Raw genomic sequence first — 114,477 nt, 5'->3', positions numbered from 1 at the left:
GAAGTACTGGGCTGCGGCATGGTGCATCCGAATGTATTGCGCTCCGTGGGTATCGACCCCGAGCGTTACAGCGGCTTTGCCTTTGGCATGGGCGTTGAGCGTTTGACCATGCTCCGTTACGGCGTCAATGATCTGCGCGCCTTCTTCGAAAATGATCTGCGTTTTCTCAAGCAATTCCGGTAAGCGGCAGGAGCAATAATGAAGTTTTCAAAATCATGGCTGGATGAATGGGTCAACACCGGTCTGAACGATGAGGCCCTTGCCGAACAAATTACCATGGCCGGCCTGGAAGTAGACGGCATTGAGCCCGTCGCCGGTGATTTTTCCCAGGTCGTTGTGGGCGAAGTGATCGAATGCGGCCAGCACCCGGACGCCGACAAGCTGCGCGTGACCAAAATTAATGTGGGCAGCGACGAGCTGCTCGACATCGTCTGTGGTGCGCCCAACTGCCGTCAGGGCCTGAAAGTGGCGGTGGCCGTGGTGGGTGCCGTGCTGCCCGGCGATTTTAAAATCAAAAAAGCCAAGCTGCGTGGTCAGCCCTCTCACGGCATGCTCTGTTCCTACAGTGAGCTGGGCATTGATATCGAGTCCGACGGCATTATCGAGCTGCCGGCTGATGCCCCCGTCGGTACCGATGTGCGCGACTATCTGGCCCTGAATGATGTCACCATTGAAGTGGATCTGACCCCCAACCGCGCCGACTGCCTGAGCATGGCGGGCCTGGCCCGGGAAGTGGGTGTTCTCAATAATCAGGACGTTAACTGGCCTGAAATTGCTGCCGTGCCTGCCAGCATTGACGACCAGCTGGATATTCAGCTGCACGCGCCCGAGGCCTGCCCGCGCTATCTGGGCAGGGTAGTGAGAAACATTAACGTCAAGGCGGCAACGCCGTTATGGATGCAGGAAAAACTGCGTCGCAGCGGCATTCGCAGCATCGATCCCGTGGTGGACATCACCAACTTTGTGCTGCTGGAATGGGGTCAGCCCATGCATGCCTTTGATCTGAATACCCTGAACGGCGGTATTCAAGTGCGCATGGCAGAGCAGGGTGAAAAACTGACCCTGCTTGACGGTAACGAAGTGACTCTGAACGCCGATACTCTGGTCATTGCCGATAACGAGCGTCCCGTGGCCATGGCCGGCATCTTTGGCGGCGACGCCACCGGTGTGACCGAAAATACCAAAGACGTATTGCTGGAATGTGCCTTTTTCAGCCCGCTGGCCATTACCGGCCGTGCCCGCAACTATGGCCTGCACACTGACTCTTCCCACCGTTTTGAGCGCGGTGTTGACTATCAGCTGCAGCATAAGGTGATGGAGCGGGCCACGGCGCTGCTGCTTGACATTTGTGGTGGTGAAGCCGGTCCTGTGATTGAAGCCGTTGCTGAAGACAAGCTGCCTCAGGCCGCCACTGTCACTCTCCGTCATGACCGCCTGAACAGGCTTATCGGCATTGATATTGCTGCTGAGCAGGTCACTGAAATGCTGACTCGTTTGGGGCTGCAGGTGACAGCAACTGCCGATGGCTGGAGCGTAGTGGTGCCCAGCTATCGCTTTGATATTGCCATTGAAGAAGATCTGGTTGAAGAAGTCGCCCGTATTTACGGCTACAACAATATTCCCGATGTGGCCCCCAGAGCTGACCTGTCCATGTCTTCTCACCATGAAGCCCATCTGCCACTGAACCGGCTGAAGGATGCATTGGTGGACCTGGGTTATCAGGAAGCCATTACTTACAGCTTTGTGGATCCGGAACAGCAAAAACTGATGTTCCCGAATGCCGGGCATATGATTCTGCCCAACCCCATTGCTGCAGACATGTCTGCCATGCGGGTATCGCTGTGGCCGGGCCTGGTACAGGCTGCGGTTTACAACCAGAACCGTCAGCAGTCTCGCCTGCGCCTGTTTGAACAGGGCCTGACGTTTGTGCCTGATGACACCGCAGAAAACGGCGTACGTCAGACACCGGTACTGGCCGGTCTGGTGCTGGGCTCTGTGGTGGACGAGCACTGGAGCATGAGCAGCCAGGCTGCCGACTTCTTTGATCTCAAGGGTGATGTGGAAAGCCTGCTGGCCCTGTCTGCCGATGAACTGTCCTTCAGCGTAGCGCGGACCGACTTATCTGCCCTGCATCCGGGGCAGTCTGCGCAGTTGCTGCGCGGCGGCCAGCCGGTGGGTCACTTTGGTGCTCTGCACCCGAGCCTGCTGAAAAAACTGGGTCTCAAGTCACAGGTTTATCTGTTTGAAATTGAGCTGTCGGCGCTGACGGAACGCAAAGTGCCTGATGCCGTGGCTGTGTCCCGGTTCCCGGCCAACCGCCGCGACCTTGCGCTGGTTGTCGATCAGAGCCTGGCTGCTGCCGATATCCTTGATTTGGTTAGGAAAGTTGGCGGTAATCAGCTGGTTGGATTAAACTTGTTTGACGTATACCAAGGGCAGGGCATTGCAGAGGGCAAGAAAAGCCTGGCACTCAGTCTGGTATTGCAGGATACCCAACGGACGTTGGAAGAAAAGGAAATCGCCGACACCGTGGCCCGCATTGTTTCGGCGGTTTCCGACGAGTTTAATGCTTCCTTGAGGGATTGAGCTTATGGCGTTAACCAAGGCCGATATAGCAGAGCACCTGTTCACTGAACTTGGCATCAGTAAGCGCGATGCCAAAGACATGGTAGAGGCGTTTTTTGAAGAAATCCGCGTCTCTCTTGAACAGGGGGAACAGGTAAAAATTTCCGGTTTCGGTAATTTTGAACTGCGTAACAAGGGGGAGCGCCCCGGGCGTAACCCCAAAACCGGTGAAGACATTCCCATTTCGGCCCGACGGGTAGTGACCTTTCGGCCAGGGCAAAAACTGAAAGCCCGGGTAGAAAATGCCATGACGCCCGACCAGGAATAACGCTGAAAAGCCAGGCTCTGCCTGGCTTTTTGTTGTTCCTAGACTAAGGCATTATTGGCCTGCAGCGCGTGCGCCTGTTAGCCTATGGACAAGATGGATTTAGCAGAGGCATGCCCAGCGTGCAGAAAGGAAACATCGTAATACTTACTGGTGCCGGTATCTCGGCAGAATCAGGCATTCGTACCTTCAGGGCCGCAGATGGCCTCTGGGACGAGCACCATATTGAAGATGTGGCCACGCCGGAAGGCTACAAGCGCAACCCGGAGCTGGTGCAAACATTTTATAATGAGCGCCGGGCATTGCTCCAGACGGTGGAACCCAATGCTGCCCACCTTGCGCTGGCCAGACTGGAAGCCCAGTGGCCTGAACAGGTAACCATTGTTACCCAGAATATCGATGATCTGCATGAACGTGCAGGCAGTCAGAACGTATTGCACATGCACGGCGAACTACTCAAGGCCCGCTGTCCTCACAGCAATCAGACGCTGAACTGGCCCGGCCCGTTAACGACGTCTGATCTGTGTCACTGCTGTCAGTTCCCCGAGCCGCTGCGCCCGCATGTGGTCTGGTTTGGCGAAATGCCGCTGTTGCTCGACCGTATTTATCAGGCACTGAGTGAGGCCAGCATATTCGTGGCTATCGGCACCTCTGGCAATGTGTATCCTGCGGCCGGCTTTGTGCATGAGGCTGCCATGCACAATGCGCATACACTGGAAATTAACCTGGAGCCGAGTGAAGTTACAAACCACTTTAATGAGCACAGATATGGCCCGGCTACACAAATGGTAACCGGCTGGGTAGAAGAGCTGCTGCAGGGGCGGGTGCTTAAAACCGCCGGCCGCAGCCGCTGACAAGAAGGCCCGCAATGCGGGCCTTCATCATTATTACTGTGTGCGAAGTTTTACCCAGTATTGTTCATACTCCAACTGAGCGGCATCGCTCAAATCATGCTGAAAGTGCCCGTTTTCCACCACAGTTGCAGATGGAAACAAGACAGGATTTTCCGCTATCTCTGCAGGTAACAGCGTTTTTGCTTCCCGGTTGGGCACAGCCAGGCCCAGCTCGGTGATGATTTGTGCTGCCACTTCGGGCCGCATCAGATAATCAAGAAACTGATGGGCAGCGTCGGCCGCCCTGGCATTGGCCGGAATGGCGGCATTATCTACCCAGAAAATGGCTCCTTCCTCGGGATAGATATATTCCAGACTCAGGCCATCCTGTTGCGCTTTGTAGGCCTGGTCACTCCACAGCAGTCCGATATTAGCCTCACCAGTCATATAAGGCAGGCGGGGATTATCGGAGTTATAGAGCAACACATTGGGCTGCAGTGCCTGCAGTTTTTCATGGGCGGCAACAATGTCATCCTGCTGCTCACTGTTGGCATTCATGCCCAGCGCCAGCAACGCCATCTGAAAGTTTTCCCGAATATCATCGGTAAGCATCAGCTGGCCGGCAAAGTCGCTGCGCCACAAATCATTCCAGCTGGTTACTCCGGCGTCAGGCAGCTCATCACGGTTAATGGCGATGGCGGTACTGCCAAAGGCATAAGGCATACTGTAGGTGTTGTCCGGATCAAAATCCCGGTTCAGCAGCGCCGGCTCAAGGGCGGAAAAATGCGGCAATCTGGTCTTGTCGAGCGGCAGCAGCATACCTTCACGGGCCATTTTGCTGAGCATGTAGCTGGATGGAAAAATCACATCGTAGCTTTCTTTGGCACCGCTGCTTTGAAGCAGTTTCAGCTTGGCGTACAGCGCTTCATTGGAGTCAAAACTGGCATAATCCACGGTAATACCGGTTGCCTTGGTAAAGTCGTTCAGTACCGTTTCGGGTAAGTATTCTGCCCAGGCGTATACCGACAGGCGCGATTCGGCCTGAGCCAGCAGGGGCAGGGCGGCTGACAAGGCCAGAGCCAGAGAGCGAACGTGCAGTTTCATCATCCGTGTTTTTTCCTTAATAACCATTGAGACAGTACCACCAGCGTCAGGGAAACCATCAGCATCAGCGTGGCCAGGGCGTTAACTTCAGGCGACACACCCACCTTTACCATGGAGTAAATGCGCAGAGGCAGAACGTCAAAACCGGGGCCGGTCACGAAAGAGCTGACAATGACGTCATCCAGCGACAGGGTAAAACTCAGTAGCCAGCCGGCGGCAACGGCCGGAAAAGCCAGCGGCAGCAGAATACGCCGGAAAATAATTCCTTCACTGGCTCCCAGATCACGGGCAGCTTCCAGTATGCGCACATCAAACCCCTTTAATCTGGCATAAACGGTTATCACCACAAAAGGCAGACAAAAGGTGATGTGAGCAAACAGCAACGACCAGAATCCCAGTGATATGCCCAGCACCACAAATAACGCCAGCAGTGAGATAGCCATTACAATATCCGGCGACATCATCACCACAAACAGCATGCCGCCTACAAAACGTTTACCGTAAAAACGATAACGGTACAGCGCCACTGCAGCCAGCGTGCCGATAAGGGTAGCCATGCTGGCCGCAAGCAGGGCGATCAGCAAGGAATGCCGGGCCGCCTCCATCAAAGCGCCGTTTTGGGCCAACCGTTCATACCAGCCCAGACTGAAACCATCCCAGCGAATGCCGAAACGATTACTGTTGAAGGAATTAACCACCAGCACCACGATGGGCACATACAGCCAGACAAATACCAGCAGCAACCAGCTGCCCTTAAGCCATTTCATTTATGCTCTCCCGCCGGTTAAGCAACTTGCCGGTGTGGTAATACACCAGCAGCAGCAGGGCCATCATCAGGGTCAGTGCCACACTGGTGGCCGCGCCAAAAGGCCAGTCACGAATCGTCAGAAACTGGGATTTGATAATGTTGCCTATCAGCAGATTTTTGGCCCCACCCAGTAAATCGGAGATATAAAACATGCCCATGGCCGGCAGAAATACCAGCAGGCAGCCGGCAATAATGCCCGGCATGGTAAGCGGCAGCACGATGCGCACAAAGCGGGGCAGGGCACCTGCACCCAGATCCCGTGCGGCTTCCAGCAGGCGGCCGTCCAGCTTTTCGATGGCGGCATAGAGTGGCAGAATCATAAAGGGCAGCAGAATATAGACCAGGCCGATAATCACCGCCGCTTCGGTAAACACAATGCGCAGTGGCTGATCAATCAGCCCCAGTGCCAGCAGGCTCTGGTTGAGCAATCCTTTGGTACCCAGCACGGCCTTGAGGGCATAGGTGCGGATCAGAGAATTGGTCCAGAACGGTACTATGATCAGAAACAGAAGCACGGGCCGGACACGCGCCGGCAGCCCCGCCACTATCCAGGCAAAGGGGTAAGCGATCAGCAGACACAGCAAAGTAGCCGTGCCTGCCATTACCAAGGAATGCCATAATACGCTGAAATACATGGGGTCAAACAGCCGGCTGTAATTACCGGAGGTCAATACCAGGCTTATCAGGCTGCTGTGATCCCGGGTCAGAAAGCTGGTGCCGATGATCATCAGGTTGGGCAGAAACACAAACAACATCAGCCAGCTGACGATAAGGCCTACCGCCAGGTTGCGAAAGCGGTTAGTGCTGTTCATAAGGCAACACTACCTCCCAGCTGTCTACCCAGCCAATCTCTACCTGCTGATCAATGGCATAATCAAAGTCGGGATCGTCTTCATCAAAAAATGCCGATACCAGCAGCTCTCTGCCTGAGGCCAGTTTTACCCGGGACTCCAGGGTGGCACCTTTATACTGACGATCAAGAATGTGACCGGTTACGCCGTCAGTACCGGACTGAGTGCCGGCTTCTTTCATGCGTAAATCTTCCGGACGCAGCAGCACACACACCTTGTCACCGGCGCTGAACGCCTGTTGCGTATGCACCACACAGTGGCGGCCTTCCACCCGCGCATGCCAGCTGCCCGGTTGCCCGGCCGGTGCCAGGAGTTCGCCGTCGAGTATGTTGATTTCACCAATAAAGCGCGCCACAAACAGATTGGCAGGAGCTTCATAAATATCTCGCGGGCTGCCGTCCTGTACAATGCGGCCATGCTGCATGACCAGAATACGGTCAGACATGGACAGGGCTTCTTCCTGATCGTGAGTAACAAATACAAAGGTAATGCCCAGGCGGCGCTGCAGCGCTTTCAGCTCAACCTGCATCTGGCGGCGCAGTTTGTAATCCAGCGCACTTAATGACTCATCCAGCAGCAGCAGCCTGGGACGGTTAACCACAGCACGGGCAATGGCCACCCGCTGCTGCTGACCGCCGGAAAGTTGATGAGGAAAACGGCTGGCGTGCTGGTCAAGTTGTACCATCTGCAAGGCTTCCTGTACCCGTTGCCGAATCTCGGCAGCAGGCACTTTCTGCATACGCAGACCAAAGGCCACATTGTCAAACAGGGTCATATGGGGAAACAGGGCATAGCTTTGAAACACGGTATTCACATGACGTTGCTCGGCGGGCACCTGAGTAATATCTTCTCCGCCCAGACGAATGATACCGGCATCAGGATGTTCAAGCCCGGCCAGCATGCGCAGTACCGTGGTCTTGCCGCAGCCGGAGGGGCCCAGCAGGGTAAGAAATTCGCCGTCATAAATAGACAGATCAAGATGTTCGATAATGGCTTTGTCACCAAAGGATTTGCTGATCCCGGCAAGGGTAACAAGGGGAGATTTATGTTCGGCCATTTGCCTGACTGCACCTCGATAGGAACGCACGCGTTCAGTATGCTGAAAGAATCGCGCATTCTAGGTCTCGCCTCATTTGAAGCAAAGCAAATAAAAATTGCCGCAACAAACGGTTTTGTTGTTTGTTAACAATTGGTTTCAACCTGACATTTCAACACCTTGTCATGGGTTACGAGAGCTGGCCGATGCGGCTATAATGGCCCCATCCCCTGACACAGATACTAATTTCATGAATACACCTGATTTTTCGCGCCTGCAGCAATCCCTGGAGCAGGGTTATTCTCTTGAGCCCAGAACGATTCTGCAGGAAGCCTGGCAACGCATTTATGGTGCCAAACTCACCATGATTCTGGCTGCCATCGGGGTTGCCGGCAGCTGGCTGGTGCTGAATCAACTGCTGCTGACAGTGGCAGGCGGTGAAGACAATCAATGGAGCGCCAGCCTGCTGGGTCTGATTATCTCCATGGTAATGGCTCCCATGAGCGGCGGACTGGACATGATTGGCATCTACCGTGCGGCAGAAAAACCCATTCGTCCCAGCCAGATTTTTGATTACTTTCGCTTTATATTGCCACTGGCCGTGGCCAGTCTGCTGATGGGGTTTATCACCAGTCTGTTTTTACCTCTGGGAGCGGCTCTGGGGCTGCCGGTGGCGGTGTCTTTATTACCCACCCTGATCCTCAGCATGGCACTGATGTTTGTCTTTCCGTTGATCCTGGAAAAGCAACTCAGTCCGGTGCAGGCTATTGTGGTGTCGTTACGCTTGTTTGCCAGACAGTGGCTGGCCCTGGTGGTTATTCATCTGCTGCTGGTTGTGCTGTTTATGGCAGCCATTTTTAGCTTTGGGATCGGCCTTATCTGGGTTGCTCCGCTTTATATGACCGTAAAAGGTATTATCTACCGGCAAGTGTGCGGTGTGGGTGGCGATCAGCAGCCCGGCCCCACTCAAGACGATCATTCACCTTCAGCAAATCATTTTGAGGCCTGATGAAATACTCTCTGATTGCAGGGGCGCTGTCTCTGCTGGCGTTATCGGCTCAGGCCGATACCCTCACCCTGGGCTACAGTGGCTTTTACAAACACCTGGATACAGTAGCTGATGCCGGAACCGAACAAGCCACACTGGGGTTTTATCTCAGCCGCCATGATGGCAAGGGGCTGTGCACCATCAACTCGGGCATTGTTGAAATGGAAGGTCAGCAAAAAGCCGTGGTAGAAGTACTGCCTCACGGCGAATTTGTGTTGCCTTATGACAAGCAGCTCGATACCGATAAGGCCGTTGTCAAGCTGGATGTTACCAGCCCGGTACAATGCGATATATCCATTCAGATCCAGTCAGTGCTGCCGGCCGGCATGACTGACGCGGCTCAGCTTCGTTATGTTCGCGACGAAATGACAACCTTGCTGAAAGAGATGGCTGGCTGGCCCGGGCGTTATTTTGTGCCCGACGTCAAAGGCATTCAGCTGCAGCCACTGGTAAAAGAGCAAAGCATAGAAGGCTTGTCCAGACTCACCCTGGATAATGCGGCTCTGGCAGGCAGGGGCCAGTGGCAGTTGCCGAATACCCTGGTGACTCCCTGGTTGTAAAAAAAGGCGCGTGAGCGCCTTTTTTTATTTCAGTTCAATAACCTGTAGTCGTTCACCCAGCTCGGGACCGTCATCTTCCTGCTCAAAGCGGGTAGCAAAGTCAGGCTTATCAAAACCGATATCACCGCCATCTATCACACCTGAGTCCCGGTTGATGCTTTTAAAGTCGAACTGCTGATGGTCCATCAGATGTGAGGGCACCAGGTTCTGTACCGAGCGGAACATGCTTTCAATACGGCCCGGAAAACGCTTGTCCCAGTCCTGCAGCATGCTCTTGATGGCCTGACGTTGCAGGTTTTCCTGAGAGCCGCACAGATTGCAGGGAATAATGGGGAACTCACGGGCTTCGGCAAAACGGATCAAATCTTTTTCCTTGGCATAAGCCAGGGGCCGGATCACCACATGTTTGCCGTCATCACTCACCAGCTTGGGCGGCATTGATTTCATGGTACCGCCATAAAACATGTTCAGCAGCAGAGTTTCAAGAATGTCATCTCTGTGGTGACCAAGGGCGATTTTAGTGGCACCCAGCTCGGTAGCGGTGCGATACAAAATACCCCGGCGCAGCCGCGAGCACAGCGAGCAGGTGGTTTTGCCTTCCGGAATTTTGTCTTTAACAATGGAGTAAGTGTCTTCTTCAACGATTTTGTACTCCACCCCCAGACCATCAAGATAGGCAGGCAGCACATGCTCGGGAAAACCAGGCTGCTTCTGATCCAGGTTAACCGCCACAATTTCAAAGGAAATGGGCGCATGAGCCTGCAGATTACGCAGAATATCCAGCATGGCATAACTGTCTTTGCCGCCGGAAAGGCACACCATGACTCTGTCACCGTCTTCAATCATATTGAAATCGGCAATGGCTTCACCCACATTACGGCGCAGGCGCTTTTGCAGCTTGTTGAAGTTATAGACTTGTTTGGCGGTTTGAACAGACATAATGACCCCGGCGAAAAAACCAGGGGCCATTATAGTGACTGCGGCCTCAAGGGCAAGAAAGGAAACGGCTCAGTCGGTGTCGGGGCGCAGCACCAGTACATCACAGCTGAGCTTGTCGATCACATGCTCTGCAGTATTACCCAGCAGCGCTGCCGACAGGCCAGTGCGGCCCACCGAGCCCAGGATCACCAGACTGGCATCTATGCTGTCGGCACAGTCGGGGATCACTTCTTCCGCCAGCCCTTCCAGCAGATGCAGGCTGTCTGACTCCAGATTAAAACGCACCGCATATTCATAAAGGGCACGCTCATGGTGTTTCTTCACTGCGGCGTTATAAGCGTGAGGATCAAAGTCGGGCAGCTCCAGCGCCATATTGACCGGCGTAATGGGATAGGCGTTGACCAGATGTAACGTCGCAGACAGCAAGCGTGCCACTTCCGCACTTTCGGCAATGATTTTTTCGTTCAGGGCTTCCTGAGCCTGATCGTCACTGCAGCAGTTTACCGCTGCCAGCACGGTGCCGCCCATGGGCCAGTCCCGCTCTTTTACCAGCAGCACGGGGCAGGGGCACTTGCGCAACAGATGCCAGTCGGTAGGCGTAAAGATAAACGACTGGATCATGGCATGTTTGTGTGTGCTCTTTACGACCAAGTCATGCTGATGATCCAGCACCTGCTGATTAATGGCTTCAAAAGGACGGCTGTGCCAGACCACTTTCAGCTCAAACTTGATTTGGCTGTCGGCATAAGGCTCAAGAAAAGTTTTCAGCCACTCTTCACGACCCTGTAATACGCCTTCGCGCATTTCATCACGCTCTTCACTGGAGAGCATGGAGGTCATTTCATAAGAAAAATCATAAATGGCCAGAAACAGCGTAATAGTGGCACTTTCCTGTAAAGAAGCCACAGACACAGCACGATGCAGCGCCGGCTGAGCGTCGGCTACCGGATCGACAACCACCAGAATATGACGATATTTGATCATAACACCTCCTTGTGGTGTCTGTTATTCTGCTTCAGAAACACCGGCCAGACGTGCCAGCTCGGTTTGATCCAGAATGCGAATATATTTACCGTCTACGGCAATTAAATCATTTTTCTGAAAGCGGCCAAGCAGGCGGCTGACAGTTTCTACTGTCAGGCCGAGATAATTACCAATATCACCCCGGGTCATGCTTAAGCGGAATTCTTTGGCGGAAAATCCCCGCTGGGCAAAACGGCTGGACAGACCATGTAAAAAGGCAGCCAGACGCTCTTCTGCGGTTTTTTTGGAAAGCAGCAGGATCATTTGCTGATCGCCGTTGATTTCATTGCTCATCAGCCGCATGATTTGCTGACGCAGGCGGGGCATTTTACCAGACAGCTCATCCAGCACTTCATAGGGGATCTCACACACCATGGCCGTTTCCAGTGCTTGCGCAAAGGAGGGGTGAGCTCCATTGTGAATCGCATCAAAGCCCACCAGATCACCGGCTAGATGAAACGCCGTGATCTGCTCATCACCTTGCTCGGTAATGGTGTAAGACTTAACGGTACCGGCCCGAATGGCATAAAGCGCTTTCAGTGGCTCACCGGCCTTGAACAGCTCCTGGCCTTTTTGAATGGGCTTTTTGCGTTCAATGATATTATCCAGCTCGTCGAGCTCGTCGGAATTAAGACCCAGCGGAATACATAGCTGACTGATGCTGCAGTCCTGGCAATGAATGGCACGCCCCGAGGCTTGTTTACCGGCTTTAATAATATTTCCCATGTGCTTTATCGCCTGTTAGGTATTCTGGCTCAATCATAGCACCAATAAAAAACGCTTAATAGTTTAGCCAAGCAGCATTACCGCTTCATACAAACTGAAGATTCCATATAAAATCAACAGGATGCCTGAAAATTGCCGAAAGCGCGGATGATTCAGCCAATGTCGCAATGAGCCTGCCAGCCCGCCCAGCGCCAGCAAAGCAGGCAACGTGCCCAGACCAAACAACGCCATGACCAGCGCACCTTGAGCGGCACTGCCGGAGACGGCGCTCCAGGTGAGCGCTGAATACACCAGACCACAGGGCAACCAACCCCAGATCATGCCAAAGGGCAGGGCCGCCAGCGGGCTGCGAAAGGGCACAAAACGACTGGCCAACGGCTTGATATGCCGCCACAAACCGCCACCCAGTCGCTCCAGCAACAATAAACCGCTCCACCAGCGGGCCAGATATACGCCCAGTAAAATCATCATAATGCCGGCAAGCAGCCGCAGCCATAACAGTCCCTGCTTGCCCATGCTGATATCGGCCAGCCCCGCAAACACACCGCCCACCAGAGCACCGGCCACGGCATAACTGACAATACGTCCGGTGTTATAACTGAGCAGATACAGCCACTGCCAGCGACGCTGGGTTTGAGGAATCGCCATGGAAAACGCCGCAGCCACGCCGCCGCACATGGCAATACAATGGCCGGCACCCAGCAGACCAATCAGGATGGCAGCGTAAGCATCAAGCTGACCGGTCATCATCACGCTTGCCCTGAGCCCGGCGGTGGGCTTCGCTGTCATCATCAAACAAAATATTATTACCGTGGCGATCCAGATCCTCGAACTGATTGCTTCTTACTGACCAGAGAAAGACAGCAATCACCACCACCAGCAGGATCAGGGCGATGGGCAAAATCAAATACCAGATAGTGTCACCGTTCATAAGCGGGATAACCTCAGGGAGTTGGTCATAACAATGAGTGAGCTGGCTGACATGCCAATCATGGCAAACCAGGGCGAGACATGACCCATGGCAGCCAGCGGCAGCACCACCAGGTTATAGCCCAGTGCCCAGGAAAAGTTCTGTTTAATAATACGCCGGGCAGCAGCGGCAATGCGTCTTGCCATTATCAGCCGCTGCAGATTATCGCCGAGCAAAATAGCATCGGCGCTGTTTTTGGCGATATCAGTGCCACCGGCCATGGCAAAAGAGGCATGAGCGCCCGCCAGTACAGGCGCATCGTTAATACCGTCGCCCACCATCAGACAAATCTCGCCAGCGGCGGCACGCTCTTGCAGATAGCGTAACTTGTCATCGGGGCTGGCATTTTTACGCAGTTCACAGACACCCAGCTCGCTGGCAAGCTTGTCTGCCTGGCCGGAGCCGTCTCCGGTTAGAATGGTGGTTTTCAGACCCTGCTGATGACAGGCTTCAACCAGCGCAGCTGCGTCTTCACGCAGCGGATCGGCCAGCTCAAAACGGGCCTGCACGCCATCGGCATTGGCCAGATACACACACAGGCTGGCATCTTGTGCCTTGGGTTGCAGCCAGGCAGCGCTGCCCAGCCGCCATTCTTGACCATTGATAACGCCGCTTACGCCCTGACCCACATGGTTTTGCCGCCCGGCTACCCGAATGCCGGTATTGGCATGGGGTGCAAACGCTCTGGCAATAGGATGCTCAGAGCCGGCTTCCAGCGCCGCCGCCAGCGCCAGCGCCTGCTCTTTGGTCAGGTTTTCAGTATGGTTCACGCCCGCCAGGGCCACTTTACCCTGAGTCAGGGTGCCGGTTTTATCAAATACCATACGGTTTGCTTTGGGCAGGGTATCCAGTACATGAGCCCGGCGCACCAGCACTCCTCCCTGTGTGAGTCGTGACGTGGCCACGGTCAGTGCCGTGGGTGTAGCCAGAGAGAGAGCACAGGGGCAAGTGGCCACCAGCACCGACAGCATCACCCAGAAAGCACGGTCGGCATCCAGCTGCAACCACACCAGCCAGGTGCCCAGCGTGGCCAGCAGCAATGCGGCTACAAAATAGCGGGACAGCTGATCAGCCAGCACGGCGACCCGGGGTTTTTCCAGCAGGGCGTCATCCTGAGCGCGCAGAATTTCTGACACCCGCGCATCGGCCAGACTGCGGCTGACCCGAATGCGCAGCGGTGATTCCACATTGGTGGTGCCGGCAAATACCGGCTCACCCGGGCTGCGTGATACCGGCAGATGTTCGCCGGTGAGCATGGCTTCATCCACACTGGTACGGCCTTCAATAATGTCGCCGTCGGCAGGGATCACCGAGCCCGGCGATACCCGTACTATCTGCCCGGGTTGCAGGGTGCGTGCAGCCACTTCCTGCTCATCGGCACCCACTTCAACCCGGGCCAGCATGGGAATATGGTGAGTGAGGTTAGCCGTGGTTTCCGATGCCTTGCGTTTGGCCCGCATTTCCAGAAAGCGGCCGGTGAGCAGCAAAAACGCAAACATGGACACACACTCGTAATACACTTCACCGCTGGCAGTAACAGTGGCATACATGGAGGCAAAAAAAGCAAACAACATGGCCAGAGACACCGGCAAGTCCATGTTAAGCGCGCCATGTCTGAGACCGCGCCAGGCATTGCGATAGAAGGGCAGGGCAGAGTAACTCATCACCGGAATCGACAGCCACAGGCTGACCCAGCGAAACAGCTGTACCAGGCCGGGATCAATATCCGGGAACAGATCTTCATAGAGGGCAAAGCCCACCATCATCACCTGCATGCTGGCAATGCCGGCCACCCCCAGGCGCAGCAGATAAGATTTCACTTCACGGTTATAATCCTGCTCCTGCTGGTGAGGCAGAAAAGGGCGCGCCTGATAGCCAATTTGAGCAAAAGCGGCGAGCAGAGTACTGAGCCGGGTTTGACGGTCGTCCCAGCGCAGCCGGGCCCGCTCTGTGGTGGTATTCACCTGAATGAGAATAACACCGGGCACCTGCGCAAGATGGCGTTCAATCAACCAGGCGCAGGCGGCACAGGTCAGCCCGCCAATAGATAATTGCACTTCACGCACATGATCCCGCTCCAGCACAAAATCCTGCTGAATTTCATCCAGATCGTAATGCTGTAACCGGCGCAGCTCATCGGGCACGACGTCAGCTTTGGGGGCGGTGCTGGTTCTGTGCTGATAATAACTGCCCAGGCCACAGTCGATAATGGTTTCAGCTACGGCCTGGCAACCAGGACAACAAAAGTGGCGGGATTCCCCTTCCAGGGTGGCAGTAAACGCTACCCCGGCGGGCACGGGCTCACCGCAATGAAAACAGCCGCTCATGGCTCAGCTCCCGGCGCGGATCTGAAGCCAGTCCGATGAGGGCAGATAAACGGTATTCTGCAGCCGCCAGCGCTTGTCAAACGCTTCCAGCTGCAAGTGCCACTTGCCTTTGAGCAGCTCATGATCCGGACGCAGACGATAAATACCATTGGCATCACTGCTCAGCAGTGCCTGCACGTCCTGGGCTTCCAGGGTCGGGTGACTGAGGCGCAGATAAATCGCTTCACCTGCTTCATGCTCACCCTGCATTCGAATGGCGATTTCACCGTTTTCAAGTTTCAGTTCGGCAATCAGACCAAGACGCTCGGCTTCTTTCAGCTCGCTTAAGTCCTGATTGATGGCACGGCCTTTTTTGTAATAGTCATCCACCACCATGGAGTCGGCATGGGAGTTCGCCAGATAAAAGGTATAAAGGCTGGCCACCACCACACAAGCGGGCAGAACAATCAAAAACCAGGGCCAGAATTGCTGATACCAGGGACGTTGCATAATGGAGAATTCCTACTACAAAAAGGGTCGGTTGCCAATATAACAAAAAAGCCCCGCGAACGGGGCTTTCTGTGTTATGCCCTGAGCGTTACTGCTCGTTACTCAGGCTGTAAACATAAGAGGCCAGCAGGTGAACCTTGTCTTCGCCCAGAATGTCATTCCAGGCAGGCATGACACCGGCGCGACCGTTACGGATGGAGTCTTCCACCGCGGCGCGGGAGCCGCCATAGAGCCAGATGTTATCGGTCAGGTTAGGTGCACCCAGCGCCTGGTTACCTTTGCCGTCAACACCATGACAACCGGCACAGATACCAAAGCGGGCCTGGCCTTTCTGGGCTTCCACCGGATCAACCTTACGGCCCGACAGGCTCAGCACATAGCTGGCAACTTCCTGCACACCTTCTTCACCCAGCATGGGGCCCCAGGCTGCCATGCCGGCAGATTTGCGGCCTGCCACTATGGTGTGTTTGATGGCTTCAGGTGAACCACCCCACAGCCAGTCACCGTCGGTCAGGTTGGGAAAGCCGCGGGCACCACGGGCGTCGGAGCCATGACACTGGGCACAGTTCTGCAGATACAGACGCTGACCCACTTTGGTGGCTTCCTTGTCCTGGGCGATATCAGCAATGGCGCGGTAGGTCTCGCCGTCGGCCTCGTATACCAGCTCACGGAACTTGGCACCGAAGACTTCATCAGCTTTGACCATTTCACGCTCATACTGCACCAGACGGCCTTCTTCACGGGCAGCCGCAGACGCTGCACGGGATTCTTCCAGAGAACGTACGTCCTGGTTGGAACTTTCCCAGCCCAGAATGCCCTTGAAGTTGCCCAGACCGGGGTAGAGCACCAGATAAATCAGAGAAAAGACAATCATGAACACGAACATGTAGCTCCACCACTTGGGCAGCGGGTTGTTCAGCTCAGAAATGCCGTCAAAGGTGTGCCCGGTGGGCGCGCCTTCTTCCATTCCCATTTTGTCTTTGGTGCACCAGATTAGCAGCGTCAGGCAACCGAAGATGGTACCCAGGCTGATCACGGTTACAAAAATGCTTAAAAAAGTATTCATTCTTTATTAGCTCCTGCGCGATCCTTCTCAGCACCCTGGCGATGTTGTTGCTCTTCCTTCTCATCAAAGATGGAGTTGGCGGCATCATCAAATTTGCCCTTTCTGCGTTTGCCAAAGGCCCACCAGACAATGCCTGCAAACAACACCAACAGAGCCAGGGTCTGAAAGCTTATCAGGGTTGGCTTCAGGGCTTCCAAGGTACTGAAATCCATATCGACTCCGGTTATTTAAGGGCGTGACCCAAGGATTGCAGATAAGCGATAACGGCTTCCATTTCGGTTTTGCCTTTCACCGCTTGCTCAGCGCCTTCAATGTCGGCATCGGTGTAAGGAACACCAAAGCTGTCCCGGAACACGCGCAGTTTGTTGGCGGTATTCTTGCCATCCAGCTCGTTGGTTTCCAGCCAGGGGAAACCGGGCATGTTGGACTCGGGCACCACATCACGCGGGTTGATCAGGTGCACACGATGCCACTCGTCGGAGTAGCGGCCACCCACCCGGGCCAGATCCGGACCGGTACGCTTGGAACCCCACAGGAAAGGGTGCTCCCACACGCTTTCACCGGCGACGGAGTAGTGACCGTAACGCTCGGTTTCGGCACGGAACGGACGGATCATCTGGCTGTGACATACATGACAACCTTCACGGATGTAAATGTCACGGCCTTCCATTTCCAGCGCGGTGTAGGGGCGCAGGCCCTCTACCGGCTCATTGGTCTGCTGCTGGAAAAACAGCGGTACGATTTCTACCAGACCACCGAAGCTGATTGCAGTTACAGTGAGCACGATCAGCCAAAACGTGTTCTTTTCGACCAGTTCATGACGGTTTTTCATTCACAAGTCTCCTTAAATCAGGCCGGTTGGGGGATTGCTTGCAGGGAGCCTTTCGGCGCCTTGATGGTGCGATAGGTGTTATACGCCATCAGCAGCATACCGGTGACAAAGAGGACACCGCCCAGGAAACGTACGAAGTAGAAGGGGTAAGAAGCCTGCAGACTTTCAACAAAGCTGTAGGTCAGGGTGCCGTCTTCGTTAACCGCACGCCACATCAGACCCTGCATGACACCACTGATCCACATGGCTACGATGTACAGCACGGTGCCGATGGTTGCCAGCCAGAAGTGCGTGTTGATCAGGGCCACACTGAACATGCGCTGCTGACCGAACAGGTTGGGGATCAGATGATAAACAGAGCCGATAGAAACCATGGCAACCCAGCCCAGGGCACCGGAGTGAACGTGACCTACCGTCCAGTCGGTGTAGTGGGAAAGGGCGTTAACGGTTTTAATCGCCATCATGGGGCCTTCAAAGGTGGACATGCCGTAGAACGACAAGGACACGATAAGGAAGCGCAGAATGGGATCGTAGCGCAGTTTGTGCCAGGCACCGGACAGCGTCATGATGCCGTTGATCATGCCGCCCCAGGACGGAACAAACAGGATCAGAGACATCACCATACCCAGAGACTGAGCCCAGTCGGGCAGGGCAGTATAGTGCAGGTGGTGCGGACCGGCCCAGATATACAGGGTGATCAGTGCCCAGAAGTGCACAATGGACAGACGGTAGGAATACACCGGGCGGCCGGCCTGCTTGGGCACGAAGTAGTACATCATGCCGAGGAAACCGGCGGTCAGCAGGAAGCCCACGGCGTTGTGGCCGTACCACCACTGGACCATGGCGTCGGCGGCACCGGAGTACATGGAGTAGGACTTCAGACCGGACACCGGAATGGCCATGCTGTTGACAATGTGCAGCACGGCCACGGTCAGGATAAAGCCACCGTAGAACCAGTTGGCAACATAAATGTGCGAGGTGGTACGACGGGCAACGGTGCCGAAGAACACGTGTGCATACGTACTCCAGACTACCGCAATGGCGATATCGATAGGCCACTCCAGCTCGGCGTATTCCTTGCTGGTGGTGTAACCCAGCGGCAGGGTAATCACCGCCGAAACCAGGATAGCCTGCCAGCCCCAGAACACGAAGGAGGCCAGTTTATCGCTATACAGGCGGGTCTGACAGGTGCGTTGTACCACATAGAAGGAGGTGGCCATCAGGGCGTTAACGCCAAACGCAAAAATCACTGCGTTGGTGTGTAACGGGCGAAGCCGACTGTAGGTCAGCCAGGGTGTCTCAAAGTTAAGAGCAGGCCAGATCAGCTGTGCTGCAATCAGCACACCCAACGACATGCCTATGATACCCCAGAATACGGTGGCGACCGTAAACTGACGAACTACGGCGTAGTTGTAGTTTGGTTGATTATTAGTTTGACTCATCGTTATAGTTCCGCTTCCACTGCTGTTATTCAGATTTAGTGCTCACGCTAGGGTGCTCACATCGGAAGGATAAAGTTACCGGTTTCTACCTTAGGCTTCAGCATGCGCTCTGCTTTATTAACTCTTTGTTAACAAAGAAAAGCGACCCCCTAAAACCCGGCCATGATGATAATGGAGTGGGTGCCAAAATAACAGTATAAACAGTAATATGATTACCTCTTTAACCGCTCCATAAGGCATAACAAAGGGCGTTGATCGAGATCAAGCCGGGTCACGAATTCACCTTGCAACAAGGATAAAAATGGTATGAGAGAGCGTCTTACCGGCCCCAAGCTGGTGCAAATTCTGATAGTGCTGCTGGTTTTACTGGCTGCTTTCTTTCTGCGCACCTGCGGTACGAATGAAACAGCAGGGGAGTCAGTACAAAAAACATTTGATTATTGTGATATTGGTCACATGACTTGTGTGCAGGAACAGCAAGAACTGATAGCTACTGCACAACTTTCTGCAGACAAATTGCAGGCAGAAAGCCCGTTTTTACTTAATGTAGTGCTGTCTGATCCTGATGCCACCATTACCCGCAGCGTACTGGAAGGCGACAGCATGTACATGGGCACGCTGCCGGCACTGATTGAACAAACCGATGCCGGTGTCTGGCAGGGAAGTGCGCTGGTGGGCAGCTGTACCGAAGCCAGCATGATCTGGGCCTGGGTGCTGAATGTTGAACACGAGGGCAACACGCTGACATACCGGTTTTTATTTGAAGTGACGCGCTAAAGCAGAGCGCTTATTGCCGATAACGCAGTTTATCGGCATTATGCCGCACACCTGATGTTAACCCTGCCTGGCTGTTATGGACACTCCACCGGTTTTTCCCTTATTCGATGCTCCCCGCTTTCTGGAAGAGGGGAATGCCGAGGTTAACCAGCATATTGCCTGGCTGACCCTGAACCGGGTACCCGATGCCGCCTTTATCTATGAACACGCCATGGAATGGCTGCTGGAAAGTCGCCACAGCGAAAACAACTACAAAACCTACCGCAGCGAGCTGACTACCTTTTTGCACTGGTGCCTTGAAGTAGAGCAAATATCGCCGACAGAAGTGACCCGGCGCACCATGAACCGCTATGTGGATTATTGTCAGTCGCCGCCCGGGCACCTGATTGCTTACCGTAATGTGGCCCAGTTTGTTACCGATAAGGCCCTGAACGAGCGCCGTCCCAATCCGCTGTGGCGGCCATTCCTGGGCAAAAAAACCGATGGTGCCGAGCAGCCGTACCGGCTCAGCGACAAGGCGCTGAAGACCAAGATGGCGGTGCTGTCTTCTTTTTATGGTTATCTCATCAATGAAGAAATCACCGAGCGTAATCCGGCCACCATCTGGATGCGGCACAGCCGCTTTGGTGCGCCGGCGGCGGTACCTGCAGCTTTGTTTGAGGAAGATGAAGTACGGGTATTCAGTGATTTACAGTGGTCATATGTAATGAACACGGCTCACACACTGGCTGAAAGCAATCCGGAACGCCATGAACGCACGTTATTTTTAGTATCGCTGATGTATGGCTGTTACCTGCGCATCTCGGAAGTCGCGGCCCGGCCCGGGTTTTCGCCGGTCATGAGCCAGTTTCGCCGCGACAGCAAAACCGGTATCTGGAGCTTTTATATCCCTGTCAGCAAGGGCGGTAAAAAACGCACCGTGGCCGTCTCCCGCGAGTTGCTGGACGCCCTGAAGCGCTATCGTGAATATCTGGGATTACCGGCACTGCCGGCACCCAACGATACCACGCCGTTGTTTGTGCGCCACCGTGCCGCCGGGCGAGGCCGGGATCAGGGCCTGCTGAATGCCAACCTGGGCATTCGTCAGTTGCGCGAGCTGCTCAACGAACTGCTGGCTGCTGCCGCCGATGCGGCCATGACAGACGGATTTGATCAGGACGCGGCCGAGATGCGCACGCTCACGGTGCACGGTATTCGCCACACCGGCATTACTCACGACATCAACTACAACGGCCGGCCGTTATCTCATGTGCAGGCTGACGCCGGTCACGACAGCATCGACACCACATCGCAATATCTGCACACCAGCAAAACCGAGCGCCACGAAAGTGCCGCCAACAAACGCCTGGATCGGCTAAGAGACTAGGGCAGTTTGAGTGTCTGCTTCAGACGCGGTATGGCGTCATCGATATCATATTTAACATAATATACATTATGCGAAGTGATGTATTCGACGTAATCTGGCCATATTGATACCGGCATCTGGCCCTTGTGGCTGATGCTGCTTCAAGCTCGAATAAGGCGTCAGACATTTACTCAAGGAGCTGTTATGTACGTACTGATGGATATCATGGTGTCACCCGGCGGTGTTGGCTTGTCGGTGTCGCCTTATGTGGCCCGCTGCCAGCAGATTTTTGAAGACGCCGGCCTCACTTATACCATGCATGGATTCGGCACCAATGTTGAAGGTGAATGGCAGCATGTAATGGCCGCCGTTCAGCGCTGTCATGAAGAACTGCATGCAGCCGGTGCCGTGCGCATTACCAGCCATATGAAGTTAAGCACCCGCAACGACCGGGATCAGACCATGGCCGACAAGGTAACCAGCGTGCAACAAAAGCTGAGCTGACAACAGCAGCTTGTGCTGTGCAGTCTCGGAAATTACCGAGGCTGCATTTTGGCCTGTAGATTTTTATGCTGAAAAATCTCCATATTTACAGTGTTTGTAATGACATCCGGCCATTTCAATTATTTCGCATTCAGTCGTAAAACATCAGGATTATCAAGGCGCAGGCTGTAACAAAAGCACGGCTGCAGTATACTGGCAGCCATAAACCAATAGAACGAGTGAACCAGTGCAACCACTGAGCCCGGCCGAGCTGGCCCCTGCATTTTCGTTACCCGAACTGACCACCCTGAAAGACGCGGATCCCCTTCCCTTTAGCGCGCTGCAGCAAAGGGCCGACTCGGCGTTTGCCACCCTGTCGGGGCTGAATGCCGTTAATCCCATTTTGCTGATGAACGGCTTTTCCGGCCTGGATGTGGAAGAGCTGGTACAGGATCTGGTGAAACGTCATGCCAATCATGCCGACTTGTTTGATCTCTGCTATGCAGAAAACCTGCATCATCCACAAAAGCCCATCTGGCTGCGGCTGAAAGCCGGCACCGGCATTGAATTTTGCGAACTGGTTGGCCAGCTGCTGGAGCTCAGCTCCCGCCATCTGGAAGCTGAGCATATTGTTGAGCGCATTCTGAAAAAACAGGGACAGGACGAAAAAGTTGCCGACTATCTCTCAGCTCTGGCACAGCATGTGGCTGCCGGCGGTGGCTTCAGCCATCCGGTGCTGATTAACCTGATGGTGCATCGCCACGACGAACGCATTCCCATTGTGCATGCCCGTCAGTTTACTCCCGAGCAGTTGTTTGGGGCTGTTCATTTTCAGACCGAGCAAGGCTCGGTATTCAGCCATCATCATCTGCTTGAGCCGGGTCTTATACATCAGGCCAACGGCGGCTATCTCATCGTGCCCATTGAAGAGCTGCTGATGCAGCCTTACCTGTGGTTCCGGCTGAAAAATGCCCTGGCCACACGGCAAATAGAATGGAGCCGGCCTCAGGAAATGGCTGCTTTTTACTTTCAGCCCGAGCCACCACCGCTGGATGTGCATCTGGTGCTGGTGGGCGATCGCCTGGCGGTGGCCGAGCTGCATATGCTGGACAGAGAGCTGGATACCCTCGCCTTTTTGCGCGCCGATATTATTCCGGAATGGGATGCCGAAGCGGATTTGCCTTCTTATCTGGGTTATCTGGCGCATTTGCGGCAAAAGCATCAGTTGCGTGATATGGATGTGGCAGCGGTAACCCGGTTGTGCCGTTATGGCAGCCGCATTACCGAGCATCAGCAGCGGCTGTCGCTGGTGGAATCGCACCTGGTGGCCATGATGCAGCTGGCAGACGTGATTGCTGCCCGGGAAAACAGCGAACTTATCAACGAGCGTCATTTGATGCTGGCTCAGCAGGAGCAGGATCAGCGCCTTAACTTTCTGGTGGAGCAGTCTGATCTGGGCGTGCGTGATGGTCAGTTCCTGCTGCAGACTCATGGCCGTGAGATTGGCCAGATCAATGGCCTGTCGGTGATTCAGATTGCCGGTCATCCTTATGATTTTGGCGAGCCGGTACGGCTCACCGCCACTGTGCATCTGGGCGACGGTGATGTGGCCGACATTGAGCGCAAGGCCGATCTGGCCGGCCATATTCACGCCAAGGCCATGATGATTATTCATGGCTACCTGGCCAATCTGTTTGGTGCCGAGCACCCTTCGCCGCTGTCGGCCAATCTGGTATTTGAACAGTCTTATCATGAAATTGACGGCGACAGTGCCGCCCTCGCCGGCCTGTGCGCCCTGCTCTCTGCTTTGGCCCGAGAGCCCATTTATCAGCACTTTGCCATTACCGGTGCGGTGGATCAGTTTGGTAATGTGCTGCCCGTGGGCGGCGTAAACGAAAAAATTGAAGGCTTTTACCGGCTATGCCGGCTGCAGGGACTGACCGGCGAGCAGGGCGTGTTAATTCCTGCCAGTAACCGGCTGCAGCTGAATTTGTCTGATGACGTCACTCAGGCCGTGACCGAGGGGCGTTTTCATATTTATCCGGTGGCCCGGGTAGAGGACGCCATTGCCCTGCTGATGGGCTGCGAGGCTGGCAAAGTCGATGATCCGCACACCTTGTTCGGGCGTATTCGCGAACGTCTTGATGAGTTAAACGGTCATACGGTAGAAAGCAGTTTCTGGCAAAGATTACTGCGCCGATAACAAATCGGACTTGTCGGGCGCACAGCTGTTCGCTAAAGTGACGCCAATTTTACACCCGGGCCATGAGTGCCCGATGAAAAAACGGAAGAGTGAAATGCCTTCACAAAAAGAACTGGGTAAACACAGCTTTACCAGAGAAGAACTGCTGGCCTGCAGCCAGGGTGAATTGTTCGGCCCCGGCAACAGTCAGCTGCCCGCCCCCAACATGCTGATGATGGATCGTATTCTGCACATCAGCGATGAAGGCGGTGAGCATGGCAAGGGCGAAATTATCGCCGAGCTGGATATCACCCCGGATCTGTGGTTCTTTGACTGCCACTTTCCCGGCGACCCCGTTATGCCGGGCTGCCTGGGTCTGGATGCCATGTGGCAGCTGGTGGGTTTTTTCCTGGGCTGGAAAGGCGGCCCCGGCAAGGGTCGTGCACTGGGCGTGGGTGAAGTGAAATTTACCGGTCAAATTCTGCCTACCGCTAAAAAGGTAACCTACAAAATTACCCTGAAGCGGGTGATCTGGCGCAAGCTGATCATGGGCATTGCCGATGGCGTGGTAGAAGTGGATGGTCGCCCCATCTATGAAGCCAAAGATCTGAAAGTGGGTCTGTTTACCGACACCTCTGCTTTCTGATCAGCCTTTGCAAACGATAAGGCCCCGCAGTTGCGGGGCCTTTTTTGTTGATGAAGAAAATGTATGTTTACTTGATGAAGAGGCCGGAACCTTTGTCTTCCATGGCATCTCGCCATCCCCCCAGCCAATGGCCTTTGGCATCAAAATCATTGTAGGGGCACTGCTCTTTGGAACGTCCACTGACTCCAGCTTGGTAACCGCGGGTACGCGCTCTTTCCAAACGGTCACGTTTTTGTCTCTTCATAGGTATTACCCTCGTTTAATCAACAAAAAGTGCGCGGCGTAATCATCCTGCCGCACTTAAAGTGATAGTTGAGTTTGCGGCTCTGCACAAGGGTTAATTTTTGAGCTTAGCGCACATTTGCCGATTAGCGACTGATATTTATGACGTTTTTATGAAAAAGGAAAAACCCGAAATGTGATTTTGATCACGGGTGAAAAATGCCGGCTCCAGGGCCGGCATAAGATCGTAAAGGTGTCCGGGTTAACCTTCGGCCATCGCTTCCAGCTCTTCCCAGCGCATAAAGGCGGTTTCCAGCTCGTTTTCCACTGCCGCCAGCTGCTGCAGTTTTTCCTGGGTCACAGCTTCGGGCTGAGTAAAAAAGTCCGGACCGTTAATCTCTGCCTGCAGGGCTTCAATCTGCTGCTCCAGCTGTTCAAGTTTTGCCGGCAGACCGTTCAGCTCCTGTTGCTGTTTATAAGACAGCTTTTTGCCGGAAGACGGCTTGGGCTTCTGGGCCTTGACCAGTGCGGCTTTGTCTTCCTTTACCGGTGCCGGCGCAGGCTGACGCACCCGCTGGGCCTGCATGTCTTGATAGCCACCCACATATTCATCAATACGGCCATTGCCTTCAAAGGTCCAGCAATGAGTGGCGGTGTTATCAATAAAGTCCCGGTCGTGGCTTACCAGTAACAGGGTGCCCTGATAATCCGCCAGCAACTCTTCCAGCAACTCCAGGGTTTCCACATCCAGATCGTTGGTGGGCTCATCGAGCACCAGCAGGTTGCTGGGTTTAAGAAACAAACGGGCCAGCAGCAGGCGGTTCTTCTCGCCGCCCGACAGTGCCTTTACCGGCGTGCGGGCGCGTTTGGGCTCAAACAGAAAATCCTGCAGATAGCCCAGCACATGGCGGCTTCGGCCCCCGACTTCCACTTCCTGTTTGCCGTCGGCCAGATTGTCCATCACGGAGCGTTCGGGGTCGAGTTGCTCCCGATACTGATCAAAGTAGGCCACATCCAGCTTGGTGCCGCATTTGAGGGTGCCCTGCTGCGGCTCTATTTTGCCCAGCAGCAGCTTGATCAGGGTACTCTTGCCGCAGCCGTTAGGGCCCACCAGGGCAATTTTGTCGCCCCGCTGTACCATGGCAGAAAAGTTGCGAATAAGGGGCTTGCCTTCATATTCAAAGCCCAGGTTCTCGGCTTCAAACACAATTTTGCCCGAGCGGCGTACATCGTCCAGAGTGACCGACACCTTGCCCACACTTTCCCGGCGCTGGCTGCGCTCATTACGCAGGGCTTTCAGCGCCCTCACCCGGCCTTCATTACGGGTACGGCGGGCCTTGATGCCCTGACGGATCCAGGCTTCTTCCTGAGCCAGCCGCTTGTCGAACAGGGCGTTTTGCTCGGCTTCCACTCGCAGGGCTTCTTCTTTGTTAACCAGATAATCATCATAATTGCCTGGCCAGCTGGACAGCTTGCCCCGGTCAAGGTCGAGAATACGAGTGGCCATCTTGCGAATAAAGGCACGATCGTGGCTGATAAACACAATGGCACCCCGAAAGTCCATCAGGAAGGTTTCCAGCCAGGCAATGGCATCAATGTCCAGATGGTTGGTGGGCTCGTCCAGCAGCAGAATATCAGGGTCATTGGCCAGCGCCCGGGCCAGCGCCACCTTGCGCAGCCAGCCGCCGGACAGATCCTTCAGCCGGGTATCACCGTTCAGGCCCAGCAAGGTCAGGCTCTGGTTAATACGGGTATCAAACTGCCAGCCATTGGCATGCTCCACCTGCTCCTGCAGGCGCATCAGCTCATTCATGGCTTTTTCCGAGCTGTCGTGACTGACTTTTTCCAGCTGATGATGATAGCGGGCCAGCAGTTCGCCCAGCTCTGCCAGACCGGCAGACACATAATCAAATACGGTCTGATCGTCATCGGTCTTGGGCGGATCCTGCTCCAGCCGGGCAATCACTACGTCCTGCTGCACCTGACGGCGGCCGTCGTCCAGCTGAATATCACCGGCAATCACCTTCATCAGGGTGGATTTGCCGGCCCCGTTGCGGCCCACTATACAGAGCCGCTCACCGGCCTGAATATTCAGTTCAATGCCATCCAGCAAGGGCGCATCACCGTAGGCCAGCAGCGCATTTTGTAACGTTAACAGACTCATGAATGTTCCTGATTGAATGCAAGGAGTTCGTCGGCGGTAAAGGGCCAGTCCAGCTCGGCCCCATCGGTGCTGCGCACTACCGGAATGCGAATGCGATAGGCCTCAAGCCACTGCTCATTGTCGATGATGTCTTTTATCTCGGCGTGCTTTGCAAGCCCGGTCTGCTCCAGCAAGGCCCGGGCCTGTTCACACAAATGGCAGCCGTCGGTAGAAAACAGCGTCAGTGTCATTGGTCACTCCAGCGAATTTCCCAGCAGTTATGAATGTTGGGGTTGCGGGCAAAATCCTTGGGCAGAGTAGCGCGGGTAATATCTTTGGCGGTCAGGCCCATGGCAGCCAGACCATCAGTGTCCATTTTAAAATTGCGCTTGTTGTTGGAGAAAATCAGCAGGCCGCCCTTGCGCAGGTGTTTGCTCAGCAGGTGCAGCAGCTCCAGATGATCCCGCTGCACATCAAAGCTGTCTTCCATTCGCTTGGAGTTGGAAAAAGTGGGCGGATCGCAGAAGATCAGATCATAAACACCATCGGTATTGGCCAGCCAGCTCAGGCAGTCAGCCTGCACATATTGGTGCCGGCGGCCGTTCATGCCGTTCAGCTGCATATTGCGCTCGGCCCAGCCCAGATAGGTTCTGGACATATCCACCGTCGTGGTGGAACGGGCACCGCCCAGCGCCGCATGCACGGTGGCGGTACCGGTATAGGCAAACACGTTGAGCACATCTTTACCGTTGGCAAGCTCACCCAGACGCTGCCGAATGGGCCTGTGATCCAGAAACAGGCCGGTATCCAGATAATCATGCAGGTTTACCAGCAGCTGAGCATTATGCTCCTGTACCTGCATCCACTGGTCGCGCTTATCAAGCTTTTCATACTGCTCTTTGCCCTTCTGCCTGGCTCGTACCTTGAGCACCACCTTGCTGCCGGGCACACCGGTCACTGTCATGGTGGCCTGCACCAGATCAAAGAAACGGGCCTGAGCCTTATGCTCGGGCACACTCTTGGGGGCCGCATATTCCTGGATCACCAGATGGTCCTGATAACGGTCAATGGCGGCATTGTATTCCGGCAAATCCGCATCATAAAGGCGATAGCAGTCTATGCCCTCGCCTTTTGCCCACTTGTCCAGCGCCTTGATGTTCTTGGCCAGCCGGTTGGCAAAGTCTTCCGCCAGCGGCCGGGCCGGTCTGGCATCAATGGCCACGGCATAGTTGCGCAGTTCACAGGCCAGGGCACCGTTAAACAGCTTGTAGGTTTTTTCCGGACGCAGCCGCAGGCAGCTGAGCAGCTCCGGCGAGCTGGAAATCAGACTGACCTGCCAGCCCTTGAACTGATCCCGCAAAATATCGCCCAGGCGCTGATGCAGGCCCAGCAGTGACGGAAACTCGCTCAGGCGTTCACCATAAGGCGGGTTGGAAATCAGCCAGCCGGGCTGCTCACTCGGGTTCTTCAGTTCACTCACGGCTCCCTGAGTGAAGTGGATCAGCCGCTCCACCCCAGCCGCCTCTGCGTTTTCCCGGGCAAAACCCAGCACTCGCTGATCCTGATCAAAGCCGTAAATAACGGCGTCTGTCTTGTTCAGGCCACGAGTCGCCCGCACCGTAGCTTCAGCGTGCAGGCTTTGCCACAGCTCCCGGTCGTGTCCGGACCAGGCCATAAAGCCAAAACGCGGACGCAGCAGACCCGGAGCCTGATCAGCCGCCATCAGCGCGGCTTCAATCAACAGAGTGCCGGAGCCGCACATGGGGTCGACCAGCGGACTTTTGGCGTCCCAGCCGCTGCGCAGCAAAATGGCGGCGGCCAGGTTTTCCTTCAGCGGTGCTTCACCGGCCTGCTGACGGTAACCGCGCTGATGCAGCGCCGGACCGGACAGGTCCAGGGTAATACTGACCCGCTCGCGTTTTAAGTGAGCCAGAATACGAATATCGGGAAACCGCTTGTCCACGCTGGGACGTTCGCCCCGGCGCTTGCTCAGGCGGTCGACAATGGCATCTTTTATTTTCAGGGCACCATATTGAGTGTTGGTAATGGCCCGGTTGCTGCCGGAAAAATCTACCGCAAAGGTCTGGCCTTCCTTTATATGGGTTTCCCAGTCGATGTTGCTGGCACCTAAATAGAGGTCCATGTCATCACGCATGGGAAATTCCGCCAGCTGCAACATAATGCGTGACGCCAGTCGTGACCATAAGCAGGCCCGGTACGCCACGTCCAGTTCACCTTTAAAGGCCACCCCGGCCACAGTTTCCTGTACCTGGCTGGCGCCCAGGGCTTGAAGTTCGTCAGAGAGTAAAGATTCCAGGCCCTTGGGGCAGGTAGCAAAAAACGGCAGCATAATCACGCATGGTCAGAAATAGGAAGACCCGCATTATACATGAGTGAGACAGTGATATCTGCGGATTAATGGAGGCCGGCCGGCACGAAGCGAATGAAAAGCCACCAAAGCGGGTGGCGAATGAACAGGTCGCTGCTTTGTTGAGCGAACAAAATAAAGTTTTAAACAAGGGCTTGCCTTTGGTGAGCCGGATCACTACTATGCACAGCCTGAGGACGCGGGATGGAGCAGTCTGGTAGCTCGTCGGGCTCATAACCCGAAGGTCGTCGGTTCAAATCCGGCTCCCGCAACCAGTTCTCAGAGTGTAAGTTGAAGTGTTTACCGGCCGCGGGATGGAGCAGCCTGGTAGCTCGTCGGGCTCATAACCCGAAGGTCGTCGGTTCAAATCCGGCTCCCGCAACCAACCGGTGCGCATCAACAAACACAGCATATTCAGTTATCGGCGCGGGATGGAGCAGTCTGGTAGCTCGTCGGGCTCATAACCCGAAGGTCGTCGGTTCAAATCCGGCTCCCGCAACCAACTGAATAAGCAAAATGTATCACACCGGCCGCGGGATGGAGCAGTCTGGTAGCTCGTCGGGCTCATAACCCGAAGGTCGTCGGTTCAAATCCGGCTCCCGCAACCAATCCGGTGATACAACTCCCCTCTTGTTGAAAAATCCCCTTAGTAAGTAATAAATAGCAGGCCGGCTTCAGCCGACCCGACGCATTTCTGCCTTGTTTTCTTCCAGACTGAACAGCCTGTCATTCATTACCTTGATGGCACCAAACACCGGCAAGGTTTTGGTCTCGTTCAATGCAACATCTGCCGACAGCGAAATACACAAAGATGTTGATGGTGACGTCTCCACTACCATCATGGTCAGGTGTCGCTCACCGCAATCCAGACCGATTAACTCACCCAGCTGGGGCTGATGGTAATCGGCTTGTGGCTCAAAAAACCAGCTCTGGGGCATCAGTGGCTTGTAGAAGCGGGCTACCGCCACGCCGTTCAGCGCCGCCTGCATCCGCCGCGACGGCGTTGCCACACAGCTGAGTTTGTCGAGAAAGGTATAATAGAGCCCGGTCTCTTCCACCGAAAAGCTCTGGCGCAGATCGTCAGCGCAAATCAGTCGTTTCTGCTGATAGGGAGTGGCAAACAGCATCTCCTCTCCCAGATCCAGCATCAGGTGCCGGTCTGCGCCGACAAACCAGCACCAATTATCGTTTGGTTGTAGCAGCATTCACACACCTTGTGAAAAATTATAAGTTCCCCCGATACTGTTAATATATAAGAAAATTTGGGACCGGGGGCAAATAATTATTCAGTTTATCAGAGATAACGCGCCAGATTTTGAACCAGCGCAGGCCCTTGATAAATAAATCCGGAATAAACCTGCACCAGACTGGCACCGGCATTCATTTTTTCCCGGGCGGCGGTCAGTGAGTCTATGCCCCCTACCCCGATAATGGGCAGCTTGCCGTCAAGGCGGCGTGACAGCTCGGCAATCACCTGCGTGCTTTTGCTTTGCACCGGCCGGCCGCTTAAACCACCGGCTTCCTGAGCATGGGGAAGCTCAAACACCAGTTCTCTGTCAAGAGTCGTGTTGGTGGCAATCACGCCGTCAATATTAAAGCGCACCAGGCTGTCAGCAATCTGCTCAATTTCACCCTCATCGAGATCCGGTGCAATTTTTACCACCAGCGGTACCTGCTTGTGGTATTTCTCAGCCAGCTCGGCCTGCTTTTGTTTTAATGAGCCCAGCAGATCGTCCAGGGCATCGCCATATTGCAGCGAGCGCAGATCCGGCGTGTTGGGGGAAGAAATATTCACGGTAATGTAGCTGGCATGCTCATAAGATTTTTCCATGCAGATCAGGTAATCATCTTTACCATGCTCTATGGGAGTATCTTTGTTCTTGCCGATATTAATACCGAGAATGCCGTTGTAACGGGCCTGTTTTACGTTTTCAATCAGATAATCGATGCCCTTGTTATTAAATCCCATGCGGTTAATGATGCCTTCGGCAGGCTGCACCCGGAACAGGCGGGGCTTGGGGTTACCGTCTTGTGCACGAGGCGTGACCGTGCCTACTTCCACAAAGCCAAAGCCCATGGCAGCAAAGGCATCAATGCACTCGCCGTTCTTGTCCAGACCGGCAGCCAGCCCCACCGGATTACTGAAGGTCAGGCCCATGACTTCAACAGGGTTATTAATATGAGGACGACGATACAGGGCTTCCAGCGGTGTACGCTGAGTTTTGGCCAGGGCTTTCATGGTCAGCTCATGAACCTGTTCGGGATCACATTTAAAGAGAAAAGGTTTTACCAGGGAATACACGTGTTTGTTCCTTATAAAAAAGCCCCGGACCAGGCCGGGGCTTTTGTTGCGGCCGCTTATCAGGCGGCGTTCACACAATTAAGATGCAGCAGGTTCAGCTCCCTTAATGCCACCGAGAACTGGGCGAACTCATGGCTGCCGGAAGTTTTAAAGTCTGCCAGCAGGTTTCGCCAACGGTTGAGCAGCTGCTCATGCTCATCAAGCCACTGGTCGAGCATGGTAGCGCATTCGCCGTTTTCTTTACAGGTTTTCAGTACCACAGAAGCCAGGCTGCGCTGCTGATAGTCCAGATCTTCCCGGAATGACGCCCGGGCCAGTGCCTGCCAGTGGTTACCCACCGTCTGCTGGTTGATCTGCTCCAGGAACCAGTGCAGCTCAAGCTCAGCACCCAGATGGAAATACACCTTGGCGGCCACCTGAATACCCTGCTGATGCTCGTTGCTGATCTGAGCCAGATCCAGCGCCGAGAACAGTGAGCTCATGTTCACAATGCGTGCCGCCAGCGACTCGGGCACGCCCTGTTTGGTCAGCGCTGCCACTTCCGCTTTATGCTCGGCCACTTCACTGTCAACCATCACGTCATAAAGGTGCTTGCCGAGAGTGTCATAGGCGGGTTTATATTGCTCGATGGTTTCTTCCAGCCCCAGATTGCGGTTGCGGTTACGCAGGAACCAGCGGGTAGCCCGGCGTACCATGCGCCGGCACTGGTAGAACATCTGCAGTTGTAGCTGTGCCGGCACCTTGTTGTCCAGAGACTCAATATCGCGCAGCAGCTGATTCAGGCCAAACACTTCCCGGGCAATCATAAAGCTGATGGCGATATCACCAATGCTGGCACCGGTTTCATCCAGCAGGCGGTTGGCAAAGTTACAGCCCATGTCGTTGACCATGATATTGGCCAGGCGGGTAGCAATAATTTCATGGCGCAGCGGATGCTGCATCAGTGCTTCACCAAAGCGGGCCACCAGTTTCTCCGGCATGCTGGCGGGCAGCAAACGGGCGATATAGTCGTTGTCGGTGATCTCGGGAATATTGAGCATGTCCTTCAGCACCATTTTGCCGTAAGCCACCAGCACCGCCAGCTCGGGCCGGGTCAGGCCCCGGTTGGCGGCCATGCGCTCGGCCAGCTCTTCATCACTGGGCAAATATTCCAGCCCACGGTCGAGCCGGTCCTGGCGCTCCAGCCAGTGCATAAAGCGCTGATGCTCTTTCAGTGCCTGCGCGCCTCTGTGCTGGGTAATGGAAATGGTCTGGGACTGACGATAGGCGTTGGTCAGCACTATGTCGGTGACCTTATCGGTCATATCGAACAGCAGCTCGTCTCTGTGCTTTTTGGTCAGCTCGCCTTCTGCCACCAGCTTGTTCAGCAGAATTTTGATATTCACTTCGTTATCGGAGCAGTCAACGCCGCCCACGTTGTCGGTAAAGTCGGTATTGATGCGTCCGCCCTTGCTGGCATATTCAATACGGCCCAGCTGAGTGCAGCCGAGGTTACCGCCCTCGCCCACAATACGGGCGCGCAAATCTTCCCCGTTTACCCGCACGGCGTCGTTGGCCCTGTCACCCACATCGGCGTCGGTTTCATTGCGAGACTTGATATAAGTGCCAATGCCGCCGTTCCAGATAAGATCCACCTGCGCCATCAGCAGATGGCGAATCACCTCATTGGGTGTCAGGCTGGCTTTTTGCGTGCCCAGCAGTTTTTTCATCTGCGGCGACAGTTTCACCGACTTGGCAGCCCGTGAAAAGATACCGCCGCCCTCGGAAATGAGCTCCTTGTTATAATCCTCCCAGCTGGTGCCCGGCGTGTTGAACAGGCGCTGGCGCTCGTCAAAGCTGGCCGCCGCATCGGGCTCGGGATCAATAAAAATATGCAGGTGGTTAAAGGCACCCACCAGCCGGGTGTGTCTGGAGCGCAGCATGCCGTTACCGAACACGTCGCCGCCCATGTCGCCAATGCCCACACAGGTGAAGTCGGTATCCTGACAGTTAATGCCCAGCTCACGGAAATGGCGCTTCACCGACTCCCAGCCGCCCCTGGCGGTAATGCCCATTTTCTTGTGGTCGTAACCCACAGAGCCGCCGGAAGCAAAAGCATCTCCCAGCCAGTGGCCATATTCGGCACTGATGCCGTTGGCAATGTCCGAGAAGGTGGCCGTGCCCTTGTCGGCGGCGACCACCAGGTAATAGTCGTCTTCATCATGGCGCACCACGTTTTCCGGATGAGTGACTTCACCGTTAACAATATTGTCAGTCACATCCAGCAGGCCGCGAATAAACAGCTTGTAGCAGTCTTTACCTTCCTGCAGAAAAGCGGCGCGATCCCCTTCCGGCAGTTGCTTGCAGACAAAACCGCCCTTGGCCCCCACGGGCACAATCACAGTGTTTTTCACCTGCTGGGCTTTTACCAGGCCCAGCACTTCGGTGCGGAAGTCTTCCCGGCGGTCCGACCAGCGCAGGCCGCCTCGGGCCACCTTGCCCCAGCGCAGGTGTACCCCTTCCACCCGCGGGGAATATACAAAGATTTCAAATTTCGGCAGCGGCAGCGGCATATCACTGATCGACTCCGGAGCCAGCTTGAAGGACACATATTCCTTGTCACTGCCATTTGCCGCAGGCTGATAGAAGTTGGTGCGCAGGGTCGCTTCAATCATTTCCATATAACGGCGAATAATGCGGTCGTCATCCAGGTTGGCCACCTTGTCCAGCTCTTCCACCAGCTCCTGGTGCAGAGCCTGCAGTTTTTTCTCGCTGCGTTTGAATGACGGGCTGAAACGCTGCTCAAACAAAGTGAACAGCAAGCAGGATAAATGCGGATAGCGATACAGGGTTTCTTCAATATAGGCCTGACTGAAGGTGACCCCGGTCTGGCGCATATAACGGGCATAGGCACGCAGCACGCTGACTTCCCGTCCGGTCAGACGGGTCGCCAGCACCAGGCGGTTAAAGCCGTCATTTTCCAGCCGGTTATTCCATACATCAGAGAAGGCATCCTGAAAGCGCTGCTGGCTGGCATCCAGATCCAGGGGGCCGCGCGGATGCAGCATGGAAAAATCCAGGATCCAGAAGGTTTCGTCACCGCAATCCACTTCATAGGGCGTTTCGCCAATCACTCTCAGCCCCAGATTTTCCAGCATGGGCAGCACATCGGACAGATGAATGGGCTCGGCCCTGTGATAGAGCTTTAGCCGCACCCGGTTGGAGTCTTTGGCCTGCTCCTGGGCACGATAGAACAACAGCCCCAGACGGTTATCATCACTCAGGGCTTCCAGTTGCTCAATATCAGCCACTGCCGTGCCCGGCATTACATCTTCGGTGTAAGCTCTGGGAAAGGCCTGCTGATATTTACTCTTGAGGCGATTGCCCTCAGCTTCGCCAAAGCTTGCCGACAGCGCCTGCTCCAGCTTGTCGTCCCAGCTGCGGGCAGCTTCTATCAGGTTGGACTGAATTTCGTTCACATTAATATCCATGGTGTTATTTTGCACGCGGATCAGATAGTGAGTGCGGGCCAGCACCCCTTCCGAGAAATAGGTAGTAAATTCCACTTCCTCTTCAGAGCCGAAGTAACGCTGAAAAATCCGCTGGGTTTTCTCCCGCAGGGCCGTGTTGTATCTGTCTTTGGTGACATACACCATGCAGGAAAAAAAGCGGCCGAACAGATCCCGGCGCACAAACAGCCGGGTCATGTCCCGCTCCTGCATGGCCAGCACCCCCATGCCAATGTCCAGCAGCTCGTCTTCACGGGCCTGAATAAGCTCGTCGCGAGGGTAGGTTTCCAGAATATTCAGCAGGGCTTTATAAGCATGGGATCCGGCTTCCAGGCCGGAGGCAGTGATGATGCGGGTCAGCTTTTCGCCAATCAACGGAATTTGCATGGCGCTGGTGTTATAAATGCTGGAGGCATACAGGCCAATAAAGCGATCCTCACCAATCACATTGCCCTTGTTATCAAACCGCTTCACGCCGATATAGTCGATATAAGCCGGTCTGTGTACGCGGGATTTATGATTGGTTTTGGTCAGCACCAGAATATTTTTGCTCAAGGCCTCTTTTTGCGCTGTGGGTGTCAGGCTGCTCAGGCGCAGGCCGTCACTGTGCTGTATATTACGCATCAGCCCCAGACTGGTATCGTGATCCGGCACCAGCTCATAATCTCCCTCAATGGCGGAAATATGATAGCGGCGATACCCCATGAGGGTGAAGTTGTGATTGGCCACCCAGCGCAGAAACGACAGGGTTTCTGTTACATCCTGCTGATCGTGCTGTTTCACCTGAGCCGGCAGGGCTTCAATCACCTCATTCAAGGTATTGACCATGGGCTGCCAGTCATCCACCGACAGCGCAACTTCTTCCACCACCGACAGCAGCTCGTCTCTTAACTGATCCCGTCTGGCTTTCTCGGGCTGGCGATCAATTTCAATCAAAAAGGCCGTTTCCGCCCTGTTTTGCTTACGCTTGTCTTTGCTGGAAAGGATTTCGGTCAGACGGCCCTGCTTGTCGCGCACCAGGTGCATGGGCTGATGCAGCATCAGGTGAGCAGTAATGCCCAGCCGGCTCAGCGCCATGCGGATGGAGTCCACCTGAAAAGGTGCATCCCGCAGTACCAGCTCAACAATAGTGTGAGGTGATTGCCAGCCATGGCGGGTCAAGGTGGGGTTATATACCTGAACATGGGGTTTATCATCCGGGCGGGTTTCAAAATCGTTCCAGAGATTAATGGCGGCACCATAAAGATCACTGTCATTGCGATGGTTCAAATCATCATGGGTCATGCCACTGTAGAGCTTGCAGACAAATTGCTGTACCAGGGGAGCTATGTTCTCGGGAAACTTTTCACTAACCAGCTGTTCAACGTTTTCAAGTAATACAGAAGTGCTTGCATTAAGTGTCATGGTATTGGATTCCTCATGAGCAGGCTGACCATGGAGAAAAGAATGACCAATGAGTGTGACAACTCACCGGAATGACAATCAGTGTATGCCTGCTGAAACAGGAAAGCGAGGCATTCGCTTAACAAGGATCTGAAAAATATCGCCACCGTCACTGATGCGCAGAATATATGCAAAGGCAAAGAGAAAATAAATGAATGAATATTCCGTGAGGTGGCATATTTAAATCATTTTTTACAATATACAAAATAAAACGACGACACCGTCAGGGCATCGCCGTTAATTGTTATGAATAAATACTTAAATACGTTGCAAACGCTGCAGCGCATTGCGCTCATTCAGCTCCACCTCAAAGCGCCCGTGCAGACCGCCATGGCCTACAAAAGCGCGAAAATGATGCAGGGGCAGCTGCAATCTGAGCCCCTGCTCTGTCATGACGGTGAGCGCCGACACCCGGCCGGTGTAGTATCGCTGTAACTCGGCGGCAGAAATCGCCAGCCGAAAGCGAAAACGCTGCATCAGTCCAGCGCCTTGCTGATCTTTTCATACAGATCCCGCGACAGCGAGGGCAATGCCATCAGCTGTTGCAGCCGCGCTTTAATCAGGCTCTGGCGGCCGTCATCGAGCCGGCGGAACTGAATAAAAGGCGTCAGCAAGCGGGAAGCTACCTGCGGGTTACTGTCGTTCAGTGTGGTCAGCACCTCGGTCAACAGATCGTAGCCGGCACCGTCAATACGATGAAACTGCGCCGGATTACCCTGACAAAAAGCACCAATCAGCGCCCTCACCCGGTTGGGGTTGGTCAGGCTGAAGGTAGGGTGTGTCATCAGCTCACGCACTCGTGCCAGCGTATCGGCACCGGGTGCCGTGGCCTGCAGCCGGAACCAGTTGTCCAGCACCAGTCCGTCGTTGCGCCACTTTTGCTCGAACTGTGTCAGCATAGAGTGACGGCAATCCAGCTCACCACGCACCGCTGCGCGCAGGGCTCCCAGAGTGTCAGTCATGTTATCAGCGGCGGCAAACTGATCTGCCACTCTGGTCTGATCACCGGTTAACGCCAGATAACCCAGCGCGGTATTTTTCAGCGCCCGGCGAGCCATGTCATCATGATCAATGCGATATTCCGGTGTCTGGTTCTCTTCATAAGCCTGCTGCCAGGCTGGTATCAGAGCCTCAGCCAGCTCTTTGGCCAGGTGCTGGCGCACTTCGCACAGCTGCTCGATATTCGCCTGTTCAAACAGCTCAAGCAGGCTGTTTACATCCGGCAAGGTCAGCATTTCTGCTTTTAGTGCTCTGTCTATGCCGCTGTCTTCCAGCGTACAGCGAAACACATCCAGCAGGCTGCGGGGCAATACCGGTGCCTGGCGGCGTTGCAGCAGTGCCATATTATGCCGCACCGTATTATTGATAAGCATCTGTACCGCATCCCAGCGTACAAACTCATCCAGACTGACCCGGGCCAGCAGGGTCAGCTGCTCATCGGTATAGAGATAATCCAGTTTTACCGGCGCCGAAAAACCCTGCAGCAGTGCCGGTACCGGACGGGATGGCACGCGCTCAAATACAAATTCCTGCTCGTTTTCCAGCACATCCAGCACGGCATCAGCAGGCTGGCCGTTCAGGTACAGCGATATCGGTTCACCCTGTTCGCTGTAGAGCGCCACGCTCAGGGGAATGTGCAGCGGCAGCTTTTCGGGCTGATCTTTGGTGGGCGGCGTGTGCTGCTGCACCGTCAGGGTATAGCGCTGAGTGTCTGCATCATAAGCATCACGCACCGTCAGCTCCGGCGTACCGGACTGACTGTACCAGCGTTTGAAACGTGTCAGATCCCGGCCACTGGCCTCGCTCATGGCCGCCACAAAGTCATCACAGGTGGCCGCCTGGCCGTCAAAACGCTGAAGATAAAGTGCCAGACCAGCCTGGAATGCCTGCTCACCCAGCAGAGTGTGCAGCATGCGGATCACTTCCGAGCCCTTTTCATACACCGTCAGGGTGTAGAAATTATTCATCTCGATCACCGCATCGGGGCGAATGGGATGGGCCATGGGGCCGGCATCTTCGGCAAACTGAGGGCCGCGCATAATGCGCACATTACTGATGCGGTTAACCGTGCGCGAGCCCAGATCAGAAGAGAACTCCTGATCCCGGAACACCGTCAGCCCTTCTTTCAGCGACAGCTGAAACCAGTCCCGGCAGGTAACCCGGTTGCCGGTCCAGTTATGAAAATATTCATGACCGATCACCCGTTCCACATCCAGATAATCATCATCGGTAGCGGTTTCGGCGTCTGCCAGCACGAACTTGGCGTTAAATACATTCAGGCCTTTGTTCTCCATGGCCCCCATATTGAAAAAGTCCACCGCTACTATCATGTAAATATCGAGATCATATTCCAGATTGCAGCGCTGCTCGTCCCAGCGCATGGACGCCTTGAGGCTGTCCATGGCATGTCCGGCGCGGTGAAGGTTGCCCTTGTCCACAAAAATTTCCAGCGACACTTCGCGGCCGCTGTGAGTGGTATAGCTGTCGCGCAGTACATCAAAGTCACCGGCCACCAGTGCAAACAGATAAGCAGGCTTGGGAAACGGATCCTGCCACTGCACCCAATGGCGGCCATCATCAAGCACACCCTGCCCCACCCGGTTACCGTTGGACAGCAGGAAGGGGCAGGTGGTGGCATCGGCGGTAATGCGGGTGCTGAAGCGGGCCAGCACATCGGGCCGGTCAAGATAATAGGTAATACGGCGAAAGCCCTGCGCTTCACACTGGGTACAGAAAGCATCACCCGACTTGTACAGCCCTTCAAGGGCCGTGTTGGCCGACGGATTAATGCGGTTTCTGATGGTCAGCACAAATTCCTGGGGCACCTGAGGCAGCACCAGGGCGTTCTCTTCCTGTTCGAACTGAGTGGTTTCAATGCCGTTCACCGACACCGACAGTAACTCAAGTTGCTCGCCATTCAGCACAAGCGGCTCATTATGCTCACCATTGCGGCGCACACGGCTGATGGCCACTACCTCGGTGGCGGTGTCGTGCAGCTGAATATCCAGATCCAGGGTGTCAATCCAGTAATGAGGCGGCTGATAATCGTCGCGATATTGCACCTGAGGTTGGGTTTGGCTCATAGTGAATCTCGTTGAAAATGATGAATGGAAGTGATCAATAAAAAAACGGGGCCGCAAGCTGGCCCCGTATTAACCTGTTTTGCTCAGCCCAGCATGTCGGCCAGATCGGCGGTAATGCGCGCCGCTTCTTCCAGATAGCTGTCTTTAGGCTCAAAATCCTTGGGTGCCTCGTCCAGACTGGCTACCGGCTCCAGATTAGCACGACGCAGCCGGTCATTCAGCCGTGCCAGAGATTTGGCATCCTGCTCTTTCAGCTCGGCTTTACGTTCTGCCAGGTTGAGCGAAATGGACGTTTCGTCTTTTTTCTTCTGATATTCGCGAATATCTTCAAATACATAAGAAAATTCCGGATCCTGCTCAATTCGCGCCTGATGACGCTGGCGCAATTTAGCAAGATAAGGACTCAAATCCTGTACCTGGCTGAAATCAACGCTTTCAATCTGATCCCAGGGAAGTGCGTTTTTCTCCAGGCTTTCTCCGGTTTCATCAGCTTTTATGGGAGTGGGAAACGGAATATCCGGCCTCACACCACGGTTTTGAGTGCTGCCACCATTAATACGGTAGAACTTGGCAATGGTAAACTGAACAAAGCCCATGGGATGTTCATACAGGTCGTAAATGCGCGACAGGCTGCGGTGCTGTTGTACCGTGCCTTTGCCGAAGGTATTTTCACCCAGAATAATGGCCCGGCCATAATCTTTCATGGCGGCAGCGAAAATCTCTGAGGCCGACGCCGAATAGCGATCCACCAGCACAGCCATGGGGCCGTCGTAGCTGATACGATCGTCTTCGTCACCATTCACCGAGATGCGACCCAAACCGTCGCGAATTTGTACCACAGGACCATTATCAATAAACAGGCCGGTCAGGGCCGAGGCTTCGGTCAGCGCGCCGCCGCCATTGGTGCGTAAATCAATGACCAGCCCTTCTATATTCTCCTGCTGCAGCTTCTCCACTTCCCGGGCCACATCAACACTCAGGTTGACGTAAAAGCTCGGAATTTCAATCACACCGATGCGATGCTCGTCTACCTCCAGTACCTTGCCACTGGCGGCCCTGTCTTCCAGGCGCACGGTATCACGGGTCAGTTCAATCACCCGGGGCGTATTGGCCACCGCCTGACCACGCTGGATTTGCAGCCAGACTTTGGTGCCTTTTGGCCCCTTAATAAGATCCACAACTTCATCCAGCCGCCAGCCAATCACATCAGTAATTTTATCCTGCGACTGCCCCACCCCGATAATGCGGTCATCAGGCTGCAGCTCGCTGGACTTGGCCGCCGGACCACCGGGCACCAGGGAGCGAATGACAGTGTAATCGTCTTCGGCTTGCAGCACGGCACCAATACCTTCCAGCGACAGATTCATCTCAGTCTCAAAGCGCTCGGCATTGCGCGGGCTCAGATAGCTGGTATGAGGTTCAATGGCCCTGGCAAACGCATTGGCAAAGCTCTGGAAGGCATCTTCACTTTCACTTTGAGACAAACGTTTGATGGCATTGTTGTAACGCTTGGTCAGGGTGGTCTTGATTTCATCCCAGTCTTTGTCGGCCAGTGCCAGACTCAGAGCATCAAACTTCACCCGCTTGCGCCACAACTCATCCAGCTCCTGACGGCTGGCAGGCCAGTCGGCTTCGGTGCGGTCAAACTGGTAACGCTCGTTATCCTCAAACGTCATGGGCGTGTCGAGCAACGACAGTGCATAGGACAGGCGCTGATAGCGCAGTTTCAGGCTTTCGTTGTACATTTCAAAGGCAGAGTCGAGCCGCCCGGCCCGCAGCAGGTCATCAAAGCTGTTGCGAAAGCGCTCAAAGCGCTGAATATCCTGCCGGGTAAAAATGTTGCGGCTGTAGTCCAGGCTTTCAATGTAACGATCAAAAATCGCCTGAGAAAACTGATCGTCCAGCCTGAACTGCTTGTAATGAGAGCGGGTGAACAGCGCGGTAATCCGCTTGGCCGCTGCTGCGTGCTGACTTTCCGGTGCCAGCGCAGGAATAGCATCAGCATCGATGGCCGGTGCCACTGCCTGAGCAAGGCCAGTGGCCAGCACAGCGGCGGCCACCAGGGAATAACGAATTCCGTGACTGATCAAACCCTACTCCTCAGAGAACTATATGTTCAAATTTAACGCGCACTGACATACCGGTTTTCAGTTCAACCTGAACATCGTCCCGGGTCACTTCCTTAATGGTAGCGGGAACCGGCGACTTGCCCAGCAAAACTTTGACACTCTGCTCTACCGCGAGTTTCGCAGGATCCACTTTTTTTGCACGCGGACGGGGCTTTTTACCGGCCGGCTTTTCCTTGCGCGGGCCAAACACCTTTTCCTTGCTGTCTTTGAGCGCCTGTCTGGCGTGATCAATATGCTCCTGGGTCAGCTCACCGCAGGGGTTGCCGTCGAGGTCAACACGGCTCATGCCGGCCTTGAGGCCGTGCAGATAACGCCAGCTGGAGGTGTACTGGCGCAACGCGGTGCGCAGCAAAGTCTTGGATACCTTGGGATCATCCGTCATGCGTGCCGCCAGATCCTGAAAGATACCAATCTTGAGCGGTTTGGCTTCGCCTTCCGCTACAAAACACTGGGGAAAGCACTCGGCCAGATAAGCAATGACTTCTTTACTGTTTTTCAGTTTTTCAGAGTTTTCCATGAATTACCTTGGGGTTTGAAACCAGTGGGCGCACCGCCCGTTGAAACCGGCATATTATAAGGGCCGCACCAACAAAAGCGACCCCGGCATATTACAGTATTGGCAGTACAGCCCGCACCAACGCAGACAAGCCCTGTTCATCGTGGGCATCAAAGCGATTTAAGTCAGGGCTGTCAATGTCCAGCACGCCCCAAACCTGCCCGTCAGCATCAGCCAGCGGCACCACAATTTCAGAATTGCTGGCGGCATCACAGGCAATATGACCGTCAAATGCATTGACATCGGCTACCCGCTGCACCTGATTGGTTGCGGCTGCTGTGCCACAGACCCCTTTACCAACGGGAATACGCACGCAGGCAGGCTTGCCCTGGAACGGGCCCAGCACCAGTTCATTGCCGTCATGCAGGTAAAAGCCGACCCAGTTAATGTTATCGAGGGACAGGTTCAGCAGTGCCGACAGGTTGGCCAGCTTGGCAATACGGTTGGGTTCGCCTTCGCACAAGGCCAGTGCCTGAGCGGTCAGGCTTTGATAAAATGTGTGTTTTTCGCTCATGGTGTCAGAGAGTTAACGGTTTTGGGTTAACTTACCTGCCCTTCAGGCAAATGAAAACCAAAGATGGTGATGAATGAATAAAAAAGATTCAAACAGCCGGGTTTTGCACTGGTCCGGGCTGATCAGCATGATGCGGCGACATAAAAAACAGCTGATCAGAGCCCACCTGCTGGCCATTGCCGGCACCCTGCTGGCGGTGCCTGTTCCCCTGCTGATGCCATTGCTGGTAGACGAAGTGCTGCTTGAGCAACCCGGCAGCCTGATTGCAGCCCTGAACCCTATATTGCCTGACAACTGGCAGACCGGAGTGGGGTATATTTTAGCGGTGCTGGTGGTGACACTGTTGCTGCGCGTTATGGCCCTGGTATTCAATATTTTGCAGGGGCGGCAGTTTGCCCGGGTAGCCAAACACATTACCTTTCAGATCCGCCAGCGTCTTACCCGCCAGCTGATGCGCACGCCCATGCGCACCTTTGAATCTGTGGGGGCCGGCAGTGTCAGCTCCCACTACATCACCGATGTGGAAACCCTTGACAAATTTCTGGGCGAAACACTGAGCCGGCTGCTGATAAGCCTGCTGAGTGTGATAGGCACTGCCGTGGTGCTGTTGCTGCTGAACTGGCAGCTGGGGCTGTTTATTCTGCTGCTTAACCCTGTGGTAGTGTTTTTTTCGAGCCGGCTCGGCTCAAAGGTAAAGTATCTCAAACGCAATGAGAACAAGGCTTTTGAGCTGTTTCAGCAGGCGCTGGTAGAAACCCTGGACGGCATTCAGGAAATTCGTGCGGCCAACCGGGAGCGCCACTATCTGCGCCGGGTCATCGACAGGGCCCGCGGCGTACGGGATACCGCCATTGAATATCACTGGAAAAGCGAAGCAGCCGGAAAGGCCAGTTTTCTGCTGTTTCTGTCCGGGGTGGAGTTATTTCGGGCCGTTGGCATGATCATGGTGTTGTTTACCGATCTTACTGTAGGTCAGATCTTTGCGGTGTTCAGCTACCTCTGGTTTATGATGGGGCCGGTACAGGAGTTGCTCAATATGCAGTATTCCTTCTATGCCGCCGATGCCGCTCGTAAACGCATTAACAGCATGCTGGCACTGGGCGGCGAGCCTGAGAGTCAGGGCCGCGTTAATCCTTTTACCGGCACCACTACCCTGCCCATTGATGTCAATCATCTGAGCTTTTCGTACGATGGTGAACGAAAAGTGCTGGATGACGTAAGCCTGAGCATTGCCGCCGGTGAAAAGGTCGCTCTGGTGGGTGCCAGTGGTGGCGGCAAGTCCACTTTTATTCAGCTGTTACTGGGGCTCTACCCGGCCGACAGCGGTGATATTCGCTTTGGTGGTGCCAGCAGTCAGGACATCGGGTTTGCCACCATTCGTGAGCATGTGGCCACCGTGCTGCAACAACCGGTGTTATTTAACGATACGGTGCGGGCCAACCTGAATCTGGGTGACGAACACCATGATGATGCCATCTGGCAGGCACTGAAGGTGGCACAGCTTGATGAGGTGGTAGCGGCCATGGACAAGGGCCTGGATACGGAAGTGGGCCGGCGGGGAGTACGGCTCTCGGGCGGACAACAACAGCGGCTGGCAGTGGCCCGCATGATCCTGAAAGACCCCGCCATTGTGATTCTGGATGAGGCTACCTCGGCGCTGGATACCGATACCGAGCAGCGGCTGCATCAGGCCATGTCCGGTTTTCTTAAAGGCCGCACCACCCTGATAGTGGCGCACCGGTTAAGTTCGGTACGCCAGGCAGACAGGGTAATCGTATTTGAAGACGGAAAAATCAGTCAGTCGGGCACTCATCATGAGTTGCTCGACCAGCCGGGGTTATATCGCACCCTGTACAGCTGATCAGGCAACGGCCTTTACTGCCTTGTTATCTTCATTGCCGGCATCAGTGCTCTGCTTGCCGGCAGCTTTTACCGGCTTTTTCTTGGGTCCCGCCAGCGCCTGCTGGTTTTCTGCCAGATACAGCGCCAGCGCTTCCCTGTCTTGCTCGTTAAGTGCGACCGGTGCCCCTTCCAGCACGGTTTCGATATGTTCAGCCTGATCGAGCAGCCGGTCATAGGCATCGGCTTCTTTTTTGTTGGTGAAGATCATCTTCTCAATCCCATTACGCACAACACGATATTGAACTTCTACAGCCATAGTGGACTCCTTATCTGTATAAACATACAGTAAACAAGCATCCCTGTTATTTCAAGGGTTAACTGGCAGCCCTGCTATTAAAGGCTAAAATTTGTAAAGGGAGCGCCTGTCTGGCGTTCTCTTAGCGCACGGCTCAGTCAATGAGCCATTCCCCTGAGCCAGGTACACGGATTTCGTACCTGGCTTTTTTTGCTTGCTGGTCTTTTACTCTGTTATGGCAATTTACTCGGACTTGTATTATTATTTCATCATCAATTGTATGTTGGCATAACTGATGTTTACTCTGGCCGCCGAATTACGTCACACCATGGATCAACTGGAGTCGGCCCTGGCCGCGCTTTGTCATGCCCTGCGCCAGCAGGCAGGCTCAGCGCCGGTGGCTGCCGTCTACGCCTTGCCAGATACGCCCACCGGCAAAGAGCACGACCCGGTAGAAACCATCACCATAGAGCAGCAGCTGTCGGGGCAGCCAGCGCTTGATGCTGCCCTTGCCGCCTTTGGCCGCTGGCATATCTCGCCCGGTTGCTCCGCCAAAGCCAGCTTTCGGCTGCCGGGCTTTGTGCTGCTCCCTGCAGCCAGCCACTCAGTCATCGCTCCTCTGGTAGAAGAGGTGAATAACCTTAAACAGACCTTTCGTGCTCTGGTACAGCAACTGGACGATAAAGACAAAAAGTTCACTCTGGTGCACGACACCTTTCCGGGTCTGATCACCCTGCAGGTATATCGTCAGCTCACGCTACTGCCTCGCTCCGCCTCCCGGCTAGGCTTTACTTGGGCCAACAAGCAAATTATTCAGAAGGTAGACAAGATAAAACTGGTGGAACAACTAATGCAAAGCCGGCTCTCCCTTCCTCCGCTGGTGGATGAGCACACCTGGCTGCAATGTATCGACCGTGAAATTTACGATGTAAAACGTCTGCCCGCTCACATTGAACTGCGCCTGCGCCGGCCGGTCAAAACCCATCCCATGGTCAATGTGCGCTGGCATGAACAGCTCACACCCCGTCAGCAGCAATTCAAGGCGCACCTGCCGCTGATATTGTGCCAGGATGAACTGCCGGCAGTCACGCCGTTGGGAAACTATCCTCCCGCGAACACCCGCAAGCGACGCAGTGCACGCATTGGCGGTGAGCCCTTGATTCCGCGGCTGCATATTTATCCGTATCAGCCCTGACATACTGCTGAGTGGCAGTGTTATCATGGCACAATGTTTCTTTTGTAACTGCTGGAGCCCGAAATGGCGCTGCCCCTTTCATTACTGTTGCTGCTGGCAAGCCTGGCCGGGCTGACGCCCCTTGCCATAGACATGTATCTCCCCAGCCTGCCCACCATTGCTGAAGATCTGGGTGTGCCCGTGTCACAGGCACAGCTGACCATCAGTGTTTATCTGGCCGGCTTTGCGCTGGGCCAGCTGTTTTACGGGCCGCTGGCCGATGCCACCGGGCGCAAGCCGGTGATGCTCGGCGGACTGGCGCTGTTTACCCTGGCAAGCCTGGGCTGTGCCTTTGCCAACAGCATTGAAACCCTGATGACCTTTCGGTTGCTGCAGGCACTGGGCGGGGCCGCCGGATCTGTGGTGCTCAACGCGCTGCTCAGAGACATGTTTGAGCGGGACATGTTCGCCAGAGTCATGTCCATGGTCATTCTGGTGATGACACTGGCACCGCTGGTGGCTCCCATTATTGGCGGCTATCTGTTGCTGGTGGGGCACTGGCACAGCATTTTTGTGCTGCTGGCAGTCATTGGTGCCCTGGTCTCGGTCGCGCTGGCGCTGCGCATTCCGGAAACCTTAAAGCCCGAGCACCGGCAATCGTTTCGTATCTGGCCGGTGCTGCAGAACTACAGCCGGGTGCTGCGCCACCGCGCCGCCCTGGGTTACATTGGCTGTGGCGGTCTCACTACCGCCGCCATGTTTGCGTTTATTTCCGGCTCGCCGCTGGTCTATATCGAGTTGTATGGTGTCCCTCCCGAGCGCTATGGTCTGCTGTTTGCCCTGAACATAGTGCTGATGATGGTGCTGACCTTTGCCAACAGCCGGCTGGTAAAACACCTGGGCAGTGATCGTCTGCTGAAAACCGGCCTGATACTGGCGGCGGTAGCGGCGATGGCGCTGCTGTTTTTTGGCATCACCGGCATCGGTGGTCTGTGGGGGCTGGTGCCCGCTATTATGCTGCTGATAGCGCAAATCAGTCTGGTGGGGGCCAATTCCATGGCCGGGCTGCTCAGTCATTTTCCCGAGTCGGCAGGCACTGCCTCGGCGCTGGCCGGCACAGTGCGCTTTGGTCTGGGTGCGCTGGCCACCTTTGCGGTCAATGCCAGCCATGCCCTTTCTGCCCTGCCCATGACCCTGGTGATGAGCCTGTGCGCCTGGCTGGCGCTGGCCAGCTATTGGTTACTGGTGCGGCCGGCGCTGACAGCACCAGCATAATTTATGCAACAGCAGCCCTTTTTTTACTACCGGTGCAAGTGATATAACTAAAAGGCATCGCTTTGCGATCACATTCGCTTTTATCAAGAAGGAATTGACAACACTATGTTTGAGAAGGTCACTGCTGCTCCGGCGGATCCTATTCTGGGTCTGACCGATGCGTTCCGCAAAGATGCCCGTACCGATAAAATCAATCTGGGCGTAGGTATCTACAAAGACGAAGCCGGTCAGACCCCGGTACTGCGCTGTGTCAAAAAGGCTGAAGCCCGCCTGGTGCAAGAGCAAACCACCAAAAACTATCTCAGCATAGAAGGCATTGAGGCCTATGGTCAGGTAGTACAGAAGCTGCTGTTTGGTGATGGTGCCGCCATTATTGCCGATAAACGTGCCCGCACCGCTCAGGCACCGGGCGGCACTGGTGCCCTGCGCATTGCCGGCGAGTTTATTGCCCGCCAGCTCGACACCAACACCATCTGGATCTCCAATCCTACCTGGGCCAACCACAGAGCTGTGTTTACCGCAGCCGGCCTTGAAGTAAAAGAATACGGCTACTATAACGCCGACACCAAGGATCTCGACTTTGACGCCATGCTCGCCAGCCTGGAAGATGCCAAAGCCGGTGATGTGGTGCTGTTCCACGGCTGCTGCCACAACCCTACCGGCATTGATCCCACTCAGGCGCAGTGGCAGCAACTGGCCAAACTGGCCGCCGACAAGGGCTGGCTGCCCATGTTCGACTTTGCCTACCAGGGCTTTGCTCAGGGTACGGAAGAAGACGCCTATGGCCTGCGTGAGTTTGCCAAACACAATGCCGAGTTGCTGATTGCCAGCTCCTTCTCCAAAAACTTCGGCCTCTACAATGAACGCGTGGGTGCTTTTACTCTGGTTGCTACCGATGAGAACACCGCCAACACCAGCTTCAGCCAGGTAAAATCCATTATTCGCGCCAACTACTCCAACCCACCGTCTCATGGTGCCAACGTGGTGGCCATGGTCGCCAACGATCCTGAGCTGTATGCCGACTGGCAGGCCGAGCTCAAGGAAATGCGCGACCGTATTCAGGAAATGCGCACCCTGTTTGTGGAGAAGCTGGCCGCCCGTGGTGTTAATCAGGACTTCAGCTTTATTGCCCGTCAAAATGGCATGTTCTCCTTCTCGGGTCTGTCCAAAGAGCAGGTAGCCCGCCTGAAAGACGAGTTTGGTATCTACATTGTCGGCTCCGGCCGTATCAGTGTGGCCGGTATTACCAAGGCCAATATCGACGCTCTGTGCGACGGCATTGCTGCCGTACTGTAAGCAGGTACGCCGCTGACAGCAAAAAGCCCCGCACAGCGGGGCTTTTTTATTGCGGTAAGAATTGTGCCTAAATCACAAAACGGCTGACCAGACTGTTCAGCTCACCGGCAAGGCGCGCCAGCTCCTGGCTGGAAGCACTGGTCTGGTTGGCACCGGCCGCACTCTGTACCGACAGATCCCTGATATTCACCAGATTGCCATCCACTTCCCGCGACACATGCGCCTGCTCTTCCGCCGCACTGGCAATGGCGATATTGCGATCATTAATACCGGCAATGCTGGTGGCAATCTGCGCCAGCGCTTCACCGGCCTCACGGGCAATATTAAGAGTGCCGCTGGTACGCTCATTGCTGCTCTTCATGGCAATAACCGCATTCTGAGATCCTTGCTGCACCGCCTGGATCATCTGTTCAATTTCCTTGGTCGACTCCTGAGTGCGATATGCCAGCGCCCTGACTTCATCGGCTACCACCGCAAAACCGCGCCCCGACTCACCGGCCCGGGCAGCTTCAATGGCAGCGTTCAGTGCCAGCAGGTTGGTCTGATCGGCAATGGCCCGGATCACATCCAGCACTGTGGTGATGTCATTTACCCGCACCGCCAGACTCTCTATATTACCCATAGTTTCGCCAATTTCACCGGCCAGGCCTTCAATTGAAGTGACCGTCTGGCCCACCCGGTCCCGGCCGAACTGAGCACGCTCATCCGCCAGCTCCGACTCACGGGATGTACTGGACGCATTGCGCGCCACCTCTTCTACTGCTGTGGTCATTTCAGTAACCGCGGTAGCGGCCTGCTCCAGCTCCTGGCTTTGCTGATGCAGGCCTCTGGTCGACGCTTCTGTCACCGAGCTGAGCTGCTCGGAGGTAGAAGCAAGCTGATGAGAGGAGTCGCTGATAAGCCGCACTGTTTCTTTCAGGCTGTTCTGCATTTGCTGCAATGACTGCAGCAGGCGGGCAGGCTCATCATTCCCTTCCACGTTTACCGGCCAGGTCAAATCACCACCGGCAATGACTTTGGCTACTTTTACTGCATCGCTGATCGGGTGCACTATACTGCGGGTCAGCAGCAGGGCCAGCACGCTCATACCCGCCAGCGCCAGCAGCAGCAAGCCAACTATCGCATTACGCGACAGAGCATAAACCTCATCGGTTTCGGTATTGGTCTGGTCAATGCGCTGATGCTGCACCTGATTCAGCTCACGCAGCAGATCGGCCAGCTGCTCGGCCAGGGGAGCCAGATCCAGCCGCGACGCCAGGTTGGCACCGGCCAGATCGCCTCGCTCGGCCTGACGCATAATGCGTTCGTTGGCCTGCCAGTAGCGCGCTTCCACGGTTTCAAAACGCTGCAGCAACTCACGCACTTCCGGCATTTGCGCCAAACCGTCATATTCACGTTTAAACTCAGCAAGCTTGCGTTTGGCCGCTTCCAGATTGGCCCGGGATTCGGCCCGTTTGTCCGGCTCGGCCGAATTTGCCAGCGCCAGGCTGTGCAGACGAATGCGAAGAAATTCCTTATCAATATTTTCTACGGCTGTCAGGCTGGGAACCCGATGCATCGACAGTATGGTTATTTGCTCATTAAGCCTGTCCAGCTGCAGAATACTGAGCATGCCCAGAATCAACATCAGTGCGCCAATCACACCAAACGACAGGGCAGCCCTCAGGCCAATATTTATATTACGCAACACGCTTGCATGCTCTCCTTTTCAATTTATTACAACATTGTCATCAAACCGTCATGACACATTCATCTTATCGGCAGAGGTACCAAAACATGACTAAAAATGTGATCTGTGTTGCTAAGTGAAGATTATATGTACAGGGGTGTGATTCGACTTTATTACTGATAGGCAACTATCGTAGTATCAAGGCACTGATTTTATTTGCATTAGGTCATCTTTGAGCACGCATCGCCCTCAGCAGCAGCCAGTTTCATGTTCCGACCGCCGGCCATTGATTTCCCGCCGCCGGTTGCGGGTATGCCATGAGTGCGATCTGGTGGTGGCCCTGCCGTCATTATCGCCGGGGCAAAAAGCTGACTGTCCCCGCTGCGGACATACCCTGGTACGTCGTCATGCCAATCCGGCAGAGCGTTCTCTGGCACTGGCGCTGGCAACTCTTATCACCCTGGCGCTGTCGGTGGCCTTTCCCTTTATCGGCTTTGAGTTCAGCGGCATCGGTAACCGCATTGAGCTGACCGAGAGTGCATCAACGCTTATTGGCCTGCATCAGCCGCTGGTGGCCCTGTGTGTGCTGCTCACAGTCATTATTCTGCCGCTGGTTTATCTGCTCAGCGTGTGCTGGCTGTGCATTGGCATGCTGTTGGGACATCCGCTGCCCCGCAGCCCGCAAATTGCGCGTACCCTGCGTCATGTTTCTCCCTGGATGATGGCGGATGTATTTGTGATTGGCACCCTGGTCAGCCTCATCAAGGTGGTCGGCATGGCTGAAATAGAACTGGGGCTGTCATTCTGGACCTTCTGTGGTTTCGCTGTTCTGCTGCTTAAAACCACTCAGTCAGTGGACAAGGACTGGCTCTGGTTTTCGTTGGATCGCACAGGCATGGCGCCGCCGGGCACCCGGGCCGGCCTCACCGCCAGTGAGCAAAACCTGTGCGGCTGTGACACCTGTGGCCTGGTCAATGATATTCCACAAACGCGTAAACCTCGCTGCCGTCGCTGCGACGAGCCCCTGCACCCCTGGCATGGCATTAACAATCAGGCCACCCTGGCACTGCTGGCCGCTGCTATTGTGATGTATCTGCCTGCCAACCTGTATCCCATTATGGTCACGACCTCTCTGGGCAGCAGCTCGCCTTCTACCATTATTGGCGGTGTGCTGTTGTTTATTCAGCACGGTGACTGGCCCATTGCCTTTATTATTTTCACTGCCAGTGTGCTGGTGCCGGTGAGTAAAATTCTGGCACTGCTGTGGCTGTGTTATGTGGTGAAGCAGGAAAAAGCGGGGCTTAACCGCATGAATCGCATTCGGCTCTATCGCATTACCGAGTTTGTGGGCCGCTGGTCCATGGTGGATGTATTCGTGGTGGCCATTCTGGTCGCCCTTATTCGCAACGGCAATCTGATGTCTATCGAGCCCGGCCCTGCCGCCCTTGCCTTTGCCGCCGTGGTAATCCTGACCATGCTGGCCGCCATGCTGTTTGATCAGCGCAGTATCTGGGTCGGTGCCAACCCGAAAAATAATGATAACTCCAAGGAATCCAATCATGCCTGAGTCTTCCCACGCTGAGCGTAAAACCCAGCGCTCGCTGTCGCCCATCTGGATAGTCCCGCTGGTGGCCGTGCTCATCGGTGCCTGGATGATCTATGACAACCTCAGCAAACTGGGGCCGTCCATTACGCTGGTTATGGATAACGCAGAAGGCATTGAAGCCGGCAAGACTCTGATAAAAACCCGCAATGTAGAAGTGGGCCGGGTCGAGAAGGTCAATCTGTCAGACGATCTGCAACACGCGGTGATCACCGCCCGCATGAGTCCCCAGGCTGAGGATATGCTTAATACCGAAACCCGGTTCTGGGTGGTCAAGCCGCGCATTGGCCGGGAAGGCATCAGCGGGCTGAATACCGTGCTTTCCGGTGCCTACATACAACTGCTGCCGGGCAACAGCAAAGAGTCTCTGCGCCGCTTTCAGGTGCTGGATCAGCCTCCGGTAGCCCCGCCCGACGCCGCCGGCATTCGCATTAACCTTGTCAGTCAGGTGGGCAATGCCATCAGCACGGGAGATCCGGTGACTTATCAGGGATATACAGTGGGCCGGGTTGAGCACAGCGAGTTTGATGCCGAAAAGCGGGAAATGCAGCTTCGCCTGTACATTCAGGCCCCCTATGACTCGCTGGTCACTACCACTACCCGTTTCTGGACCAGTGGTGGCATTGATATGCGGCTCGACTCTCAGGGCTTTCGCGTAAAAGTCGGCTCACTGGAATCACTGGTGGGTGGCGGTATTACCTTTGGCGTACCGGAAAATACCCCTATGGGAAAAAAGGCCAGAGCCAACGCCAGCTATACGCTGTTTGCCGATGAAGAAAGCGCCAATGAAGGCAGTTATGATCAATATCTGGAATATGTGCTGCTGGTAGACGATACGGTCAGAGGGCTGGAGCCCGGTGCACCGGTAGAGTATCGCGGTGTACGCATTGGCTCTGTGGTCAGCGTGCCCTGGCAGTTTACCGCGCCACAACCCGACTCTCTCAGCCGGTTTGCCATTCCGGTATTAATCCGTATTGAGCCCCAGCGTTTCGACAACGAACTGCAGACCATTGATGAGGACCAATGGTATGCCCGCTTTGAACGTATGTTCAGCCACGGTATGCGGGCCTCATTAAAAGCCGGCAACCTGCTGACCGGCGCTCTGTTTGTGGATCTTAATTTTCATAAGGAAGTGCCGGCATTTGAGAAAATGACCTTTGTGCAGCGCCGCGTGTTTCCCACCACCTCGGGCAGCTTTGCCCAGATTGAGCAAAAAGTGTCTAACCTGCTCGACAAATTCAACAACCTGAACATAGAGCCGGTAGTCGACAACCTGAACAAAACCCTGGCAAGCACTGAGCAGACCATGGAGAAAATAAACCGCATTGCCGCCTCGGTTGACCGGCTGCTGGCAGATCCGGCGACCACTGCGCTGCCCGCCAATGTTAACCAGACCCTGCGCCAGCTCAGTCATACACTTGAGGGCTTTGCTCCCGACTCACAAGGCTATAACGAGCTGACCCGGACTCTGTCACGGCTGGAAAAACTGATGGCAGATATGCAGCCGGTGCTGCGCACACTGAACGATCAGCCCAATGCCCTGATCTTTGACCGTAAACCCACTCAGGATCCTCAACCAAAGGCGGCCAGATAATGCTGAAAAAACACATGAAACATCTAGCCCCGGCACTGCTGGCACTCACCCTGGCTGGCTGTGCAGGCTCCGATAACAGCGCCGACCAGGCCGACTACCTGCTGCCGGAAAGCCCGGCCGCCGAGCAGTATTCAGCCAGACTGTCGGTGATGGTTGCCCCGCTTGATACTGCTGCCTTTCTCGACAGTGACGGCGTTGTTATGCAGATCAGCAGCATTGAAGTTCACCAGGCACGCAATCATTTGTGGGCAGAGCCCCTGCCCGCTCAATTGCGCCAGTTGCTGATCCACCGGCTTCAGTCTGCGCTGCCCGAGTCTCAGATTATTCAGCGCGGTCAGCCGCAGCATGCCTTGCCTGTGCGTGAAGTAAGGCTGAGGCTGGATCGCTTTCAAGGGCACTATGACGGTGTAGCCCTGATCCGTGGCCACTGGCAGATCCTTGATCAAGAAAAAAACCTGCTGAAACAGCGCGCCTTCAGCATTGAGTCTCCGCTCCGGGCAGACGGCTATCCCGAGCTGGTACGGGCACTGGCGGCGGGCTGGGAGCAGCTGGCAGACGAGCTGGCGTCCACGCTGAATGAAATTCCGGGCTGATACAGCCGCTGAGAAGCAACCCCGGAAATTCCGGTCATTTTTGTAATCGCAAGCACAATGGCCGTTATGTGGCCACCGGCAAAGAGGATACGGAATGTTTCTGAAAATATTACTGTTACTGCTGCTGTTGCCACTTGCTGTTAACGCGGACGATGCCAGTGCCTGGCAGGCCCTGAAGGATGGCAACGCCATGTTACTGATGCGTCACACCCATGCCCCCGGGAACGGCGTGGCCACCGCCGTCATTCTGAACGACTGCAGCACTCAGCGTAATCTTGATGAGCAAGGCAAACGGGAAGCCGGAGACTGGGGAGAGCGGCTGCGCCGGCACGGCATTACCGAGGCAAGGGTATACAGCAGCCAGTTTTGCCGTGCACTTGAAACCGCCAGATTACTGAACGTGGGAGAGGTTGAGCCCGCTCCTGCGCTGAACTCATTTTTCCTGACCCGCGAACGTCGTTCGGCGCAAACCGAGCAACTCAAACAGTTTATTACCGGGCTGGAGCCCGGCTTGCCCATTGTGATGATCAGCCATCAGGTAAATATTTCGGCACTGACCAGTCGCTTTCCTGCTGCCGGTGAAGCACTGATCCTGGCCTTCCCCCTTGATGATCGCCCCAACGTACTGGCCAGCATTCGCCCCTGAACCGCGTGCAGCAACTTATTAACCCACTGCTGTGTGATAGGGTGATATTTACTTATCACTTATGCATGTTGGCATAACACACTATTGATGGGATACAAAAATCAGCTTGTCGGTATCAAAGCCTGCCTTGCTGGCTTTTTCCAACAAGGCTTGTTGCACACCAGCATCAAGCTCGGGCGTGCGCGCCAGCAACCATAAATAATCCCGGCTCGGGCCCGACACCAGCGCATGCTGATAGTCGTCATCCAGCGCAAACACCACATAAGCACCATAAAATGGCCCAAAGAAAGACACCTTAAGGTGTGCGGTATCAGGGCTGCCCACAAAATAGGCCTTGCCCTCGGCTTCTTTCCATTCGTTATTGCCGGCATCAAAGCCGCGGTTAATAACCTTTACTCCCCCATCATCACGCAGGCTGTAATGGGCCGTTACCTGTTCAAGCCCCCGCTCAAAACCATGATCCAGCCGGGCAACTTCATCAATTTTGCGCGGGAAACCCCGTCCTTTCAGGGCGGGGAGGGATAGCGCGGCGGCGTCAGCCGCCCCTGTTCCCGACTCTCCTTTTAAACTGGCTATTTATACAGTGGTTTGCTAAACTAAGCGCATGACGAAACGCGCTTATAAATATCGGTTTTACCCGACACCCGAGCAGACTGAGCTGTTGGCCCAGACCTTCGGTTGTGTGCGTTTTGTCTACAACGCGATACTGCGCTGGCGTACTGATGCTTTTGAGCTGCGTCAGGAAAAAATCGGCTACGTTGGCGCTAACGCCCGGCTGACCGAACTCAAGAAAGATCCTGAGCTGGCGTTTCTGTCTGAGGTGTCGAGTGTGCCCTTGCAGCAATGCCTACGCCACCAGCAAACCGCCTTCAAGAATTTCTTTGAAGGCCGTGCCAAGTACCCAGTATTTAAGCACAAGCGGCACCGCCAGTCGGCGGAGTTCACCCGCTCGGCCTTCAAATACCGGAACGGCAAGCTGTACCTGGCCAAGAGCAAAACCCCGCTGAATATTCGCTGGAGCCGTGAACTGTCCGGCGAGCCCAGTACCGTAACCGTTTCCAAGGACTCGGCAGGCCGTTACTTTGTGAGCTGCCTGTGTGAGTTCGCGCCCGGCACACTGCCGGTTACCCCCAACATGACCGGCATTGATCTGGGCCTGACAGATCTGTTTATCACCGACCAGGGTGAACGGGTCGGCAATCCCCGCCATACCGCGGAATACGCCGCCAGGCTGGCCAAGGCACAGCGCCGGCTGAGCAAGAAAAAGCTCGGCTCGGCCAACCGTGCCAAGGCCCGCCAGAAGGTGGCGAAACTTCACGCTAAAATCTCCGATTGCCGACAGGACAACTTGCACAAGCTGTCCCGCAGATTGATTAACGAGAACCAAGTAGTCTGCGTTGAATCCCTGACAGTGAAAAACATGATCCGCAACCCGACACTCAGCAAGGCCATTGCTGATGCAGGATGGGGCGAGTTCGTGCGCCAGTTGGCGTACAAGGCGGAATGGGCCGGGCGCTCACTGGTCGCCATTGACCAATGGTTCCCCAGCTCCAAACGCTGCTCGGGTTGCGGGCATACCTTGTCGTCGCTGCCGTTGTCGGTCAGGAAATGGGACTGCCCCGAATGTGGCGCACACCATGACCGCGACATCAACGCCGCGACCAACATTAAAGCCGTCGGGCTGGCGGTGTTAGCCCTTGGAGAGAATGTAAGCGGCATGGGGCCAGTCTCCGTGTCCGGTTCTCGGTGAATTGGGAATCCCCTTCCTTTAGGGAGGGGAGCAGTCAAACCAGGTGCCCAGATAGCGGTTCAGTTCAAAGCCCGATACCGGCGTAATGCCATCCGGTTTGCCGGCACAAGCCGTCAGCAATAACAGCAATGCAAATAACCCCTTGCGCATCCTTTATTCCTCTTGGTGTTGGTTGGTATTGGTTCTGGCCTGTTGAAGTTGCAGATGTGGCACCGGAATATCAATGCCTGCCTCGGCCAGCGCCACACGAATGGACTCCAGCAACTCGCAGGAAATGCGCCCTTTCACTTCCACATCCTGAGCGCTTACCCACACCTGGGCACTCAAAATCTGGGCTGAATCTGCCAGTTCACGCATTTGCACACGAGGGGATAACCGTTCGTTATTAATGGCTCTGGGGTGTGCCTGTAAAATGGGCATAATCACGCTGCGCACCCGTGCTATAGGCTCATTCAGCCCCACCCTGAGCGGAATGCGAATGCGGGTTGCCCCCTCGGCACTGAAGTTCACAATATCGGACGTGGCCACGCTGTCGTTGGGGATCATGGTAAATACATTATCCCGGGTGCGCAGCCAGGTGGTTCTGAAGGCAATGCGCACTACCCTGCCCTCCTGACCATGAATGCAGACCCAGTCGCCAATACGAAAAGGCCGCTCAATCAGCAGCATAATGCCGGCAATAAAGTTAGACAGCGTAGACTGCGCCGCAAAGCCCACCGCAATCCCCACTATGCCCAGACCGGCAATAATAGACAGCACATCAAAGCCGAACTGGGCCATCACGGTAATGGCCCCCATCGCCATTAACGTGACCGACAGGGTGTTTTTACACAGCTGCACCAGCGAAGAGTCGAGATGGCGGCGCGACAGGCGATTAATCAGGCCACGCGACAGCAGCGCCCACACCAGATAAAACGACAGTGCCATCAGGCCGGCACGGGCAGTGTCCTTTAACACGCCCTGCTCGGCACCAAACTGCGCCAGCACCGCCACCAGCATGGCCAGCCCCAGCAAATAGCGCAACAACACAATACCGGTACGAAACGGTGCCTCACCATGGCCAAGTCGCCCCAGCACCCAGCGCAGCACAGTGCAGCCCAGCATATACAGAATGCCAAACAGCAGCACTATCATCAGGGTTACCAGCAGCTGGCCAACACCATAGATAAGCAGCTCCTGCCAGTTCAGCCCTTCCAGTCCCAGGGCTTCTCCGGTTTCATGCAGGCTCTTTTCAAACTGTTGCCACAGCAGTGCTATGTCCTGTTCATTCATGTAGTTACCCTCAGGAAAGGCAATAAACGCCTGTCAAAAAATATAGCAGCCAGGGCCAAAAGCTGTGTCAAACGAATCGCCACCGACGAGTTTTGTCAGACTGAATATCAAAAAACCGACAAATTTTTATTACAGCTTCTACACTGAAGTGGCTGCAGGTTTGCTGGCTGCAGCATGTGGCAAGGATTAAATAACAAGGATCGACAGCAGCAAGTGCTTGATTGAAAACAGTGATTAATCCGAGGTGTGATAATGAAAATGCTGAAAAAAGCTCCCCTGGCCGTAGTAATTGGTGCCACGCTTCTGCCTGCTCTGGCCATGGCCAACATGCACGGCGGCCATTCCATTGGCCCAAGCGAAGGTGACCGTGAGTTCTCTCTCTCCGGTACCGGTAAAAGCAGCAAGGATTTCGATAACGGCAGCGCCGGTGTCATTGGTGATTACGGCTGGTATCTGTCCGACAGAACCCTGGTGGGTCTGCGTCAGTCCGTTAACTACGCCAGTGTAGAAAATGGTGATGATGTCTGGAACGGCAGCACCAGCGTGTTTGCCGACTACCACTTTGGTCAGGGTGCTGCCCGCCCGTTTGTGGGTGCGTCTCTGGGTGGTATTTATGGTGACGGCGTCAATGATACCGGCATTGCCGGTCTGGAAGTCGGTCTCAAGTATTATGTGCTGCCTTCCACCTTCGTACAGGCCCGCGCTGAATACCAGTTCCTGTTTGATGATGGCGACAGCGCCGAAAACAACTTTGACGACGGTGCCTGGGCCTACACCATTGGTATGGGTCTTAACTTCTAAGCACACAGCTATCAAAGCAAAGCAGCCCTTTCCGGGCTGCTTTTTTATTGTGTAAACCCTTGTTTGCGCTCGGCACAGCGCTCAATAATGGTCTGTTTCTCAGTGTCAGGCTTTTCTTGCCAGCCGGCAATCTCATCCACATGACGAAAGCAACCGGCGCACACTCTGTCGTCATTCAGCTTGCAGTAACCAATGCAGGGGCTGGCTACCGCACTCATTCCGCCACCCGCTCCATCACCACATTCACCAGCCCATTGCCCTTCATCAAGGTAGTCTCGTTAACGATGGTCCAGACCTCTTCCTGACCGTCTTTTACAAACACCAGATATTGCTTGCCCGCCGACTCACGCACCAGAATGTCATCAAAATACGTGCGCTCACCATTATGCTCCATATAGTCTTTACCAATCACGATTTGCTCACTGCTCACCAGGCCGGAAAAGTCACTCATCAGCTGCGACATCATCTCGTTGGAGGAGTCGGCACGAGTTTCATACACCCCTTCATAGCCATGGTCACAGCCGGACAGCAGAACCAGCAGGGCTGCACAGGCCATATATTTTATTGGTTTCATTATCAAATCACCGGCGAGTTAAAAATGCCTATGATGCCCATGGCCGCCTGAAAAACAAGATCTGTGCATGGCAGACATGCTCATCTCCTTATAATTGATTACAGTATGGTGCATCGGCTCCACCCACAACACAAAACGCCATGAAACAAAAACTGCTGATGTCCTGGAGCAGCGGAAAGGACAGCGCCTGGGCCCTGCATCAGCTGCAGCAAAACGCAGACTATGAAGTAGCCGGACTCTTTACCACCGTTAATCAGGCATTTGAGCGGGTAGCCATGCACGGTGTGCGCACCACTCTTCTGCAACAACAGGCCGATGCCATGGGCCTGCCACTGGAGATCATTCCCCTGCCCTGGCCCTGCAGCAATGAAGATTATCAGCAGCTGATGGGTAATTTTGTTGCCCGGGCCAAAGCACAGCATATTAGCGCCTTTGGCTTTGGCGATTTATTGCTGGAAGACGTGCGCCAATACCGGGAAGACCGGCTGGCCAACAGCGGTATTGAGGCGGTGTTTCCCATCTGGCATAGCCCCACCGGCAGCCTGCCCCACAACATGATTCAACACGGCATGCGCGCCGTGATCACCTGCCTGGATCCGAACAAGGTGCCAAGAGAGTTTGCCGGCCGTGAGCTAACGGCTGAGCTGCTGGCCCAGCTGCCAGAAGGCACCGATCTCAGTGGCGAAAACGGCGAGTTTCACACCTTTGTGTTTGACGGCCCCATGTTTAAAACACCGGTTGCCATTACACCGGGAGACATAGTAGAGCGGGACGGCTTTGTTTTTGCCGATTTTTTGCCGGCGCGTTACACCTTAAACTGACTCACCAGAGCACGCAGGTGCTCGGCCCGCTGCTGCAGCTCACCAATGGCTGCCAGTTGCTGCTCGGCATTATGATGGATGCCGGAAGCACTGTCGGAAATAACATGAGCCGACTGGTTAATATGCTCGGCCACCGCGCCCTGCTCTTCCGTGGCGGCTGCCACCTGATGACTGCCGGAGCTGATGGCCTCAAAGCGCTGCTGAATGCTGGCCAGCGCCCGGGCCGACTGCTCGGTGCTTTCTGCCACTCGCTGGCTGCTTTCGGTGCCTTCTCGAATGGCTGCCGTAGACTGACGCGCCGTTTGCTGCAGCCGGCCAATTTGCTCGGAAATTTCCTGGGTGGAGGCTTGGGTGCGCTGCGCCAGACTGCGCACCTCATCGGCCACCACGGCAAAGCCCCGGCCCTGTTCACCGGCGCGGGCCGCTTCAATGGCGGCATTCAGCGCCAGCAGATTGGTCTGCTCGGAAATGGCGTTAATCACTTCCACCACAGAGTTAATGGCATCAGCCTGATCTGCAAAGTCGTTAATGGTGGCTTCAATGTCGGTCATCACCCGGTTGAGCTGGGCCATGGTCTGGGTGGTGAGCGCCATGTTCGCATTGGTGCTGCTGGCTTCACCCACGGCAGCTTCGGTGTCGGTGGCAGTGCGCTGGGCAATGCCGGATACTTCCGTGACCGTTTGGCCCATTTCAGTAATGGCGGTGGCCACTTGTTCGGTTTGACCGCGCTGTACGTCGGTGGCCCTGAAGGTGTCGTCAGCCAGGTCGGCCAGCTGCTCAATACCACTTTTCATGGCGGTTTCGGTGGCCTTGATTTCTGCCACCAGCTCACGAATTTTACCGATAATGGCATTAAAGCCATGAGCCAGGTGCCCCAGCTCATTGTCGTGACTGTCATCCAGCCGGGTGGTCAAGTCGCCGCCGTTGCCGGACATATTCAGCAAATCGTCACCCACACGACGAATGGCCTTGCCCAGCTCCCGGGCAAACAGCACCGTAATCACCACAAATACCGCCGCCAGCAGCACACTCACCAGCACGGAAGAAGAAATGGCCCCGTTAATGGCACCACTTATCTCCGCCGCCGGCAGCACCGCCACCAGCTTGAGGCCAGTTGCCTCAATGGCCTGAGTGGCAAGGTACACATCCTCTCCGTTAAAGCCGGTTTGCTGAAACTCAAAACCGGCTTCACTGCCGCCAAGCAGCTGCTTCACCGGCTCAAACCCGGCCAGGGCGCTTACCTGCTTGCCCACCAGCTCCGATTTGGGGTGAGCGTTAATCACGCCATTGCCATCCACCAGAAACAGATAGCCGTTTTCACCCAGGCGATAACCCGAGATAAGATCAACCACTGCCGATACGTCCTGACCCATGCCGGCGGCACCCACACGCTTGCCGTCAATTTCTACCACAGAGTTTACAAACAGCGTCAGTTTGCCGGTGCGCTCGTCCGGATCCAGGTTCAGCGCCCGCTGCTGGTTGCTGTTAATAAAGGTGTAATACCAGTTATCGAGCGGATCGGACTGAGAAATCTGCTTGAACACGCCCGCATCGGTGTAATAGGTGCTGGTTTCGCCTGAAACCCAAAACAGGGTAGAAGCGCCGGTATACTGCTGCTGCTCCCTGAAAAAGCTCAGCACACTGCCATGCATGGGAGAAGCACTTTCACCCTCACGCATCCAGTCGTGCACCAGGCCGTTGGCAGCCAGATTATCAGACAGCAAAATGGTCGGCAGCAGCTCGGCGCGCACCTGCTCAGCCACCTTGCCCACACTGTTGGGCAGATATTCGCTTTCGGTTTTGCCGTAATACAGCCCGGAAAACCGCTCCACGTTAATAACGGTAGACACCAGCGTCAGTACTGCCAAAGACAGCGTAACAAAAGCAATAAGAATGGTGGTTAACTTGAACTTGTGCATGCCGGCTCCAGGCGGTGTAGTGCTTAGACTTTAGTCTTATCGGCAGTATGAGCATAAAACTGTAGGGCAAATACTGACCGGTTGGTCAGGAGCGGCATGCTAAAGGAATCAATTAAGGCGGGCAAGAACAAAATTCATCCGGTCCGGCCGCCGCCGAACCGGGTTAAGCTTATACCCCCAGAAAGGTAAAGGGCTTGGCTTCCTTAAGCTGATCATTAGCCATGCCTGAATAAATATTCTGTTGCTCAGCGCCTAAATCAAGCTTAAGTACCTTGCCGGCGTCGGCAGAAAAATCCAGCCGGTTAAGATCGAGCCAAAACACATTGGGAGTCAGAGCCGATTCAAAAAAGTAGAGTTTGCGTTTTTGATCCGACACGGTTTTCCAGCGGGTGGATGAAATATTGGGCTGATCCGGCGTGCTGATGCCATAAGGCACAGAGACGTTATTAATCACACTGAATACGCTGGCAATGGTTTTTTTGGCATCCGCTGTTTTAGGAATGGCGTTCACATAAAAGGCCGCGCGGGCAAACCTGTCGGCGGCGCGGTTGGTACCCGGCAGCATCACGGTTCCCCCCACTTCCTGCCAGTAGGAAGACAGCGCCAGCTGCTGATCATAAGCGGGTGAATTGGTCATTACCTGATAACGCTTGTCATGGTGAATAACCTGCCTGCCATCAATATATTCAATGATGGCGCTGTCTCCGCTGGCATCGGAAATAGACAAATGCAGCGTGGCCAGGCGGTTTTCTCCGGGCACAAAATCGGTGATCAGGGTAAACGGCTCCTGCTGCAACACCGCTACCGCTTCCTCTACACTGGCAAAGTTATCCAGCACATACTGCGCCCAGGCCGCTAACGACAAACCAGGCTTGCTGTTATCCCGCTCAGGATATTCAGACTCCACCAGCCACAGCACATTGGCGACCAGGCCGGCTTCGTTCATGCCGTCTGTGGTGGCAATATCATAGCCACTGGCAATCACACTGCCATATTTGGAGGTCCAGGTCAGAGAATCAGGGCCGGCTTCACCACTGCGAGGCATGCCTCGCGGAAACACCCATAAATTAGTGCCAACATCGGTTTTCCAGTCCATGGAGCGTGCCGTAATAACCTGATCATCGGCACCGTGATACACAAAACGCGTGCAGGCTTGAACACTGCCTGCCAGCACGGGTAACAAAATGGCGGCACTCACAGCAAAGATTTTGCGGGCTTTTAAAGACATGATTAACTCCGTTTAATTTTTACCCGGGAAACATTATCCGTTGTTACACTACTTTAATGTTAATTACTGACCGCCGTTTCACTCTGCTGCAGCCATGGCATTAGCGCAGCGGCTGTTGCCGGGCCAACGGATGAAACCCACTGGCAACTCACTCCCTATCTCTGGGCTGCCGGGCTGAATGCCAATCTTTCTCCGTTTCGCCGGGCACCTGAGCTGAGCACGCAACAATCATTTTCCGACATCATCGACAATCTTAATGCTGGCGGCTTTATCAACCTTTGGGTGCGTCACAACCGGTTGGTATTTTTTGGTGATGCCATGTTTACCGACACCAGTAACAGGGAAGCCGTGGGACCATTGCCCGCCATGCAATTACCGGGCTTCAGCGTGACCATTCCGGCAGGAGCCAGCACTTCTGCCCGCCTCGACAGCCAGCAATGGTCGGCAACCCTGCTGGGCGGCTCCCATTGTTGCTGCCCGCGTTCAGGTGCGAGCCAGCGAGCAGCTTTCTTTACTGGTGCAGGGGGATATTGGCGGACATGCCGGCAAGGCCGACAGCACCTGGTCGTTACTGGCGGCAGTCCGCTATCAGTTGCCGTCGCAGTTATCCGTGCTTGCAGGCTATAAGGTGATCGACGTGGACTACCACCATGATGACTATATTTACAACGCCAGGCTGGGCGGCCCTGCCATTGGCCTGAGTTACCGTTTTTAACTGCACAACAAATGCCTGGTTAAGGTGAACGCAGACATTGTTTGAGCTCGGCCACATTATGCTGACTGAACACCTGAATGCCATGCCGGCGTAACAGCGCCGTGGTAACGCCCTGCCCCGCTATTTTGGTGCCGGAAAAACGGCCGTCATAAATCACGCTGCTGCCACAAGAGGGGCTGGCTTCAGCCAGAATGGCAAAGCGAATATGGTGCGCCCGGCAAAACGCCAGCGTGTGTTCGGCACCACGCACAAAGGCGTCTGTGCAATCAACCCCGGTGTTATCCATTACCCGGGCATGGGCGGCTAACTCTGCCGGCGCTCTGGGCACCGGCAAACCGCCGGCCACTTCCGGGCACAAGGTTTTAATGCAAAAGTGCTGTTGAAGCCAGTCCAGATCCTGCGGCTGCAGCCCCAGGCTTTTGCCGTTATAGCGTACCGGCGTGCCCATCAAGCAGGCGCTGACAAGAATATTTTCCATAAAAAAAGCCGCCTGTTACGGCGGCCTCATGCATCAGGCTTTTTTCACAAAGGCGGCGGTGACCATCATCTCGCCCGCGCCGTCTACCTTGCAGTCCAGCTCGTGATCCTTGGCATCCACAATGCGGCGGATTAACGCCTTGGTGCCAATTTTAATCACCATGGAGCTGCCCTTCACTTTCAGATCCTTGGCCACGGTAATGCGATCCCCTTCCTGCAGCAAAGTGCCGTTGGCATCCTTGGCAGTAATGGGCGCATCTTCGGCAGCCACTTCCGCCGGGTTCCACTCATGACCACACTCGGGGCAGATCAGCTGCGCCTGATCCTGATAAACATATTCGGAATTGCACTGGGGGCAAGGAGGTAAAGACATAATTCGCTTCTTCTTTAACGTGATTTTGCCGGCTATTCTACCCGTTATTTCCCGACTTTTCGAGTGGGTTTAAACTTGCCCGACGTTCGCGTTATTTGGCAGCAATAATCACACCACTTCGAGCAAGATTTATACACTTAGCCGTTCAGCTCACCTTATATAACCACTCTTCAGTGAGAAATTTACTCGACACCAGAGCTTTGGCTGCTTCCAGCTCCTGCGGCAAATAACTGCCGGCCTGAGTCTGATACAGCTCGGCAAAATGACTGATAAAGGCTTCAATAATGGCCAGACGCTCCAGCCCAGTCTGGCTGCGCATGGGATCCACCCGCTTGTTGGCGCTGGTAATGCCCTTGTCTGACAGTTTCTCACGACCGGTGCGCAGCACCTGCAGCATTTTGCTGGCGTCTATGTCGTAGGCCAGAGTGGCATGGTGCACCAGCACGCCATTGGCAAAGCGCTTTTGCGCTGCCCCGCCAATCTTGCCCTTGTCGGAAGCAATATCATTCAGCGGCACATAACGGGCGCTGATGCCCACCTTGTTCAGCGCGCCCAGCACCCAGGCATCCAGCTGTTGATAAGACTGCTCAATGTTAACCCCATCCACCAGTGACGTGGGCACGGTAAGCGAATAAGTAATGCAGTTGCCAGGCTCCATAAACATGGCCCCGCCCCCGGTAACACGGCGCACCACCTGCACCCCGTGCTCGGCGGCGGCGTCCATATCCACCTCGTTCTTTACCGACTGAAACGAGCCGATCACCACCACCGAATCGCTCCAGTCCCAAAAGCGCAGCGTAGGTTTGCGCAGGCCGGTGCCCACGGAATGAGCCAGCACTTCATCTAGTGCCACATGCTCCGCCGCCGGCAGGCTGACCGGGGCAATAACCTCAAACTCATGATCCAGCCAGCTGCTGGCTTTGCCCAGCGCCCGGCGCACCGCCGTGGCTACCGCCTCGGCAGAAAAGCCGAACATCATTACATCATCATTCAGTGCCGCCTTGATGGCGGCCGCAAGCGTCTGGTGGCTGGCAGTCACCGGCATGCCGGTAAGTGCCTGGTTAATGCAGTCCAGCGCCGACTCCGGCTCCAGAAAAAAATCACCGGAAATGCTCACGTGCGCAAGGCAATCCTGCTCAACCTCAACGTCGGCCACCACCAGTTTGCCGCCCGGCACCTTGAATTCTCCGTGCATGACACCACCCTTCAGATAAAAAATCAGTGTAACAAAACTCTGTGCATTAACGGTGCTTGTATTGCGTGGGGCAATAGCCCCGGCTCACATCCGGGCTGCGCAGTTTGAGATGCTTGGTGGCACGCCCCGACACCCGCGCACGCCACACCCTGAAACTGCCAGGCTTTAGCTGCCGGCGCATAAACCGAATCACCTCCGCCTCCTTAAGACCAAACTGCAACTCAATGGCCTCAAAGGGAGTGCGGTCTTCCCAGGCCATTTCAATGATTCTGGATTCGTCTTCTTGGGTTAATGCCATAACAACACTTAAAAAGGTGAAATACGTGATTGCTCAGACCCAGTGAACGGTCTTTGTATTTCGGGCCAATTGAAGGATCAATGATTTTCCTGCTCATCAAAACCCGCACCACCATTAAGAATAAACTCCCGCAATAAATTCGCGGCCTTGATATTGACCTTGAAGGGCGGCAGGCTGGTGCCTTCCATCGCTTCGAAATAGGCCTTGGCTTTTTGCTTGTCGATGGTGTTCTTTAAATCATCAAAGCGCCCGTATTCGTTCAGGGTTTCTTCGTTGATGCTGTGAGTCATCATGGCGGTCAGTTTTTCTTCACTTACCCCAAGGTAACTGGATATGGCCTGCACCTGGCGGTTGCTGGCGGCAGCCTGATATTCCGCCAGGTAGTCACGAAAGCTGCGTTCTGGGTCTATGTTCACATCGCCCCGGTGAATGTCGCGCAGAAAAATGCCGGCGAACTTTTGCTCTTCCTGCGACAGGGTGGCAAACGAACGCTGCAGCTCCGCCAGGGTGGCTTCACGGGCATGTTCGTCAACACCGCCCTGCAACTCCTTGAGGTATTTCTTAAAACGCGAGTTCATGTAGTCGGAGTCGATTTTGCCGGTATCAATTTCGGTAATATGGCTGTCGAGATCAAAGGCAATGGCTTCATTGCCGCCCGCACCGCCACCGCCGGCCAGCTCTTTATAACGCTGCAGCAGGGTTAAATACTGCTCCTGAGTCAACGCAAGCTCAACGCTTTGTTTTTCTTCATTGTGCATGGCTTGTTTCCGTCTCATGGTGATAAAGGGTTGTGTCCCAGTTAAAGCCCTGAATGCGGGCGGCTTCCAGCAGGTTGCTGAACCGCTGAAATTCCTTGGCAAAGGCGGCACGCTCGTCGTTATCATCGGGCAACTTGCTGAAATTCTGCACACCGGCACTGGCAAAAATGGCCGCTATTTCTGCAAAGCTGGCATTCATCCGCTCCACATTGCCCGCCAGCCGGTCGGCAAACAGGCCAGTGGGCTTATCGCCGGAATAAAGCTTGACCGCCGCCTCAATGTTGCGCCTCATGGTGTGCGGCTTGCGGTAATAACGAATGGTGCCAAAGGGCTTGTCGGCCCCAAACAGCCGGTTGGTGCGTGAAAATGCCTGAATAATGTTCTCGTATTTCAGCACCTTGTCCAGATACAGAGTATTGATCCATTTCGAGTCGAACCCGGTCAGCATCTGATCCACCACAATCAGCAGATCCAGCTGCTGCTCAGGCTGGCTCGCCACCCGCCGGTAGGGCTCTTTGTGGGCCAGCCGGTTGGCCAGATCCTTTTTAAAGCGGGCGTGGCCGGCCAGGTCAAAGTTGTGGCCAAAGCACTGGTTGTAATCCTCAAGAATTTCAACCAGCCCGGCGGTTTTAACGGCAACACTGGTGATCTTGTCGTCATCGTTACCAATGTTAGGGTCAAAAAGGGCCGTCACATTTATCTTCGGAAAGCTGCCCTTTGCAATCCCGGCCTTGATCAGCCGGTAATAATCAATGGCCTCGCCAATGCTGTGAGTGGCAAAAATGGCGTGAAACTTGCTGTTCTGGCTCAGGGTCAGCCAGTTGTCGGCAATGTCCTTCACCACGGCCTGGCAGTGTTCATCCCGGCTGTACTGACTGCCGGGCAGCTCATCTTCAATGCCCTTATGATATTTACCGGTATCGTCAAGATAACCGGCCATGGGCACGTCTTGTATGTAGCGGTTAAAAACGGCCTTTTTCTTCTCGTCACTCATGGCCTCTTGCACGCTGGTGGCCTTTGCTTTTTCCAGCGCCACCGCCTCGCGCACTTGCCGGTCGCGGTAGGTGGCCACCTGATAAGGGTCAAAACCCAGCACGTTTTTATCCCGAATGCCGTCGGCAATGCTGTAGCGGTGCAGCTCATCGCCAAACACGTCTGTGGTGGTGTTGTCTTTACGCATGTTTTCCTGATGAATGGGCGTGCCGCTGAACCCGAAAAACACCGCCCCTTTAAAACTCTCTTTAATATCAATAAGCATGTCGCCAAAGGTGGAGCGGTGGCATTCATCAACAATAAACACCAGCCGTTTGGCGCGAATGGTATCGAGATCGTGGCTGTTCAGGCCGCCGTCATCCTTCAGCCGGCTGAGCTTCTGAATGGAGGTGACGATAAGTGTGTCGGCCGGATCCCGGCTTTTTAACTTGCTCACCAGAACACCGGTGTGCTCGGTGGCCTGCACGCTGTTGCCGTCTCCGGCAAAATCCCGGTAGGCCTCCAGCGTTTGTGTGCCAAGCTCTACCCTGTCGAGCAAAAACACCACCTTGTCGGCGTCGTTGGAGTTGGCAATTAACTGGGCCGACTTGAAGCTGGTCATGGTTTTGCCCGAGCCGGTGGTATGCCAGATGTAGCCCCCCAGTCGGGCGGGATTTTTCCAGTCGGTTTTGGCCACCTTGTCGGAAATGGCATGGGCGGCGTAATACTGATAACTGCGCATCACCTTCAGCACCCCGTCCGACTCGTCCGCCACCGTGTAAAAACCAATCAGCTGGTGCGCCATGGGAATGGAAAGCAGGCTCGACGTAAACAGCTTCCAATGGTTGATGGGCTCATTGTTAAAGTTGGCCCAGTGAAAGGCATAGTCCTTGTTGAAGCTGCCGTCCGGGCCCGGATTGGCAAAATAGACCGCCTCGTTGGGCTCCATGGCCACAAAAATCTGCACCAGTGAAAACAGGCCGGTAAAAATCCCTTCCCGGGAATAATTCTGGATCTGGTTATAGGCCTGACCAACCGGCACACCGCTTTTTTTCAGCTCAATGTGGATCAGCGGCATGCCGTTGATCAGCAGCAACAGATCGCCCCGGCGATCGTTCAGCAGCTTTGACCCCCGCTTAAAGCGCGGCTGCTGCACAATCTGGTAGCGGCTCTGGCCGGCAGCAATTTCGTGGCGGTCGTAAATTTTTAAGCTGATCTCTTTGCCATAGTGCAGCACATCTTTCGGGTTATCCCGGGTAATGGACACAGTTTTGCCGTTGATAAAGCCGTTCAGCTTAAGCGGTGTGCGCAGCGCCAGGATCTGCTCCATAATCTGCTGCATTTCCGTGCTGGTAAGCGGCACTTCATTCAGCCTGTCTATGCCCCGGTTGTTTTCAAACAGTATGCTGGCCCAGTTGTCCAGCAGCTGCTGCTCGGTGGGCTGTGTGATGACGTTCGCTTCCCAGCCTCGCCGGGCCAGCTCGTGGATAACGGCGTGTTCAAATTGGGCTTCATTGGCAAAGGTGGTCATGACTGTCCTTATCTTTATACGAACATGCGTGCCAGGCAGGCGGCCTTGATCTGCTTCAGTTTTTCCAGCTGGGTGGTATGCTGGTCAATCAGCTGGTCAAGCTTTTGAAAGTAATTGCCGATTTTTTGTTGTTCGGATTTATCTTCAGGAACAAGGAACCTGTAATCAAGCAATTCTTCCTTTGTAAGACCTTTTATTGATGTCCCTTGCGTTTCGTTCATTTTACTTTTCAGCACAAGGTGAACTGCAGCAACTGCAAAGTGTTTATCAACGTTCAACTTACTTAAAGACAAAAAGTCCTGACTTGTAGCATAATCAAACTCAACAAGAGCCAGCTTTCCGACACCAACCCGAGTTACCACAGCAATTGAGTTCGCTGATACCAGCTTTGTAGCAGATTTTCTTATAGCTTCCTGATTAATCCACTTTCTTGGCGTAACACTATAAATATTCGCATCAGAGATATCAGAAGACTGAATCCAGGGGATATTTCCAGACCAAAAATTCGCCTCAGATGTTTTGGGTGTACCGCCACCTGACGTTACACCACAGATATCTGATATTTTTCTCTCTTCCCAGCTCCCTTCAAACCCTTTAAATCGGACTTCGGGAGTCAACGCACCATCTTTTGGAAACATCTTCTGCAGCATGGCTTGCTTAAGCGTGATCAGCTTGTCGTGCTTGTGCTGATACAATGTAAGATTCTGATCTAAAACCTTAAAGTAACTACCAACCTCCATTTGCTCTTCTATCTTTGGGAACAGCGTACAAACTTCATTAATAGATACCTTAGATAAACTTGGCACCCCAGTAGATTCATCCTTTCCTTTCCAGTCAATACATTGAAAAACTTTAAAGAGAAAATATAAATCATAATTTATTTTTGGAATCACATAAAAAAGCGTATCAACTGTCCAAAAGGGACTTCTTAATACATAAGGCTTATCGATTGTTCCTTTACGGCCAATTCCAATTGCATCTTGATCGTAAGAAAGTGCAGCATCTACACTAAGCATATAACCTCCAGTCCCGTACACGGGAATATTACCATTGGCTAAGTGCTTATAATCACGCCCTGAGCAAACTTGAACGACCGTCTCAATTTTTTGTTTATCCCAATCGTTATCAAATCCCTTAAACCGAATGGCGGGCACTTTTCTATTCAACTGTTTTTCCATTACTCGCCCCGCTCACCTGCATTACGCTGCAACAGAGTTTTCAGCTCGGTCAGGCCTTTCATATCAAACTCATCGCCGGTCAGCTCGTCCATCATGCCCGCCAGCTCCCGTTCGGTTTCCTGAATGGCCTTGGCATTGTCGGCAAAGGTAATGCGATATTTTTCCACCAGCGCCTGCAACTTGCCCGCCAGCAAGTCCAGCTGCTGGGCAGGTAAATTGCCCAGGTTCCGGCAAAGCGGTGTAATCCATTTAAGCTCCAGCAGTTGACTCACCTGCGCGTCGGTCAGTGCTTCAATGGTTTCTTTGGTGAGCAAGTGCAGTGACAGCTCTTCTTCCTTTACCTCTGCTTTCAGCGTTTTTTCTTCGGCAATCCAGCCGGCCAGCTCAATGATTTTGGCTTCAATGGATTCCTTATCAAAAGCGCCCGCCTTTTTCTGCTCTGCTTTCAGGGCTTTGGCTTCCTTGGTAACGGTGGCGTTCACAAATTTATCGCCGGCGTCATTCAGCAGCTCACCCAGCTCGGCCTTGTCGTCTTCGCTCAGGTTTTCCAGCGTCTCGGCAAAGCCGGCGCTGATCTCCGCCAGCCGACCACGCTTTTTATCCAGTGCGTCCAGCTGTTCCTTGAAGTAAGTGTTTTGCACCAGTTCAAAGGGCATGACCCTGCCCTTCCAGCCGTCCTGCACTTCTGTGTCTTTGCCCTGCTTCTTTTTAATGATCATATTCGGCTCTACCAGCCGGGCGGCTTGTGCACCTTCGGTCTGCAGAATCTCCAGATCAATGGCAACCTGCTGCCACTGCTCATCCAGCAGCTGATAGGCCTGATATTTGTCGATAAGCGCAATGGTCTCCAGGCGCTTAAAGATGTTCTCACCAAGAATGGGCTTTTGCCGGGCAATGTTTAATGTCTGTGCATTGTCGATCAGGGTTTTGCGTAAATACGCCGACAGGCTGGCAAAGGCGTCTGCAAACTGCTGCTGATAGCTTTTCACACTGCTGTGCTCAGCAATGGCCTCCTTCAGGTTTTCCACCCTGGGGGCAAAATAGGGCGTGTCGTCGTGGCTGAACAAGGTTTCCTTCAAGCCGGGAAACGCCTGCCAGTAAGCAGCCAGCGCATCCAACTCGCTTTGCGGAATGCCGCCAAACATGGAGGCGTATAAGTCCCAGCTCTCGGTGGGTTCGGAAGAGTCAACATATCGGGGAATATTCAGGTTATAGCCGTTATCCTGAACCTCCTGCTTGGCAACCCGCTTGCTGAAGCGCGGAACCTCTTCGCGGTTGATCACCACATCGCAGATCTTTTTAATGTCACAGGCCCGCAGCTTGTTGTTTTTGCCTTCCTTGGCAAAGCCTTTGGAGGCATCCACTATCAGCACATCGTTGTGGGAGCGCTTTTGCTTCAGCACCATAATAATGGTGGGAATACCGGTACCAAAAAAGATATTGCCAGGCAGGCCGATAATAGCGTCGATATGATCGTTTTCAATCAGGTTTCTGCGTATTTCGCCCTCTTCACCACCACGGAATAACACGCCATGGGGCAAAACAATGGCCATAATACCATCTGGCTTGAGGTGGTAGAGATCGTGCAGCAAAAAGGCATAATCCGCCTTGGATTTGGGGGCCAGACCAAAGCGGGCGTAACGGGGATCGTTATCTTTATGCTCCGGATCCCACTTTTGCGAATAAGGCGGGTTGGACACCACCGCATCCAGATACAGCGGGTTATAGGTGTTGGCCGGATCTTTGTCATCAAAGAAGGGCCAGTCTTCCTCAAGGGTATCGCCATTCCGGGTAACAATGTTATCAGGCTTGATGCCCCGCATCACCAGATTCATGCGGGTCAAGTTATAGGTATTTTCCTTCAGCTCCTGAGCGTAATACTTGATATTGTCTTTTTCGTCCATGTGCTTGGTAATCGACTCACCTATGTTCAGCAGCAAAGAACCGGATCCGGATGTAGGATCGTAAATATCTATCTGTTTCTTATCTTTCACATGGTCGGCAATAATTTCTGACATCAGCACAGACACTTCGTGAGGGGTGTAAAACTCCCCTGCTTTTTTGCCGGCGTTGGCGGCAAACATGCTGATCAGATATTCATAAATAAAACCGAGCACATCATAACTTTGGCGGCCACTCGTGGGAATAACCTTAATCAGCTGAATAAGCTCGCTGATAGCTTTGGTTTGCCGGGCAGCGGTATCACCCAGTTTGCTCAGGCCTGTTTCCAGGGTTTTAAAGATGCCATCAAACAGCTTTTTATGATCTTTATTAATATTCCGGCTGAACGCCGACAGCGAGTCTCGCACATCGGAAACATTAAAATCGCTGCCAAACGCAAGCCAGGTCGAGAACAGATGATCATAATCAATAAAGTAACCCAGCCCCTGCTTGAAGAACTCAACCGTTTCCTCGTCGGCCTCGCTCAGGGCCTTGATGTCTTCTTCACTGAAGTCGTTATCCCGGGCGAACTGCTCCAGCTTGTCGGACAGATACTTGTAGAAGATAAAGCCGAGAATATAGTCTTTGTATTCGTTCGCCTCGATTTTAGAGCGCATCTGGTTGGCAGATTCCCAGATTTTGGCCGCGAGTTGCTGTTTGTTCACTGAAGTACCTTTAGGTAATAACCATTTGAATGCGGTATTGCTTGCCGGCTAGCCCGGTGCAAAGCCGGCCAGCCGGTGAAGAGTGAGCCGAGGTTAAGCTGCACCCAGAGCTGTACAAAATATGACCTTCATGCTGCGCTGGCCAAGCTACCGCCCGGATCTTGCGGGCGACCGGACCACTCCACTCACTGCGATGGAAAGGGGTATTTTGCCTGCCGGACAGAGGATTTCAAACGGAAGTTTCGCAGAGCGACACTTTCAGGTGTTTTGCACAAAACACCACCATTTTGTTGGCTTAAGGATGTGAAACGGGCAATTTATGAACAGAAATCAAACAGCCTGTGCCCGCCAGGATGATGGCGTTAAGCACTGAACTGCAGCAAGGGCAGCGTCCGCTTTTGCTGATGGCACAGCTTGCTCTTGTTCACTTAGTCACAAGGGCAATAATCAGGGGCATGTGATTGAATCGCCTTAGTAAGCCTCTCTACAGCCTCCCAAAATGGTTCTTTCTTTAAAAAGTATTCCATAACCGCATTCGCATCGACGTCAGTAATACCTGATTTAAAGTCATCCCAAAAAAAATCATCCGCATTACTATTTGCAACAATCACTAAGAACCTTTCATGCAGAGGCAATTTATTGATGACACTGACAACGGTTGACTCCAGCTCATCCATTGTTGCTTGATATAGAAAATGATCTCCTCCGTGATAATTAATCACACCCAAGAAGTCCCAGGCATTATTCACATTTTCAATTTCTTCTGGAGCGTCAGCTACTTTCAACGCTTTTGCCACTTTTGAAAATATCTTATCAAACAGGCTTTCATCAGAAGATTTTGCCAATTCTGTGAGCATATCAATCAAGCACTCAATTTGCTCTTTGTTTTCGTCGTCACAGTACATGATGCTTAAAAATCACTTTTTTATAGTTAACAAGATATAAAATAAATGCATGATACATATCTGATTCATCATTCGCTAACTTGAGAAACTGTTGATTCCAATTGATGAACGGCATCTCTAAATGACTCTAAAACATTCACAAGGTAGCTATTTCCCTGTGAATGTACCAAAACAGAAAAAGTTCCGTCTGAATTTTCTAACATTGATACACGGTCAATATCTTTATGACGAATGTATGAGGTTTCTGATCTTTCTCGATCTGATAGCTCACGAACATTGATCCAGCCAGCAATTGATTGACACATTATTTTCTCCAATGCTTTTTAACGCTACATTATAAATTTATTTATTTGTTATCTATGCATTGCATCAACCAGCGAATCAAGCTTAACTTCAGCACACAACGCCGCCAACACGGGCGAGCGTAGCGAGTTCAGCCAGCTTGCTGGTGATTGTGATTGGCCTTGTTATGTTGTTTTTCTTTACATATTGGAACGCCATAGCTCTTGCCCACATTGCCGACAAATATGGCTATGATGGATTCCATAGCTTGTGTTTCCAACCTGCTTCATATAGATAGAATTGTTACCACAATTATGACAACCAATGAACTTCCCACCTTTAAACTGTTGAGGATGTTTTTTCCTATAATCAGAAAGCTCCATATCTTCAAGAAAGTGTTTTCCGGCTCCAATTAAATCAAAAAATGGGATTTTATCTTTATTGTATAAATACCAAAAAATAGACAAACCTAAACCAAAAGGTATAGAACCAAGAATCAAAAGACAATTTAGTAAAAGTACTGTGACATCAATAAAATGATCGCGATTTTTTATTTTCTTGAAAACATAAAGTGGAACTAGCAAGAAAAATAAATTAACCAACATAAATAAGCCTCTTTTACTCGCTAAGTATTAAATCATTCTGCACATAACGCCTTTCGCAGCGGCCGGTTGGTTGCCCGAAGCGTGACCAACCGGTCCGACTGCCGCTACTGGTTAGGCTTCTGGTCGTTTTCGATATACTCATTAACTAACTCCTCCATGACCGTTTGCTGAAATTCATCTGTAAACCCATACCGTTCCAAAGCGGGCTTGGACAATTCATCTATCGCATCCGCGCATTCTATGAACTGATCGCGCAACGATTGCAGTTCGGAGATCATGCTCATTCGGCCATCTGAGAGAGTAAACTGAATGGCACGAGCCGGAAAATACGAGTGAACAAGCCAGTTTCGGGCTCTTAGCGAACGGTCTAGGCTAGCCTCAATTTCTTTTGTGGGTTGACCTGCCTCTTTAAGGCGGCGGACCAACTTACCCATAGTTTGCTTCATTTCCTTCGCTTCGAATTCGTCAAACTCTCGCTCCCACTTTTCACGATCTTTGTATGATGTGATCGCTTTCGGGAAATGCTCAAAGAAGAGAAGGTGTTGAAAAATGGACTGTTCGAGACATGAAGCCCAATAAAGAGCTAGGCCATAATAGGCGTAAACCTCCCTTACTTCCTCATCTTCTTTATCCATGACGCCCTATCCATGATCCCAGTTGATGCCTAACGACGGTGGTAATGGGCGGAGCGAAGTAGCCGCCCCGTTGACCACTTTGTTAGCTTGTGCACGACACCAGCAGTGTTTAATCATCGACGCTCTCAAAACGGCGTCTCATAGCCTCTCGTTCGGCATCTCTATCCTCCGAAGAATAGGTGTTAATGTTAATTCTTTTAGAGGTCATTGTTGTTTGAGAACCTTCGAGAACTTTTCTGATTTTCTCAATCTCTTTATATATATTATGATTTGGGTCACCGCCGCCAACTTCTGAAATCCCTTTAAACTCTGAGAAATCAATCAAAGATTCAGACTTATATTCTCGGCCTTCTACGTCCTCATAACTTATTGCAACTGACACCTTTATATTAAATACTGCATCTCCCATTTTTTCAGCATACTCTATGAAGCTGAAAACAAAGCTTCGCCGTTCTTTCCCAGATCCTAAGGAAGCAATGCCATTGTGAAGCATATTTAGACTAAGGAGTTGGGCTATGAGTTGGCGCTCATTTTTTTCGTTTTCTCCGATAGCATCTGGCTTAATCTCAAACTTGATATTTTTGGCGGCACCTTTACCGTTATTTTCGATGTGTACGTTAATAAACTGGAATGATGCTGGAGCCGGAAGAAGATAAAATTCAACATTTGGGCGCAGCGCCTCACGCCTCAACTCTTCAATCTGCTCTATCTGGGCCGCTCTCAAACGCCTCGTTTCCATCGCAAGAATGAACGTCAGGACAGCAATGGCAACCGTTGCAAGCGCAGCGACCCAGGATGATATCGAGTCAGCGGTCAATTCAATCTGAGTTTGGAAGCTCAGCCCTAGAACAACCCCACCAATGAAAATCAAAGGTAAAAGCAGGACTCCAAGAAGCCCGGTGGGGAGCCAAAAGCCATTTGCCTTTTTCTTCATAGAGATACCTAAGTCACCGACAACGTGATTAAGCTAACGCCGCCAGCATGCGCGGCTGCGGAATGGAGGCGAAGCCGCAATGGAGTAGCCGTCGCCGTGACTGGCATTGTTAGCCATTTTTGTAGGCATCGCTTATTTCTTTTGGAACAAAGGTGTATTTAGACACCTCATCAATGATTTCAGGGTATAGAAAAAACGGCGAATTCTCAGCCATGACAGAGCTCTTCATATAAACCCTTTTACGCTTTGATGCTGAGTAGTACAGATTGCACCAAACTAGATCAGGCCTAGCCCTTGAATTTCTTTTCTCCAATGTTTTCTCTAGAAAGCCACCAGGGATAAGAGTATTAGTCTTGTTCGGCTTATCGATGTCTTTTACTTGTTCGTATTTATCTTGTGATATGGAAACAATCTGATCGCCAGAGTATTCATACAGCTCCGCATTACAGAAACGGCGTAGTTCCCATACTGCTCTATCCAATATCGCGAGCTCACAGTCCTTTATGAACCAAGACACCTCTAGGTATCGAAATCTTGCCCCAAACTCCTCAAGCCTTTTTATAAACTTCTTGGTTTGCTCTGACAGGGCAATATGTAGCTTCTCAGAGATAAGGTCTAAGCTTCTTTCTACCTCATGCTTTATATCGCGCTTTGGCTTTGGAACACGAATAAGAATCGCAATGCATTTTGCATATTTTTCAAGGGAATGAAGCGCAGACCAGTGAAACTGTGGGAACAGGTCAGCCCTGTAAGCCATACGAGCATGGATGTAGTCTCTGTCGGCGGTGTCTCGAAAAGCTCTGAGAGCAAAACTGTTCACCTTCTGCATCATGCTGTGCGACATACTGACCCTCTCAATCGGCTAACATTTTGATAGTGAGCACGCTCATTTTTCTGCATACACACCAATACAGTTTTTATTTATAATTCACTGATAAAAATAGTTTTTTCATAGATTTAGCCCACACAGCCATGAGCAAAAATGCGCATAATCGTTATCAACGGCTGCCTGCTCACTATTCACATTACCTTGCCATAAACCACTCATAACATGAGTATTTTTTCGCCTGTTTTGTTGTACACGCGCATGCCCGGCGTGATAGTGCGCACTGTGCCGGTTTGCCTGGCAATGTGCTGTTTAAATCAGCAGTTTTTTAATTTTTCCACGCTACCGCCCGGGTCTTGCGGGCGACCGGGCCGCTTTGTGCTGGCGAAGATAAAGGGGCTATTGTGCCTGCGGGGGTGAAGAATTCAAATGGAACTTTTGCAGAATAGCGGTTTTGCGTTGCTTTTTGAGCATTCAATGGCCTGTTGCACAGGCCCTGCCGGCTGAAGCGGCAGCTACAGGTGCATTGTTATTTGGCGGAGTTCAGGTGAATAGCGGGGTTGTTTGTGAGGTGGGTTGCCCGACTGAAGTCGGGCCTACAGGTGCAAAAATACAGGTGTGGGGTTGTTTGTGGAATGGGTTGCCGCGCGTAAAGCGCGGCCTTTATTTTGTTACGCCGCCTCCCCTGCAAAGCCGCGCAGGCCCACTACGTGCACGTGCTCCTGGTTGCCGTGCACCTTGCGGATGAGCTTGTAGGTGGTGCCTTTTTCCGGGCTGATGTTTTCTGGGGCGGCAATCAGCAGCTGCATGTCCTGGCGCTCACACAGCTCGAACAAAGTGGCAATGGAGCGGGCGTCGAGCCGCGCGGCTTCGTCCAGGAACAGCAACCGGCAGGGCAGCACGTCGCGGCCACGCAGGTGGCGGGCTTCTTCTTCCCAGCTTTGCAGCACCATCAGCAAAATGGCCTGGCCGGTACCAATGGCTTCACCGGTAGAGAGCGCGCCGCTTTCGGCACGCAGCCAGCCGTCGGCACCACGCTGCACTTCAATGTCCAGCTCCAGGTAGTTGCGATAATCCAGCAAGGCCTGGCCCAGCACCTGCGGGCTGCGATCGCCCCGCTCCAGTTCGGGGTTCAGCCGCTGATACAGCTTGCCCATGGCCTCGGAGAAGCTGAGCTCCTTGCTGCTGAACAAGTCCTGATGGCGGCCTTCCGGGTCGCTCAGCGCATCCAGCAGACGCTGATAGGTGTCACGAATGTTCACGTTCAGGCGCACGCCGGCCACCAGACCAAAGCGAATGTTCTGCAGGCCCTGGTTCAGCTGGCGAATACGGGTTTGCTCCCGGCGAATAATGGTGTTGATCTTGGCCGCCACTTCCACGGAAGACAGCGACAGCTGGCCTTCACGCAGGGTGAGCTCGTCGGCCAGGCGCGCCAGCTCCACTTCCATTTCTTCCAGTGCTTCCACCGGATCGTCGGCACGAATAATGTCGTGGCGAATGCGCGCCTTGAGATGGCGGAACACCAGAATGTAGAACTGCACCTTTTGCAGGGTGTTGCGGTTGCCCTCGGAAAGGCGCAGGGCATCGCGCAGCTCTTCGTCGTGCTCCACCGCCACCCGCAGGGTGCCCAGCGCTTTGTCGGACATGGAGCGCAGCTCGTCGGCATCGAGGTAAGCCAGTTCGGGCCGTTTGAGCCGGCGCTCCACATCGTGATCCCGCGCCAGCCGCTCCACCCTGGACCAGTTGGCCTTGTGGGCCACCAGCGCCTTGCGGGCGGCAAAGTAGCCCTGGCCGTCTTTGGACAGGCGTTGGCTGAGGGAGTCAATTTCCCGCTTGGTGACCTGGCGCTGGGCCTCGGTCTGGCTGCGCTTGTTGCGGGTTTGCACCAGCTCGTTTTCCAGCTCGCGCTTGGCGTCTCGGGCTTTTTGCTCCATGTCGTCGGCAAGGGTAATGCCCAGGGCCGCCAGCTCCTCGCGGAACTCACTCAAGGTGCGGTTGCGGGCATCGCGGCCGGTCACCAGGGCGGTGCGGGCCTGCAGGGCGTCACTTACCCGGCCGGCCAGCTGCTCGGCACGCAAGCCGGCCTTGCGGCGGGCTTCCTCGGCCTGGGCTAGCTTGGCCTTGAGGCTGTCATTCATGGCCGAGCTCTGGCTCAGCAGCTGCTCGGCATCGGCATAGGCCAGGTGCGGCAGCCGGGCCACCAGCTGGTTCAGGGCATAGGTGCGGGCACGGGCCTCGGTCAACTCGCTTTCCGCCTGCTCGGTGGCGGCCTTCAAGGCATCAAAGCCGGCCGGATCCTGGCGCAGCACCTGCACCTGCTCGGCCAGCCGGCCCAGTTTCTGGCCGTGGGCGGCCATAAAATTGCGGGCATCATTCAGTTTGTCGGCCTCGGCCCTGGCGGCTTGCAGCCGCTCGGCCACGCCGTCGTCGGCCAGAAGGGATGCCAACGGCAGCAGCTTGTGCAGCAGGCCCTGCTGCTCGCGCAGGCTCTCTACCTTGCTGGCCCACTGAGTGCGCTGCTCGGCAAGCAGCATACGCTCCTGCTCCAGTTCGTTTTGCTGCTCGGCCAGCTCGGCCAGCAGCTCTTCCGGGCTGGGGGCAAAGGCCTGTTGCAGGCCGTCACTGACAAAGTCGCTCAGCTGATGGTACAGCCGGCTGTGTTTTTGCTGGGCAAAGGCGGCCTCGGCATAGCGGGCGCTTTCCACTTCCAGCTCGTCACGCAGCTTTTCCACCTGGGCTTCCCGGGCGGCGCGGCCAAACAGCGGCACGGCAGGAAAACGGGAGTAGCGCAGCTGGCGCTCGCCGTTTTGCACATACACGGCCCCTTCAAGCTCGGTGGCCTGCAGCAAGTCTTCGTCAAAGGCGTCGGGGTTGCCCTGAATGAGGTACACATCGGGCGGGCAGCTTTCCAGCGCCTGCAGTTTTTCCAATGCGGCTTGCGGATCCGCCACCACAATGGCGTTGCGGGCCGGGCCGTACAGCGCCTCGTAGTAAGGGGCGTCTTCCACTGCTATGTCGTCGTACACCTCGCACAGCAGGGTGCCGCCCAGGTGCTCGCACAAAGACACCAGCTCGGGCGAGGCATCGCTGCCGCCGCTCAGCACGCGAATGTGCTGCTCCAGCCGCTGTTTGGCGGCGAGCGCATTTTGTTTGGTCTGCTCGGCCTGGTGCTCGTCCCGCAGGGCCTGCTGCATGGCGGCGGTAATTTCGCTGCTGTCGGTGAGCGGCTGGTTAGACAGCTCCCGCAGCCGCTCCAGTGCCTGCTGGGCCTTGTGCCAGGCCGGAGCCTGGGCTTTAAGCTCGTTAATACGCGGGGCCAGCTGGCCTTCGGCGGACTGCAGCTGGCGCTGGGCCTCGCTGCACTCCGCCAGTTGCTCTTCGGCTTCGGCCTTTTGCTCGTCCAGCTCCGCCAGTTGCAGCTCCAGCTCCTCTTCGCTTTGTACCTTGCGGTTAAAGCGGGCCAGATCCGCCTGCAGCTCGCGCACCTTGTGCAGCCGGGCCTCGGCCTGCTCGGCGTCTTTCAGGGTGCGGCGAATACTCTCTTCCCGGCTCAGCAGGCTCTGGTGCTCACGGCCCTGCTCAATCAATTGAGTGGCCTTGCCAAAGGCGGCAGCGCGGTCCACCGGGCCGGCCACGGCTTCCAGCAATGTCAGCGCCTGGTCATACTGGGCGCGAGCGGCCTCGGCCAGACTGAGCTGCTGGCGTTGCTCCAGCACGGTCTGGGTCAGTTCCTGCTCGCGTTGCTGGTGGCGCTGCTCTTCTTCCTTGGCCTGCTCGGGCTCAAGTGCCGGCAGCTCGCAACGGGCGCGCACGTTTTCCAGCGCCTGACGGGCCTGGCGATACTGAATGGCGCGGGTCTGCTGAGTGTCGAGGGCTTGCTGATAGTCGGCCAGCTGGCTCTTCAGGCTGTCTACCTCGGCGTCGGCCTCGGTGCGGGCGTCTTGTGCTTCCTGATGTTCGTCCTGCAGCTCGGCCAGCATGTCTTCCTGAATGGCGAGCTTTTCTTCCAGCTCGTCCAGCTCCAGCTGGTAAGCCTGAATTTTCTCATTGAGCTTGACCCCGCTCATCACCTTGGCGAGATGCTCGGAGGCAATATCCAGCTCGTCGGTCAGCATGCGCTCCTTGGCCTGCAGGTGCTCGTATTCATCGGCCAGATAAATCAGCCGGGCCTTTTCTTCGGCCAGAATGCGGCGCTCTTCCGCCAGGGCCTTGCGGGCCGAGAGGGCGAGATCCGACAGCCGCTGCTTTTCAGCGCTGTTGCGCACATAGTCGGCGGCAGCGTAATGGGTGGTTTCGGTGATCAGCTGGCGGAACAGGTCGCGCTGACGCTGGGTTTCGCGAATAGACTCCAGGGTGCGGCGGTTTTCAAAGATCGCCGCTTCCATGTCGGTAAAGGCCTTGCGAATGCCGGCGTTCTCCGGCAGCAGATAATCTTTCAGGCTGCGGCTGATGGTGCTGGAAATGCCACCATAGAGCGAGGCTTCAATCAGACGATAGAACTTGACCCGATCCCGCTGATCTTTCAGCTTGCGCGGGGTCACGCCCATGTCGAACAAAAAGTTGTGATACTCGCTCACGGTATTGAAGCGGGAGAAACGCAGTCCGGCTTCCACGGCGGCCGCCTTCAGCTCGTTGAGCGAGCGCACCTGGCCGCGACCGTCATCCAGGCGGCTTAGCAGCAGCTCGGTGGGGGCCGCGCCCTCATTCACATCCTGCAAGGCAAAGGGCACCAGGTTCACCTTGTTGTCGCGGTTGGCCACCTGCTCCAGGTGCACGCCAAACCACACCCGCTCCTGCTGGGAGGTGGTCACCTCAATCAGCGAGTAACAGTGACCCCGCTGCAGCTTGCCATACAGGCCCTTGTCGCGGCTGCCGGACTGGCTGCCCGCTTCCGTGGTGTTGCGAAAGTGCAGCAGGCTGAGATCGGGGATCAGCGCCGCAATAAAGGCCGCCATGGTGGTCGACTTGCCGGCGCCGTTGCCGCCGGACAGGGTGGTCACCAGCTGGTCCAGATCAAAGGTGCGGGCGAAAAAGCCGTTCCAGTTGACCATGGTCAGGGATTGAAACTTGCCTCGGGTCACACTCACTGCTCGTTCTCCTGCTCGTCCTGCTGTTCGGTGCCGGCAACGGCTTCGCCTTCCTTAATCATGCGCAGTTGCAGCTCGCGCGGATCCTCGTCGCTGCGCACGTCGGCGGCAAAGCGGAACACCGCTTCGGTAATACGGAATTTGTCCTGGCTGCCCACGCTGCTCACCATGCCAATGCGCTTGAGCCGGCGAATGGCGCTTTTGAGCTTGTCGGCCAGCTTGCGCTTGTCGAGATCACTGCCGCCGGCGCGCTGGTTCACCATGCGCAGCAGCGCCTGCTCGTTGGACAGGGTTAAAATCTCTTCCTGCAGATCCTCAACGGAGAACACCCCTTCGTTGATCAGCCTGTCCGGGCTCAGGTAGAGGTAGCACAGCACCTTGCCCACCAGCATTTCCAGCTCGGAAAGAATGGAGGTGCCCAGCTCACTGGTGGAGCGCGGCCGCAGGTAATAAAAGCCCTCGGGCGCGCGCACCAGCTCGGCCTGGTAGCGCTGATAAAAGGCGTCGAGCTCGGGGTAATACTCCTGCAGCAGCGAGTGCTGCTCCAGCTCGTCGGCGGTTATGTGCCGGCCCGACCGCAGCTGGTTGTCGAGGGCCGGAAACAGCGGATTGGCTATGGCCTGAACCAGTCGCGGGTCCAGGGCCTGATCAGTATTGGTCGATAACATGTGCTTGTACCTTGGCCCCGTGGGCATTAATGGGTTGCCAGTCGGGCATGGGCGCGCCCGCCAGTTCGCCGTCGGCATGGCCGAGCTTGACCGCCTCGTCAATCAGCAGGCGCGCAATGTCAAAGTGCTGGTAATGAGGGTAATCATTCAGGTAATCGCGCAGCACCCCGGCCAGATCAAGGGGGCGGCCGGCGACGGAAAACACCTCCAGGTGCTCGCGAATGCGGCCCGAGAGCTCAGCGGCAATGTCGGTCATGTCCTGATATTCGAGCTCCACCGGCAGCTCGCCGGTGACTTCCTCGGCATAGGCGGCCATGGTTTCGTCGCGCAGCTCCAGCAGCGGCAGGGTCTGGCTGACCCGCAGCCGCCAGTTGTGGTGTTCAAAGTGGCGGATGGACTCCCGCAGCCGCTGGCTGAAGGCACGGTTCTTGTCCATGTCGATGGCGGTGCGAATAAAGCGGTGCACGTGACGGTCGTAGCGGGACCACAGCTCGATGCACTGGCTGCCCCAGTGAATAATGGCGTCGAGCCTTGCCTGCAGTTGCTGGCACAAAATGGCCACCGCCTCGCCTCTGGGGCTTTGCTGCAGCTGCTCTTCAATGTTGAGCAGGCTTTGTTGCAGGCCATGACCGGCTTTATCCAGGGTGTCCTGCAGTTCCCGCAGGGTGATGCCGGTTTCCCGCAGCAGTTGCTCACAGGCGTGAATGGCCTCGTGCCAGTTCTTGTTGAGCAGGGCGGCGATGTTGGCCTTGACCGCGTTTTGCTGCTCGTCCATGGTGCGTTGAGTGTCGTCAATGCGCGCCAGCTGCTCGGAGACCGAATACTTGAGCCGGCCTTCCACGTTCTGGGCCCAGCCTTGCTCGTCGGGGTTGGCGGCAATGGCCTCGGCCACCCGCTCCAGCTCCTGGGCAATGTGCTCCAGCAGCAGCGACAGCTTGATCTGGCTCACTTCCCGCTGGGCGGCAAAAAATTCCACTATGGCCAGCCCCAGCCGGGTGAGGCGATAGAGGCTTTCGCTCTCGCCGCCGTCGCCCTGAAAGCGGCTCAGCAGGCGCTGGCGCACCAGATCGTTAATGGCGTTGTTGGCCCGGCTGACTTGCGTGTCGGCGGCCTGGTCAAAGCCCTTGCTGATATAGCCAAAGGCGTGGTGCAACTCGGCCTCGCTCAGTTGCGGCTGCTCGCCGCCCCGGCCAAAGATGTGCACCGCCAGCAAAAAGGCCAGCCGATCAGGGGGCAGGCTTAAGCCCAAATTTTCCTCTCTGACCCAGCCGATCCAGTCCGGCAGAGTCCGGGACATTTCCGTCATGGTGTTGCTCTCTTCACTTTGTGCGCAAATACGTGCATATAGCGACCCAGGTGCATAAAGGGCTGGGTGCGGGAGTGGGCCAGCTCCATCTGTATAATTTCTTCCTCGGTGGGAAAGGGCCCGTGCACGTTCGACATATAATCGTGAAACACCCGCACGCCGCTGCGTCCGGTTATAACAAAGCCAAGCTCACTCAGCCAGCCGTCTACCTCGGCGGGCCGGCAGGGCCAGCCCGGTGTCAGTTTCTGGCGTCGTTTTCTGACCAGGTTGGCGTGCACATAATCGAAGTTGCCTTTTACCAGGCTGTGATAAAGCAGACCGTCGCGGTTGTAATACATGAGCGACAAATGCCCGCCGGGGCGCAGCAGCTCGTTCAGACCGGACAGCAAATCCGCCTGATTTTGCACCCATTCCAGCACGGCATGGCACAGAATAAGGTCGAACTGACCCAGGCCGGCCGAACATAACGACTGTATGGGGCCGTGAATAAAGTCGAATTGCTCAGTCAGGCCCTTGTCGGCCACCTGAATCCTGGCTTCTTCAAGCATTTCGGCAGACAAATCACACAGCACCACACTGTGGCCCTCGGCGGCCAGGCGCTGAGACACGGGGCCAAAGCCACCGCCGGCATCAAGAATGCGCAGGGGCCGCTCGCTTTCCGGCAGCCATTCGGCCAGATCCCGGCTCAACACCCGCAGGCGAATTTGCCCCTTGGTGGTGCCGTAGATATTGCGGGAGAAAGTGCGGCTTTTGCCGTCAAAGCTGGTGTTACGCGTCAAACCGAGTGTTTCTTGTCATTTCAAAGGCAGCTATTCTGGCATAACCCGTACGGTTAACAAATGCGAGAGTGCATGACCGCTTCCTTTTTGGCTAAAAAATGGCTGGGCAGCCTGCTGTTACCCCTGCCCCTGCTGCTTTTAACGGCGTTGTTTGGTGTGTTTCTGCTGATGATGCGCCATAAGCGCAGTGGAATTGTCTTTGTGTCTGCGTCTCTTTTGGCACTTATGCTGCTCAGCACCCGGCCGGTAGCCAATGCGCTGATTGCCCCGCTGGAGCAAACCTATGCGCCTTTTAACGCGGGCAGCCAACCCGTTGACGATATTATTGTGCTGGGTGCCGCTCAGGTGGCAGACCCGCGCCTGCCCCTGCTCAGCCAGCTGGGCAATGCGGCGCTGGCGCGCATCAGCGAAGGAGTGCGGCTGGCTCATGCTTACCCGCAAGCCCGGCTGATTGTAAGCGGTTATGCCGGCAGCGAGGGCCGCTCCAGTGCCGAACTTTATGGCGAGGTGGCGCAGGCACTGGGCATAGAGGCCAGCCGCATTGTGATGCTGCCAGAGCCGAAAAACACCACCGAGGAAGCCGCCGCCATCACGCCGCTGATTAAGGATCGCACGGCGGTACTGATCAGCTCTGCCAGCCACCTGCCCCGCGCCATGGCGCTGTTTGCTGCCAAGAACGCCGCGCCTCTGCCTGCCCCTGTTGATCATCAGGCCAAAGACAGTGCCGGCACCTTGCCGCTATATAGTTACCTGCCTCAGGCGCGATATTTAGCGCGCAGCGAGCTGGCCTGGCATGAATATCTGGGCCGGCTGTGGATAGAAGTGCACAAGCCTTAGCAAATCCCTATAATCCCCCATCATTTAACTGAAAGGAACTGACCAATGCGACAGACTCTGGTAATGGGTAACTGGAAACTGAACGGCAGCAAAACCATGGTGCACGAGCTGATTTCTGCCCTTAAGGCGCCTGCCGCCGACGCCGCCTCTGTGGCTGTGGCCGTGTGCCCGCCCGTGCTGTTTTTAGGCCAGGCCGAAGCCGAGCTTGCCGGCAGCCCCATTGCTTTGGGCGCACAGGATGCCGACATCAATACCAGCGGTGCCTTTACCGGTGAAAACTCGCCGGCCATGTATAAGGAATTTGGTGTTAAATATGTGCTGGTGGGCCACAGCGAACGCCGCACCCTGCACAATGAGTCCGATGCCGTGGTGGCCGCCAAGTTTGCCGCCGTGCTGGAGCAAAATCTGGTACCTGTGTTGTGCATTGGTGAAACGCTTGAGCAGTTTGAAGCGGGCGAAACGCAAGCCGTGGTTGAACGCCAGCTGCAGGCCGTGATTGACCGGTGCGGCATTGAGGCACTGGGTCGTGCTGTGATTGCCTATGAGCCGGTATGGGCCATTGGCACCGGCAAAACCGCCACTCCCGAGATTGCGCAGGGTGTGCACAGCGCCATTCGTCAGTTCCTGGCTGCACAAAGCGCCACTGTGGCCGCCGGCGTGCAAATTCTTTACGGTGGCTCGGTAAAAGGTGACAGCGCCGCCGGCCTGTTTGCCATGGAAGACATAGACGGTGCTCTGGTGGGCGGTGCCGCCCTCAAGGCCGACGAATTTGCCGCCATTATTCGCGCGGGGGCTTAAGGGATTTCATGATTAAACGCATTGGAGTACTCACCAGCGGTGGTGATGCACCGGGCATGAACGCGGCCATTCGGGCTGTGGTGCGTACCGGCCTGCATCATGGTCTGGAAGTGTTTGGCATTCAGAGTGGTTATCTTGGTTTGCATCAGGATCAGATAATACCGCTGGACAGGCACAGTGTGTCGGATGTGATTACCCGGGGCGGCACCTTTCTGGGCTCGGCACGGTTTCCCGAATTCAAGCAGGAGCAGGTGCGGGCAGAAGCGGTGGCCAACCTGAAAAAACACGGCATAGACGGCCTGGTGGTGGTGGGCGGCGACGGCTCTTATATGGGTGCCATGTGCCTGACCGAAATGGGCTTTCCCTGCATCGGCATTCCCGGCACCATCGACAACGACATTGCCGGCACCGACTTTACCATAGGCTTTGACACGGCCCTGAATGTGGCAGTGGAAGCCATTGACCGGCTGCGGGATACCTGCAGCTCCCACAACCGCATTTCGGTGGTGGAGATCATGGGCCGGCACTGTGGCGATCTCACTTCCTCTGCCGCCGTGGCCGGCGGTGCGGAATACGTGATTGTGCCCGAGGTGGCCTTTGACAAGGATGAGCTTATTCAGCAAATTCACGAAGGGGTGGCCAAGGGCAAAAAGCACGCCATTGTGGCCATTTGTGAAAACGTCTGTGATGTAAACCAGCTGGCCAGAGATATTCAGGATGCCACCGGCCGCGATACCCGCGCCACCATTCTGGGGCATATTCAGCGGGGCGGCACCCCCACGGCGCAAGACCGTATTATGGCCAGCCGCATGGGTGCCCGCGCCGTGGAGCTGCTGCTGGAAGGGTTTGGCGGCCGCTGCATGGGCCTGCAGAATAACCATATTGTGCATCACGATATTATCGACTGCATCAAGCACCTGCGCCGCCCGTTTAACGAAGAGATGTATCAGCTGTCCAATACACTGTTCTGACCTTCAACCCCCTCCCAACCTCCCCCTTGAAAAGGGGGAGGAGCGTATAAGTCGCCTCCCCGTTTTAAGGGGTAAGCAAGAGCTGTTCCATCCCCTTTTTAAGGGGTAAGCTAGAGCTATTCCCTCCCCTTTTTAAGGGGAGGGTCAGGGTGGGGTTGGTGCCAGCCCACATTATTGATAAGGCCAGCGCCGTTTGGCCTTCTGCTTGTTATAACCAATGGTCATAATGGTGCTTTGTTCTTTGTTGTGAGCCGTTATGCAGCAGATTGATACCCTGACATTAATACTCGCCGCCCTCGCCTGCTTTACCGGTGCCTATGTGCAAACCGCCATCGGCTTTGGCATGGCAGTGGTGGCCGCGCCCATTTTGTTTTATCTCGATCCCGTGCTGGTACCCGGCCCCTTGATGATGGTGCTGCTGGTGATGTGCCTGGTAAACGGCTGGCGCTTTCGCAAGGGCATAGAGATGAACCTGCTGGCGCCGGCGCTGCTGGCTCGCATTCCCGGCAGTGCGGTGGGTGTGTGGCTGCTGGTGGTGCTGCCCGTTAAATGGCTGGCAATACTCATTGCTGTCACCATTATGCTGGGTGTGCTGGTGCGGCTGAAAGACATTGCTCTGCCCATGACCAGAGCCAATATGGCGCTGGGCGGGTTTCTGTCGGGGGTGATGGGCACCAGCACCACCATAGGCGGGCCGCCCATGGTGCTGGTAATGCACGGTGCCGACATGCACCGCATTCGCGCCAACCTGGCGGGCTTTTTTGTGGTATCTACCCTGATGTCGGCCGGTGCGCTGGCCAGTGGCGGCTTTCTTACTCAAACCCACCTTGAGCTGGCGCTGCCCCTGGCCCCCGCAGCCCTCTTCGGTAACTGGCTGGCGGTGCACAGTTTGCACCTGGTGTCGCGGCCCGTGATGCACTACGGCTCTTTATCACTCTGTACGTTGGCGGTTATCGGTATGTTAATCAATACCTTGACGTAAACCCGTGTAAATCGTGGCATTGTTAAACGGGTCATAAAGTCCGATAATAACCCCCGTTTATTGCTGAATGCCGAGTGATCATGTCTGAATACCTGCTGCTGTTTGTCGGCACCGTGCTGGTCAACAACTTCGTGCTGGTGAAGTTTCTTGGCCTGTGCCCGTTTATGGGGGTGTCGGGCAAACTGGAAACCGCCATTGGCATGGGGTTGGCCACCACCTTTGTGCTGACCCTGGCTGCCGCCTGCTCTTATCTGGTGAACCAGTATATTCTGCTGCCGCTGGATCTGCTTTATCTGCGCACCCTGTCGTTTATTCTGGTGATCGCCGTTGTGGTGCAGTTCACCGAAATGGTGGTGCATAAAACCAGTCCGGCGCTGTATCGCCTGCTGGGCATTTTTCTGCCGCTGATCACCACCAACTGCGCCGTGCTGGGCGTGGCCCTGCTCAACATCAACGAGCAGCACAACTTTATGCAAAGCCTGATCTACGGCTTTGGGGCCGCCGTGGGCTTTTCCCTGGTGCTGGTGCTGTTTGCCGCCATGCGCGAGCGGCTGGCCGGTGCCGATGTGCCCGCCCCCTTTAAAGGGCCGGCGCTGGCGCTGGTGACCGCCGGGTTAATGTCACTGGCCTTTATGGGCTTTACCGGACTGGTGAAGTTGTAATATGACACAGATTCTTATCGCCATTGTGGTGCTGGCGCTGCTGGCGCTGGTGTTCGGGCTTATTCTGGGGTTTGCCGCCGTGCGCTTTCGCGTGGAGTCGGACCCCATTGTGGAACAACTCGACGAGCTGCTGCCGCAAACCCAGTGCGGCCAGTGTGGTTACCCCGGCTGCCGGCCCTATGCCGAAGCCGTGGCCAACGGCGACGACATTAACAAATGCGTGCCCGGCGGCGATGCCACCATGCGCAAAATTGCCGATCTGATGGGGGTAGAGCCCCAGGCCATGGGTGAAGACGCCGCCGAGCCCGAGAAAAAGGTCGCCTTTATTCATGAAGACATGTGCATTGGCTGCACCAAGTGCATTCAGGCCTGTCCGGTGGATGCCATTGTGGGCTCTACCAAGGCGCTGCATACCGTCATTGCCGACGAATGCACCGGCTGTGACTTGTGCGTGGACCCCTGCCCCACCGACTGCATAGAAATGGTGCCGGTCAAGGTGACTCCCGACAACTGGAAATGGCAGCTTGAGCCCATTGCCATTAAGCAGGTGAAGTAAATGTCGTTGTTACAGGAACTCCAGGCAGGCAAACTGCACGACTTTCATGGCGGCATTCATCCGCCCGAGCGCAAAGCGCCCGCCAACCAGAGCCCCATTGCTGATGCCGGTCTGCCCGACGAGCTGGTGCTGCAAATCCGCCAGCATATTGGTCAGCCGGCCCGGCTGCGGGTAAAAGTGGGTGATAGCGTGCTCAAGGGCGAGCGCCTTACCGATCCCGATAATCCCATGATGATGCCGGTGCATGCGCCCACCTCGGGCATCATCAGCGCCATTGAGCGCCGGCCGCTGTGTCATCCGTCCGGGCTGGAAGGAGACTGCATTATTCTTACGCCCGACGGCAAGGACGAATGGCGCCCGCGCTATCCCATGACCGACATTCACACCATGGATGCGGATGTGCTGCTGCAGCGCATTCATGAATCGGGCATTACCGGCCTGGGCGGCGCGGGTTTTCCGGCTCACGTTAAACTGCGCCCGCGTAAAAAAGCGATAGACACCCTGATCATCAACGGCGTGGAGTGCGAGCCCTATATCAGCGCCGACGACCGCTTAATGCGCGAGCACGCCGATGACATTCTGGCCGGTGTGGGCATCTTGCAGCATATAGTGCAGCCCGGGCTGACCGTGATAGCGGTGGAAGACAACAAGCCGGAAGCCCTGGCCTCGCTGCGTGAAGCCAACCGCAGCGAGCAGATACTGGTGGTGTCTGTGCCCACCAAATATCCGTCCGGCGGTGAAAAGCAGCTGATTGAAGTGCTCACCGGCAAACAGGTGCCCCGCAACGGCCTGCCCGCCGACATTGGCATAGTAGTGCAGAACGTGGGTACTGCCTTTGCGGTGAAGCGCGCCGTGCTCGACGACGAACCCCTTATTCAGCGGGTGGTGACTCTGGCCGGCGAAGGCTTTGGCCAGAAGTGCAACGCCTGGGTGCGCATTGGCACGCCGGTGCGCCATCTGCTCAAGCGCTTTGACTTTGTACCCGGCCCCGAGCCGCGCATTATTATGGGCGGGCCCATGATGGGCTTTACCCTGCACACCGCTGCTGCGCCCGTGATCAAGGGCAGCAACTGCATTCTGGCTCCGGGCGGGCACGAGCTGGCACCGCCGGCGGCAGAGCAGCCCTGCATTCGCTGCAGCCAGTGCGCCGACGCCTGCCCCGCCAGCCTGCTGCCCCAGCAGCTGTACTGGCATGCCCGCGCCAACGAGCACGACAAGCTCAACAGCCATCACCTGTTCGACTGCATTGAATGTGGTGCCTGCGCCTGGGTGTGCCCCAGCCAGATCCCGCTGGTGCAATATTACCGGGTAGCCAAGGCCGATATTCGTCAGGCCCAGCGCGAAGCCGAACAGGCCGAGCAGGCAAAAAAACGCTTTGAGGCCCGTCAGGCCCGGCTGGAGCGGGAAAAAGCCGAGCGTCAGGCGCGTCAGCAAAAAGCAGCTGCCGAGCGCAAGGCCCGCATGAAAGAACAAGTGGACGCCGGTGGTGAAGATCCGGTGGCTGCCGCACTGGCCCGGGTAAAAGCCCGCAAGCAGGCCGAGGGCACCGACGACATGGCCGCCGCCCGCGCCGCCCGCAAGGAAGAAGCCCGCCGCAATCGCGAGCGCAAGGCGGCAGAGCAAAACGCGCCTGAAGCGGCTCCGGCGACAGATGACAAAAAATCGGCGGTAGCGGCCGCCGTCGCCCGCGCCAAGGCCCGTAAAGCGGCACAAGCCGCCGGGCACGCCGAACCGGCTCCCAGACCCGAGCAGGCAGAAACCCCGGCTGATGATAAAAAAGCGGCGGTGGCCGCCGCCGTGGCCCGTGCCAAAGCCCGCAAGGCGGCGCAGGCTGCTGAGCAAGCCGAACCGGCTCCCGGGCCCGAGCAGGCAGAAACCCCGGCTGATGATAAAAAAGCGGCGGTGGCCGCTGCGGTGGCAAGAGCCAAGGCGCGCAAAGCGGCGCAGGCTGCAGAGCAAGCCGGGGCCGCACCGGCAGAAGCCCCCGCCGAAAAGCCGGCGGAAACATCTGACGACGATAAAAAAGCCGCCATTCGCGCCGCCGTAGCCCGGGCCAAGGCCCGCAAGGCTGCTGCCGCCAACTCAAACACAAAAACGGAAGACGAGTCCTGATGGGTTTTCATATCAGCAGTTCACCCCATGATCATGCCCCGCTCAGCACGGCCACCCTGATGCGCAGGGTCTGCTATTGCCTGCTGCCGGGCATTGCCATGCAATGGTGGTTTTTTGGCTGGGGCAGTCTCATTCAAATTGCGCTGGCGGTGCTGACCGCCTACGCCGCCGAAGGGCTGGTGCTGACTCTGCGCAAGCGTCCGTTAACCATATTGCAGGACAACTCGGCCCTGCTGACCGCCCTGCTGATTGGCATTGCCATACCGCCGCTGGCGCCCTGGTGGATGGTAGTAATAGGCACCGCCTTTGCCATTATTATTGCCAAGCAACTTTATGGCGGCCTGGGCCAGAATATTTTTAACCCCGCCATGGTGGCCTATGTGCTGCTGCTGGTGTCGTTTCCGCTGCACATGACCAGCTGGCTGCCGCCGCTGGAACTGCAGCAATACCCGCCCGGGCTGGCCGACAGCCTGTCGGCCATTTTCACCGGTTATACCCTGGACGGCTTCAGCCCGCACCAGCTGCGGGAGCTGGCAGACGGCACCACCATGGCCACGCCGCTGGATACCCTTAAAACCGGCTTTACTCAAGGGTACACCGCCGGTGAAATACTGAGCGAGCCGGTCTTTGGCGGCCTGGCAGGCATTGGCTGGCAGTGGGTGAATCTGGCCTATCTGGCCGGCGGCATGGCGCTGCTACGGTTAAAGCTCACCAGCTGGACCATTCCGGTGTCCATTCTGGCCACCCTGGCAGTGCTGAGCTTTCTCGGCTTTATGATCTCGCCGGATAACACCGCCGGACCGCTTATTCAGCTGTTTTCCGGTGCCACCATGGTGGGCGCTTTCTTTATTGCCACCGATCCGGTGTCGGCTTCCACCACCTTCAGAGGCCGGCTGATCTACGGAGCCCTGATTGGCCTGCTGATTTACCTTATTCGCACCTTTGGCGGCTACCCCGATGCCATTGCCTTTGCCGTGCTGCTGGCCAATTTAACCGTGCCCATGATCGACAGCCTGACCAAACCCGCCACCTACGGAGAGCGCCGCTGATGCTGGAAACCATGCGCAAAAACGGACTGGTGCTGGCCGCCTTTGCTTTGGTGTGCACCGCGCTGATTGCCCTGACCAACAGCCTGACCCGCAGCACCATTATTGAGCAGGAACAGGCCCAGCTGCTGGCGGTGCTGAACGAGCTGCTGCCTGCCAGCACCCACGACGAGCCGCTGTATGAACACTGTGTGGCGCTGCAAAGCCCGCAATATCTGGGCAGCCGCAATCCCCTGCCGGTATTTACCGCCGTTAAGCAAGGTGAAATACAGGGTTATGCCATTGAAGCCATTGCCCCCGACGGCTACAGCGGTGAAATCAAGCTGGTGGTGGGCGTGAATGCCGACGGCAGCCTCTCGGGCGTACGGGTGCTGAACCACAACGAGACCCCGGGCCTGGGCGACAAAATTGAACTGAAAAAATCCCGCTGGTTGCTGGACTTTGACGGCAAGCGGCTGAACGGTGCCGACGACCCGCGCTGGGCAGTGCGCAACGACGGCGGTCAGTTTGACGCCTTTACCGGTGCCACCATTACCCCCCGCGCCGTGGTAGGTGCGGTGCGCAAGGTACTGCTGTTGGTTAACGAGCAGCCTCAGCTGCTGACAACAGCCCCTCGCTGTGGAGAAACCTTATGACAGAACAACACAAAGACATTGTTCGCCAGGGCCTGTGGAGCAATAACCCGGCACTGGTGCAAATTCTGGGGCTGTGCCCGGTGCTGGCCGTCACCAATACGCTGACCAACGCCATGGGCCTTGGCATTGCCACCCTGCTGGTGCTGGTGGGCTCCAACCTCACCGTCTCACTGGTGCGCCAGTGGGTGCCCAATGAAGTGCGCATTCCCATTTATGTGATGATTATTGCCAGCCTGGTGACCTGTGTGCAGCTGCTGATGAACGCCTACACCTACGGGCTTTATCAGTCCCTGGGTATTTTTATTCCGCTGATCGTGACCAACTGCGTGATCATCGGCCGCGCCGAGGCCTTTGCGTCTAAAAACAGCCCAGCACTGGCGGCACTGGACGGCCTGATGATGGGCCTGGGCTTTACCGCCGTGCTGCTGGTGCTGGGCGGCCTGCGTGAGCTGCTGGGCATGGGCACCCTGTTTGACGGTGCCGAGCTGCTGCTGGGCGACTGGGCCGCCAGCCTTAAGGTTGACGTGCTGCATCTGGACAACGGCTTTTTGCTGGCCATTCTGCCGCCGGGTGCCTTTATTGGCCTGGGGCTGATGGTGGCCGCCAAAAACTGGGTAGATGGCCGCCTGGCAGCCCGCCGGGCACCGGCACCCAAGGCAGAAGTAACCCGGGCAAGAGTGACCTCACTTTGACTGCTCCCCTCCCTATAAGGAAGGGAATTCCCAATTCATCGAGAACAGGACACGGAGACTGGCCCCATGCCACTGACATTCTCTCCAAGGGCTAACACCGCCAGCCCGGCGGCTTTAATGTTGGTCGCGGCGTTAATGTCGCGGTCATGGTGTGCGCCACATTCGGGGCAGTCCCATTTCCTGACCGACAACGGCAGCGACGACAAGGTATGCCCGCAACCCGAGCAGCGTTTGGAGCTGGGGAACCACTGGTCAATGGCGACCAGTGAGCGCCCGGCCCATTCCGCCTTGTACGCCAACTGGCGCACGAACTCGCCCCATCCTGAATCAGCAATGGCCTTGCTGAGTTTCGGGTTGCGGATCAGGTTTTTCACTGTCAGGGATTCAACGCAGACTACTTGGTTCTCGTTAATCAGTCTGCGGGACAGCTTGTGCAAGTTGTCCTGTCGGCAATCGGAGATGTTGGCGTGAAGTTTCGCCACCTTCTGGCGGGCCTTGGCGCGATTGGCCGAGCCGAGCTTTTTCTTGCTCAGCCGGCGCTGTGCCTTGGCCAGCCTGGCGGCGTATTTCGCGCTATGGCGGGGATTGCCGATCCGCTCACCCTTGTCGGTGATAAACAGATCTGTCAGGCCCAGGTCAATGCCGATCATGTTGGGGGTGACCGGCAGTTTGCTGGACGCGAACTCACACAGGCAGCTCACAAAGTAACGGCCTGCCGAGTCCTTGGAAACGGTTACGGTGCTGGGCTCGCCGGGCAGTTCACGGCTCCAGCGAATATTCAGCGGGGTTTTGCTTTTAGCCAGGTACAGCTTGCCGTTCCGGTATTTGAAGGCCGAGCGGGTGAACTCCGCCGACTGGCGGTGGCGTTTGCTCTTGAATGCCGGATACTTGGCGCGGCCTTCAAAGAAGTGTTTGAAGGCGGTTTGCTGGTGGCGAAGGCATTGCTGCAAGGGCACACACGACACCTCAGACAGAAACGCCAGCTCAGGATCTTTTTTGAGTTCGGTCAGTCGGGCGTTAGCACCAACGTAGCCGATTTTTTCCTGACGCAGCTCAAACGCATCGGTACGCCAGCGCAGTATGGCGTTATAGACAAAACGCACACAGCCGAAGGTCCGAGCCAGCAGCTCAGTCTGTTCGAGGGTCGGGTAAAACCGATATTTATAGGCGCGTTTCGTCATGCGCTTAGTTTAGTAAACCACTGTATAGATAGCCAGTTTAAAAGGAGAGACGGGAACAGGGGCGGCTGACGCCGCCGTGCTATCCCTCCCCGCCCTGAAAGGACGGGGTTTCCCGCGCAAAATTGATGAACATGGAAAAACGCCGCCTTATTCTGAAGCGGCTGCGGGCGGAAAACCCCCACCCCACTACCGAGTTGAACTTCAACAACCCGTTTGAGCTGCTGATTGCGGTGCTGCTCTCGGCTCAGGCCACCGACGTGAGCGTGAACAAGGCCACCATTGGGCTGTTTGCCGCCGGCCCTACCCCCGCCGCCATGCTGGCGCTGGGTGTAGACGGCGTAAAAGAGCACATCAAGACCATTGGCCTGTTCAACTCCAAAGCGGAAAACGTTATCAAGACCTGTGCCATACTGCTGGAAAAGCACAATGGCGAGGTGCCGGAAAGCCGTGAGGCGCTGGAAGCCTTACCCGGTGTGGGCCGCAAAACCGCCAACGTGGTGCTGAACACCGCCTTTGGCTGGCCCACCATTGCCGTGGATACTCATATTTTCCGGCTGTCCAACCGCACCCGCTTTGCTCCGGGCAAAAACGTGGATGAGGTGGAGCAAAAGCTGCTAAAATGGGTGCCTGCCGAGTTCAAACTCGACGTGCACCACTGGTTTATTCTGCACGGACGCTATGTCTGCACCGCCCGCAAGCCCCGCTGTGGTGCCTGCGTGATCGAGGACTTGTGCGAGTTTAAAGACAAGCAATATCCGGCCGGTGAATAACCGCGCTAACACACAATAAACGGGAGCATCACATGCGTATTCTGCACACCATGCTGCGAGTGGGTAACCTGGACAAGTCCATCACCTTTTACACCGACATTATGGGCATGAAACTGCTGCGCACCAGCGAAAATGCCGAGTATGAATATACCCTGGCCTTTGTGGGCTATGGCGACGAAAAAGACGAAGCCGTGCTGGAGCTGACCTACAACTGGGGCACCGAAAGCTACGATCTGGGCAACGCCTACGGCCATATCGCCATTGAAGCGGAAGATATTTATGGTATGTGCGAGCAAATTCGCGCCGCCGGCGGCAAAGTCACCCGCGAGCCGGGCCCGGTAAAAGGCGGCAGCACCGTGATTGCCTTTGTGGAAGATCCGGACGGCTACAAAATTGAGCTGATCGCCAAAGACGACGCCGGCAAGGGGCTCGGACAATAATCCAGCCATAAGCTTTAAGCTGTCAGCTATAAGCCGAACCAAGGGCCTGTAAGCACACACCGTGCCTGCAGACCCTATGCTGTCATTCCGGCCCAAGAGCCGGAATCCATTTTAAAGACCAGACTGCTTCTGCAGACACAGCTGTGAACGCACAATCCCCGCCACTTACAGCTGATAGCTGACCGCTTACAGCTCCCCGAAGGGGCTTAACGCATGGGCAGCTCTACGTCTTCAAACAGCTTTTCTATTTCATCCGGTGACTTGAGGGCAATGGCCTTGTCTACTCGTTCACGGGTCAGGTGCGGCGCAAAGCGCTCCATAAAGTCATACATATAGCTGCGTAAAAAAGTGCCCTTGCGAAAACCGATTTTGGTGGTGCTGGGCTCAAACAAATGGCCCGCTTCAATGGCCACCAGATCGTCGTCTTCCACCGGATTCACCGCCATGCTGGCCAGCACGCCAATGCCAATCCCCAAGCGCACATAGGTTTTAATCACGTCGGCGTCGGTGGCGGTAAACACCACCTTGGGCTCGTAGCCGGCACGGTTGAATGCCACATCCAGCTCGGAGCGACCGGTAAAGCCAAACACATACGTAACCAGCGGAAAGCCGGCAATATCGGCAATGCCCGGCTTGCTGACGGAGGCCAGGGGATGATCCTTTGGCACCAGAATGCAGCGGTTCCAGTGATAACAGGGCAGCATGATAAGATCCTGATAAAGGTGCATGGCCTCAGTAGCAATGGCAAAATCAGACAACCCCTTGGACACCGACTCGCTGATCTGCACCGGTGTGCCCTGATGCATGTGCAAAGACACCTTGGGATAGCGGTTAATAAAACCCTTGATCACACCGGGTAACGCATAACGGGCCTGAGTGTGGGTGGTGGAAATGTTCAGCGAGCCCTGATCCGGGTGGGTGTGCTGGCTGGCCACCGCCTTGATGCTCTCCACCTTGCCCAGTATTTCGCTGGAAATGCGAATAATATCGCGGCCGGCAGGCGTGATTTGGGTAAGATGCTTACCACTGCGTTCAAACACCTGAACTCCCAGCTCATCTTCCAGCATACGTACCTGCTTGCTGATGCCGGGCTGAGAGGTATACAAACTCTCTGCAGTAGCAGAAACATTGAGGTTGTGGTTGGCAACTTCCACGATATAGCGCAACTGTTGAAGCTTCATGGTGCTCCGAATTCATGGTGACTTGTGTAAATACTACCAGACCTTGGCAAAAGATCCTCTGTATTGAGGCCGTTATACCTTATTAATGACCGGCTAACGGTCTGAAACTTCACTCTTTATTGATGCAGGACGTTAGCCAAAGCCCGTTCTGTGAGTTAACATTTCAGCTCATGCATGACCCATTCTAGCGAGCCTTGCCGATGATCCTGACCCTGGTACTGATAACCATAGGCGCCCTGCTGTTCCTCGTTATCGTTTACAACATGCTGCAGCAATATCGGCAAAAGCAGGTAGCAGAAAAGCGCAGCATTCTGATACGCCAGAACCAAATTGTGAATGAAACCGAAGAGCTGTTGCTCAACGCCGGCCAGTTACCCTACAGCCGCACTCTGGTGCTTACACTGTATCAGCGGGTCCGGCACAGTCTCAAAACCATGCTGGAAGCGGACCCGGGCAACCCTCAGCTAACCGGCCGGCTCAATAACGTCCAGCAGCAGATCCAGGACGCCCGAGACAACTTTCCGCCGGTGCAGGGCAGCTTTCGCCGGCCCGAGTCGGATCAGCAGGCACTGCATATGCTCAGGCTGGTGAAACGGCTGCGCAATGTGGTACGTCAGGAGCATAACCGCGGCAAGATAGGCTCTCAGGCCTTTGTGGCGGAAGATCGTCGTCTTGAGCTGGTGCAGCTGAAAATCAACCTTTCCAACCTGCTCAAACGAGTACGTATGAGTCTGAACAACCGGGAAACCGCCGCCGCCCGCCAGATGCTGGAAAAAGGCAAAAAAATTCTGGCCAATCTGCCCGATAAAGACGAGCAGCTGCTGAATATTGAAGAGACCATTCAAACCTGGATTAGCGACATGGACACCAAACAGCAGCAAGCCGAGCAGCAGAAGGAAGAAAAGGAAAACGAGAAATCCGAACTGGATGTGTTGTTTGAGCCCAAGCGGAAATGGTGAGTACTGTGTCTTCTCTGAATACCCTGCTGGGAAATACTCAGACCTTTTTTAGTGAGCTGGCCGCCGGCCTGGTAACGCATGGCCTGCCGCTGAACCTGGGCCCCATGGATCATATCTGTTACCGGGCCAGCACCAAAGCCGAATATTCAGCATTAAAAGACCGCCTTGCCGAACACGGACACATTCTGGTGGAAGGCATGATAGGCGGCCGCCCCATTATTACTTATGCCCTGCATCAGCCGCTGGCCAGCCCTTTTGGCCCCGTGCCCTGCCTGGAGCTGGCCGCGCCGAAACCCGGCAAAACCCATTACACCGGGCTGGAGCATGGCGAAATAGTGGTGCCCGACCTGCACACCTTGCTTAAAAACTACCCACATGTGCCGTTTCACCAAACCGCCATGCCCGCAGAGCTGACCCTGGCCCTGCCCCCGTTACAGGTAAAGTTTCACTGCCAAAGTCTGGCCGACACCATTGCCACGGAAATCGCCGAAGGCACCGTGGTACCAGTGCCGGAAGAGTATATTTAAAAACGCCGTCACTCCGGGTCTGCCCCGGAGTCCCCGCGAAGCGGATATGGCGTTTCATGCCTGACAACCGCGCTGCACCCGCCCCAGGCGCACCGTTAACGCTGCGGTCACGGCCATCACCCCTATCATGCCCACAGCCACCCCGGGCAGCCCGGCGGTTTGCCAGAACGGATAAAGATATAAACCGCCCAGGCTGGCACCGGCATAATAAAACACCAGATAAAGTGACGACGCCAACGCCCGGTTATGCGTGACACTGCGCCCTACCCAGCTGCTGGCACAGGCATGAGCCAGAAAAAATGCAAAGCTGTCGATTAACAGAGTGGCCATCAGCACCGGCAAACGCTCACTGAACAGCCCAAGGCTGCCCAGCGCCATCAGCGCAATGGCAGCAAGCAGCGTATTGGCCAGCCCAAAGCGGCTGATCAGCATGCCGCTCACCCCGGAAGCCACGGTGCCGGTAAGGTAAGTTAAAAACAGCAAACCCAGGGCCGCAGGTGCCATTGATACCGGCGGAGCCGACAAATAAAAGGCCACATAGGTGTATTGGTTAAGAAACACCATAAAATTAAGCCCACCCACCAGGTAAATGGGCCACAGCAGCGGATTGCGTACATGCTCCAGCAGAGCACGGCTGCCCTCGCCTTTGACAGCCGGCACAAAACAGCGGGAGTCGGGCAACAAGCGGGGCAACAGCGCCCACAGCAGCAGGCTCACCCCGCCCAGCACCAAAAAGGCCCCCTGCCAGCTGCCGCTCCAGCCGGCTATCAGGCCGCCAAATACACGCCCGCCAATGCCCCCGAGCGAGTTGGCTGCAATATAAATGCCAATGCTGGTCATCAGTGCCCGGGGCGTAAACTCTTCTCCCATATAGGCCACCGCCGTGGCCGGCAACCCTGCCAGAAAAAAGCCCTGCAGGCCCCGCAGCGCGACCAGGCTGGCATAGTTGGGTGCCCAGGCCATTAGCAACCCCAGCACAATGGCTACCAGCAGGGTGCCCAGCATCACTCGCTTACGGCCAACCCGATCGGCCATGCGCGCCCAGAACAACAAACCGGTGGCCAGCCCCAGCGTGGCCGCCGACAAGGCCCAGCCCGCTCCCAGCGCCGACAGGGAAAAATCCTGCGCCAGCATGGGCAACAGGGGCTGAGCCACATACAGGTTAAGAAATACCAGCACAGATCCCAGGCCCAGTGCCAGCGTGGCACGCCACCAGGGGGTTGTTCTTAACTCATGCATGACAAGCTCGTGAAAACTGAAAACATGCCCTCACTTTACGCCGGGCACAAAAATAAGTTAAATATATAAAAATTATTAATTTAATAAGAAACCATTATGATTGATCCACGCTGGCTGAAGCAGTTTATGGCCGTGGCCCACACCGGCAACATTACCCGCGCCGCCGAGCAGCTGCATCTGGCCCAGCCCGCCGTTACCATGACCATTAAAAAGCTGGAGCAGCAGCTTTGTCTCACCCTGTTTGAGCGCCATCAGGGCCGGCTGCAACTTACCGCTGAAGGCAAACGCCTGTTTGAACACAGCGAGCGCATTCTTGCCGCTCTCACCCTGGCCGAGCAGGACATGAGCGCCTTGCACAACCTGCAGGCCGGTGACGTCACCATTGGCATTCCCAGCATGCTGGGCTCGTTTTATTTTCCGCCGTTGCTCATGGCCTTTAAACACCGTTACTCAGGACTCAGCATTCGCGTGGAAGAAGCCGGCACGCAGACCGTGCTGGAGCACCTGTTAAAAGGCCGGCTGGGGCTTGGCATAGTGCTCACCTCAGATCTGCCAGCCGGCCTGAACGGGCTGCCGTTACTGCGGGAAGAAATGGTGGCGGTGGTCGCCCGGGATCATCCCTTTGCTCACAAACAGAGCCTGGCCCTGACCGAGTTTTTACAAGAAGAGCTGGCGGTCTTTCGCCATGGCTTTCACTTAAGAGAGCACATCGACGACATGGCCCGCCGCCTTGGCATGCAGCCGCGCATCGGCTTTGAGAGCAATCTTATTCCGCTGTTAAAAGCCGTGGTGCGCCAGGGCTTTGCCATTACCAGCTTTTTACGCATGGTGGTGGAGCAAGATCAGGATCTGGTGCCCATCTCCTTTGATACCCCCTATTTTCTCGACCTGTGTCTGGCCTGGCCCAAAGACAGGCGGCTATCCCGGGCCGAGCAGGCCTTTATTGAGTTTATTCAGCACCACTATTTAACATAATAAACCAGCGGACGAATCCTTCCCTGTTGCTCACCAGGTAACATCAATTTTATTCAATCTTTTCCACCACGCTCCCGGCAGACTGGCCTTCTTTTTTATTCAACCTGACGGGAACCACCATGACCTTTTCGCTTATCCTGCCCATGACGATGTTTGCACTGGCTGCCTCCATTTCACCCGGCCCGGTGAACCTGGTGTGTCTGGGCAGCGGTTTACATCACCCGCTGCGCTGCGGACTGCGCTTTGTTACTGGGGCCACACTCGGGTTTATCCTCTTGTTTATGGCTGTCGGGCTGGGATTGTATGGCCTGTTGCAAGCTTACCCGCCGTTGCTGAACATGCTGCACTGGGGGGGTATCGCTTTTTTACTTTATATAAGCTTTCGCCTGGCTACTGCTTCCGGCTCCCTTTCTGCGCAAGGCCCGGAAACCTCTCCCGGTCTGCTGACCGGTGCCATGATGCAGTGGCTGAACCCCAAGGCATGGCTGGCGTCGGCCGCCGGCATTGCTGCTTATACCAATGGCGGCATAGAGCAAATCAGCTGGTTTGCACTGATCTATCTGCCGGTATGCTGGTGCTCGCTGTTCTGCTGGGTATGGCTGGGAAAAGTGCTGCAACGTCATCTGAGAACAGGTCACTGGCTGCGCTGGCTGAACCGGTTGCTGGCCCTATTGCTTGCCGCCAGCAGCCTTTACTTACTGCGGTACTGAGCCGGCGTGGCTGCCACCAGCCGTTTGAACGCTCGTTGAAAGTGGGCCTGATCGGCAAACCCCATATTCAGCGCCACCTCGGCAATAGCGGTGCCGGTCTTGAGCTGATGTTGACCGAGCTGAATGCGACGGTTAATAAGATAGGCATGAGGAGTAATACCAAAGTGCTGCTTGAACTGACGTACCAGATGACCGGCGCTGTAGCCACTGAGCGCACACAGATCATCCAGTGATACGTCTTCCAGGCAGTGGGCGTCAAGATAGCCGGCCACTTGCTGCAACCGTGCCGGTACCGGTGCCGAAGGCGCTGCCGGCTGTGCCGCCAGGTAATGCATCAGCGCGGACAAATATTCAACCAGGGATGTCTGTTTCTGCAACAAGGGACTCGCCGGTGACAGCAGGCAGCCAGCCAGCCTGCGGTAACCGTCAAACCAGCGCCGGTCATAAAGAACAGCGGTGGTCATGTCCTGCCAGTTTTCATCGGGCAGCAGGCCGGCGTCAAAACGCAACCGGGTCAGCCAGCCCGTGTCCACATACATCATAAAATAAGCCCAGGGGCTGTGCTCACGCGGATTACAGGCATGTATCCAGTCCGGGTTCATCAGCACCAGCTCCCCTGCCCGCACGTCATGCCGCTCCTGGCGATAACAAAAGGTGCTTTCACCCGCCGTAATGGCCCCCAGCGACCACTGCATATGGCTGTGAGGGGCATAGCCCGTTTCGCGGCCGTCATCGATATAGCGCAGCTCCACCTGGGGCATGCGCGGCTCCCGCCAGAACACGGGCCTGGCAGCGGAACGGCCCGATGACTCGTTAGCGCTTGCCATACCCATCCGCTTCCGCCATCAACGCGCCCACCAGCTCGGCAGCGGGCATGGCCCGGGCCTTTTGTACCCCTGTGCCGGCCCAGTGGGCAGCAAAGTCATGGCAACCTTGCGCCGCTGCTGCACCATGCAGCTGTTTGGCGGCGTCGTAGGCTACCGGGTAGTCAGGCACCGCCGGTGCCCCTGCTGCCTCACCATGTTCAATAAAACGGTTCACCAGCCCCCGGGCCGGCCGGCCCGACAGGGTGCGGGTTAACCGGGTGTTGCCGCCTTGCAGCAGCCGCTGCCGGTAGGCTTCATTGGCCGCCGACTCAGGACAGGCTACAAAGGCCGTGCCCAGCTGTACCGCTGCGGCCCCCAGTGCCTGCATGGCCTTTATGTCTGCGCCATCCATGATGCCGCCGGCGGCAATCACCGGCAGCCGGCACTCCGCCACCAGCAGGCGTACCAGCTCAGTGGTGGTCAGCTCACCGTCTTCAGCGTCCGGGTCAAATATGCCTCTGTGGCCGCCGGCTTCAATGCCTTGTGCCACCACGCCGTGAAGACCGGCGGCCTCAATGGCGCGGGCCTCTTCCAGACTGGTGGCACTGGCCAGCGTGATCACGCCGGCGTGATGCAGGCGCTCAATAAAGGACGCCGGTGGCAAGCCAAAATGAAAGCTGACCACAGCAGGGCGCAGCTCCAGCAGTAATGCCTGCATGGGCTCGTTATCATTAAAGCTGGTATAAATTTCTTCCAGTTGCACCGGTGCCTGCTCGCCCTGCTCAGTAAACAGCGGCTGCAAATACACCAGCCAGGCCGCCTCCACAGCATCATCTCTTTGGGCCGGCGCATGACAGAACACATTGACGTTAAAGGGTTTATCAGTAAGTGCCTGAAGCTGCTCAATCTGCTTACGGGCAACAGCCACCGAGCTTGCCCCCAGCCCCAGTGAGCCCAGCCCGCCGGCATTGGACACCGCCGCCGCCAGCGCCGGAGTGGATACGCCGGCCATGGGCGCCTGAATAATGTTTCTTTGTTGCAGCAGGGTTTGAATAGTTAACATGCTTGCTCCCGATGGTTCAGTTGTTTCAGCATCCATACATCACAGCCGCCATGCTCCGAGGCCACCAAGGGTGCTTCAAGGTGCTGAAAGCCCAACTGTTCATACAGGTGTATGGCCGCCGTCATATTGCCGAGAGTATCGAGGTAACAGGCGGTAAAACCTCGCTCTGTGGCAAAGGCCAGACAGGCCTCGGCCAGTTGCCGGCCCAGCCCGTGCCCGCGTGCCCCAGGTAATAAAAACAGCTTTTTCAGCTCGCAAATATTCCCCAGCGGCGCAATGCCGGCCCCGCCCACTATTTCACCATTAAGCCGGGCCACAAAATAACGGCTGTTATTCTCCGGACGGTAATGGCGGCTCATACACTGCACTTCTGCATCGCCAGGACCAAAGCCCTCGCCCACCGCGCCAAACTCGGCCCCCACACACTGAATAATACGGCATATGGTCGCATCGTCTGCGGGAGTAATGGGCATCACAGATTTCATGTTTTTCTCTCACAAAAATGCCGGAAGATAAACGCAAACAAACCAGAAGGTATCATGGTCTTTGCAGCGGCAGTATGGCAAATGCACTGATACCCCTGCACTTTATGCTGCCTTACCGTCATTATCATTGCATTGCGGCTATGTTAGGCTGTTTTGTCAGGAAGTTTTATGCAGGCGGCATCTTTGTCGCAACATTCATTCCACCAGCCAAGCGGAGGCCACTGGTGAATCTGACAACCAAAATACTGTTGCCATTAATCTGGCTGCTCTGTGCTATTCCTGCGGGCCTGGTTCAGGCTCAGCAAGCCGGCCAGACAAAGGATAACCCTTCCTATGCGGCGCTGGCCGATCTGCTGGAAAACGAGCAGTCCCGTGAAAAGCTGATAAACGAGCTGCGCACCATGGCAGACGAGACGGCGACCCAGGCTAAAACGGTAGCGGAAGAGGCCTCGGCAGCGTCTTCGTCCAGCCGCGAACTGGCTCAAACCACACGAGCCATTGCCGAGGGCATTGGTGAACAGTTCACCGCGCTGGCAGAGGTGGTGAATGGTCTGGTAGACGGTCAGGTAGCCAGTGATGAGCAGTTCAGTCTGGCCGGTTTGATGGAAGCCACCCTTAACCTGAGCCTGGTAATAGTGGCAACGCTACTGGTCTTTATGCTGATGCGCCGGCTGATTGGCCCTTTGCTTTATGCAAAACTCGACACCTGGGCGCTGCAGGGCGGAAACACCCCCGTGATTCGCCGCGTGATTTGCGTGGCCCTGGCCGCTGCTGTGGATGTACTTATCGTCGGGCTGGCTTACGTGGGCGGTAATCTGGTGGCCACCTTTCTGGTGGGTGAAACCGGTGAGCAAACCACACAGGCCTCTTTGTTTCTGAACGCCTTTATGGTGATCGAGCTGCTTAAGGTGGGCCTGCGTATGCTGTTTTCCCGCCGCTATGACGGCCTGCGCCTGCTGCCCATTAATGCCAGTGAAGCCGCCTACTGGAACCGTCACATGGCACTGCTGATTGGCTTGCTGGGTTATGGTGTTATGGTGGCTGAGCCCCTGATCAGCATTCATATTTCCGCAGCCCTGAGCCAGGGTATAAACACATTACTGATGCTGGCCGCCTTTATGTATGCCGCCATCATTATTCTGAAAAACCGTCGCCGGCTGGCGGGCATTATTCGCACCAAAGCCGAGCAAAGCCCCATGGCCACCAGCAAAATCAGCCTGCATCTGCTGGCTCGCACCTGGCATGTGCTGGCGCTGGGTTATTTTGCCGTGGTGCTGGTGCTGGTGCTGTTAAGTCCGGCCAATGCCCTGCCCTTTGTGCTGTTTGCCACCCTGAAAACCCTGGGCATTATTGTGGTGGGTTTGTTGCTGTCTACTCTGCTGGGCCAGACCATAGGCCGGCGCATTCAGCTGTCACCGGAACTTCGCCGCAAAATGCCGTTACTGGAAGCAAGGCTGAACAGCTATGTACCCAATGCCCTGCGCTTTTTGCGTTTTCTGGTATTGGCGGCGGTTATTTTGCTGTCGTTTAATGCCTGGCACGTCCTGGATCTGGCCACCTGGTATGCCTCGGAAGCAGGCGGTGTGCTGATGGGCCGCATCATTGCCGTGGCCATTGTGCTGGCAGTGGCGGCTGCCATCTGGGTAACCTGTGCCAGCCTGATTGAACACAAGCTCAATCCGGAAACCGGCACCGGCATTCCCTCGGCACGCACACAGACCCTGCTGTCATTGTTCCGTAGTGCGCTGGCGGTGCTGCTGGTCACCATGACGGTGATGATTGCCCTGGCCGAGCTTGGCATTAATATAGGCCCGCTGATTGCCGGTGCCGGTGTGCTGGGTCTGGCCATTGGTTTTGGTGCCCAGAAGCTGGTGCAGGATGTGATCACCGGTATTTTCATTCAGATTGAAAACGCCATGAACACCGGTGATGTGGTCACCCTGGGTGGCATTACCGGCACTGCCGAGAAGCTCAGCATTCGCTCTGTGGGCATTCGCGATCTGAACGGCACCTACCATATTATTCCCTTCTCCAGTGTGGATACGGTGTCCAACTATATGCGTGACTTTGCCTACCATGTGGGTGAATACCGGGTGTCTTACCGGGAGAACATTGACGACGCCATTGCCCATCTGCAAAACGCCTTTGAAGAGCTGGCCGCCGATGAAGCACAAAAGCCCTACGTGCTGGAGGCGCTGGAAGTGGCCGGCGTGGTGGCCCTGGCCGACAGCTCGGTGAACATTCGCGTGCGCATTAAAACCGTGCCCGGCATGCAGTGGGCCGTGGGCCGTGCCTATAACCGGCTGGTGAAAATGCACTTTGAGCAGGCAGGCATTGAAATACCCTACCCCCAGAGCACGGTGCATTTTGAAGGCAGCCGCCAAGGCGTGGCACCCGCGCTCAAGCTGGAGCAGGCAGGCGAACGCCACAGCGGCTAACTGATAAATTGATGTTACTGACCAAACCGGCTTCGGCCGGTTTTTTTATTGCTGAGCCATGCTCAGAGCGGTGGGAATGGAAACGTCTCTTACGCTGCCGTGATGATGATTGAAGTAATCCGTGTATTGCACTGCCATTGCGGGCAATTCGCTCAGCCGGCGGGCCATGTTACGGGTGGCATTTTCAGGCACTGTGCTGCCGCGGCGGTGTGAGCTGCTGCGCTGCAACAGCAAGGTGATCGCTGGCCACTGCTGGCGCTCACGATAGGCTTTTTCCGCATGTAACAGCTGGCCGCCCTGCCACCACAGGGAAGGATCTGCCGCCACATAGCGCTGGTAGCTCTCGGGATAATGAAACAGGGTATGCAGCACAAAGAGGCCACCAAACGAGTGACCCCACAGAGTCTGGCGCTCGGGGTTGACCGCCGCCGCCCGGCCGACGGCGGGCTTTATTTCATCTTCTATCAGTTTCCAGAAGCCATCAGCACCACCGTATTCATGTTCTGTGACTGCATTGGCAGGAACCGGTGTGTAGTCAAAGGTTCGTCCGGTGCGGGCATCGCTGTGGTAGGCAATGGTCACCAGCACGGGCCAGTCGCCTCCCTGCAGCCGGCTCAATCTGCTCTGCGTCAGTCCTTTCAGGGCGGCGGCACCATCCAGCATATACAACACCGGATAACCGCCTTCGGGTGCCGCTGCGGTGGGCAGGCCTATTGTGACCCGATATTCCCGCCTGCCGTCCCGGGACTGAAAGTCCAGCTGCTGGTAACGGTAGTGCTCTGTTTGAGGTGAGCTGGCACAGGCGGGGGTTAACAGCAGGGTTATCAGCAGTAACTTCCAATAGCGCATGGGTATTTTTCCCTAAATAGATTATAGAAACAAAAAGCTTTGCGAATGATACATAGAATCATTTACCATTACGAAAAATCATATTGATTACGTTTGTAAGGAAACCGGTAATGCAAAAGTATGTATGGCTGCTTGGCAGCTGCGTGTTGGCCACAACGGCTCAGGCCAATGAGGCCTACACCCTGGATGAAGTGCTGGTCACCGCGGAAGAAATTCTCAAGCAGGCTCCCGGGGTGTCCATTATTACCGCCGAGGATCTGGCAAAGGCACCGGTCAGTAATGACTTGTCTGAGGTAATCCGCACCATGCCCGGCGTGAACCTCACCGGCAACAGCACCAGCGGCCAGCGCGGCAACAACCGCCAGATTGATATTCGCGGCATGGGCCCGGAAAACACCCTGATCCTGATTGACGGCAAGCCGGTTAACAGCCGCCAGTCGGTGCGCTATGGCTGGCGCGGCGAGCGGGATACCCGGGGAGACACCAACTGGGTGCCGATGGAAGCAGTAGATCGCATTGAAGTGCTGCGCGGCCCTGCCGCGGCCCGCTACGGCAGCGGAGCTGCCGGTGGTGTGGTGAACATTATTACCAAGGCCATTCCCGAGGAATTTACCGGCTCGGCCACCGCCTATTATGAAATGGCCGAGTCGGACAAAGACGGTGACAGCGAGCGTCTTAACTTTATGCTGGCCGGCCCCCTCTCCGACAAGGTGGGCCTGCGCTTGTCCGGTAATGTCGCCAAAACCGAGCCCGACGCCTGGGATATCAATAAGGGGCATCAGTCTACCCGGGTAGACACCGGACGGGTTGACTACAGCAACACCTTTCCGGCCGGGCGCGAAGGCGTACGCAACCGGGATCTGGCCGCGCGCCTGAGCATTCAGCCGACAGAATCTCATCAGATAGATCTGGATGTGAGTTTCAGCCGTCAGGGCAATATCTACAGCGGCGATACCCAGAACACCAATAATTTTACCGAGGTCAATGGTAACCCGAACAGCACCTCACAACGGGTATTCGACAAACTGGGTGCTGAAACCAATATCATGTATCGCGACACCTATGCTCTCACCCATAAGGGCACATTTGACGCGGGCAACTCCCTTTCTTATGTGCAATATGAACAAACCCGGAATCACCGGCTGAATGAAGGCCTGGCCGGCGGTACCGAAGGGCTGTTTTCCGATGACAGCATGAGCACCTCCAGGCTGGAGCAAATCACCGCCCACAGCAGTATTAATCTGCCGCTGAACACTGCCGGCCTTGAGCAGACCCTCACTCTGGGTGGCGAATGGAAGGATCGCAAGTTCAGTGATGAGAACTCGGTAAGCCAGACCACCACCGAAGGTGGTGATATTGCCGGTATCACCGGTAACCGCAGCTCACAGGCCAAAGACTATATTGCCTCTGCCTTTATGGAGAGCAATATCAACCTGACCGACAGCACCATACTGACCCCGGGCCTGCGCTACGATTATCACAACATTACCGGCAGCAACTGGAGTCCGTCGCTGAATGCCACTCAGTATCTGAATGAGAACTGGACCCTCAAGGCCGGCATCGCCCGGGCCTACAAGGCGCCCAACCTGTATCAGACCAACCCCGATTATCTGCTCTACAGCCGGGGCAATGGCTGCTGGGGCGGCGGTGGCTCCTGCTACCTGCAGGGCAATGATAACCTGAAGGCAGAGACCAGCATCAACAAGGAGCTGGGCATTGAGTTCACCAACGAAATGGTGGTGGCGGGCGTCACTTATTTCCGCAACGATTACCGCAATAAAGTAGAGGCCGGCACCCGCCCTGCCGGTCAGGCCAGCGGCGGTAACGGGGCCTTTGTTAATTCAGACATCTTTCAGTGGACCAATGTGCCCAAAGCGGTGGTAGAAGGGCTGGAAGGCACATTTAATGTTTCCCTCACCCCTGAGCTGGACTGGTCCAATAACCTGACTTATATGCTGCAGAGCAAGAACAAAAGCACCGGTGAATCGCTGTCGGTCATTCCGGAATACACCCTGAACTCCCGCCTGGACTGGCAGGCCAGCGATCAACTGAGCCTGAACACCCATGTTACCTGGTATGGCAAGCAGGTACCCAACAAGCTCGACTTTCAGGGCAAACCGATGGAAGGCGAAGAGCAGCAGCAACTGTCGCCCTACGCCCTGGTGGGCCTGGGTGGCCGCTATCAGCTGACCGATGATTTCAGCCTCAGTGCCGGTATCAACAACCTGTTCGACAAACGCCTGTACCGCAAGGGCAATGCCGTGGGTGTGGGGGATCCGCGCACCATCTATGGTGCCGGTGCCGCCACCTATAACGAGCCGGGCCGCAGCTATTACGCTTCTGCCACCTACCGGTTCTGAACACACACATATACAAAAACAGCGCCTCAAGGCGCTGTTTTTTTTATGGCTCAAACATCAGCCGCAGGGCGCGCTGTATGCCGATCATCACCACCGAGCTGTGGTCCTCTTCGGGAAAGCAGCGATAGCTGACCCGCTGCAGGCCCAGCTGCTGCTGGCACAGGGCGGCCACGGCGGCGGCGTGGGTGAGCATGGCGCGAGTGTTGCGCCGGGCAATCAATTGCTCTCTTGCCGGCCCGTCGGGAATCCAGGGCGCCGGTGTGCCTTCCCACTCGCCGGTGGCAATCAGCACACGGGGGGCCTGACTGGCCTGCAGCTGCTGCAGTCGTTTGGTCAACGCGTCGGGCTGCCACCACACAGAAGGGCTGATGGCGGCAAAGTGGGAAAAGGCATGAGGCTGCAAGCCCAGCGCATTCAGCACAAAATAACCGGCCAGAGAATGGCCGAACAGCATCTGGTGAGCCCGGTTAACATTAAATTCCCGGGCAAGTTCAGGTGCCAGTTGCCGGCTGATAAAATCCAGAAATGCCCGGCCGCCGCCGGCGGTATCGGCTTTTACCGCTGCCGAGGGCTCAAAGGTAAAGTCACGGTAACGGAACTCGGTGGCAAACAGCCGTTCATCACCATGGGCAATGCCCACCACGGCGGCCAGCCCCACACCGGTGGCATCGGGCCGGCGGCCGCCGCGCTGTATCGCCTCCACAACAGTGGCGAACATGGCATTGCCATCCAGCACATAAACCACGGGCCAGCCCAGCTCAGGCGGCTCGCCCTTGGGTAGCCAGATACTGATCTCGTATTCAATGCCGCTGCTGTTGGCACAATAATTACGTACCCGGCTGTCAGCCAGTGACCATGTCATCTTCAAGGGCCTCGTCGTCAATCATTACCTGCATCTGGCCACGCACGCAGTATTCAATGCGCGCCCTGACCCCATACACCTCGGCCAGAGAAGCCGGCGTAATGGCCTGCTCCGGCGTGCCGCTGGCCACCACTTTGCCCTTGGCCAGCATCACAATGCCGTCGGACCAGCGGGCCGCGATGCTTAAATCATGGAGCACCACCATCACTATCATGTGCCGCTCCCGGGCCAGCTCCCGCACCAGCCGCATCACGCGAAACTGATGCTTTAAATCCAGCGCACTGATGGGCTCATCCAGCAGCAGCACCCTGGGGTTGCGCGCCAGCACCTGAGCCAGAGACACCAGCTGGCGCTGGCCGCCGGACAAATGCCCCAGGTTGCGCATGGCCAGATCAATAATGCCCACCCGCTCCAGCACGCTCACCGCATGCTGCTTGATGGCCTCGCTGCTGTACAGCCCCTCCATGGGAGAGGCCCTGAGCGCGCTGATCACACTTTCCAGCACATTCAGCGACACCCCCTGAGGCAGAGTCTGGGGCATATAGGTGACGCTTCTGGCCCAGTCTGCCAGCGGCTTGCCTATCAGCTCGGAGCCGTTCAACTGTACTGAGCCAGTCGCTGGCTGCAATCCCGCCAGCGCTCTCAGCAGGGTGCTTTTGCCGGCGGCATTGGGGCCAATCAGGGAATACACGCCGCCGGGACTCAGCATGGGCAGGGTCACGCCCTGCACCACGGCCCGTTTGCGGTAGCCGGTGGCCAGGTTGGTAATAGTCAGACCGTCACTCATGAGCGGGCCTCCGGTTTCCAGAAGATCAGCAACAAAAATACCGGCACGCCCACCATGGCGGTGACGATGCCCACCGGCAACAACACGCCGGGCACCAGCATTTTGCTGGCCGCCGAGGCCAGCGCCATAATCAGCGCGCCGGTCAGCAACGTGCCCGGCAGCAAAAAGCGATGATCCTCGCCCAGCAGCAAGCGGGCAATGTGCGGCCCCACCAGACCGATAAAGCCGATGGTGCCCACAAAGGCCACCGAGGTGGCGGCCAGCAGGCTGACCCTGAGCAGCGCCAGAAAGCGCAGCCGCCCCACATGAATACCAAAGCTGCGGGCGCGATCTTCCCCCAGCCGCAGGGCGGTCAGCTTGCTGGCAGACAACAGCGAAAACGGCACCACCAGCAGCAATACCAGCGCCATCAGCCCCACATTCTGCCAGTTGGCGCGGGACAGCGAGCCCATGCTCCAGAACACCAGCTGCTGCAGCGCCGCCTGAGAAGAGGCAAACTGCACAAAGGCCACCAGGGCGTTAAACACAAACACCAGCGCAATGCCCAGCAGCACCATGGTTTCCACGCTGCTGCTGCGCAGCCTGGTCATCAGCTGCAGCAGCAGCACAGAGCCAAAGGCAAAAATAAAGGCGTTAAGGGATACCATCCATTCGGCGGCTACAAAGGGCAGACTGATGCCGAGCACGATGGCCAAGGCGGCACCAAATGACGCCGCAGACGACACCCCCAAGGTAAAGGGGCTGGCCAGAGGATTATTAAGAATGGCCTGCATCTCGGCCCCGGCCAGAGACAGGGCCGCTCCCACCAGCACCGCCATCAGCGCATAGGGCAGACGCACATTCCAGATAATGGTGTGCTGGGCCGGCGACAGCGATGCCGGATCCAGCAGCCCGGCCCACACCTGGGCGGCGGTCATGGCAGAGGGGCCCGTGGTCATGTCCAGCAGCAGGGCGGCGGCGCACAACAGGGTAAGCGCGGCCAGCACCAGCAGCCGCCAGCGCACCTTGCCGCGATAGGCAAATAAAATGTCAGCGCTGGCGCTGCGTTGTTCGGTCAGGGTATTCAAGGGCATTACTCAGCAGCAGACAGACTGATCCAGCCGGTACCCTCATAGGGTACCGCCAGAAAGTCCTGATTGATGGTGGCAAGGGTTTGCGCCGGCGCAAGATCGGCAAACACCTCAGGGTGCAGCCATTTGGCCAGCACTTCCACCGCCACTATGTCCAGGGGCGAGTTCAGCAGCTGATGTGCCAGTCCGTACACCCGGCCCTGATGAACAGCGGTCAGATCTTTAATGCCCTGACGTTCGGCCACCCGCTGCAGCGCGGCTTTGGCCTGCTCGGGGCCATAGCCGCCGCCCAGCACCAGGCCGTTGCTTTTTTCCAGCGCAGGGCCGCCGGTGGCGATATACACATCAGGATCACTGGCAATAATGTATTCCAGATTCAGCTTGCCCGAGGCCCGGGTCAGCACGTCTGCGCCTATATTATGGCCGCCGGCAAAGTCGATATAGTCCCCTACTCCGCCGGTGCCCGGCGAAAAGCAGCAGTCCTGAGTAATGCCCGCATGGGCTTCCATAAAGACGCTGGGCTTGTCGCTGCTTTGCGGCAGTTTTTCGGCAATACGGGCCAGATGCGCATCCCGCAGCGCCAGATAGTCACTGGCCTGCTGTTCGTGGCCGGTCAGGGTGCCCAGCAGCTGCAGGCTGGGGGCCTGATGCTTGAAGGGGTCAATAAAGAAGTCGATAAACACCACGGCAATGCCGGACGCCTCCAGCAGCGCAATCTGATCCTCCGTGGGCCCCCGGCTTAACGACAGCACGGCCACATCGGGCTCGGCGGCCAGCATGGACTCCATATCAAAGCTTTCGGCGGAGCTGGACACCAGCGGCACTTGCTCAATGGCCGGAAATGCCGCCCTGAACTGCTGGTAGTAATGCTCGCCCACCCGGTTGATGTCTTTGGGCCAGCCCGCCAGGTGCTGCACCGGATTGTCCGATATCAGCGACAGCGCCAGCAGAAAGCGGCCGTCGTCAATGGCGATGCGCTCTATTTTACTGGGCAGGGTCACGGTACGACCGCGCAGGTCGGTCACCGTTTGCCCTGCCAGCGCCGGTGTGGTAGCCAGCATCAGCAGACAGAGCCAGTGCCTGAGTTTTTTGAAATACAACATGCTTATTATCCTTGTTAACCGCGCAGGGTGGCACCGCCGTCCACATAGAGATCGTCCATTACTATATGGCCGGCCTGATCCGACAGCAAAAACATCACCGCATTGGCTACGTCCTCGGGTTGCGCCAGTTTGCCCAGCGGAATGCCTGTTTTATAAATATTCGGCAGGCCGGCAATTACCTGTTCAGCGCCGCGCTCGTCGGCCCACATGCCGGTTTGCATGGGGGTGAGGGTGGAGCCCGGTGCCACCGTGTTGCAGCGAATGCCAAGGGGGG

At 55.7% G+C, this 114,477-nt stretch carries 105 protein-coding genes, 4 tRNA genes and 2 pseudogenes (2 of these 111 cut by a window edge); 45 read left to right on the top strand and 66 right to left on the bottom strand.

Annotation, left to right across the window (positions count from 1 at the left end):
• From pheS to cobB, 4 genes are all read left to right on the top strand, one after another.
• Positions 1-183, top strand: partial view of a phenylalanine--tRNA ligase subunit alpha gene (pheS, locus tag N2M06_RS07870; protein WP_317074357.1) — the final stretch only. Its footprint begins 801 nt before the window's first position; only the last 183 of its 984 coding nucleotides appear in the window; its start codon lies beyond the left edge, outside the window; the stop codon is at positions 181-183.
• 15 nt (positions 184-198) lie between these two features.
• Positions 199-2,586 (top strand): phenylalanine--tRNA ligase subunit beta, encoded by a 2,388-nt coding sequence (pheT, locus tag N2M06_RS07865; protein ID WP_346352138.1) that lies wholly within the window; start codon positions 199-201, stop codon positions 2,584-2,586.
• Between the two features lie 4 nt (positions 2,587-2,590).
• The gene (locus tag N2M06_RS07860; RefSeq protein WP_019933650.1) at positions 2,591-2,893 is read left to right on the top strand and encodes an integration host factor subunit alpha; all 303 of its coding nucleotides are present in this window, start codon (positions 2,591-2,593) and stop codon (positions 2,891-2,893) included.
• A gap of 110 nt (positions 2,894-3,003) precedes the next feature.
• Positions 3,004-3,744: a Sir2 family NAD+-dependent deacetylase gene (gene cobB / locus N2M06_RS07855; RefSeq protein WP_317074354.1), complete on the top strand. Its 741-nt coding sequence runs from the start codon at positions 3,004-3,006 to the stop codon at positions 3,742-3,744.
• Positions 3,745-3,777: 33 nt separating this feature from the next.
• On the opposite strand, the gene N2M06_RS07850 is transcribed toward cobB, so the two are convergent.
• The 4 genes from N2M06_RS07850 to potA are packed head-to-tail and all read right to left on the bottom strand — an operon-like array spanning position 3,778 to position 7,543.
• Positions 3,778-4,830, bottom strand: coding sequence for an extracellular solute-binding protein (locus N2M06_RS07850; protein WP_346352137.1), 1,053 nt, complete (start codon positions 4,828-4,830; stop codon positions 3,778-3,780).
• Positions 4,827-5,594 (bottom strand): spermidine/putrescine ABC transporter permease PotC, encoded by a 768-nt coding sequence (potC, locus tag N2M06_RS07845; protein ID WP_317074352.1) that lies wholly within the window; start codon positions 5,592-5,594, stop codon positions 4,827-4,829. The genes N2M06_RS07850 and potC overlap by 4 nt, the downstream gene beginning before the upstream one ends.
• Positions 5,581-6,447 carry a spermidine/putrescine ABC transporter permease PotB gene (gene potB / locus N2M06_RS07840; RefSeq protein ID WP_019933646.1) on the bottom strand — a complete coding sequence of 289 codons (867 nt, stop codon included), beginning with the start codon at positions 6,445-6,447 and terminating at the stop codon, positions 5,581-5,583. The genes potC and potB overlap by 14 nt, the downstream gene beginning before the upstream one ends.
• A complete protein-coding gene (potA, locus tag N2M06_RS07835) occupies positions 6,434-7,543 on the bottom strand; it encodes a spermidine/putrescine ABC transporter ATP-binding protein PotA (RefSeq protein WP_317074351.1) in 1,110 nt (369 codons plus the stop codon). Before potA ends, potB begins: the two co-directional genes overlap by 14 nt.
• 229 nt (positions 7,544-7,772) lie before the next feature.
• Between potA and N2M06_RS07830 the strand changes: the two genes are divergently transcribed.
• Complete coding sequence (locus N2M06_RS07830) at positions 7,773-8,531, top strand: hypothetical protein (RefSeq protein WP_019933644.1); 759 nt, start codon at positions 7,773-7,775, stop codon at positions 8,529-8,531.
• Positions 8,531-9,130, top strand: coding sequence for a DUF2987 domain-containing protein (locus N2M06_RS07825; protein WP_019933643.1), 600 nt, complete (start codon positions 8,531-8,533; stop codon positions 9,128-9,130). The genes N2M06_RS07830 and N2M06_RS07825 overlap by 1 nt, the downstream gene beginning before the upstream one ends.
• A gap of 24 nt (positions 9,131-9,154) precedes the next feature.
• On the opposite strand, the gene ttcA is transcribed toward N2M06_RS07825, so the two are convergent.
• From ttcA to ccoN, 11 genes are all read right to left on the bottom strand, one after another.
• Complete coding sequence (ttcA, locus tag N2M06_RS07820) at positions 9,155-10,069, bottom strand: tRNA 2-thiocytidine(32) synthetase TtcA (RefSeq protein ID WP_317074350.1); 915 nt, start codon at positions 10,067-10,069, stop codon at positions 9,155-9,157.
• A gap of 69 nt (positions 10,070-10,138) precedes the next feature.
• The gene (gene uspE / locus N2M06_RS07815; protein ID WP_317074349.1) at positions 10,139-11,053 is read right to left on the bottom strand and encodes a universal stress protein UspE; all 915 of its coding nucleotides are present in this window, start codon (positions 11,051-11,053) and stop codon (positions 10,139-10,141) included.
• Between the two features lie 21 nt (positions 11,054-11,074).
• Complete coding sequence (locus tag N2M06_RS07810; RefSeq protein WP_019933640.1) at positions 11,075-11,818, bottom strand: FNR family transcription factor; 744 nt, start codon at positions 11,816-11,818, stop codon at positions 11,075-11,077.
• Positions 11,819-11,881: 63 nt separating this feature from the next.
• The gene (locus tag N2M06_RS07805) at positions 11,882-12,565 is read right to left on the bottom strand and encodes a sulfite exporter TauE/SafE family protein (RefSeq protein WP_346352162.1); all 684 of its coding nucleotides are present in this window, start codon (positions 12,563-12,565) and stop codon (positions 11,882-11,884) included.
• Positions 12,549-12,749 (bottom strand): cbb3-type cytochrome oxidase assembly protein CcoS, encoded by a 201-nt coding sequence (ccoS, locus tag N2M06_RS07800; protein ID WP_317074348.1) that lies wholly within the window; start codon positions 12,747-12,749, stop codon positions 12,549-12,551. The genes N2M06_RS07805 and ccoS overlap by 17 nt, the downstream gene beginning before the upstream one ends.
• The gene (locus N2M06_RS07795; RefSeq protein WP_346352136.1) at positions 12,746-15,115 is read right to left on the bottom strand and encodes a heavy metal translocating P-type ATPase; all 2,370 of its coding nucleotides are present in this window, start codon (positions 15,113-15,115) and stop codon (positions 12,746-12,748) included. Before N2M06_RS07795 ends, ccoS begins: the two co-directional genes overlap by 4 nt.
• 3 nt (positions 15,116-15,118) lie before the next feature.
• Positions 15,119-15,604 carry a FixH family protein gene (locus N2M06_RS07790; protein ID WP_019933636.1) on the bottom strand — a complete coding sequence of 162 codons (486 nt, stop codon included), beginning with the start codon at positions 15,602-15,604 and terminating at the stop codon, positions 15,119-15,121.
• Between the two features lie 88 nt (positions 15,605-15,692).
• Entirely contained in the window at positions 15,693-16,670 is a 978-nt protein-coding gene (gene ccoP, locus N2M06_RS07785; RefSeq protein ID WP_019933635.1) for a cytochrome-c oxidase, cbb3-type subunit III, read from the bottom strand.
• Positions 16,667-16,882 carry a cbb3-type cytochrome c oxidase subunit 3 gene (locus N2M06_RS07780; protein WP_019933634.1) on the bottom strand — a complete coding sequence of 72 codons (216 nt, stop codon included), beginning with the start codon at positions 16,880-16,882 and terminating at the stop codon, positions 16,667-16,669. Before N2M06_RS07780 ends, ccoP begins: the two co-directional genes overlap by 4 nt.
• Before the next feature lie 11 nt (positions 16,883-16,893).
• Positions 16,894-17,502 carry a cytochrome-c oxidase, cbb3-type subunit II gene (gene ccoO, locus N2M06_RS07775; RefSeq protein WP_317074344.1) on the bottom strand — a complete coding sequence of 203 codons (609 nt, stop codon included), beginning with the start codon at positions 17,500-17,502 and terminating at the stop codon, positions 16,894-16,896.
• 17 nt (positions 17,503-17,519) lie between these two features.
• Complete coding sequence (gene ccoN, locus N2M06_RS07770) at positions 17,520-18,944, bottom strand: cytochrome-c oxidase, cbb3-type subunit I (RefSeq protein ID WP_346352135.1); 1,425 nt, start codon at positions 18,942-18,944, stop codon at positions 17,520-17,522.
• 306 nt (positions 18,945-19,250) lie between these two features.
• Between ccoN and N2M06_RS07765 the strand changes: the two genes are divergently transcribed.
• From N2M06_RS07765 to fabA, 5 genes are all read left to right on the top strand, one after another.
• Entirely contained in the window at positions 19,251-19,721 is a 471-nt protein-coding gene (locus N2M06_RS07765; protein WP_346352134.1) for a hypothetical protein, read from the top strand.
• 76 nt (positions 19,722-19,797) lie between these two features.
• Entirely contained in the window at positions 19,798-21,087 is a 1,290-nt protein-coding gene (locus N2M06_RS07760; protein ID WP_019933630.1) for a site-specific integrase, read from the top strand.
• A gap of 183 nt (positions 21,088-21,270) precedes the next feature.
• Positions 21,271-21,570 (top strand): MTH1187 family thiamine-binding protein, encoded by a 300-nt coding sequence (locus N2M06_RS07755; protein ID WP_317074340.1) that lies wholly within the window; start codon positions 21,271-21,273, stop codon positions 21,568-21,570.
• 226 nt (positions 21,571-21,796) lie between these two features.
• Positions 21,797-23,752 (top strand): AAA family ATPase, encoded by a 1,956-nt coding sequence (locus tag N2M06_RS07750; protein WP_019935328.1) that lies wholly within the window; start codon positions 21,797-21,799, stop codon positions 23,750-23,752.
• A gap of 94 nt (positions 23,753-23,846) precedes the next feature.
• Entirely contained in the window at positions 23,847-24,377 is a 531-nt protein-coding gene (gene fabA, locus N2M06_RS07745) for a 3-hydroxyacyl-[acyl-carrier-protein] dehydratase FabA (protein WP_211212448.1), read from the top strand.
• 67 nt (positions 24,378-24,444) lie between these two features.
• Here the strand turns inward: fabA and rmf are convergent, their stop codons facing one another.
• The 4 genes from rmf to rlmKL form a co-directional block, all read right to left on the bottom strand.
• Positions 24,445-24,621 carry a ribosome modulation factor gene (rmf, locus tag N2M06_RS07740; RefSeq protein WP_014292547.1) on the bottom strand — a complete coding sequence of 59 codons (177 nt, stop codon included), beginning with the start codon at positions 24,619-24,621 and terminating at the stop codon, positions 24,445-24,447.
• Positions 24,622-24,861: 240 nt separating this feature from the next.
• A complete protein-coding gene (locus tag N2M06_RS07735) occupies positions 24,862-26,763 on the bottom strand; it encodes an ABC transporter ATP-binding protein (RefSeq protein ID WP_346352133.1) in 1,902 nt (633 codons plus the stop codon).
• Entirely contained in the window at positions 26,760-26,993 is a 234-nt protein-coding gene (locus N2M06_RS07730) for a glutaredoxin family protein (protein ID WP_346352132.1), read from the bottom strand. Before N2M06_RS07730 ends, N2M06_RS07735 begins: the two co-directional genes overlap by 4 nt.
• On the bottom strand, positions 26,990-29,092 hold the full coding sequence (gene rlmKL / locus N2M06_RS07725) for a bifunctional 23S rRNA (guanine(2069)-N(7))-methyltransferase RlmK/23S rRNA (guanine(2445)-N(2))-methyltransferase RlmL (protein WP_317074337.1): 2,103 nt from the start codon (positions 29,090-29,092) through the stop codon (positions 26,990-26,992). The genes N2M06_RS07730 and rlmKL overlap by 4 nt, the downstream gene beginning before the upstream one ends.
• A 216-nt stretch (positions 29,093-29,308) precedes the next feature.
• Between rlmKL and N2M06_RS07720 the strand changes: the two genes are divergently transcribed.
• From N2M06_RS07720 to N2M06_RS07705, 4 genes are all read left to right on the top strand, one after another.
• Positions 29,309-29,385 (top strand) — tRNA-Met (locus N2M06_RS07720).
• 33 nt (positions 29,386-29,418) lie between these two features.
• Positions 29,419-29,495: transfer RNA gene (locus N2M06_RS07715), tRNA-Met, on the top strand.
• A 40-nt stretch (positions 29,496-29,535) separates the two neighbouring features.
• Positions 29,536-29,612, top strand: a tRNA-Met gene (locus N2M06_RS07710).
• A 29-nt stretch (positions 29,613-29,641) separates the two neighbouring features.
• Positions 29,642-29,718, top strand: a tRNA-Met gene (locus N2M06_RS07705).
• A 66-nt stretch (positions 29,719-29,784) separates the two neighbouring features.
• Here N2M06_RS07705 and N2M06_RS07700 read toward each other — a convergent pair.
• The 8 genes from N2M06_RS07700 to N2M06_RS07665 all read right to left on the bottom strand — a co-directional run bounded on the left by N2M06_RS07700 (position 29,785) and on the right by N2M06_RS07665 (position 42,625).
• Entirely contained in the window at positions 29,785-30,315 is a 531-nt protein-coding gene (locus N2M06_RS07700; protein ID WP_019935333.1) for a cell division protein ZapC, read from the bottom strand.
• An 89-nt stretch (positions 30,316-30,404) separates the two neighbouring features.
• Positions 30,405-31,412 (bottom strand): quinone-dependent dihydroorotate dehydrogenase, encoded by a 1,008-nt coding sequence (gene pyrD / locus N2M06_RS07695; RefSeq protein ID WP_317074336.1) that lies wholly within the window; start codon positions 31,410-31,412, stop codon positions 30,405-30,407.
• A gap of 59 nt (positions 31,413-31,471) precedes the next feature.
• Complete coding sequence (locus N2M06_RS07690; RefSeq protein WP_346352131.1) at positions 31,472-36,304, bottom strand: NAD-glutamate dehydrogenase; 4,833 nt, start codon at positions 36,302-36,304, stop codon at positions 31,472-31,474.
• A gap of 297 nt (positions 36,305-36,601) precedes the next feature.
• Positions 36,602-36,820, bottom strand: coding sequence for a DUF2835 family protein (locus tag N2M06_RS07685; protein WP_346352130.1), 219 nt, complete (start codon positions 36,818-36,820; stop codon positions 36,602-36,604).
• Complete coding sequence (gene pepN, locus N2M06_RS07680) at positions 36,820-39,426, bottom strand: aminopeptidase N (RefSeq protein ID WP_346352129.1); 2,607 nt, start codon at positions 39,424-39,426, stop codon at positions 36,820-36,822. The genes N2M06_RS07685 and pepN overlap by 1 nt, the downstream gene beginning before the upstream one ends.
• A gap of 83 nt (positions 39,427-39,509) precedes the next feature.
• The gene (gene prc, locus N2M06_RS07675; RefSeq protein ID WP_346352128.1) at positions 39,510-41,516 is read right to left on the bottom strand and encodes a carboxy terminal-processing peptidase; all 2,007 of its coding nucleotides are present in this window, start codon (positions 41,514-41,516) and stop codon (positions 39,510-39,512) included.
• Between the two features lie 10 nt (positions 41,517-41,526).
• The gene (proQ, locus tag N2M06_RS07670; protein WP_019935339.1) at positions 41,527-42,072 is read right to left on the bottom strand and encodes an RNA chaperone ProQ; all 546 of its coding nucleotides are present in this window, start codon (positions 42,070-42,072) and stop codon (positions 41,527-41,529) included.
• 91 nt (positions 42,073-42,163) lie between these two features.
• Positions 42,164-42,625 carry a GAF domain-containing protein gene (locus N2M06_RS07665; protein ID WP_019935340.1) on the bottom strand — a complete coding sequence of 154 codons (462 nt, stop codon included), beginning with the start codon at positions 42,623-42,625 and terminating at the stop codon, positions 42,164-42,166.
• Positions 42,626-42,698: 73 nt separating this feature from the next.
• On the opposite strand from N2M06_RS07665, the gene N2M06_RS07660 reads away from it, so the two are divergent.
• Positions 42,699-44,486, top strand: a complete 1,788-nt coding sequence (locus N2M06_RS07660) for an ABC transporter ATP-binding protein (protein ID WP_346352127.1) — start codon at positions 42,699-42,701, stop codon at positions 44,484-44,486.
• On the opposite strand, the gene N2M06_RS07655 is transcribed toward N2M06_RS07660, so the two are convergent.
• Positions 44,487-44,783 carry a YebG family protein gene (locus N2M06_RS07655; protein ID WP_346352126.1) on the bottom strand — a complete coding sequence of 99 codons (297 nt, stop codon included), beginning with the start codon at positions 44,781-44,783 and terminating at the stop codon, positions 44,487-44,489.
• A gap of 274 nt (positions 44,784-45,057) precedes the next feature.
• Between N2M06_RS07655 and N2M06_RS07650 the strand changes: the two genes are divergently transcribed.
• From N2M06_RS07650 to N2M06_RS07640, 3 genes are all read left to right on the top strand, one after another.
• Positions 45,058-45,957 carry a DNA replication terminus site-binding protein gene (locus tag N2M06_RS07650; RefSeq protein ID WP_346352125.1) on the top strand — a complete coding sequence of 300 codons (900 nt, stop codon included), beginning with the start codon at positions 45,058-45,060 and terminating at the stop codon, positions 45,955-45,957.
• A 63-nt stretch (positions 45,958-46,020) separates the two neighbouring features.
• Positions 46,021-47,211, top strand: a complete 1,191-nt coding sequence (locus N2M06_RS07645) for a Bcr/CflA family multidrug efflux MFS transporter (protein WP_019935344.1) — start codon at positions 46,021-46,023, stop codon at positions 47,209-47,211.
• A 105-nt stretch (positions 47,212-47,316) separates the two neighbouring features.
• On the top strand, positions 47,317-48,507 hold the full coding sequence (locus N2M06_RS07640; protein WP_346352124.1) for an amino acid aminotransferase: 1,191 nt from the start codon (positions 47,317-47,319) through the stop codon (positions 48,505-48,507).
• A gap of 67 nt (positions 48,508-48,574) precedes the next feature.
• Here the strand turns inward: N2M06_RS07640 and N2M06_RS07635 are convergent, their stop codons facing one another.
• Positions 48,575-50,197 (bottom strand): methyl-accepting chemotaxis protein, encoded by a 1,623-nt coding sequence (locus tag N2M06_RS07635; RefSeq protein WP_317074327.1) that lies wholly within the window; start codon positions 50,195-50,197, stop codon positions 48,575-48,577.
• A gap of 211 nt (positions 50,198-50,408) precedes the next feature.
• Between N2M06_RS07635 and N2M06_RS07630 the strand changes: the two genes are divergently transcribed.
• From N2M06_RS07630 to N2M06_RS07615, 4 genes are all read left to right on the top strand, one after another.
• Entirely contained in the window at positions 50,409-51,743 is a 1,335-nt protein-coding gene (locus N2M06_RS07630; RefSeq protein WP_346352123.1) for a paraquat-inducible protein A, read from the top strand.
• The gene (pqiB, locus tag N2M06_RS07625; RefSeq protein ID WP_346352122.1) at positions 51,736-53,373 is read left to right on the top strand and encodes an intermembrane transport protein PqiB; all 1,638 of its coding nucleotides are present in this window, start codon (positions 51,736-51,738) and stop codon (positions 53,371-53,373) included. Before N2M06_RS07630 ends, pqiB begins: the two co-directional genes overlap by 8 nt.
• 14 nt (positions 53,374-53,387) lie before the next feature.
• Positions 53,388-53,966 (top strand): ABC-type transport auxiliary lipoprotein family protein, encoded by a 579-nt coding sequence (locus tag N2M06_RS07620; RefSeq protein WP_346352121.1) that lies wholly within the window; start codon positions 53,388-53,390, stop codon positions 53,964-53,966.
• Between the two features lie 94 nt (positions 53,967-54,060).
• Complete coding sequence (locus N2M06_RS07615) at positions 54,061-54,612, top strand: histidine phosphatase family protein (RefSeq protein WP_346352120.1); 552 nt, start codon at positions 54,061-54,063, stop codon at positions 54,610-54,612.
• An 81-nt stretch (positions 54,613-54,693) separates the two neighbouring features.
• Here N2M06_RS07615 and N2M06_RS07610 read toward each other — a convergent pair.
• Positions 54,694-55,089: pseudogene (locus tag N2M06_RS07610) on the bottom strand (lipocalin family protein); the annotation flags it as partial.
• A 127-nt stretch (positions 55,090-55,216) separates the two neighbouring features.
• Between N2M06_RS07610 and N2M06_RS07605 the strand changes: the two are divergent.
• Positions 55,217-56,362, top strand: a complete 1,146-nt coding sequence (locus tag N2M06_RS07605) for an RNA-guided endonuclease TnpB family protein (RefSeq protein ID WP_346352119.1) — start codon at positions 55,217-55,219, stop codon at positions 56,360-56,362.
• A gap of 27 nt (positions 56,363-56,389) precedes the next feature.
• Here N2M06_RS07605 and N2M06_RS07600 read toward each other — a convergent pair.
• Positions 56,390-56,512, bottom strand: a pseudogene (locus N2M06_RS07600) (lipocalin); the annotation flags it as partial.
• Between the two features lie 3 nt (positions 56,513-56,515).
• On the bottom strand, positions 56,516-57,634 hold the full coding sequence (locus N2M06_RS07595; RefSeq protein WP_346352118.1) for a mechanosensitive ion channel family protein: 1,119 nt from the start codon (positions 57,632-57,634) through the stop codon (positions 56,516-56,518).
• A 252-nt stretch (positions 57,635-57,886) separates the two neighbouring features.
• On the opposite strand from N2M06_RS07595, the gene N2M06_RS07590 reads away from it, so the two are divergent.
• Positions 57,887-58,435: an OmpA family protein gene (locus tag N2M06_RS07590; RefSeq protein WP_346352117.1), complete on the top strand. Its 549-nt coding sequence runs from the start codon at positions 57,887-57,889 to the stop codon at positions 58,433-58,435.
• Positions 58,436-58,479: 44 nt separating this feature from the next.
• Here the strand turns inward: N2M06_RS07590 and N2M06_RS07585 are convergent, their stop codons facing one another.
• Positions 58,480-58,653, bottom strand: a complete 174-nt coding sequence (locus tag N2M06_RS07585) for a DUF1289 domain-containing protein (protein WP_317074319.1) — start codon at positions 58,651-58,653, stop codon at positions 58,480-58,482.
• Positions 58,650-59,009 (bottom strand): hypothetical protein, encoded by a 360-nt coding sequence (locus N2M06_RS07580; RefSeq protein ID WP_346352116.1) that lies wholly within the window; start codon positions 59,007-59,009, stop codon positions 58,650-58,652. The genes N2M06_RS07585 and N2M06_RS07580 overlap by 4 nt, the downstream gene beginning before the upstream one ends.
• A 140-nt stretch (positions 59,010-59,149) precedes the next feature.
• Between N2M06_RS07580 and N2M06_RS07575 the strand changes: the two genes are divergently transcribed.
• Positions 59,150-59,830, top strand: a complete 681-nt coding sequence (locus N2M06_RS07575) for an ATP-binding protein (RefSeq protein WP_346352115.1) — start codon at positions 59,150-59,152, stop codon at positions 59,828-59,830.
• Here N2M06_RS07575 and N2M06_RS07570 read toward each other — a convergent pair.
• Complete coding sequence (locus N2M06_RS07570; RefSeq protein ID WP_346352114.1) at positions 59,815-61,749, bottom strand: methyl-accepting chemotaxis protein; 1,935 nt, start codon at positions 61,747-61,749, stop codon at positions 59,815-59,817. The genes N2M06_RS07575 and N2M06_RS07570 overlap by 16 nt on opposite strands.
• A 169-nt stretch (positions 61,750-61,918) precedes the next feature.
• A complete protein-coding gene (locus N2M06_RS07565) occupies positions 61,919-62,977 on the bottom strand; it encodes a linear amide C-N hydrolase (RefSeq protein WP_346352113.1) in 1,059 nt (352 codons plus the stop codon).
• A 487-nt stretch (positions 62,978-63,464) separates the two neighbouring features.
• Here N2M06_RS07565 and N2M06_RS07560 point away from each other — a divergent pair, with 487 nt between their 5' ends.
• Positions 63,465-63,692, top strand: a complete 228-nt coding sequence (locus tag N2M06_RS07560; RefSeq protein ID WP_317074315.1) for a hypothetical protein — start codon at positions 63,465-63,467, stop codon at positions 63,690-63,692.
• A 19-nt stretch (positions 63,693-63,711) separates the two neighbouring features.
• Here the strand turns inward: N2M06_RS07560 and N2M06_RS07555 are convergent, their stop codons facing one another.
• The 18 genes from N2M06_RS07555 to N2M06_RS07470 all read right to left on the bottom strand — a co-directional run bounded on the left by N2M06_RS07555 (position 63,712) and on the right by N2M06_RS07470 (position 85,107).
• Positions 63,712-64,170, bottom strand: a complete 459-nt coding sequence (locus N2M06_RS07555) for a DUF523 domain-containing protein (RefSeq protein WP_346352112.1) — start codon at positions 64,168-64,170, stop codon at positions 63,712-63,714.
• Positions 64,171-64,203: 33 nt separating this feature from the next.
• Positions 64,204-64,542: a zinc ribbon domain-containing protein YjdM gene (locus N2M06_RS07550; protein WP_346352111.1), complete on the bottom strand. Its 339-nt coding sequence runs from the start codon at positions 64,540-64,542 to the stop codon at positions 64,204-64,206.
• Between the two features lie 145 nt (positions 64,543-64,687).
• Complete coding sequence (locus N2M06_RS07545) at positions 64,688-65,737, bottom strand: biotin/lipoate A/B protein ligase family protein (RefSeq protein WP_346352110.1); 1,050 nt, start codon at positions 65,735-65,737, stop codon at positions 64,688-64,690.
• Between the two features lie 46 nt (positions 65,738-65,783).
• On the bottom strand, positions 65,784-66,035 hold the full coding sequence (locus tag N2M06_RS07540) for a TIGR03643 family protein (protein WP_346352109.1): 252 nt from the start codon (positions 66,033-66,035) through the stop codon (positions 65,784-65,786).
• A 77-nt stretch (positions 66,036-66,112) separates the two neighbouring features.
• Positions 66,113-66,793: a hypothetical protein gene (locus N2M06_RS07535; protein WP_346352108.1), complete on the bottom strand. Its 681-nt coding sequence runs from the start codon at positions 66,791-66,793 to the stop codon at positions 66,113-66,115.
• Positions 66,783-69,296 carry an HsdR family type I site-specific deoxyribonuclease gene (locus tag N2M06_RS07530; protein WP_346352107.1) on the bottom strand — a complete coding sequence of 838 codons (2,514 nt, stop codon included), beginning with the start codon at positions 69,294-69,296 and terminating at the stop codon, positions 66,783-66,785. The genes N2M06_RS07535 and N2M06_RS07530 overlap by 11 nt, the downstream gene beginning before the upstream one ends.
• Before the next feature lie 14 nt (positions 69,297-69,310).
• The gene (locus N2M06_RS07525) at positions 69,311-70,474 is read right to left on the bottom strand and encodes a restriction endonuclease subunit S (protein WP_346352106.1); all 1,164 of its coding nucleotides are present in this window, start codon (positions 70,472-70,474) and stop codon (positions 69,311-69,313) included.
• Positions 70,474-73,080 (bottom strand): type I restriction-modification system subunit M, encoded by a 2,607-nt coding sequence (locus tag N2M06_RS07520; protein ID WP_346352105.1) that lies wholly within the window; start codon positions 73,078-73,080, stop codon positions 70,474-70,476. The genes N2M06_RS07525 and N2M06_RS07520 overlap by 1 nt, the downstream gene beginning before the upstream one ends.
• A 428-nt stretch (positions 73,081-73,508) precedes the next feature.
• The gene (locus N2M06_RS07515) at positions 73,509-73,985 is read right to left on the bottom strand and encodes a hypothetical protein (protein ID WP_346352104.1); all 477 of its coding nucleotides are present in this window, start codon (positions 73,983-73,985) and stop codon (positions 73,509-73,511) included.
• Positions 73,986-74,053: 68 nt separating this feature from the next.
• A complete protein-coding gene (locus N2M06_RS07510) occupies positions 74,054-74,290 on the bottom strand; it encodes a hypothetical protein (protein WP_346352103.1) in 237 nt (78 codons plus the stop codon).
• 177 nt (positions 74,291-74,467) lie between these two features.
• The gene (locus tag N2M06_RS07505) at positions 74,468-74,872 is read right to left on the bottom strand and encodes a hypothetical protein (RefSeq protein WP_346352102.1); all 405 of its coding nucleotides are present in this window, start codon (positions 74,870-74,872) and stop codon (positions 74,468-74,470) included.
• Between the two features lie 104 nt (positions 74,873-74,976).
• Positions 74,977-75,507, bottom strand: a complete 531-nt coding sequence (locus tag N2M06_RS07500) for a hypothetical protein (RefSeq protein WP_346352101.1) — start codon at positions 75,505-75,507, stop codon at positions 74,977-74,979.
• A gap of 109 nt (positions 75,508-75,616) precedes the next feature.
• Entirely contained in the window at positions 75,617-76,441 is an 825-nt protein-coding gene (locus tag N2M06_RS07495) for a hypothetical protein (protein ID WP_346352100.1), read from the bottom strand.
• 109 nt (positions 76,442-76,550) lie between these two features.
• Positions 76,551-77,273 carry a hypothetical protein gene (locus N2M06_RS07490; RefSeq protein WP_346352099.1) on the bottom strand — a complete coding sequence of 241 codons (723 nt, stop codon included), beginning with the start codon at positions 77,271-77,273 and terminating at the stop codon, positions 76,551-76,553.
• Between the two features lie 665 nt (positions 77,274-77,938).
• Complete coding sequence (gene mukB, locus N2M06_RS07485) at positions 77,939-82,354, bottom strand: chromosome partition protein MukB (protein ID WP_346352098.1); 4,416 nt, start codon at positions 82,352-82,354, stop codon at positions 77,939-77,941.
• Positions 82,351-83,022: a chromosome partition protein MukE gene (gene mukE / locus N2M06_RS07480; protein WP_346352097.1), complete on the bottom strand. Its 672-nt coding sequence runs from the start codon at positions 83,020-83,022 to the stop codon at positions 82,351-82,353. Before mukE ends, mukB begins: the two co-directional genes overlap by 4 nt.
• Positions 83,003-84,328: a chromosome partition protein MukF gene (mukF, locus tag N2M06_RS07475; protein WP_346352096.1), complete on the bottom strand. Its 1,326-nt coding sequence runs from the start codon at positions 84,326-84,328 to the stop codon at positions 83,003-83,005. The genes mukE and mukF overlap by 20 nt, the downstream gene beginning before the upstream one ends.
• Positions 84,325-85,107, bottom strand: coding sequence for a methyltransferase domain-containing protein (locus N2M06_RS07470; protein WP_346352095.1), 783 nt, complete (start codon positions 85,105-85,107; stop codon positions 84,325-84,327). Before N2M06_RS07470 ends, mukF begins: the two co-directional genes overlap by 4 nt.
• Positions 85,108-85,179: 72 nt before the next feature.
• Here N2M06_RS07470 and elyC point away from each other — a divergent pair, with 72 nt between their 5' ends.
• The 10 genes from elyC to N2M06_RS07420 all read left to right on the top strand — a co-directional run bounded on the left by elyC (position 85,180) and on the right by N2M06_RS07420 (position 94,398).
• Positions 85,180-85,944, top strand: a complete 765-nt coding sequence (elyC, locus tag N2M06_RS07465; protein ID WP_346352094.1) for an envelope biogenesis factor ElyC — start codon at positions 85,180-85,182, stop codon at positions 85,942-85,944.
• Positions 85,945-85,989: 45 nt separating this feature from the next.
• Complete coding sequence (gene tpiA, locus N2M06_RS07460) at positions 85,990-86,742, top strand: triose-phosphate isomerase (RefSeq protein WP_019935378.1); 753 nt, start codon at positions 85,990-85,992, stop codon at positions 86,740-86,742.
• Positions 86,743-86,750: 8 nt separating this feature from the next.
• The gene (gene pfkA, locus N2M06_RS07455; RefSeq protein WP_019935379.1) at positions 86,751-87,713 is read left to right on the top strand and encodes a 6-phosphofructokinase; all 963 of its coding nucleotides are present in this window, start codon (positions 86,751-86,753) and stop codon (positions 87,711-87,713) included.
• A 256-nt stretch (positions 87,714-87,969) separates the two neighbouring features.
• Positions 87,970-88,695: a sulfite exporter TauE/SafE family protein gene (locus tag N2M06_RS07450; protein WP_317074303.1), complete on the top strand. Its 726-nt coding sequence runs from the start codon at positions 87,970-87,972 to the stop codon at positions 88,693-88,695.
• A gap of 80 nt (positions 88,696-88,775) precedes the next feature.
• A complete protein-coding gene (gene rsxA, locus N2M06_RS07445) occupies positions 88,776-89,357 on the top strand; it encodes an electron transport complex subunit RsxA (protein ID WP_019935381.1) in 582 nt (193 codons plus the stop codon).
• Position 89,358: 1 nt separating this feature from the next.
• Positions 89,359-89,913 carry an electron transport complex subunit RsxB gene (gene rsxB / locus N2M06_RS07440; protein WP_019935382.1) on the top strand — a complete coding sequence of 185 codons (555 nt, stop codon included), beginning with the start codon at positions 89,359-89,361 and terminating at the stop codon, positions 89,911-89,913.
• The gene (rsxC, locus tag N2M06_RS07435; RefSeq protein ID WP_346352093.1) at positions 89,914-92,025 is read left to right on the top strand and encodes an electron transport complex subunit RsxC; all 2,112 of its coding nucleotides are present in this window, start codon (positions 89,914-89,916) and stop codon (positions 92,023-92,025) included.
• Entirely contained in the window at positions 92,025-93,074 is a 1,050-nt protein-coding gene (gene rsxD / locus N2M06_RS07430; protein ID WP_346352092.1) for an electron transport complex subunit RsxD, read from the top strand. The genes rsxC and rsxD overlap by 1 nt, the downstream gene beginning before the upstream one ends.
• Positions 93,074-93,706, top strand: a complete 633-nt coding sequence (gene rsxG, locus N2M06_RS07425; protein WP_346352091.1) for an electron transport complex subunit RsxG — start codon at positions 93,074-93,076, stop codon at positions 93,704-93,706. The genes rsxD and rsxG overlap by 1 nt, the downstream gene beginning before the upstream one ends.
• Complete coding sequence (locus N2M06_RS07420; RefSeq protein WP_346352090.1) at positions 93,703-94,398, top strand: electron transport complex subunit E; 696 nt, start codon at positions 93,703-93,705, stop codon at positions 94,396-94,398. The genes rsxG and N2M06_RS07420 overlap by 4 nt, the downstream gene beginning before the upstream one ends.
• A 35-nt stretch (positions 94,399-94,433) precedes the next feature.
• Here N2M06_RS07420 and N2M06_RS07415 read toward each other — a convergent pair whose 3' ends face one another.
• Complete coding sequence (locus N2M06_RS07415; RefSeq protein WP_346352089.1) at positions 94,434-95,579, bottom strand: RNA-guided endonuclease TnpB family protein; 1,146 nt, start codon at positions 95,577-95,579, stop codon at positions 94,434-94,436.
• Between the two features lie 125 nt (positions 95,580-95,704).
• Between N2M06_RS07415 and nth the strand changes: the two genes are divergently transcribed.
• Together nth and gloA are read left to right on the top strand one after the other, a co-directional pair.
• Positions 95,705-96,349, top strand: coding sequence for an endonuclease III (nth, locus tag N2M06_RS07410; RefSeq protein WP_346352088.1), 645 nt, complete (start codon positions 95,705-95,707; stop codon positions 96,347-96,349).
• 32 nt (positions 96,350-96,381) lie between these two features.
• The gene (gene gloA, locus N2M06_RS07405) at positions 96,382-96,789 is read left to right on the top strand and encodes a lactoylglutathione lyase (protein ID WP_346352087.1); all 408 of its coding nucleotides are present in this window, start codon (positions 96,382-96,384) and stop codon (positions 96,787-96,789) included.
• Positions 96,790-96,995: 206 nt separating this feature from the next.
• Here the strand turns inward: gloA and cysB are convergent, their stop codons facing one another.
• Positions 96,996-97,970 (bottom strand): HTH-type transcriptional regulator CysB, encoded by a 975-nt coding sequence (cysB, locus tag N2M06_RS07400; RefSeq protein WP_346352086.1) that lies wholly within the window; start codon positions 97,968-97,970, stop codon positions 96,996-96,998.
• A 200-nt stretch (positions 97,971-98,170) separates the two neighbouring features.
• Here cysB and N2M06_RS07395 point away from each other — a divergent pair, with 200 nt between their 5' ends.
• Together N2M06_RS07395 and N2M06_RS07390 are read left to right on the top strand one after the other, a co-directional pair.
• On the top strand, positions 98,171-98,929 hold the full coding sequence (locus tag N2M06_RS07395; RefSeq protein WP_346352085.1) for a DNA repair ATPase: 759 nt from the start codon (positions 98,171-98,173) through the stop codon (positions 98,927-98,929).
• A 5-nt stretch (positions 98,930-98,934) separates the two neighbouring features.
• The gene (locus tag N2M06_RS07390) at positions 98,935-99,456 is read left to right on the top strand and encodes a VOC family protein (RefSeq protein ID WP_346352084.1); all 522 of its coding nucleotides are present in this window, start codon (positions 98,935-98,937) and stop codon (positions 99,454-99,456) included.
• Positions 99,457-99,510: 54 nt separating this feature from the next.
• Here the strand turns inward: N2M06_RS07390 and N2M06_RS07385 are convergent, their stop codons facing one another.
• Positions 99,511-100,695: an MFS transporter gene (locus N2M06_RS07385; RefSeq protein ID WP_346352083.1), complete on the bottom strand. Its 1,185-nt coding sequence runs from the start codon at positions 100,693-100,695 to the stop codon at positions 99,511-99,513.
• Between the two features lie 96 nt (positions 100,696-100,791).
• Between N2M06_RS07385 and N2M06_RS07380 the strand changes: the two genes are divergently transcribed.
• Positions 100,792-101,670, top strand: coding sequence for a LysR family transcriptional regulator (locus tag N2M06_RS07380; RefSeq protein WP_346352082.1), 879 nt, complete (start codon positions 100,792-100,794; stop codon positions 101,668-101,670).
• A 119-nt stretch (positions 101,671-101,789) separates the two neighbouring features.
• Positions 101,790-102,380, top strand: a complete 591-nt coding sequence (locus tag N2M06_RS07375) for a LysE family translocator (RefSeq protein WP_346352081.1) — start codon at positions 101,790-101,792, stop codon at positions 102,378-102,380.
• Here the strand turns inward: N2M06_RS07375 and N2M06_RS07370 are convergent.
• Genes N2M06_RS07370 through N2M06_RS07360 form a run of 3 tightly spaced genes read right to left on the bottom strand, consistent with a single transcriptional unit; the run spans position 102,362 to position 104,734 of the window.
• Entirely contained in the window at positions 102,362-103,207 is an 846-nt protein-coding gene (locus N2M06_RS07370; protein ID WP_346352080.1) for an AraC family transcriptional regulator, read from the bottom strand. The two genes, N2M06_RS07375 and N2M06_RS07370, sit on opposite strands and share 19 nt — an antisense overlap.
• Positions 103,194-104,249, bottom strand: coding sequence for a nitronate monooxygenase (locus tag N2M06_RS07365; protein ID WP_346352079.1), 1,056 nt, complete (start codon positions 104,247-104,249; stop codon positions 103,194-103,196). The genes N2M06_RS07370 and N2M06_RS07365 overlap by 14 nt, the downstream gene beginning before the upstream one ends.
• A complete protein-coding gene (locus N2M06_RS07360; protein WP_346352078.1) occupies positions 104,243-104,734 on the bottom strand; it encodes a GNAT family N-acetyltransferase in 492 nt (163 codons plus the stop codon). The genes N2M06_RS07365 and N2M06_RS07360 overlap by 7 nt, the downstream gene beginning before the upstream one ends.
• A 224-nt stretch (positions 104,735-104,958) precedes the next feature.
• On the opposite strand from N2M06_RS07360, the gene N2M06_RS07355 reads away from it, so the two are divergent.
• Complete coding sequence (locus N2M06_RS07355) at positions 104,959-107,172, top strand: mechanosensitive ion channel domain-containing protein (protein ID WP_346352077.1); 2,214 nt, start codon at positions 104,959-104,961, stop codon at positions 107,170-107,172.
• A gap of 45 nt (positions 107,173-107,217) precedes the next feature.
• Here the strand turns inward: N2M06_RS07355 and N2M06_RS07350 are convergent, their stop codons facing one another.
• The gene (locus tag N2M06_RS07350; RefSeq protein WP_346352076.1) at positions 107,218-108,021 is read right to left on the bottom strand and encodes an alpha/beta hydrolase-fold protein; all 804 of its coding nucleotides are present in this window, start codon (positions 108,019-108,021) and stop codon (positions 107,218-107,220) included.
• A 110-nt stretch (positions 108,022-108,131) separates the two neighbouring features.
• On the opposite strand from N2M06_RS07350, the gene N2M06_RS07345 reads away from it, so the two are divergent.
• Positions 108,132-110,381 (top strand): TonB-dependent siderophore receptor, encoded by a 2,250-nt coding sequence (locus tag N2M06_RS07345; RefSeq protein WP_346352075.1) that lies wholly within the window; start codon positions 108,132-108,134, stop codon positions 110,379-110,381.
• Between the two features lie 43 nt (positions 110,382-110,424).
• Here the strand turns inward: N2M06_RS07345 and N2M06_RS07340 are convergent, their stop codons facing one another.
• The 5 genes in view from N2M06_RS07340 to N2M06_RS07320 are tightly spaced (at most 14 nt apart) and all read right to left on the bottom strand, a layout consistent with a single transcriptional unit that may run on beyond the window.
• Positions 110,425-111,243 (bottom strand): alpha/beta hydrolase-fold protein, encoded by an 819-nt coding sequence (locus N2M06_RS07340; RefSeq protein ID WP_346352074.1) that lies wholly within the window; start codon positions 111,241-111,243, stop codon positions 110,425-110,427.
• Positions 111,224-112,030 (bottom strand): ABC transporter ATP-binding protein, encoded by an 807-nt coding sequence (locus tag N2M06_RS07335; RefSeq protein WP_346352073.1) that lies wholly within the window; start codon positions 112,028-112,030, stop codon positions 111,224-111,226. The genes N2M06_RS07340 and N2M06_RS07335 overlap by 20 nt, the downstream gene beginning before the upstream one ends.
• On the bottom strand, positions 112,027-113,103 hold the full coding sequence (locus tag N2M06_RS07330; protein WP_346352072.1) for an iron ABC transporter permease: 1,077 nt from the start codon (positions 113,101-113,103) through the stop codon (positions 112,027-112,029). Before N2M06_RS07330 ends, N2M06_RS07335 begins: the two co-directional genes overlap by 4 nt.
• Positions 113,103-114,203 (bottom strand): ABC transporter substrate-binding protein, encoded by a 1,101-nt coding sequence (locus N2M06_RS07325; RefSeq protein ID WP_346352071.1) that lies wholly within the window; start codon positions 114,201-114,203, stop codon positions 113,103-113,105. Before N2M06_RS07325 ends, N2M06_RS07330 begins: the two co-directional genes overlap by 1 nt.
• A 14-nt stretch (positions 114,204-114,217) precedes the next feature.
• Positions 114,218-114,477, bottom strand: partial view of a 2,3-dihydro-2,3-dihydroxybenzoate dehydrogenase gene (locus N2M06_RS07320; protein ID WP_019935407.1) — the final stretch only. Its footprint extends 502 nt past the window's final position; 260 of the gene's 762 nt are visible here — the last part of the coding sequence; its start codon lies off the right edge, out of view; the stop codon is at positions 114,218-114,220.

The organism is Oceanimonas sp. AH20CE76 (assembly GCF_039654065.1).
GTDB classification, from domain to species: domain Bacteria; phylum Pseudomonadota; class Gammaproteobacteria; order Enterobacterales; family Aeromonadaceae; genus Oceanimonas; species Oceanimonas smirnovii.
Note: the sequence above shows the minus strand (reverse complement) of the source record. Positions and strands in the feature narration are given on the sequence as shown.

Excerpts from the sequence above, each read along its gene's own strand:
- pheT (WP_346352138.1), top strand. The coding sequence starts at position 199 with ATGAAGTTTTCAAAATCATGGCTGGATGAATGGGTCAACACCGGTCTG.
- N2M06_RS07860 (WP_019933650.1), top strand. The coding sequence starts at position 2,591 with ATGGCGTTAACCAAGGCCGATATAGCAGAGCACCTGTTCACTGAACTT.
- cobB (WP_317074354.1), top strand. The coding sequence starts at position 3,004 with ATGCCCAGCGTGCAGAAAGGAAACATCGTAATACTTACTGGTGCCGGT.
- N2M06_RS07850 (WP_346352137.1), bottom strand. The coding sequence starts at position 4,830 with ATGATGAAACTGCACGTTCGCTCTCTGGCTCTGGCCTTGTCAGCCGCC.
- potC (WP_317074352.1), bottom strand. The coding sequence starts at position 5,594 with ATGAAATGGCTTAAGGGCAGCTGGTTGCTGCTGGTATTTGTCTGGCTG.
- potB (WP_019933646.1), bottom strand. The coding sequence starts at position 6,447 with ATGAACAGCACTAACCGCTTTCGCAACCTGGCGGTAGGCCTTATCGTC.
- potA (WP_317074351.1), bottom strand. The coding sequence starts at position 7,543 with ATGGCCGAACATAAATCTCCCCTTGTTACCCTTGCCGGGATCAGCAAA.
- N2M06_RS07830 (WP_019933644.1), top strand. The coding sequence starts at position 7,773 with ATGAATACACCTGATTTTTCGCGCCTGCAGCAATCCCTGGAGCAGGGT.
- N2M06_RS07825 (WP_019933643.1), top strand. The coding sequence starts at position 8,531 with ATGAAATACTCTCTGATTGCAGGGGCGCTGTCTCTGCTGGCGTTATCG.
- ttcA (WP_317074350.1), bottom strand. The coding sequence starts at position 10,069 with ATGTCTGTTCAAACCGCCAAACAAGTCTATAACTTCAACAAGCTGCAA.
- uspE (WP_317074349.1), bottom strand. The coding sequence starts at position 11,053 with ATGATCAAATATCGTCATATTCTGGTGGTTGTCGATCCGGTAGCCGAC.
- N2M06_RS07810 (WP_019933640.1), bottom strand. The coding sequence starts at position 11,818 with ATGGGAAATATTATTAAAGCCGGTAAACAAGCCTCGGGGCGTGCCATT.
- N2M06_RS07805 (WP_346352162.1), bottom strand. The coding sequence starts at position 12,565 with ATGACCGGTCAGCTTGATGCTTACGCTGCCATCCTGATTGGTCTGCTG.
- ccoS (WP_317074348.1), bottom strand. The coding sequence starts at position 12,749 with ATGAACGGTGACACTATCTGGTATTTGATTTTGCCCATCGCCCTGATC.
- N2M06_RS07795 (WP_346352136.1), bottom strand. The coding sequence starts at position 15,115 with ATGAGCGGCTGTTTTCATTGCGGTGAGCCCGTGCCCGCCGGGGTAGCG.
- N2M06_RS07790 (WP_019933636.1), bottom strand. The coding sequence starts at position 15,604 with ATGCAACGTCCCTGGTATCAGCAATTCTGGCCCTGGTTTTTGATTGTT.
- ccoP (WP_019933635.1), bottom strand. The coding sequence starts at position 16,670 with ATGAATACTTTTTTAAGCATTTTTGTAACCGTGATCAGCCTGGGTACC.
- N2M06_RS07780 (WP_019933634.1), bottom strand. The coding sequence starts at position 16,882 with ATGGATTTCAGTACCTTGGAAGCCCTGAAGCCAACCCTGATAAGCTTT.
- ccoO (WP_317074344.1), bottom strand. The coding sequence starts at position 17,502 with ATGAAAAACCGTCATGAACTGGTCGAAAAGAACACGTTTTGGCTGATC.
- ccoN (WP_346352135.1), bottom strand. The coding sequence starts at position 18,944 with ATGAGTCAAACTAATAATCAACCAAACTACAACTACGCCGTAGTTCGT.
- N2M06_RS07765 (WP_346352134.1), top strand. The coding sequence starts at position 19,251 with ATGAGAGAGCGTCTTACCGGCCCCAAGCTGGTGCAAATTCTGATAGTG.
- N2M06_RS07760 (WP_019933630.1), top strand. The coding sequence starts at position 19,798 with ATGGACACTCCACCGGTTTTTCCCTTATTCGATGCTCCCCGCTTTCTG.
- N2M06_RS07755 (WP_317074340.1), top strand. The coding sequence starts at position 21,271 with ATGTACGTACTGATGGATATCATGGTGTCACCCGGCGGTGTTGGCTTG.
- fabA (WP_211212448.1), top strand. The coding sequence starts at position 23,847 with ATGCCTTCACAAAAAGAACTGGGTAAACACAGCTTTACCAGAGAAGAA.
- rmf (WP_014292547.1), bottom strand. The coding sequence starts at position 24,621 with ATGAAGAGACAAAAACGTGACCGTTTGGAAAGAGCGCGTACCCGCGGT.
- N2M06_RS07735 (WP_346352133.1), bottom strand. The coding sequence starts at position 26,763 with ATGAGTCTGTTAACGTTACAAAATGCGCTGCTGGCCTACGGTGATGCG.
- N2M06_RS07730 (WP_346352132.1), bottom strand. The coding sequence starts at position 26,993 with ATGACACTGACGCTGTTTTCTACCGACGGCTGCCATTTGTGTGAACAG.
- rlmKL (WP_317074337.1), bottom strand. The coding sequence starts at position 29,092 with ATGCTGCCGTTTTTTGCTACCTGCCCCAAGGGCCTGGAATCTTTACTC.
- N2M06_RS07700 (WP_019935333.1), bottom strand. The coding sequence starts at position 30,315 with ATGCTGCTACAACCAAACGATAATTGGTGCTGGTTTGTCGGCGCAGAC.
- N2M06_RS07690 (WP_346352131.1), bottom strand. The coding sequence starts at position 36,304 with ATGACACTTAATGCAAGCACTTCTGTATTACTTGAAAACGTTGAACAG.
- N2M06_RS07685 (WP_346352130.1), bottom strand. The coding sequence starts at position 36,820 with ATGCAGCGTTTTCGCTTTCGGCTGGCGATTTCTGCCGCCGAGTTACAG.
- pepN (WP_346352129.1), bottom strand. The coding sequence starts at position 39,426 with ATGAGCCAAACCCAACCTCAGGTGCAATATCGCGACGATTATCAGCCG.
- proQ (WP_019935339.1), bottom strand. The coding sequence starts at position 42,072 with ATGGAAAACTCTGAAAAACTGAAAAACAGTAAAGAAGTCATTGCTTAT.
- N2M06_RS07665 (WP_019935340.1), bottom strand. The coding sequence starts at position 42,625 with ATGAGCGAAAAACACACATTTTATCAAAGCCTGACCGCTCAGGCACTG.
- N2M06_RS07660 (WP_346352127.1), top strand. The coding sequence starts at position 42,699 with ATGAATAAAAAAGATTCAAACAGCCGGGTTTTGCACTGGTCCGGGCTG.
- N2M06_RS07655 (WP_346352126.1), bottom strand. The coding sequence starts at position 44,783 with ATGGCTGTAGAAGTTCAATATCGTGTTGTGCGTAATGGGATTGAGAAG.
- N2M06_RS07650 (WP_346352125.1), top strand. The coding sequence starts at position 45,058 with ATGTTTACTCTGGCCGCCGAATTACGTCACACCATGGATCAACTGGAG.
- N2M06_RS07645 (WP_019935344.1), top strand. The coding sequence starts at position 46,021 with ATGGCGCTGCCCCTTTCATTACTGTTGCTGCTGGCAAGCCTGGCCGGG.
- N2M06_RS07640 (WP_346352124.1), top strand. The coding sequence starts at position 47,317 with ATGTTTGAGAAGGTCACTGCTGCTCCGGCGGATCCTATTCTGGGTCTG.
- pqiB (WP_346352122.1), top strand. The coding sequence starts at position 51,736 with ATGCCTGAGTCTTCCCACGCTGAGCGTAAAACCCAGCGCTCGCTGTCG.
- N2M06_RS07620 (WP_346352121.1), top strand. The coding sequence starts at position 53,388 with ATGAAACATCTAGCCCCGGCACTGCTGGCACTCACCCTGGCTGGCTGT.
- N2M06_RS07615 (WP_346352120.1), top strand. The coding sequence starts at position 54,061 with ATGTTTCTGAAAATATTACTGTTACTGCTGCTGTTGCCACTTGCTGTT.
- N2M06_RS07605 (WP_346352119.1), top strand. The coding sequence starts at position 55,217 with ATGACGAAACGCGCTTATAAATATCGGTTTTACCCGACACCCGAGCAG.
- N2M06_RS07595 (WP_346352118.1), bottom strand. The coding sequence starts at position 57,634 with ATGAATGAACAGGACATAGCACTGCTGTGGCAACAGTTTGAAAAGAGC.
- N2M06_RS07590 (WP_346352117.1), top strand. The coding sequence starts at position 57,887 with ATGAAAATGCTGAAAAAAGCTCCCCTGGCCGTAGTAATTGGTGCCACG.
- N2M06_RS07585 (WP_317074319.1), bottom strand. The coding sequence starts at position 58,653 with ATGAGTGCGGTAGCCAGCCCCTGCATTGGTTACTGCAAGCTGAATGAC.
- N2M06_RS07580 (WP_346352116.1), bottom strand. The coding sequence starts at position 59,009 with ATGAAACCAATAAAATATATGGCCTGTGCAGCCCTGCTGGTTCTGCTG.
- N2M06_RS07575 (WP_346352115.1), top strand. The coding sequence starts at position 59,150 with ATGAAACAAAAACTGCTGATGTCCTGGAGCAGCGGAAAGGACAGCGCC.
- N2M06_RS07570 (WP_346352114.1), bottom strand. The coding sequence starts at position 61,749 with ATGCACAAGTTCAAGTTAACCACCATTCTTATTGCTTTTGTTACGCTG.
- N2M06_RS07565 (WP_346352113.1), bottom strand. The coding sequence starts at position 62,977 with ATGTCTTTAAAAGCCCGCAAAATCTTTGCTGTGAGTGCCGCCATTTTG.
- N2M06_RS07555 (WP_346352112.1), bottom strand. The coding sequence starts at position 64,170 with ATGGAAAATATTCTTGTCAGCGCCTGCTTGATGGGCACGCCGGTACGC.
- N2M06_RS07550 (WP_346352111.1), bottom strand. The coding sequence starts at position 64,542 with ATGTCTTTACCTCCTTGCCCCCAGTGCAATTCCGAATATGTTTATCAG.
- N2M06_RS07545 (WP_346352110.1), bottom strand. The coding sequence starts at position 65,737 with ATGCACGGAGAATTCAAGGTGCCGGGCGGCAAACTGGTGGTGGCCGAC.
- N2M06_RS07540 (WP_346352109.1), bottom strand. The coding sequence starts at position 66,035 with ATGGCATTAACCCAAGAAGACGAATCCAGAATCATTGAAATGGCCTGG.
- N2M06_RS07535 (WP_346352108.1), bottom strand. The coding sequence starts at position 66,793 with ATGCACAATGAAGAAAAACAAAGCGTTGAGCTTGCGTTGACTCAGGAG.
- N2M06_RS07530 (WP_346352107.1), bottom strand. The coding sequence starts at position 69,296 with ATGACCACCTTTGCCAATGAAGCCCAATTTGAACACGCCGTTATCCAC.
- N2M06_RS07525 (WP_346352106.1), bottom strand. The coding sequence starts at position 70,474 with ATGGAAAAACAGTTGAATAGAAAAGTGCCCGCCATTCGGTTTAAGGGA.
- N2M06_RS07515 (WP_346352104.1), bottom strand. The coding sequence starts at position 73,985 with ATGTACTGTGACGACGAAAACAAAGAGCAAATTGAGTGCTTGATTGAT.
- N2M06_RS07510 (WP_346352103.1), bottom strand. The coding sequence starts at position 74,290 with ATGTGTCAATCAATTGCTGGCTGGATCAATGTTCGTGAGCTATCAGAT.
- N2M06_RS07505 (WP_346352102.1), bottom strand. The coding sequence starts at position 74,872 with ATGTTGGTTAATTTATTTTTCTTGCTAGTTCCACTTTATGTTTTCAAG.
- N2M06_RS07500 (WP_346352101.1), bottom strand. The coding sequence starts at position 75,507 with ATGGATAAAGAAGATGAGGAAGTAAGGGAGGTTTACGCCTATTATGGC.
- N2M06_RS07495 (WP_346352100.1), bottom strand. The coding sequence starts at position 76,441 with ATGAAGAAAAAGGCAAATGGCTTTTGGCTCCCCACCGGGCTTCTTGGA.
- N2M06_RS07490 (WP_346352099.1), bottom strand. The coding sequence starts at position 77,273 with ATGATGCAGAAGGTGAACAGTTTTGCTCTCAGAGCTTTTCGAGACACC.
- mukE (WP_346352097.1), bottom strand. The coding sequence starts at position 83,022 with ATGTTATCGACCAATACTGATCAGGCCCTGGACCCGCGACTGGTTCAG.
- mukF (WP_346352096.1), bottom strand. The coding sequence starts at position 84,328 with ATGACGGAAATGTCCCGGACTCTGCCGGACTGGATCGGCTGGGTCAGA.
- elyC (WP_346352094.1), top strand. The coding sequence starts at position 85,180 with ATGACCGCTTCCTTTTTGGCTAAAAAATGGCTGGGCAGCCTGCTGTTA.
- tpiA (WP_019935378.1), top strand. The coding sequence starts at position 85,990 with ATGCGACAGACTCTGGTAATGGGTAACTGGAAACTGAACGGCAGCAAA.
- pfkA (WP_019935379.1), top strand. The coding sequence starts at position 86,751 with ATGATTAAACGCATTGGAGTACTCACCAGCGGTGGTGATGCACCGGGC.
- N2M06_RS07450 (WP_317074303.1), top strand. The coding sequence starts at position 87,970 with ATGCAGCAGATTGATACCCTGACATTAATACTCGCCGCCCTCGCCTGC.
- rsxA (WP_019935381.1), top strand. The coding sequence starts at position 88,776 with ATGTCTGAATACCTGCTGCTGTTTGTCGGCACCGTGCTGGTCAACAAC.
- rsxB (WP_019935382.1), top strand. The coding sequence starts at position 89,359 with ATGACACAGATTCTTATCGCCATTGTGGTGCTGGCGCTGCTGGCGCTG.
- rsxC (WP_346352093.1), top strand. The coding sequence starts at position 89,914 with ATGTCGTTGTTACAGGAACTCCAGGCAGGCAAACTGCACGACTTTCAT.
- rsxD (WP_346352092.1), top strand. The coding sequence starts at position 92,025 with ATGGGTTTTCATATCAGCAGTTCACCCCATGATCATGCCCCGCTCAGC.
- rsxG (WP_346352091.1), top strand. The coding sequence starts at position 93,074 with ATGCTGGAAACCATGCGCAAAAACGGACTGGTGCTGGCCGCCTTTGCT.
- N2M06_RS07420 (WP_346352090.1), top strand. The coding sequence starts at position 93,703 with ATGACAGAACAACACAAAGACATTGTTCGCCAGGGCCTGTGGAGCAAT.
- N2M06_RS07415 (WP_346352089.1), bottom strand. The coding sequence starts at position 95,579 with ATGACGAAACGCGCCTATAAATATCGGTTTTACCCGACCCTCGAACAG.
- nth (WP_346352088.1), top strand. The coding sequence starts at position 95,705 with ATGAACATGGAAAAACGCCGCCTTATTCTGAAGCGGCTGCGGGCGGAA.
- gloA (WP_346352087.1), top strand. The coding sequence starts at position 96,382 with ATGCGTATTCTGCACACCATGCTGCGAGTGGGTAACCTGGACAAGTCC.
- cysB (WP_346352086.1), bottom strand. The coding sequence starts at position 97,970 with ATGAAGCTTCAACAGTTGCGCTATATCGTGGAAGTTGCCAACCACAAC.
- N2M06_RS07395 (WP_346352085.1), top strand. The coding sequence starts at position 98,171 with ATGATCCTGACCCTGGTACTGATAACCATAGGCGCCCTGCTGTTCCTC.
- N2M06_RS07385 (WP_346352083.1), bottom strand. The coding sequence starts at position 100,695 with ATGCATGAGTTAAGAACAACCCCCTGGTGGCGTGCCACGCTGGCACTG.
- N2M06_RS07380 (WP_346352082.1), top strand. The coding sequence starts at position 100,792 with ATGATTGATCCACGCTGGCTGAAGCAGTTTATGGCCGTGGCCCACACC.
- N2M06_RS07375 (WP_346352081.1), top strand. The coding sequence starts at position 101,790 with ATGACCTTTTCGCTTATCCTGCCCATGACGATGTTTGCACTGGCTGCC.
- N2M06_RS07370 (WP_346352080.1), bottom strand. The coding sequence starts at position 103,207 with ATGGCAAGCGCTAACGAGTCATCGGGCCGTTCCGCTGCCAGGCCCGTG.
- N2M06_RS07365 (WP_346352079.1), bottom strand. The coding sequence starts at position 104,249 with ATGTTAACTATTCAAACCCTGCTGCAACAAAGAAACATTATTCAGGCG.
- N2M06_RS07360 (WP_346352078.1), bottom strand. The coding sequence starts at position 104,734 with ATGAAATCTGTGATGCCCATTACTCCCGCAGACGATGCGACCATATGC.
- N2M06_RS07350 (WP_346352076.1), bottom strand. The coding sequence starts at position 108,021 with ATGCGCTATTGGAAGTTACTGCTGATAACCCTGCTGTTAACCCCCGCC.
- N2M06_RS07345 (WP_346352075.1), top strand. The coding sequence starts at position 108,132 with ATGCAAAAGTATGTATGGCTGCTTGGCAGCTGCGTGTTGGCCACAACG.
- N2M06_RS07340 (WP_346352074.1), bottom strand. The coding sequence starts at position 111,243 with ATGACATGGTCACTGGCTGACAGCCGGGTACGTAATTATTGTGCCAAC.
- N2M06_RS07335 (WP_346352073.1), bottom strand. The coding sequence starts at position 112,030 with ATGAGTGACGGTCTGACTATTACCAACCTGGCCACCGGCTACCGCAAA.
- N2M06_RS07330 (WP_346352072.1), bottom strand. The coding sequence starts at position 113,103 with ATGCCCTTGAATACCCTGACCGAACAACGCAGCGCCAGCGCTGACATT.
- N2M06_RS07325 (WP_346352071.1), bottom strand. The coding sequence starts at position 114,203 with ATGTTGTATTTCAAAAAACTCAGGCACTGGCTCTGTCTGCTGATGCTG.